Annotated in this window: 114 protein-coding genes, 1 tRNA gene and 1 pseudogene (2 of these 116 cut by a window edge); 69 read left to right on the forward strand and 47 right to left on the reverse strand. The window is 64.7% G+C overall.

Going from position 1 to position 111,493, the window contains the following annotated elements; all coding sequences use genetic code 11:
• Window positions 1-495 carry the 3' portion of an RNA polymerase sigma factor gene (locus tag OKA04_RS11180; RefSeq protein ID WP_264501247.1) on the forward strand. Its footprint begins 198 nt before the window's first position, so 495 of the gene's 693 nt are visible here — the last part of the coding sequence; its start codon lies beyond the left edge, outside the window; its stop codon occupies window positions 493-495.
• Window positions 496-631: 136 nt separating this feature from the next.
• Here the strand turns inward: OKA04_RS11180 and OKA04_RS11185 are convergent, their stop codons facing one another.
• The 10 genes from OKA04_RS11185 to OKA04_RS11230 all read right to left on the reverse strand — a co-directional run bounded on the left by OKA04_RS11185 (window position 632) and on the right by OKA04_RS11230 (window position 9,037).
• A complete protein-coding gene (locus OKA04_RS11185) occupies window positions 632-838 on the reverse strand; it encodes a benzoate/H(+) symporter BenE family transporter (RefSeq protein ID WP_264501248.1) in 207 nt (68 codons plus the stop codon).
• 73 nt (window positions 839-911) lie between these two features.
• Entirely contained in the window at window positions 912-1,202 is a 291-nt protein-coding gene (locus OKA04_RS11190; RefSeq protein WP_264501249.1) for a HigA family addiction module antitoxin, read from the reverse strand.
• 16 nt (window positions 1,203-1,218) lie between these two features.
• Window positions 1,219-1,488: a type II toxin-antitoxin system RelE/ParE family toxin gene (locus OKA04_RS11195; protein ID WP_343226881.1), complete on the reverse strand. Its 270-nt coding sequence runs from the start codon at window positions 1,486-1,488 to the stop codon at window positions 1,219-1,221.
• Window positions 1,489-1,851: 363 nt separating this feature from the next.
• Window positions 1,852-2,883 carry a class II fructose-bisphosphate aldolase gene (fbaA, locus tag OKA04_RS11200; RefSeq protein WP_264501251.1) on the reverse strand — a complete coding sequence of 344 codons (1,032 nt, stop codon included), beginning with the start codon at window positions 2,881-2,883 and terminating at the stop codon, window positions 1,852-1,854.
• Between the two features lie 88 nt (window positions 2,884-2,971).
• Window positions 2,972-3,430 carry a tRNA (cytidine(34)-2'-O)-methyltransferase gene (locus OKA04_RS11205; protein ID WP_264501252.1) on the reverse strand — a complete coding sequence of 153 codons (459 nt, stop codon included), beginning with the start codon at window positions 3,428-3,430 and terminating at the stop codon, window positions 2,972-2,974.
• A 20-nt stretch (window positions 3,431-3,450) separates the two neighbouring features.
• A complete protein-coding gene (locus tag OKA04_RS11210) occupies window positions 3,451-5,484 on the reverse strand; it encodes a S46 family peptidase (RefSeq protein ID WP_264501253.1) in 2,034 nt (677 codons plus the stop codon).
• Between the two features lie 52 nt (window positions 5,485-5,536).
• Window positions 5,537-7,954 carry an ATP-binding protein gene (locus OKA04_RS11215; RefSeq protein WP_264501254.1) on the reverse strand — a complete coding sequence of 806 codons (2,418 nt, stop codon included), beginning with the start codon at window positions 7,952-7,954 and terminating at the stop codon, window positions 5,537-5,539.
• Window positions 7,955-7,965: 11 nt separating this feature from the next.
• Window positions 7,966-8,331 carry an energy transducer TonB gene (locus OKA04_RS11220; RefSeq protein ID WP_264501255.1) on the reverse strand — a complete coding sequence of 122 codons (366 nt, stop codon included), beginning with the start codon at window positions 8,329-8,331 and terminating at the stop codon, window positions 7,966-7,968.
• Window positions 8,331-8,717 carry a TonB family protein gene (locus OKA04_RS11225; RefSeq protein ID WP_264501256.1) on the reverse strand — a complete coding sequence of 129 codons (387 nt, stop codon included), beginning with the start codon at window positions 8,715-8,717 and terminating at the stop codon, window positions 8,331-8,333. Before OKA04_RS11225 ends, OKA04_RS11220 begins: the two co-directional genes overlap by 1 nt.
• A gap of 35 nt (window positions 8,718-8,752) precedes the next feature.
• On the reverse strand, window positions 8,753-9,037 hold the full coding sequence (locus tag OKA04_RS11230) for an energy transducer TonB (protein ID WP_264501257.1): 285 nt from the start codon (window positions 9,035-9,037) through the stop codon (window positions 8,753-8,755).
• A gap of 276 nt (window positions 9,038-9,313) precedes the next feature.
• Between OKA04_RS11230 and OKA04_RS11235 the strand changes: the two genes are divergently transcribed.
• Window positions 9,314-9,640, forward strand: coding sequence for an RNA recognition motif domain-containing protein (locus OKA04_RS11235; protein ID WP_319800610.1), 327 nt, complete (start codon window positions 9,314-9,316; stop codon window positions 9,638-9,640).
• 62 nt (window positions 9,641-9,702) lie between these two features.
• Here OKA04_RS11235 and OKA04_RS11240 read toward each other — a convergent pair whose 3' ends face one another.
• The 4 genes from OKA04_RS11240 to OKA04_RS11255 form a co-directional block, all read right to left on the reverse strand.
• The gene (locus tag OKA04_RS11240; RefSeq protein ID WP_264501259.1) at window positions 9,703-9,840 is read right to left on the reverse strand and encodes a hypothetical protein; all 138 of its coding nucleotides are present in this window, start codon (window positions 9,838-9,840) and stop codon (window positions 9,703-9,705) included.
• An 83-nt stretch (window positions 9,841-9,923) separates the two neighbouring features.
• Window positions 9,924-12,164 (reverse strand): glycosyltransferase family 4 protein, encoded by a 2,241-nt coding sequence (locus tag OKA04_RS11245; RefSeq protein WP_264501260.1) that lies wholly within the window; start codon window positions 12,162-12,164, stop codon window positions 9,924-9,926.
• 160 nt (window positions 12,165-12,324) lie between these two features.
• Window positions 12,325-12,594, reverse strand: a complete 270-nt coding sequence (locus OKA04_RS11250) for a hypothetical protein (RefSeq protein WP_264501261.1) — start codon at window positions 12,592-12,594, stop codon at window positions 12,325-12,327.
• Window positions 12,595-12,903: 309 nt separating this feature from the next.
• A complete protein-coding gene (locus OKA04_RS11255) occupies window positions 12,904-13,644 on the reverse strand; it encodes an RNA polymerase sigma factor (RefSeq protein ID WP_264501262.1) in 741 nt (246 codons plus the stop codon).
• Between the two features lie 109 nt (window positions 13,645-13,753).
• Between OKA04_RS11255 and OKA04_RS11260 the strand changes: the two genes are divergently transcribed.
• From OKA04_RS11260 to OKA04_RS11270, 3 genes are all read left to right on the forward strand, one after another.
• Window positions 13,754-14,125, forward strand: coding sequence for a DUF3592 domain-containing protein (locus tag OKA04_RS11260; RefSeq protein ID WP_264501263.1), 372 nt, complete (start codon window positions 13,754-13,756; stop codon window positions 14,123-14,125).
• Window positions 14,126-14,208: 83 nt separating this feature from the next.
• The gene (locus OKA04_RS11265; protein ID WP_264501264.1) at window positions 14,209-15,231 is read left to right on the forward strand and encodes an OmpA family protein; all 1,023 of its coding nucleotides are present in this window, start codon (window positions 14,209-14,211) and stop codon (window positions 15,229-15,231) included.
• 22 nt (window positions 15,232-15,253) lie between these two features.
• Complete coding sequence (locus tag OKA04_RS11270) at window positions 15,254-17,206, forward strand: serine/threonine-protein kinase (RefSeq protein ID WP_264501265.1); 1,953 nt, start codon at window positions 15,254-15,256, stop codon at window positions 17,204-17,206.
• 10 nt (window positions 17,207-17,216) lie between these two features.
• On the opposite strand, the gene OKA04_RS11275 is transcribed toward OKA04_RS11270, so the two are convergent.
• Genes OKA04_RS11275 through OKA04_RS11290 form a run of 4 tightly spaced genes read right to left on the reverse strand, consistent with a single transcriptional unit; the run spans window position 17,217 to window position 21,839 of the window.
• On the reverse strand, window positions 17,217-17,888 hold the full coding sequence (locus OKA04_RS11275) for a metallophosphoesterase (protein ID WP_264501266.1): 672 nt from the start codon (window positions 17,886-17,888) through the stop codon (window positions 17,217-17,219).
• A complete protein-coding gene (locus tag OKA04_RS11280; RefSeq protein WP_264501267.1) occupies window positions 17,885-18,403 on the reverse strand; it encodes a methylated-DNA--[protein]-cysteine S-methyltransferase in 519 nt (172 codons plus the stop codon). Before OKA04_RS11280 ends, OKA04_RS11275 begins: the two co-directional genes overlap by 4 nt.
• Window positions 18,400-20,442: an ATP-dependent DNA helicase RecG gene (gene recG, locus OKA04_RS11285; RefSeq protein ID WP_264501268.1), complete on the reverse strand. Its 2,043-nt coding sequence runs from the start codon at window positions 20,440-20,442 to the stop codon at window positions 18,400-18,402. The genes OKA04_RS11280 and recG overlap by 4 nt, the downstream gene beginning before the upstream one ends.
• Window positions 20,443-20,447: 5 nt before the next feature.
• Complete coding sequence (locus OKA04_RS11290) at window positions 20,448-21,839, reverse strand: serine/threonine-protein kinase (protein WP_264501269.1); 1,392 nt, start codon at window positions 21,837-21,839, stop codon at window positions 20,448-20,450.
• A gap of 158 nt (window positions 21,840-21,997) precedes the next feature.
• Here OKA04_RS11290 and lepA point away from each other — a divergent pair, with 158 nt between their 5' ends.
• Both lepA and OKA04_RS11300 read left to right on the forward strand, forming a co-directional pair.
• Window positions 21,998-23,797 (forward strand): translation elongation factor 4, encoded by a 1,800-nt coding sequence (lepA, locus tag OKA04_RS11295; protein WP_264501270.1) that lies wholly within the window; start codon window positions 21,998-22,000, stop codon window positions 23,795-23,797.
• A gap of 230 nt (window positions 23,798-24,027) precedes the next feature.
• The gene (locus OKA04_RS11300) at window positions 24,028-25,173 is read left to right on the forward strand and encodes a hypothetical protein (RefSeq protein ID WP_264501271.1); all 1,146 of its coding nucleotides are present in this window, start codon (window positions 24,028-24,030) and stop codon (window positions 25,171-25,173) included.
• A gap of 87 nt (window positions 25,174-25,260) precedes the next feature.
• Here the strand turns inward: OKA04_RS11300 and OKA04_RS11305 are convergent, their stop codons facing one another.
• Window positions 25,261-25,776 carry a peroxiredoxin gene (locus OKA04_RS11305; RefSeq protein ID WP_264501272.1) on the reverse strand — a complete coding sequence of 172 codons (516 nt, stop codon included), beginning with the start codon at window positions 25,774-25,776 and terminating at the stop codon, window positions 25,261-25,263.
• Window positions 25,777-25,899: 123 nt separating this feature from the next.
• Here OKA04_RS11305 and OKA04_RS11310 point away from each other — a divergent pair.
• Window positions 25,900-25,974: transfer RNA gene (locus OKA04_RS11310), tRNA-Met, on the forward strand.
• A 110-nt stretch (window positions 25,975-26,084) separates the two neighbouring features.
• On the opposite strand, the gene OKA04_RS11315 is transcribed toward OKA04_RS11310, so the two are convergent.
• Entirely contained in the window at window positions 26,085-26,378 is a 294-nt protein-coding gene (locus tag OKA04_RS11315; RefSeq protein WP_264501273.1) for a hypothetical protein, read from the reverse strand.
• A 636-nt stretch (window positions 26,379-27,014) separates the two neighbouring features.
• Between OKA04_RS11315 and rpsL the strand changes: the two genes are divergently transcribed.
• The 26 genes from rpsL to map all read left to right on the forward strand — a co-directional run bounded on the left by rpsL (window position 27,015) and on the right by map (window position 43,187).
• Window positions 27,015-27,428, forward strand: coding sequence for a 30S ribosomal protein S12 (gene rpsL / locus OKA04_RS11320; RefSeq protein WP_264501274.1), 414 nt, complete (start codon window positions 27,015-27,017; stop codon window positions 27,426-27,428).
• A gap of 32 nt (window positions 27,429-27,460) precedes the next feature.
• Entirely contained in the window at window positions 27,461-27,934 is a 474-nt protein-coding gene (gene rpsG / locus OKA04_RS11325) for a 30S ribosomal protein S7 (protein WP_264501275.1), read from the forward strand.
• 34 nt (window positions 27,935-27,968) lie between these two features.
• Window positions 27,969-30,116 (forward strand): elongation factor G, encoded by a 2,148-nt coding sequence (gene fusA, locus OKA04_RS11330; protein ID WP_264501276.1) that lies wholly within the window; start codon window positions 27,969-27,971, stop codon window positions 30,114-30,116.
• A gap of 32 nt (window positions 30,117-30,148) precedes the next feature.
• Window positions 30,149-30,457 (forward strand): 30S ribosomal protein S10, encoded by a 309-nt coding sequence (gene rpsJ, locus OKA04_RS11335; protein ID WP_035611700.1) that lies wholly within the window; start codon window positions 30,149-30,151, stop codon window positions 30,455-30,457.
• Window positions 30,458-30,510: 53 nt separating this feature from the next.
• Window positions 30,511-31,152 carry a 50S ribosomal protein L3 gene (rplC, locus tag OKA04_RS11340; RefSeq protein WP_264501277.1) on the forward strand — a complete coding sequence of 214 codons (642 nt, stop codon included), beginning with the start codon at window positions 30,511-30,513 and terminating at the stop codon, window positions 31,150-31,152.
• 40 nt (window positions 31,153-31,192) lie between these two features.
• Window positions 31,193-31,801 (forward strand): 50S ribosomal protein L4, encoded by a 609-nt coding sequence (gene rplD, locus OKA04_RS11345; protein WP_264501278.1) that lies wholly within the window; start codon window positions 31,193-31,195, stop codon window positions 31,799-31,801.
• 22 nt (window positions 31,802-31,823) lie between these two features.
• Window positions 31,824-32,108, forward strand: coding sequence for a 50S ribosomal protein L23 (gene rplW, locus OKA04_RS11350; protein WP_264501279.1), 285 nt, complete (start codon window positions 31,824-31,826; stop codon window positions 32,106-32,108).
• A 34-nt stretch (window positions 32,109-32,142) separates the two neighbouring features.
• Window positions 32,143-32,988 (forward strand): 50S ribosomal protein L2, encoded by an 846-nt coding sequence (rplB, locus tag OKA04_RS11355; protein WP_264501280.1) that lies wholly within the window; start codon window positions 32,143-32,145, stop codon window positions 32,986-32,988.
• 19 nt (window positions 32,989-33,007) lie between these two features.
• Window positions 33,008-33,277 (forward strand): 30S ribosomal protein S19, encoded by a 270-nt coding sequence (rpsS, locus tag OKA04_RS11360; protein WP_264501281.1) that lies wholly within the window; start codon window positions 33,008-33,010, stop codon window positions 33,275-33,277.
• Window positions 33,278-33,298: 21 nt separating this feature from the next.
• Window positions 33,299-34,012 carry a hypothetical protein gene (locus OKA04_RS11365; protein ID WP_264501282.1) on the forward strand — a complete coding sequence of 238 codons (714 nt, stop codon included), beginning with the start codon at window positions 33,299-33,301 and terminating at the stop codon, window positions 34,010-34,012.
• Window positions 34,013-34,059: 47 nt separating this feature from the next.
• On the forward strand, window positions 34,060-34,452 hold the full coding sequence (rplV, locus tag OKA04_RS11370) for a 50S ribosomal protein L22 (protein ID WP_264501283.1): 393 nt from the start codon (window positions 34,060-34,062) through the stop codon (window positions 34,450-34,452).
• A 25-nt stretch (window positions 34,453-34,477) separates the two neighbouring features.
• On the forward strand, window positions 34,478-35,221 hold the full coding sequence (rpsC, locus tag OKA04_RS11375; RefSeq protein ID WP_264501284.1) for a 30S ribosomal protein S3: 744 nt from the start codon (window positions 34,478-34,480) through the stop codon (window positions 35,219-35,221).
• Window positions 35,222-35,264: 43 nt separating this feature from the next.
• Complete coding sequence (gene rplP / locus OKA04_RS11380) at window positions 35,265-35,684, forward strand: 50S ribosomal protein L16 (RefSeq protein WP_169454389.1); 420 nt, start codon at window positions 35,265-35,267, stop codon at window positions 35,682-35,684.
• Between the two features lie 28 nt (window positions 35,685-35,712).
• Entirely contained in the window at window positions 35,713-35,913 is a 201-nt protein-coding gene (gene rpmC / locus OKA04_RS11385; RefSeq protein ID WP_264501285.1) for a 50S ribosomal protein L29, read from the forward strand.
• Between the two features lie 41 nt (window positions 35,914-35,954).
• Complete coding sequence (gene rpsQ / locus OKA04_RS11390; protein WP_264501286.1) at window positions 35,955-36,230, forward strand: 30S ribosomal protein S17; 276 nt, start codon at window positions 35,955-35,957, stop codon at window positions 36,228-36,230.
• Window positions 36,231-36,278: 48 nt separating this feature from the next.
• Window positions 36,279-36,644 carry a 50S ribosomal protein L14 gene (gene rplN, locus OKA04_RS11395; protein ID WP_264501287.1) on the forward strand — a complete coding sequence of 122 codons (366 nt, stop codon included), beginning with the start codon at window positions 36,279-36,281 and terminating at the stop codon, window positions 36,642-36,644.
• Between the two features lie 34 nt (window positions 36,645-36,678).
• Window positions 36,679-36,903 (forward strand): 50S ribosomal protein L24, encoded by a 225-nt coding sequence (gene rplX, locus OKA04_RS11400; protein WP_264501288.1) that lies wholly within the window; start codon window positions 36,679-36,681, stop codon window positions 36,901-36,903.
• Between the two features lie 63 nt (window positions 36,904-36,966).
• Window positions 36,967-37,548, forward strand: coding sequence for a 50S ribosomal protein L5 (gene rplE / locus OKA04_RS11405; RefSeq protein WP_264501289.1), 582 nt, complete (start codon window positions 36,967-36,969; stop codon window positions 37,546-37,548).
• A 28-nt stretch (window positions 37,549-37,576) separates the two neighbouring features.
• The gene (gene rpsH / locus OKA04_RS11410; protein WP_264501290.1) at window positions 37,577-37,975 is read left to right on the forward strand and encodes a 30S ribosomal protein S8; all 399 of its coding nucleotides are present in this window, start codon (window positions 37,577-37,579) and stop codon (window positions 37,973-37,975) included.
• Window positions 37,976-38,005: 30 nt separating this feature from the next.
• On the forward strand, window positions 38,006-38,545 hold the full coding sequence (gene rplF, locus OKA04_RS11415) for a 50S ribosomal protein L6 (protein WP_264501291.1): 540 nt from the start codon (window positions 38,006-38,008) through the stop codon (window positions 38,543-38,545).
• A 20-nt stretch (window positions 38,546-38,565) separates the two neighbouring features.
• On the forward strand, window positions 38,566-38,922 hold the full coding sequence (gene rplR, locus OKA04_RS11420; RefSeq protein ID WP_264501292.1) for a 50S ribosomal protein L18: 357 nt from the start codon (window positions 38,566-38,568) through the stop codon (window positions 38,920-38,922).
• Between the two features lie 12 nt (window positions 38,923-38,934).
• Window positions 38,935-39,612: a 30S ribosomal protein S5 gene (rpsE, locus tag OKA04_RS11425; protein WP_343226880.1), complete on the forward strand. Its 678-nt coding sequence runs from the start codon at window positions 38,935-38,937 to the stop codon at window positions 39,610-39,612.
• 91 nt (window positions 39,613-39,703) lie between these two features.
• Window positions 39,704-40,153: a 50S ribosomal protein L15 gene (gene rplO, locus OKA04_RS11430; RefSeq protein WP_264501293.1), complete on the forward strand. Its 450-nt coding sequence runs from the start codon at window positions 39,704-39,706 to the stop codon at window positions 40,151-40,153.
• Between the two features lie 107 nt (window positions 40,154-40,260).
• Window positions 40,261-41,751 carry a preprotein translocase subunit SecY gene (gene secY, locus OKA04_RS11435; protein WP_264501294.1) on the forward strand — a complete coding sequence of 497 codons (1,491 nt, stop codon included), beginning with the start codon at window positions 40,261-40,263 and terminating at the stop codon, window positions 41,749-41,751.
• A 7-nt stretch (window positions 41,752-41,758) separates the two neighbouring features.
• Window positions 41,759-42,421 carry an adenylate kinase family protein gene (locus OKA04_RS11440; RefSeq protein WP_264501295.1) on the forward strand — a complete coding sequence of 221 codons (663 nt, stop codon included), beginning with the start codon at window positions 41,759-41,761 and terminating at the stop codon, window positions 42,419-42,421.
• Window positions 42,405-43,187 (forward strand): type I methionyl aminopeptidase, encoded by a 783-nt coding sequence (map, locus tag OKA04_RS11445; RefSeq protein ID WP_264501296.1) that lies wholly within the window; start codon window positions 42,405-42,407, stop codon window positions 43,185-43,187. Before OKA04_RS11440 ends, map begins: the two co-directional genes overlap by 17 nt.
• 23 nt (window positions 43,188-43,210) lie before the next feature.
• Here the strand turns inward: map and OKA04_RS11450 are convergent, their stop codons facing one another.
• A complete protein-coding gene (locus tag OKA04_RS11450; protein ID WP_264501297.1) occupies window positions 43,211-43,510 on the reverse strand; it encodes a putative signal transducing protein in 300 nt (99 codons plus the stop codon).
• A gap of 109 nt (window positions 43,511-43,619) precedes the next feature.
• Entirely contained in the window at window positions 43,620-44,690 is a 1,071-nt protein-coding gene (locus OKA04_RS11455) for an N-acetylmuramoyl-L-alanine amidase family protein (RefSeq protein WP_264501298.1), read from the reverse strand.
• Window positions 44,691-44,845: 155 nt separating this feature from the next.
• Here OKA04_RS11455 and OKA04_RS11460 point away from each other — a divergent pair, with 155 nt between their 5' ends.
• From OKA04_RS11460 to OKA04_RS11470, 3 genes are all read left to right on the forward strand, one after another.
• The gene (locus OKA04_RS11460) at window positions 44,846-45,691 is read left to right on the forward strand and encodes an SMP-30/gluconolactonase/LRE family protein (RefSeq protein WP_264501299.1); all 846 of its coding nucleotides are present in this window, start codon (window positions 44,846-44,848) and stop codon (window positions 45,689-45,691) included.
• A 68-nt stretch (window positions 45,692-45,759) separates the two neighbouring features.
• The gene (locus OKA04_RS11465; protein WP_264501300.1) at window positions 45,760-48,870 is read left to right on the forward strand and encodes a DUF1553 domain-containing protein; all 3,111 of its coding nucleotides are present in this window, start codon (window positions 45,760-45,762) and stop codon (window positions 48,868-48,870) included.
• Window positions 48,867-50,330 (forward strand): DUF1501 domain-containing protein, encoded by a 1,464-nt coding sequence (locus OKA04_RS11470; protein WP_264501301.1) that lies wholly within the window; start codon window positions 48,867-48,869, stop codon window positions 50,328-50,330. Before OKA04_RS11465 ends, OKA04_RS11470 begins: the two co-directional genes overlap by 4 nt.
• 15 nt (window positions 50,331-50,345) lie before the next feature.
• On the opposite strand, the gene OKA04_RS11475 is transcribed toward OKA04_RS11470, so the two are convergent.
• Both OKA04_RS11475 and trpC read right to left on the reverse strand, forming a co-directional pair.
• A complete protein-coding gene (locus OKA04_RS11475; protein ID WP_264501302.1) occupies window positions 50,346-51,440 on the reverse strand; it encodes an SAM hydroxide adenosyltransferase in 1,095 nt (364 codons plus the stop codon).
• A 60-nt stretch (window positions 51,441-51,500) separates the two neighbouring features.
• Window positions 51,501-52,289 (reverse strand): indole-3-glycerol phosphate synthase TrpC, encoded by a 789-nt coding sequence (gene trpC / locus OKA04_RS11480; protein ID WP_264501303.1) that lies wholly within the window; start codon window positions 52,287-52,289, stop codon window positions 51,501-51,503.
• A 132-nt stretch (window positions 52,290-52,421) separates the two neighbouring features.
• Between trpC and OKA04_RS11485 the strand changes: the two genes are divergently transcribed.
• From OKA04_RS11485 to OKA04_RS11500, 4 genes are all read left to right on the forward strand, one after another.
• Complete coding sequence (locus OKA04_RS11485; protein ID WP_264501304.1) at window positions 52,422-53,087, forward strand: response regulator; 666 nt, start codon at window positions 52,422-52,424, stop codon at window positions 53,085-53,087.
• Between the two features lie 91 nt (window positions 53,088-53,178).
• Entirely contained in the window at window positions 53,179-54,159 is a 981-nt protein-coding gene (locus OKA04_RS11490; protein WP_264501305.1) for an acetoacetate decarboxylase family protein, read from the forward strand.
• Window positions 54,160-54,166: 7 nt separating this feature from the next.
• Entirely contained in the window at window positions 54,167-57,196 is a 3,030-nt protein-coding gene (locus tag OKA04_RS11495) for an ATP-binding protein (protein WP_264501306.1), read from the forward strand.
• The gene (locus OKA04_RS11500) at window positions 57,180-59,396 is read left to right on the forward strand and encodes an NAD(P)-binding protein (protein ID WP_264501307.1); all 2,217 of its coding nucleotides are present in this window, start codon (window positions 57,180-57,182) and stop codon (window positions 59,394-59,396) included. The genes OKA04_RS11495 and OKA04_RS11500 overlap by 17 nt, the downstream gene beginning before the upstream one ends.
• Before the next feature lie 74 nt (window positions 59,397-59,470).
• On the opposite strand, the gene OKA04_RS11505 is transcribed toward OKA04_RS11500, so the two are convergent.
• From OKA04_RS11505 to OKA04_RS11535, 7 genes are all read right to left on the reverse strand, one after another.
• Window positions 59,471-62,149: a LamG-like jellyroll fold domain-containing protein gene (locus OKA04_RS11505; protein ID WP_264501308.1), complete on the reverse strand. Its 2,679-nt coding sequence runs from the start codon at window positions 62,147-62,149 to the stop codon at window positions 59,471-59,473.
• 312 nt (window positions 62,150-62,461) lie between these two features.
• Window positions 62,462-62,893: a Holliday junction resolvase RuvX gene (ruvX, locus tag OKA04_RS11510; RefSeq protein ID WP_264501309.1), complete on the reverse strand. Its 432-nt coding sequence runs from the start codon at window positions 62,891-62,893 to the stop codon at window positions 62,462-62,464.
• Window positions 62,890-63,729, reverse strand: a complete 840-nt coding sequence (locus tag OKA04_RS11515) for a glycoside hydrolase family 16 protein (protein WP_264501310.1) — start codon at window positions 63,727-63,729, stop codon at window positions 62,890-62,892. The genes ruvX and OKA04_RS11515 overlap by 4 nt, the downstream gene beginning before the upstream one ends.
• Window positions 63,730-63,806: 77 nt before the next feature.
• Window positions 63,807-65,369 carry a methionine--tRNA ligase gene (gene metG, locus OKA04_RS11520; RefSeq protein ID WP_264501311.1) on the reverse strand — a complete coding sequence of 521 codons (1,563 nt, stop codon included), beginning with the start codon at window positions 65,367-65,369 and terminating at the stop codon, window positions 63,807-63,809.
• An 89-nt stretch (window positions 65,370-65,458) separates the two neighbouring features.
• Window positions 65,459-66,217 (reverse strand): MYXO-CTERM sorting domain-containing protein, encoded by a 759-nt coding sequence (locus OKA04_RS11525; protein WP_264501312.1) that lies wholly within the window; start codon window positions 66,215-66,217, stop codon window positions 65,459-65,461.
• Between the two features lie 190 nt (window positions 66,218-66,407).
• Window positions 66,408-66,752: a tetratricopeptide repeat protein gene (locus tag OKA04_RS11530; RefSeq protein ID WP_264501313.1), complete on the reverse strand. Its 345-nt coding sequence runs from the start codon at window positions 66,750-66,752 to the stop codon at window positions 66,408-66,410.
• Window positions 66,753-66,783: 31 nt separating this feature from the next.
• Window positions 66,784-68,430: a peptidylprolyl isomerase gene (locus OKA04_RS11535; protein ID WP_264501314.1), complete on the reverse strand. Its 1,647-nt coding sequence runs from the start codon at window positions 68,428-68,430 to the stop codon at window positions 66,784-66,786.
• Between the two features lie 357 nt (window positions 68,431-68,787).
• Between OKA04_RS11535 and rsmA the strand changes: the two genes are divergently transcribed.
• From rsmA to OKA04_RS11575, 8 genes are all read left to right on the forward strand, one after another.
• Window positions 68,788-70,119: a 16S rRNA (adenine(1518)-N(6)/adenine(1519)-N(6))-dimethyltransferase RsmA gene (gene rsmA / locus OKA04_RS11540; protein WP_264501315.1), complete on the forward strand. Its 1,332-nt coding sequence runs from the start codon at window positions 68,788-68,790 to the stop codon at window positions 70,117-70,119.
• Window positions 70,120-70,294: 175 nt separating this feature from the next.
• Window positions 70,295-70,660, forward strand: coding sequence for a type II secretion system protein (locus tag OKA04_RS11545; RefSeq protein ID WP_264501316.1), 366 nt, complete (start codon window positions 70,295-70,297; stop codon window positions 70,658-70,660).
• Between the two features lie 79 nt (window positions 70,661-70,739).
• Entirely contained in the window at window positions 70,740-71,972 is a 1,233-nt protein-coding gene (locus tag OKA04_RS11550; RefSeq protein ID WP_264501317.1) for a hypothetical protein, read from the forward strand.
• Window positions 71,973-71,975: 3 nt separating this feature from the next.
• Complete coding sequence (locus OKA04_RS11555) at window positions 71,976-72,698, forward strand: MotA/TolQ/ExbB proton channel family protein (protein WP_264501318.1); 723 nt, start codon at window positions 71,976-71,978, stop codon at window positions 72,696-72,698.
• A 13-nt stretch (window positions 72,699-72,711) separates the two neighbouring features.
• Window positions 72,712-73,152, forward strand: a complete 441-nt coding sequence (locus OKA04_RS11560; RefSeq protein ID WP_264501319.1) for an ExbD/TolR family protein — start codon at window positions 72,712-72,714, stop codon at window positions 73,150-73,152.
• Window positions 73,149-73,697, forward strand: a complete 549-nt coding sequence (gene def / locus OKA04_RS11565; RefSeq protein ID WP_264501320.1) for a peptide deformylase — start codon at window positions 73,149-73,151, stop codon at window positions 73,695-73,697. The genes OKA04_RS11560 and def overlap by 4 nt, the downstream gene beginning before the upstream one ends.
• Window positions 73,698-73,787: 90 nt before the next feature.
• The gene (locus tag OKA04_RS11570; protein ID WP_264501321.1) at window positions 73,788-74,660 is read left to right on the forward strand and encodes a hypothetical protein; all 873 of its coding nucleotides are present in this window, start codon (window positions 73,788-73,790) and stop codon (window positions 74,658-74,660) included.
• Between the two features lie 19 nt (window positions 74,661-74,679).
• Complete coding sequence (locus OKA04_RS11575) at window positions 74,680-75,246, forward strand: hypothetical protein (RefSeq protein ID WP_264501322.1); 567 nt, start codon at window positions 74,680-74,682, stop codon at window positions 75,244-75,246.
• Window positions 75,247-75,268: 22 nt separating this feature from the next.
• On the opposite strand, the gene pgsA is transcribed toward OKA04_RS11575, so the two are convergent.
• Window positions 75,269-75,859: a CDP-diacylglycerol--glycerol-3-phosphate 3-phosphatidyltransferase gene (pgsA, locus tag OKA04_RS11580; protein WP_264501323.1), complete on the reverse strand. Its 591-nt coding sequence runs from the start codon at window positions 75,857-75,859 to the stop codon at window positions 75,269-75,271.
• Window positions 75,860-75,958: 99 nt separating this feature from the next.
• On the opposite strand from pgsA, the gene gnd reads away from it, so the two are divergent.
• The 7 genes from gnd to OKA04_RS11615 all read left to right on the forward strand — a co-directional run bounded on the left by gnd (window position 75,959) and on the right by OKA04_RS11615 (window position 83,928).
• Window positions 75,959-77,377, forward strand: a complete 1,419-nt coding sequence (gnd, locus tag OKA04_RS11585; RefSeq protein WP_264501324.1) for a decarboxylating NADP(+)-dependent phosphogluconate dehydrogenase — start codon at window positions 75,959-75,961, stop codon at window positions 77,375-77,377.
• Window positions 77,378-77,493: 116 nt separating this feature from the next.
• Window positions 77,494-78,174, forward strand: a complete 681-nt coding sequence (locus OKA04_RS11590; RefSeq protein WP_264501325.1) for a tetratricopeptide repeat protein — start codon at window positions 77,494-77,496, stop codon at window positions 78,172-78,174.
• A 116-nt stretch (window positions 78,175-78,290) separates the two neighbouring features.
• Entirely contained in the window at window positions 78,291-78,914 is a 624-nt protein-coding gene (locus OKA04_RS11595; protein WP_264501326.1) for an EF-hand domain-containing protein, read from the forward strand.
• Between the two features lie 105 nt (window positions 78,915-79,019).
• On the forward strand, window positions 79,020-80,048 hold the full coding sequence (locus OKA04_RS11600; RefSeq protein ID WP_264501327.1) for a hypothetical protein: 1,029 nt from the start codon (window positions 79,020-79,022) through the stop codon (window positions 80,046-80,048).
• 142 nt (window positions 80,049-80,190) lie between these two features.
• Window positions 80,191-81,072 carry a cytochrome c family protein gene (locus OKA04_RS11605; RefSeq protein WP_264501328.1) on the forward strand — a complete coding sequence of 294 codons (882 nt, stop codon included), beginning with the start codon at window positions 80,191-80,193 and terminating at the stop codon, window positions 81,070-81,072.
• Window positions 81,072-82,562, forward strand: a complete 1,491-nt coding sequence (locus OKA04_RS11610) for a DUF7133 domain-containing protein (RefSeq protein ID WP_264501329.1) — start codon at window positions 81,072-81,074, stop codon at window positions 82,560-82,562. Before OKA04_RS11605 ends, OKA04_RS11610 begins: the two co-directional genes overlap by 1 nt.
• 55 nt (window positions 82,563-82,617) lie before the next feature.
• Window positions 82,618-83,928 carry a DUF3472 domain-containing protein gene (locus OKA04_RS11615; protein WP_264501330.1) on the forward strand — a complete coding sequence of 437 codons (1,311 nt, stop codon included), beginning with the start codon at window positions 82,618-82,620 and terminating at the stop codon, window positions 83,926-83,928.
• An 80-nt stretch (window positions 83,929-84,008) separates the two neighbouring features.
• On the opposite strand, the gene OKA04_RS11620 is transcribed toward OKA04_RS11615, so the two are convergent.
• Window positions 84,009-84,218 carry a hypothetical protein gene (locus OKA04_RS11620; RefSeq protein WP_264501331.1) on the reverse strand — a complete coding sequence of 70 codons (210 nt, stop codon included), beginning with the start codon at window positions 84,216-84,218 and terminating at the stop codon, window positions 84,009-84,011.
• A 301-nt stretch (window positions 84,219-84,519) separates the two neighbouring features.
• On the opposite strand from OKA04_RS11620, the gene OKA04_RS11625 reads away from it, so the two are divergent.
• Together OKA04_RS11625 and OKA04_RS11630 are read left to right on the forward strand one after the other, a co-directional pair.
• Window positions 84,520-85,053, forward strand: coding sequence for a L,D-transpeptidase family protein (locus OKA04_RS11625; protein ID WP_264501332.1), 534 nt, complete (start codon window positions 84,520-84,522; stop codon window positions 85,051-85,053).
• A gap of 79 nt (window positions 85,054-85,132) precedes the next feature.
• Complete coding sequence (locus OKA04_RS11630) at window positions 85,133-85,564, forward strand: VOC family protein (RefSeq protein ID WP_264501333.1); 432 nt, start codon at window positions 85,133-85,135, stop codon at window positions 85,562-85,564.
• A 75-nt stretch (window positions 85,565-85,639) separates the two neighbouring features.
• On the opposite strand, the gene OKA04_RS11635 is transcribed toward OKA04_RS11630, so the two are convergent.
• The 7 genes and pseudogenes from OKA04_RS11635 to OKA04_RS11665 form a co-directional block, all read right to left on the reverse strand.
• The gene (locus OKA04_RS11635) at window positions 85,640-86,662 is read right to left on the reverse strand and encodes an amidohydrolase family protein (RefSeq protein WP_264501334.1); all 1,023 of its coding nucleotides are present in this window, start codon (window positions 86,660-86,662) and stop codon (window positions 85,640-85,642) included.
• Between the two features lie 40 nt (window positions 86,663-86,702).
• Window positions 86,703-89,942, reverse strand: a complete 3,240-nt coding sequence (locus OKA04_RS11640; protein ID WP_264501335.1) for a hypothetical protein — start codon at window positions 89,940-89,942, stop codon at window positions 86,703-86,705.
• A gap of 112 nt (window positions 89,943-90,054) precedes the next feature.
• Window positions 90,055-90,357, reverse strand: a complete 303-nt coding sequence (locus OKA04_RS11645) for a HigA family addiction module antitoxin (protein ID WP_264501336.1) — start codon at window positions 90,355-90,357, stop codon at window positions 90,055-90,057.
• A gap of 4 nt (window positions 90,358-90,361) precedes the next feature.
• Window positions 90,362-90,538: pseudogene (locus OKA04_RS24630) on the reverse strand (type II toxin-antitoxin system RelE/ParE family toxin); the annotation flags it as partial.
• Between the two features lie 118 nt (window positions 90,539-90,656).
• The gene (locus OKA04_RS11655) at window positions 90,657-91,070 is read right to left on the reverse strand and encodes a type II toxin-antitoxin system VapC family toxin (protein WP_264501337.1); all 414 of its coding nucleotides are present in this window, start codon (window positions 91,068-91,070) and stop codon (window positions 90,657-90,659) included.
• Window positions 91,067-91,303: an AbrB/MazE/SpoVT family DNA-binding domain-containing protein gene (locus tag OKA04_RS11660; protein WP_264501338.1), complete on the reverse strand. Its 237-nt coding sequence runs from the start codon at window positions 91,301-91,303 to the stop codon at window positions 91,067-91,069. Before OKA04_RS11660 ends, OKA04_RS11655 begins: the two co-directional genes overlap by 4 nt.
• Window positions 91,304-91,417: 114 nt before the next feature.
• The gene (locus tag OKA04_RS11665; protein WP_264501339.1) at window positions 91,418-93,646 is read right to left on the reverse strand and encodes an NADP-dependent isocitrate dehydrogenase; all 2,229 of its coding nucleotides are present in this window, start codon (window positions 93,644-93,646) and stop codon (window positions 91,418-91,420) included.
• 206 nt (window positions 93,647-93,852) lie between these two features.
• Between OKA04_RS11665 and OKA04_RS11670 the strand changes: the two genes are divergently transcribed.
• Window positions 93,853-94,329, forward strand: a complete 477-nt coding sequence (locus tag OKA04_RS11670) for a c-type cytochrome (RefSeq protein WP_264501340.1) — start codon at window positions 93,853-93,855, stop codon at window positions 94,327-94,329.
• 19 nt (window positions 94,330-94,348) lie between these two features.
• The gene (locus OKA04_RS11675) at window positions 94,349-94,831 is read left to right on the forward strand and encodes a plastocyanin/azurin family copper-binding protein (RefSeq protein ID WP_264501341.1); all 483 of its coding nucleotides are present in this window, start codon (window positions 94,349-94,351) and stop codon (window positions 94,829-94,831) included.
• Between the two features lie 21 nt (window positions 94,832-94,852).
• Here OKA04_RS11675 and OKA04_RS11680 read toward each other — a convergent pair whose 3' ends face one another.
• From OKA04_RS11680 to OKA04_RS11700, 5 genes are all read right to left on the reverse strand, one after another.
• Window positions 94,853-95,788 (reverse strand): GNAT family N-acetyltransferase, encoded by a 936-nt coding sequence (locus OKA04_RS11680; RefSeq protein WP_264501342.1) that lies wholly within the window; start codon window positions 95,786-95,788, stop codon window positions 94,853-94,855.
• Window positions 95,789-95,946: 158 nt separating this feature from the next.
• Window positions 95,947-96,747: a 1-acyl-sn-glycerol-3-phosphate acyltransferase gene (locus OKA04_RS11685; RefSeq protein WP_264501343.1), complete on the reverse strand. Its 801-nt coding sequence runs from the start codon at window positions 96,745-96,747 to the stop codon at window positions 95,947-95,949.
• Window positions 96,748-96,778: 31 nt separating this feature from the next.
• Window positions 96,779-97,174 carry a large conductance mechanosensitive channel protein MscL gene (gene mscL / locus OKA04_RS11690; RefSeq protein WP_264501344.1) on the reverse strand — a complete coding sequence of 132 codons (396 nt, stop codon included), beginning with the start codon at window positions 97,172-97,174 and terminating at the stop codon, window positions 96,779-96,781.
• Between the two features lie 182 nt (window positions 97,175-97,356).
• On the reverse strand, window positions 97,357-98,208 hold the full coding sequence (locus OKA04_RS11695; protein WP_264501345.1) for a DUF4394 domain-containing protein: 852 nt from the start codon (window positions 98,206-98,208) through the stop codon (window positions 97,357-97,359).
• A gap of 144 nt (window positions 98,209-98,352) precedes the next feature.
• On the reverse strand, window positions 98,353-99,162 hold the full coding sequence (locus tag OKA04_RS11700; RefSeq protein WP_264501346.1) for a ThuA domain-containing protein: 810 nt from the start codon (window positions 99,160-99,162) through the stop codon (window positions 98,353-98,355).
• A gap of 152 nt (window positions 99,163-99,314) precedes the next feature.
• On the opposite strand from OKA04_RS11700, the gene OKA04_RS11705 reads away from it, so the two are divergent.
• Window positions 99,315-99,644, forward strand: a complete 330-nt coding sequence (locus OKA04_RS11705; protein WP_264501347.1) for a hypothetical protein — start codon at window positions 99,315-99,317, stop codon at window positions 99,642-99,644.
• A 58-nt stretch (window positions 99,645-99,702) separates the two neighbouring features.
• Entirely contained in the window at window positions 99,703-100,563 is an 861-nt protein-coding gene (locus tag OKA04_RS11710; RefSeq protein ID WP_264501348.1) for a GNAT family N-acetyltransferase, read from the forward strand.
• Between the two features lie 33 nt (window positions 100,564-100,596).
• Here the strand turns inward: OKA04_RS11710 and OKA04_RS11715 are convergent, their stop codons facing one another.
• A complete protein-coding gene (locus tag OKA04_RS11715) occupies window positions 100,597-103,317 on the reverse strand; it encodes a WD40 repeat domain-containing serine/threonine protein kinase (protein WP_264501349.1) in 2,721 nt (906 codons plus the stop codon).
• 110 nt (window positions 103,318-103,427) lie between these two features.
• The gene (locus OKA04_RS11720; protein WP_264501350.1) at window positions 103,428-104,195 is read right to left on the reverse strand and encodes an RNA polymerase sigma factor; all 768 of its coding nucleotides are present in this window, start codon (window positions 104,193-104,195) and stop codon (window positions 103,428-103,430) included.
• A gap of 254 nt (window positions 104,196-104,449) precedes the next feature.
• Here OKA04_RS11720 and OKA04_RS11725 point away from each other — a divergent pair, with 254 nt between their 5' ends.
• The 7 genes from OKA04_RS11725 to OKA04_RS11755 form a co-directional block, all read left to right on the forward strand.
• Window positions 104,450-106,615: a PQQ-dependent sugar dehydrogenase gene (locus OKA04_RS11725; protein WP_264501351.1), complete on the forward strand. Its 2,166-nt coding sequence runs from the start codon at window positions 104,450-104,452 to the stop codon at window positions 106,613-106,615.
• A gap of 108 nt (window positions 106,616-106,723) precedes the next feature.
• On the forward strand, window positions 106,724-108,028 hold the full coding sequence (locus OKA04_RS11730) for a BPL-N domain-containing protein (RefSeq protein WP_264501352.1): 1,305 nt from the start codon (window positions 106,724-106,726) through the stop codon (window positions 108,026-108,028).
• 104 nt (window positions 108,029-108,132) lie between these two features.
• A complete protein-coding gene (gene trpE, locus OKA04_RS11735) occupies window positions 108,133-109,647 on the forward strand; it encodes an anthranilate synthase component I (RefSeq protein ID WP_264501353.1) in 1,515 nt (504 codons plus the stop codon).
• Window positions 109,648-109,649: 2 nt separating this feature from the next.
• Window positions 109,650-110,213 (forward strand): anthranilate synthase component II, encoded by a 564-nt coding sequence (locus tag OKA04_RS11740; RefSeq protein ID WP_264501354.1) that lies wholly within the window; start codon window positions 109,650-109,652, stop codon window positions 110,211-110,213.
• Window positions 110,214-110,262: 49 nt separating this feature from the next.
• A complete protein-coding gene (locus tag OKA04_RS11745; RefSeq protein ID WP_264501355.1) occupies window positions 110,263-110,451 on the forward strand; it encodes a hypothetical protein in 189 nt (62 codons plus the stop codon).
• The gene (locus OKA04_RS11750; protein WP_264501356.1) at window positions 110,448-110,834 is read left to right on the forward strand and encodes a hypothetical protein; all 387 of its coding nucleotides are present in this window, start codon (window positions 110,448-110,450) and stop codon (window positions 110,832-110,834) included. Before OKA04_RS11745 ends, OKA04_RS11750 begins: the two co-directional genes overlap by 4 nt.
• Window positions 110,835-110,901: 67 nt before the next feature.
• Window positions 110,902-111,493, forward strand: partial view of a S1 family serine peptidase gene (locus OKA04_RS11755; RefSeq protein WP_264501357.1) — the 5' portion only. It continues 1,769 nt past the right edge of the window; the window shows 592 of its 2,361 coding nt (coding positions 1-592); it begins with the start codon at window positions 110,902-110,904; its stop codon lies beyond the right edge, outside the window.

A 111,493-nucleotide genomic window follows, 5' to 3' on the forward strand; every position in this document is an offset into this window, starting at 1 on the left:
GGCGATATCGCCGGCCTGCGGCGGGAGAGCGGGAAGTTCCGGGCCTTCTTGCTCGCGGCGATGAAGCACTACCTCGCCAATGAACACGACAAGAGCCAGCGGCTGAAACGGGGCGGAGGAGCGCTGCACCTGTCGCTCGATTGGCAGCAGGCCGATCTTCGCTTCCGTCTCGCTGACGAGAACTCCCTGCCACCCGATGCCGCCTATGATCGGGAATGGGCAACCTCTTTGTTAGAGCGGGTGCTTGGGGCCATGGCCTCCGAAGCGGACCACCGCTTTGCTCACTTGAAGCCCTACCTCTCGCTCGACCGTGAACAGATTCCCTACTCCGCGGCGGCCTTGGCGCTAGGCATCGAAGAAGGAGCGGTGCGCGTCGCCGTGCACCGGCTGCGCAAGCGTTACCGACAACTTCTCCGTCAGGAAGTCGCCCGCACCTTGGCCGAGCCGGAGTTGGTGGATGAGGAATTGCGCTCGCTGATGGAGGCGTTTGGATAGCCGGGCTTGCACGTTGGCCATTGGATTGTTGATGCCGGGTGAGCGTGGATTTGATGACAGGATCCCGTGATTGTTCCCGGATGTCCCAGGGTCCTCGTTGTCGCTTTGGTGCTCGGCCCGGCCGGTTGCAACACGGCTAGGAGGCTGTCTGCCCCGGCATCGCGCCGAGATTCTGCGTCGTCTGGAAAATGATCGCCACCGAGCTGGTGAAGCCCACCAGCACCGACACGAATCCGGTGACGAGGGCGGAGAGCGAGAAGTCCTTCAGCGTTGCGTGGGAACGGCTTCTTGTAGAGGTGCGACTGCGTCGCTCCGGCGGGGTGTGGCCCGAATCGAAAATCAAAGCGGCGATCCAGCTCGCGGTCCCGCCCTGCGGAACGGCGCAGCCGGTTCCGCTACGAAGAAGAGTTCGGAATTTACGCCGCAGGCTTTACTTCGGCCTCGATGAGTTTGCCGAGTTCCAGACGGGCGCGCTGCATTTCGTAGTTCAGTTGGAGCCGCATCCAGAAGCCCGCCTCCATCGAGAAGTAGCGAGACAGGCGGAGATCGTATTCAGGAGTGCAGCGGCGCTTTCCAGTCTTCATTTCGGAAAGCCGGGCGACAGGGATGCCGGTGGCCTGCGAGACCTCCCTTTGGCTCGCCGACCACTCATCCAAGGTTTCGCGAAGGGTTTCCGCGAAGGCATTCGGCAGGGGCATGGTTTTCATGGTGCTAGTGATAGTCTCAAATTTCCACGGCGTCGGCGTCTTGGCCGGTCCAGCGAAAGCAGATTCGCCATTGTTGGTTGATGCGGATGCTGTGTTGGCCCGCGCGATTGCCCGTCAGGGCTTCCAGCCGGTTGCCCGGTGGGACCCGCAGATGGCTGAGATCGGAGGCGGCGTGGATCTGGTCCAGCTTCACCTTGGCTCGAGTCTGGATGTCGGAGGGAAGTTTCTTGGAGCGGATCAGATTGAAAACCTTTTCCGTCTCGTCATCCGCGAAGCTCAGGATCACTATCTCAATCAATCTGAGATCCCGGATTTCTCAAGCCGCAATTCCCAAAAGTGGGAATTCCATCCAATCCGTTGCGTCCCTGCTCCATTCACGTTGGTGCATGAGGTGGAGCGTCAGTGTTGGGATGGCTCCCGGCGCGATTCTCTCTCTGCCCGCGATCACTGCGAGGCGAGTGGAGTGCGGCCCGAATCGGAAATCAAAACGGCGATTTATCTCGTGGCCCCGCCCAGCGGAACGGCGCAGCCGGTTCCGCTACGAAGAAGCACGAGCGGCACAAAAAAAGCGGGCCCGTGTGAGCGGGCCCGCCTTGGGGAAACAATAATCAGCAATTTCACGCGGGAGCGTGAATCAGCCAGCGGTGCTTCAGACCGTGCCGTAGATCGTCTTTCCGGAGGAAAGCAGGTCGTTGCAGGCTTCCTTCATGCGCTCGCAGAGGCCGAGCTCGGCCTTCTTGAGGTAGGAGCGCGGGTCGTAGGCCTTCTTGTCGCCGACTTCCTGGTCGATCTTGAGCACGCCTTCGATGTTCTGGCAGACGTGGGTGACGATCGGGCGGGTGAAGGCGTACTGGGTGTCGGTGTCGATGTTCATCTTCACCACGCCGTAGTCGAGGGTCTCGCGCAGGTCGCTCTCGGAGGTGCCGGAGCCGCCGTGGAAGACGAGGTCCATTTCGGCAGCCGCGCCGTGCTTGTCGGTCACTGCCTTCTGGCCATCGCGGAGGATGGAGGGCTTCAGCTTCACCGCGCCCGGCTTGTAGGAGCCGTGGACGTTGCCGAAGGTGGCGGCGAAGAGGAAGCGGCCGATCGGGCTGAGCGCTTCGTACACTTCCACCATGTCTTCCGGGGTCGTATAGAGCTTGTCGGCAGGCAGGCCGGAGGTGTCGTGGCCGTCTTCTTCACCGCCCACGCAGCCGGCTTCGACCTCGAGGATGATGTCCAGCTCGGCGCACTCCTTGAGCAGCTCCTTGGAGATCTTGAGGTTCTCCTCCAGCGAGACGACGGAGCCGTCGAACATGTGGCTCTGGAAGAGAGGGCCCTTGCCAGCGGCGATGCGCTCGCGGGAGGCCTGCAGGAGGGGCTTCAGGAAGCCCTCGACCTTCGCCGGGTGGCAGTGGTCGGTGTGGAGGGCGATGAGGACATCGTACTTCTCCGCGAGGAGGTGGACGGCCTCGGCGAGCACGATGGCTCCGAAGGCGGCGTCCTTCACGGAGGTGCCGGAGGCGAATTCACCACCGCCGGTGGAGACCTGGATGATCCCATCGGACTTCGCTTCGGCGAAGGCACGCAGGGCGCCATTGATCGTGGGCAGCGAGGTGACGTTGATGGCGGGGTAGGCGTATCCACCCTTTTGGGCGGCATCGAGCATCGCGCGGTATTGAGCTGGAGTGGCTACGGGCATAACGGGGAGCGGGGTAGCGGACGATTTCCCCCGGCGCAAGGCCGGAACGGGGCATTGCGCGTACGCAGGGGGCGTGCCAGCGGGGAAATTACCACGTGCGGTCCTGCCGCACCGCCTCGTAGAGGGTGATGGCGATGGCGGTGGAGAGATTCAGGCTGCGGGTGCCGCCCGGGGCCATGGGGATGCGGATGCCCTGGTCGCCCGCGCCGTGGACCATCGCCTCCGGCAGCCCCTTCGTCTCGCAGCCGAAGACCAGGTAGTCGCCATCCCGGAAAGGCGCATCCCAGTGCGCCCGCGTGGCCTTCGTGCTCAGCAGCCAGAAATTCGCCGCGGGATCGGCCTCCTTTTTCAGGTCCTCCAGGCTGTCCCACACCCGTAGGTCCACGTCCTGCCAGTAGTCCAGCCCGGTGCGGCGGACGTGCTTGTCATCCAGCGAAAACCCGAGCGGCTTCACCAAATGCAACCGCGAGGCCGTGGCCAGCGCCAACCTTCCGGCGGCACCGGCATTGTGCGGGATCTCGGGCGCGACGAGGACGATGTGAAACATGGGGGCCGTGCGTGGGTCGTTCAGTGCGTCAGTTCCTCCAGCACGCGGTCCGCGCGGTAGATCTTCTTCATCACCTCCTGGATCGCTGCCGGATGCACGGAGACGGCGCGGCCCTTTTCCTCGGTGTAGAAGAAGTCCGAGACGAGGCCGGGGGCATTGCTGTCAAAGATGAGGCCCACGAGTTCTCCCTCGCGGTTCACCACCGGGCTGCCGGAGTTGCCGCCGGTGATGTCGTTCGTGCTGATGAAATTCAGCGGGACCAGCGGATCGAGCTTGGTCGCACGCTCCTTCCACGCCTCGGTGAGGTCGAAGGGCGCGATGGCTCCCTGGTTCGCGTGGCGCTCGTGCATTTCCCAAAAGGTGGTGTGCGGCGGTATTGTCACATTCCCGTCCATGTAGCCCTTCACCACGCCGTAGGAGAGGCGGAGGGAGAAGGTGGCATCGGGATACGCCGAGTCGCCGTCGCGGGCAAAGCGGGCGGTGGCGATCTCGCGGTGCGCCTGGGAGATCACCTCGCCGGTCGCGTCCGCGCGCAGGCGCAGTCCCCGGGCTTCCTCGTCTACCAGCTTCGCGAGCAGGATGAGCGGGTCCGCCGACGCGGCCACGGCTTCCTTTCCTCCCTCGTAGAGCTTCCGCCGCACCTCGACGTCGTCGAGCGTGGTGCCCTGGATCAGCTCGGTGGCGCGCGCATCAGGAGACTTCCCGGCGAGGATGGACTGCACGGTGGCATCGGTGGCACCCAGCTTCGCGCAGAGGAAGGTCAGCGCATTCGCCATGCGCAGCGTCTCCATGTCCTTGTAGACCGGCTCGGTGGAGAGGAGGTCCAGCTCCAGTGACGGACGCGATGCCTGGCGATACTCGCCCAGTCGCTCGCCCTCCGGCTTCGCCGACTCGTCCGCCACGCGCAGCAGCGTGCGCGCGATGCCGAAGAGCCCACTGCCGAAGCCATCCCCGCCTTCCAGCATGCGCAGGCGCATCTCGTATTCGCGGGATGCCTTCTCCGCGTGCTCGATGCGGGTGAATGCCTCCTCCGCCGTCTCGCGCAGCTTTGCCTCGCTCTCCTTCTTGCGCGCCATCAGCGCGGGGTCGAGCAGGCCGTTCAGCCGCGCCATGGTGGCCTTGCGGCCGTTCTGCGTGCCGACGATCGCGCCCTTCGCGCGGCGGGCATTTTCCCGGTCGCGATCCGACCATGCCCTGAGCAGTGTCTCGCCGCGGAAGATCTGCTCCAGGCGATGCGGGAAGCCGCTGTCGCGCATCGACTCGAGCTGCGCCAGCGTGACGGAGCGGTTCGTGCGGCCGGGATGGCCGGAGGTGAAGACCAGCTCGTTTTCCTGCGCGCCCGCGGTCTTCCACTTCAGGAAGTGCGGCGTCTTCGCGGGCGCATCGTTTTCATACGCACGGAAGAAGCAGAAATCGAGGCAGTAGCGGGGGAACTCGAAATTGTCAGGATCCCCGCCGAAAGCCGCCGCCATCACGTCCGGGGCGAAGACCAGCCGCACATCCGTGTAGCGGTGGTAGCGGTAGAGGTGATACGCGCCGCCCTGGTAGAGCGTCACCACGTCGCTGCGCAGGCCGGTGGCCTCGTAGGATTTCTTCTGGATGTCGGCCGTCACCGCTCGTCGTGCGGCGGCGGCCTCGTCCGGGGATTGGCCGTCCTTCACCGCGGCGGTCACACGGGCGGTGACGTCCTCGATGCTCACCAGCACGTTCAGCTCCAGGTCCGGGCACTTCAGCTCCTCGCCCGCGGTGGCGGCGTAGAAGCCGTTCTTCAGCAGGTCGCGCTCCTTCGTGCTGAGCTTCTCGATCATGCCGGAGCCCACGTGGTGATTCGTGAGGATCAGCCCGTTCGCCGAGACGAAGGAACCCGAGCCGCCATTGCCGAAGCGCACGGAGGACTTCTGCAGGTGCTCCAGCCACTGCGGGGTGATCTCGAATCCGTATTTCTCCTTCACCTGCCTCACCGGCGGCTTGGTGAAGAGCCACATGCCCTCATCCGCGCGGGCGACGGGCAGCAGGGCGGCCATGACGAGACTGGGAATGAGGAACGGGCGCATGGCGGCGGAGCTTAGGACTCCGCCGCGCGGGTGCAATCCTCTCCTCACCCCGTCACCATGCCCGCTCGCCGCGCTCGTCGTAGGGCAGCCACAGCAGCGAGACGGAATCGACCTTCACGTTCGCCTTCGTCGGCTTCAGCGTTTCCGTTTCAAGCACGAGCGCGGCGGGATCGTAGCTTTGGGAAAGCTTCGCGAGATCGGCCTGGAGCTGCTTTTCCATCTCCTCGATTTGCTGCTGCACGCCCTCCACCTTGTCCTCCGCGATGGAGACGTCCTGGTGCTGCTTGTAAACGCTGGTACCCTTCGAGAGGACCGATCCCATGCTGCGCTTGCGGCCGAAGAGGCCGCCCAGCACGCCGCCGAGGATGGATCCGCCGGCATTCAGCAGCGCGCCCTTCGACTCCGCCTTCTGGCGCTGCAGCGTGCCCTCGGCGGTCTGGAGCTTGCCCTCCAGCGCATCCAGCTTGCGATTCGTGGCGGCGCGAACTTTTTCCAGGGCGGCATCCCGGGCCTCGTGGGATTTCATCGTGAGCCGGACGCGGAAGTCGGCCTCGGACTCGCCGATCTGCGAGTATTCCTTCAGCGCGGGGCAGGAGTAGATCTCCACGCGGTCGTTGCGGTAGAGCCATTCCGCGAAGTCCTTTTCCACCTGCTTGTAGTTCGCCGCATTCATCGCAAATCCGGGGAGCGCGCCGAAGCCGGCACCGTCGGCGGGATCGGAGCCGAGTTCCTCCGGCTTGAGGGGCGGGGGAAGATCGCGATCCCAGTCGATGGCCTCGGGCAGGATGGCATTCACCTTCCGCACCTTCCTGCTGCCATCCGCTCCGGTCTTCGCGGAGGAGTAGTGGACCGTGCCGACCCGCAGCAGGTGCGGGCGGTAGGTGACCTGCGAGGAGCCGCCCGCCGGAGGGGCGAATTTCTCCGTGATGCCCGCGCCCACCACGGGCCGGGCTGACACCTTGGCCGCGGGTGCGGACATCCCGGGCATGGCCATCGGATTGGCGGCCTCGGATGGTACGGCATTCGTAGTACTTCCGAAATTCGCGCGCTTCGGGTCCATGAGCGCCTTGATGCTGCCGCGCGTCAGCGGGCCGGTCAGGTAGCTCATCACCCAGCGCACGTGGAAGAGCACAGGGTGGTCCTCGTGGACGTTGTTCATGAGGAAGACACGGTTGCCGAGGCCGGAGAGCAGCCGCTCCATTTCCGCGCGGTCGAATTTCGCGTTCTGCGATCCCGCTGCGCCTTCGAGGCCGTCGAGCACGCGCAGCTTGTCCCGCTCCGTCTGCAGGCGGCCGAGGAACCAGGTGCCAATGTTCGACAGCGCCTTGTAGTCGAGGTCCACCGGGTTCTGCGTGGCGAGCAGGCAGCCGAGTCCGAATGCGCGGCCCTGCTTCAGCAGCGTCATCATCGGCTTCTTGCTTGGCGGATTCGCCGTCGGCGGCAGGTAGCCGAAGATCTCATCCATGTAGAGCAGCGCGCGCAGCGAGGTGGTGCCGCTCTGCCCGCGCATCCACCCGAGCGTCTGATTCAGCAGCAGGCTCACGAAGAACATGCGGTCCGCATCGGCGAGGTGCGAGATGGAGAAGATGGAGATGCGCGGCTTGCCCTGCGGCGTGTGCAGCATCTTCGCGATGTCCAGCGGCGTGCCATCCAGCCACGCGGAGAAGCCGGGCGAAGCGAGCAGGTTGTTGAATTTCAGCGCGAGCGCCTGGCGCGACTTCTGGGGCAGGAAGCTCTCCAGGTCGATCACGCCCACCTTGTCGAAGGACGGCTTCTGGATGCTGTGGATCAGCGCTTCCAGCGAGAGATTCTTCCCGCTCTCCCATGCCTTGTGGAAGATGGTCGCGACCAGCACGGACTCGGGCGCTTCCGCGGCCTCGTCCTTCACGCCCACCAGCGTCAGCAGCGATGTGGTCGTGGTCATGATGCGTTCGTTCAGCAGCTCCGCATCGTCCATCACCTCGAAGGGCGGCACCTCCAGCGAGCTGAGGATGGACACCGGGATGCCTGCCTTCGACCCCGGGGTGAAGATATTGATGTCCACCTTTTCTTTGAGCTGCGCGATGCGCTCCGGCGACTGCCCCCAGTCCGCGAGTCCCTTCTTCCAGGTCTCCGCCGTCTTCGCGGCGAAGTCGTCCGGGGTCATCTCTTTCTTCGCCGCGTCGTCCTCATTGATCCACGGGCGGAAATCCTCCGCCGCGAGGTCCGGGAACATCAGCAGGAGGTTTGAGATGTCGCCCTTGGGGTCGATGACGATGGCCGGGATATTGTCCATCGCCGCCTCCTCCAGCAGCGCGAGGCAGAGGCCCGTCTTGCCCGAGCCCGTCATGCCGAGGACCACGCCGTGGGTCACGAGGTCCTTCGAATCGTAGAGCAGCAGGCCGCCATCGGCGGACTTCGTGCCGGGGTCGTATTCGCGGCCGAGGTAAAAGGCTCCCAGCTTTTCGTAGTCGGAGACGGACGGGGTCATACCCCGATACTCTAACCGCCGTCCGGGCGGTGGCTAGAATGAACCTCGACCCGCATGGGGTGCACCCGTCCGGTCTTGCGGTGGAAGATGATCGTCTGCCGGGCCGCGCGGTTGTGGATCTCCGGCGCGGGAATGTAGCTGCGCACCCGCGCGACCGCTTTCTTCTGCAGGGCGGGCGTGGCGTCCGTGGCGCTCACCTTCACGTCCCTGATCTTCCCGTCGCGGCCGATATTGAACATGACTTCCACGAAGGCCCACTGCGCGTCGCCTTTCACTGTGGCGGCCGTCGCCGACGGCGGTTCCGGTGCGGACGGGTGGCAGGAGGCGGCCCCGAGCGCGAGGAGGAGCACGGCGAGCTTCATCGGGCGTGTGTTCATCAGCCGCGGTCCACTTTAAGCCCGTTGAACTTGATGATCTGGACGTAGGTCCCGGGCTGCTTCATCGGGGGGAATTGCGTCTTCCTCATCGCCTGCATCGCCGCCCACTGGAGGCGCTGCGGGGCATCGGTGCGGACCATTTCCACGTCGGTGACCTTCCCTTCCTTCGTGAGGGAAAGCATCATCATGACGGTATAGACCCGCTTGCCATCGACGAGCCTGCCTTCTAGGCCCTCGCCGAATTCGGGAGGGCTCTTGGACTTCTCCATCGTCAGCTCGAGCCGGTCAAAAGCGTCCCTTTCCGCCCGTGACTTCGTGGACGCGCAACCGGTGGTCGCGAGGATGGCAGCGGCTGACGCGAGGAGAGGGAGGGATCGGGAAATCATGGCCGGGGAGGGGAAGGGGGCCGTGGCGGATGGGATCAGCCGACGTTGTACTCGATGCGGCGGCGGGCGCGGGAGGGATCGACCGAGGGGTCCGCACGGTACTTCTTCACCTCGTTCAGCGCTTCCTTCTGGAGCTGCTTCGGCGCGTCGGAGGAGATCACCTTGGCGTCCTTCGTTTTGCCATCCGTGCCGATGGTGTATTCCACGTCCACGAAGAAGGACTTCTGGTTCGGATCGATCGAGGGATCCGGTCCGGCGGCGCAACCGGCGAAGGTGAGGGCGGTGGCGGCGGACAGGAAAAGCGTGCGGGCAAGGTTCACCCCGCCATGCCAATGCGTGGGCCGCGGCTCGTCAATCCAACCGTGCCGCGGCGCGGGCATTTCCGCCGGTATCCCGGGAGCGGGCTGAAAAGATATGGAAATACTTATCGTGCCCCGAGATTTCTCCGGCTACGCTCCCGGGTTGGTTCCCGCCATGGCAAGATCAGGGACTGGAGTATCGCCAAGCGAGTCTGAAGGATTCGGTGGTGATCTGAGACCCGATTCCCGGGAACAGCCCCTGATGCAGTTGTGACCCATGGGTGCCAACGGACGATGATGAAAATGTACGTAGGCAACCTGTCGTTCCAGACGACCAAACAGGATATCCAAGACCTGTTTTCCCAGCAGGGCCAAGTGACCGATGTTCACCTGCCGGTGGATCGTGAGAGCGGCCAGCCGCGTGGCTTCGCTTTCGTGACGATGGGGTCGGGCTTGGATATGAACAACGCCATCAAGGCCTTCGACGGCTACGAACTCGGCGGGCGCAGGCTCAAGGTCAACGAAGCCCAGGCACGCGAGGAACGCGGCGGCGGCGGCGGCGGCGGCGGTGGTGGTGGTGGTGGTGGTGGTGGTGGTGGTGGTGGCGGCGGTCGCCGTTTCTGATCCCACTGCTGAATCGACTTTCACGGCGGCACTCCTGACGGGGTGCCGCCTTTTTTCATGCGTTATTTCTTCTTCGGAGCGGCACCACGTGCTTCCCGGTTGGTGTCGATCTGTTGTTGTTTGGCTTGGCCGGCAGCATCGCTTTTCTGCTGCTTCTGCTCTTGCTGCTTCTTTTTTGATTTGGGGGATTTGTCGCCCATGGGAATGGTTGGTTTGGGTCTTTGACCCGCTTGTTTATGCTCCGGAGGGAGCGAGGGAGAGCCTGGGGAGGGATCGCGATTTCTCAGGTAGGGCAAGGGCCCCCGTAACCGCGTCGCGTGAGTTCGGAGCGCGAGAGATGGAAGGCGAGCGTGGATTCAGCTCCTTGGTTCTGATTGATGTGATCGCGTAGCAGGGCGTCGCGACACCCACCGGTAGTCGGGTCGTAGAGAGATACGCCGAGATCATTCCTACCCAGGAACCACTCGAAGCAGCGCGTCGCATGAGCTGCCCAAATTTCCTCGCCGGTGACATCGTAGGCGGCCATGCAGGCCGATACCATGGCGTGGGCCTCCACCGGCTGTTGGTCGAAGCGTGCTTTCTCCGATCCCTGTGGCCAGAATCCATGGCAGCCGATCGGCGAGAATTGCCCGCCCTCACCGGTCTGTTCATTGATCAGCCACTTCAGCGATATGAGGCCCTTTTGAATGGCCTCGGGTTGTCCTGAAAGGATCAGCGCGTGAGGAAGCTTCGCATTGTCATAGGTCGCCACGCGCTCGAACCATTGCCAGTCCGGCGAGGAGTTTGCCTGGAACAAGCCCATCAAGCGCCCCACGAGGAGACGCTGCATCTTGGCAACCGAGCGGTCGCCGGAAAATGCCCGCAGATATTCGTCGATGGCCACCAGGGTGAAAGCCCAGGCGCGTGGGGAGCTGAAGCGCATCACCGCCTCGAGCCCGCGTTGGAAGAGCAGCGCGGAAAGATTCCGGAAGCCTTCGTTGTTCGAGTGCCCGAGTGCTGTCCCGACGGCCCACAGGGCGCGGGCGTGGCTGTCCTCGGAGCCGTTGCTTTCAAGCCAATGCCGCTCATGGCTCATGAAGTTGCGGAAACGGCGCGTATTCGCGTCGAATGCATACCACAGGAACGCGAGGTAGGTGCTGGCCAAGCGGTCGATGGCGGGATCGAACCCGTGCTCTTGCTCGTGGAAGACGGTGTAGATGAAGGCGCGTGCATTGTCGTCCGTGCAGTAGGCTTCATGGTAGTTCGGCACGCTGTAGATCGCGTGTTGAAAGATCCCGGTATGGTCGGTCATCCGGAAAAGATGATCGAGCTTTGCCGGGGGGACGGGATAGCTGGCGTTGTCCGCCGCCGTGATGGCTGGCACGCTGAGGCCCGCACGGGCCGCGTCAAAGCTGTCCATGTAGCGGCGTGCCACCTGCGGCCAGGTCATCTGGCGACCTTCCTTCCACGCCCGCTTGCGCATCGCGGTCATCCGGGTCGGATGCTCCAGCAGATCATTCACCGCTGCAGCGATGGCCGCCGCATCGGCGAAGGGCACGAGGATCCCGCGGTCTTCGGCCAGCAGCTCTTGCGCATGCCAGTAGGGCGTGGAGATGATGGCCTTGCCGGCACCGAACGTGTAGGCGAGCGTGCCGGAGGTGATTTGCTCCTCGTTGCGATACGGGGTGAGATAAATGTCGGAGCCCCCGATGAATTCCTTCAGCTCCTCCATCGAGACGAAGCGATTGTGAAAGATCACATTCCCTGCCACGCCCAGCTCGATGGACAGGGCCTGCAGGCTTTCCCGGTAGGTCTCGCCTTGGTGGGCCACGAGATGCGGGTGCGTCGCCCCCACGATCAGATACACGACTTCCGGATTCCTGGCGAGAATCGCTGGCAGAGCTTCGACGGCGGATTCGATTCCCTTGTTCGGCGAGAGCAGCCCGAAGGTGAGCAAGACGGTTTTTCCCTCGGCATCGAAGATGTCCTTGTAGAAATTCGAATCCACGAACGGCATGTCGATCACGCCGTGGGGGATCAGGTCGATCTTGGCGGGATCGATGCCGTACACTTCCTCCAGCAGATGCTGTCCGCGCTCTGCCATGACGACGAATCGCTCGGACAACTCGTCCAGCCGCCTCATCACCTCGCGCTGATCCGCATCGGGCGATTTCAGCACGGTGTGGAGGGTGATCACCACCGGCTTTCTCAGCTGGCTGAGGAATCCAATGAGGTGCGAGCCTGCCGGGCCACCATAGATGCCGAATTCGTGCTGAACCGACACCACCTCAACGTTGTTGATATGGAGGAACTCGGCTGCCCGGGTGTATGAATCCGGGTCGTCCTGATCGATCTCGAACCGCACGCGGGCCGGATACTCGTAGCCCTCGGGCCGGTCATTCACCGCCCCGGCGAAACAGCTCGCATCGGGGAACGCACCTGCGATGGCCTCGCAGATATCTTCGGTGAAAGTGGCAATGCCGCACCGGCGCGGGGGATAATTGCCGATGAATGCGACGTGACGGGTGGACTGCGGACTTCTCATAGCGGCGAAATTCGAAACGATCTCGCGCGCAACAAGGCAGCGGTGCCTACAAAAGCACCGACAAGCAGCTCAAAAGCTGCCTACGAAACAAGCCACCGTAGGCCCCTTCGCAGTGGAGTCAAAGGATATCCAAAAACCGGGGGTGTGCCACACCCGGCGCTCAAGCCCCGGCGAGGCATTCCTTGATCTTTCCCTCGAGGAATTCCGTGACGGAGGCCAGCGAGCGCGATCCGGAATTCGGCGACTCGAAGATCGAGCCTGCTTCCGGCTGGGCCTGCGGGGTCGCGCCCGGCTCCACGAGCATCACGAAGCGCGGGAAGCGGCTGGGCAGCCAGATGATCTCGGTGGCCTTGGCAAAGGACTTCACCATGGCCTCGACCTGGGGCCGGCGGTTCTCCGGGATGGATGTGGTATTGAGGGTGATCTTCACGGGCAGCAGGGGCGGGGCTCTCCGCACGGGGAGCCGTCAGCGGGCAGTAGCCCGCCCGGGTGCCTCATGCCAGATAATAAGCGTGGGATTCCGGCGCGGCCGCTTCGGGCATTTGCTCCTGCGGCTCCCAGGAGCCCCCTCCGGCGGGCCGGTCGCGGGTGTCCCAAATCTTGGGGACAAGACAGGACTCCCGATTTCTGCCAAATTCCTCACATCCGAGCGGGCGAAAGCCCACAGAGGATGAGAAATTTCATGACGAAATGCGAGGCCGCACGGGTGTGCGGCCTCTCTCATTTTCCGGGCGATGTCTCACTGGGAAAGCGCCGCGCGCAGGGCATCCAGTTCTTCCTGGATTGCTTCCGGGGTTGGCTCGGCCAGCGTGTCCGCCACCGATGCGCGGAGGACTTCCGCAAAGCGCTTGCGCAGGCGATGCAGGGTCACGCGCAGTGCCTCCGGCGTGCAGCGCAGGCGGGACGCCGCTTCCTCGTGGGAGAGCGCGGGCTCGCCGGACAGCGGTGCGAGCAGGGGCCTCAGCACGGCGAAGGCGTCCGCCTTGCCCGCGGCCTTTTGCTCGTCGGCCAGCCGCCGCATCGCCGACTCCAGCATGGCGAGCGCGCAGCTTTTCTCGAAGTGGTGCTCCGGCGTGTCGTGGTCGTTGCCCGCGGCCTCGAAGTCATCGGCCTCCGCCATCGCGTCGAGCGAGAAGACCTCGCGGCCTCCGCCGCGCTTCTCGGCCATCGTTTTCCTCCACTCGCCACGCTGCCAGCGCTGTAGAGCGCCGAGCAGGTAGCTGCGCATGCGCCCGCTGTCCGCCTGCGCCTTTGCGAAAAGATCCTCCTCCAGCAGCGAGACAAAGAAGCCCTGCGTGGCATCCCGCGCCTCCTCCACCGGCACCCCGCGGCGGCGCAGGAAGCCATAGATGGGCTTCCAGTAGAGAGCGCAGAGGTCCTCCAGCGCGGCGCGCTTTTGCCGCGGGTCCGCCGCCGCGCGTGCCCCGGCGACCAGGCTCCACCGCGTGACGGGAAAGGGGGCATCGCTCCGGAAATCCATGCCCGCAGGCTAACAGCCCGCGCGCCCGCGGCAATCCCGCGGTGTTTCCCCCGGGGGGGACTTCCGCCTTGTCACGATGGTAAGCGGTTGGTTCGCTATGGTTTAACTTATGTTCTGGATCGCCCTCGGAGTCCTGGCCCCCATCCTCATCTTCGCCGGGATCATCTGGCTCGCGGTGCGCCGCGGGCTGGAGTTGAAGCGCCTCTGCGACCAAGGCATCGAGGTCACCGGCCGCGTCGCCGAGAAGCGCGCCGTGGCCGGCCATGGCAGCGGCCCGCGCCAGAAGAAGATCGTCATGAGCTACCGGGACCGCTTTGGCGCGGAGCACCTGCGCACTTCATCGGTGCCGCTTTCCGTCTATGACCAGTATCAGGTGGATGACCCCATCGAGATCGTTTACCTGCCGGACTCCCCGGCCACCAGCTCGCCGAAGTACCTCGTGGACCAGTGCCGCGAGGCGCTGCGGAAAAAAACTTCGTAACGTCCCGCGACCGACCGCCAGAGACGGGATGACGGCGAGAATGCCGTATCCATCACACCTCAACCATTTCCCCACCCACCGCCATGAAACTCCGCCTCCTAGCCACCCTCTTCCTCTCCTCGATCCTCGCCGCCTCCGCCGCGGAAAAGCTGGTCCCGACGAAGGACGCGCCCGGCTTCCAGGACTACCCCGGCCTGCCGCGCTACGAGGGCTCCACGCTGATGATCCAGTCCGAGCAGAAATTCGGCGAGCTCGCCCTGCAGATCGGCGGGCTCAGCGCGCCGGAATCCACCGACCCGAAGGAAGTCCGCAAGGTCGAGGGCCGCGTCCACCGCAGCACCTACCTGTTGCCAAATCTGGCTGCCGGAAAGCGCAGCACGCTGGAGATCGCCGCGAACTACGCCGCCGCCTTCAAGGAAGCGGGCTTCACCACCATCTGGTCCGGTGACGACCGCGAGATCCGGAATGGCCCGCCGCGCCGCTACTACGCCGTGCCGGAGCTGGACCACCAGCTCCTGACCACCGGGGTGAAGGAGCGCCGCTACTTCTGCGTGGAAAAGAGCGGCCTCTTCGCCGCGGTCTACATCTCGTCCCGCTCCTGGGATCACACGATGAAGGAGAAGTCCGAGGCAAATCCCTGGAAGCAGGACATGACCATCCCGCAGGAGTCCGTGGTAATCCAGGTGGACGTGGTGAATACCCGCCCGATGGAGGAAAAGATGGTCCACGTCTCCGCCGCGGAGATGCAGAAGTCGATCTCCAGCAGCGGCAAGGTCGCGATCTACGGCATCCTCTTCGACTTCAATGAGGCCGCCATCAAGCCCGAGTCCGCGCCCACGCTCCAGGAGATGGCCACGCTGCTGAAGGCCGAGCCTTCGCTGAAGGTGCTCGTCGTCGGCCACACGGACAATGTCGGCACCTTCGAATTCAACGAGGATCTCTCGAAGCGCCGCGCGAAGGCCGTGGTGGACGAACTCGCCGCGAAGCACGGCATCGAGGCCGCCCGCATGACACCGCTCGGTGCCTCCTTCATGGCTCCCGTTTCGACGAATACCACCGAGGAAGGCCGCAAGCTGAACCGCCGCGTGGAGATCGTCGCCCGCTGAAAAACCTCACCTCCTTCCGGTCGTGAAACCGCCGCTCATTTCCGGTCTCGATCCCGCCGCGCTCTTTGACATGGCCGCGACGGGAGACGAGGCGGGCATGGCCGATTGGGAGCCGCCGTCGATCGAGGAAGCCGCCGCGCTTTTCCCCCAGTGGCAGGTGAAGCGCCTGCTGGGCCGCGGCGGGATGGGCGCGGTGTATCTCTTCCACCAGCCGGACCTGGACCGGGATGTCGCGGTGAAGCTGCTGCCCATCGAGGCCTGCCGCGACGAGTATCAGGTGGAGCGCTTCCGCCGCGAGGCGCGCACGCTGGCAAAGCTGCGGCACCCGGGCATCGTGGCGCTGCATGAGTCGGGCATCACTCCGGCGGGGCACTTCTTCTTCGTCATGGAGTATGTCGATGGGGCTCCGCTGGGTGATCTCATCAATTCCGGGAAGGTGGACGTGTCCGTCGCCATCGGTGTGACGACCCAGGTGTGCGAGGCGCTCGCGTATGCGCACGGCATCGGCGTGGTGCACCGGGATATCAAGCCGTCGAACATCCTCATCGACTCGCATGGCCGGGCAAAGGTGGCGGACTTCGGGCTGGCCCGCATCGACCATGCGCCTGCCGCGGGGGCGCTGGATCTTTCCCGCACCGGGGCCTTCATGGGCACGCCTGCCTATGCTGCGCCGGAGCAGGTGCGGGATGCCGCGCGGGTGGATCACCGCGCGGATATCTACGCGCTCGGCGTGCTGCTCTACGAGATGCTCACCGGGGACCTGCCGCGCGGTGTCTTCCAGCCGCCCTCGCGGAAATCCGGCAGCGATGCGCGTCTCGATGATGTGGTCCGCCGCGCCATGCAGGAGCGCCCGGAGGACCGCTACCAAGGGGCGGCCGAGCTGAAGCAGGACATCGAGCCCGCGAGGAAGGGAGTGCCCGTCGCGGCATGGCTAGTGCCCGCCGTGCTGGTGGTGGCGCTCGGCGGAGGCTGGCTCTGGCATCGTGCGCAGCCGCCCGAGGTGCCCTCGCAAACTACTACGCCCATCGTATCAAATCCGGAGCCTGCGCCCGCTCCCGTGATTCCCGTGCAGGAGGAGATGAAGCCCGCCGTCAAGGAGCAGGAGGCGTCTCCGCCCGTGCCCCCACCGGTGGCCGCGAAAGAAGAATTTCCCGCACCGCAGCCGGAGCCAGCCGCGCCTCCCTCTGCCGCGCCGGTGGTGCAGGTCTGGTCGATGGAGCCTCTGCCACCCGCGCTCCAGCCGCCGGACGAGCTGACCCGCCAGCCATGGAAGGATGCCGTGCTGCTCGCGACCGGCGGCGCGGTGCTTCATCCCGATGGCTCGGTTTCCTGCTGGAATGAGGCGTCTCCCGGGAAGCGCATCATCGCGCAGGTGAAGGCCCGCGCGGTGGTGGCTTGTGGCAATGCGGTGGTCTCCCTCGGGGATGATGCGGGCCTGCATCTTCTCGCCGCGGATGGATCGGCGACGCGGATCGGCGAAGGCTTCCAGTCCGTCTTCCCTTCCTCGAAGGATGGCGTGGTGGCCGTAATCAATTCCGATGGGGACGGTGTGCTCGTGAAGACCGACGGCACTCCACCGGAGGTCATTTCCAAGGGCGGTGCCATGGTCCAATTCAGCATCACCGCCGATGGCACCGTCTGGGGCGTGGATGGGGAGGGGACGCTGTCCCGCCGGAGCGACGGCGCATGGGTGCCCGACCCCGCGGTTTCACAAGTGGCCGGGCTCGCGAGCGGCGATGAGCTGCTGATCCTCGATTCCACCGGGAAGCTGATGCTTGCGAAAGGGGACCTGCCTTCCGGGCTCGCCACGGTGAAGTCCATTCAAGCTTCGCGCGGCCACTACCTCGCCACGGACGTGAACGGGAAGTGCGTCCTGTGGGGCCCCTCAGTGATCGACAGCCCGCAGCGCTTCCACCTGCCCGAAGGCACCACCCATCTCCGCATCAGCCCGCATGGCCTGATGGCGGCGTGGTAGGATTGCAGTGTCACCGCAGCTTGCCGCGCGTCACTGCCCCGTCTTGCGAAGCCTGCCAGAAATTAAAGGCATCGAGCTCCAGGCAGGTGAGGAACTTCCCTTTGGTGATTCCGGTATCGATGCAAATCGTGTGGCCGAGATCGGCGATGGTCCCGGTCGCTTGGGCAGAGTGGCCGCAGACCACGAGCCGGTTGCTCAGGTGGGACTGGGCCATCGACAGCGTGAGCCAATGCAAGTGATCGGCATCCTCCTCCGCCGGAGACAGGTGAGCCCGGATGCCTGCATGCACGAAAATGAATCTCCCCGTCTCGAAGAAATCGACGCAGGTCCGACCGAGGAAATCCCAGTGGCTTTCCGGTATCCTATGGATCAGCTCGCCGGACTCGCCATCACCGTAGCTGGCAAGCGGTGAATCCCCCGCGAGGCTTTCCCAGATGGAATACTTCGGCGGATCGAGATGGGCATCGAGCAACATCTGGTCGTGGTTGCCACGGAGGAAAACGGTATTCGGGCGCGCGGAGATTTCGACGAGACGGTTGAGTACTTCCCTGACATGGGGCCCCTTGTTCACGTAGTCGCCAAGGAAGATCAGCACATCTTCCTCCCGGATCGGGATGCTGCCCAGCAGCGCATCCAACGCTTCCAGATAACCGTGGATGTCACCGATGACGAAGATACTCATGGGGCGAAAGGAAGCTCTGTCTGCGATGCTCCCCGCGCTTCCAGCTTCAGCAGGAATGCCTTTGCGTCGAGTCCGCCGGCGAAGCCGGTCAGCTTGCCATTCGTGCCGATGACGCGGTGGCAGGGTGCGACGATGGAGATGGGATTCTTCCCGTTCGCCGCGCCTACCGCACGCACGGCATCGGGGCTGCCGACCTGGATGGCGATGTCGCGGTAGCTGCGAGTCTCGCCGAAGGGTATGGTCGTCAGCGCGTGCCAGACCTTCTTCTGGAAATCGGTGCCATGGAAATCGAGCGGCAGGTCGAATGCGGTGCGATTTCCCGCGAAGTATTCGCCGAGCTGGCGCGCGGTCCCGGTCAGCACCGGGTGCGAATTGTCTTCGAGCATGGGGCCGAGGCGCACGCGCTTCGGGTCGTCATTCTCCCACAGGATGGCGGCCAGCCCGGCATCGCTCGCGACCAGCTTCAGCTCGCCGACCGGTGACGGCATCGTCTTGAAGTGGAAGCCGCTCGTCATCCGCGTTGCGAGGTGGTGAGGGGTGCTTCCTGGATCAGGGCGTGCAGCGCGGCGTGGCTGGCGGAGAGCGAGGGATCCTCTGCGATCACCTGGTCGGCCAGAGCCCGCGCCTCGCGGAGCAGGGCGGTATCCGCGAGGAAGTCGGCGAACTTCAGGTCGCCGAGGCCGCTCTGCATGGTGCCGAGCACGTCGCCGGGCCCGCGCAGGCGCAGGTCTTCCTCGGCGATGAGGAAGCCGTCCGAGGTCCGCTCCATCACGGCGAGCTTTTCCATGCCCTCGGCGCTCTTCCCGTCCGTGAGGAGGATGCAGTAGCTCTTGTGCTCGCCGCGGCCGATGCGTCCGCGGAGCTGGTGGAGCTGCGCGAGGCCGAAGCGCTCGGCATTGTGGATGATCATCAGGTTCGCATTCGGCACATCGACGCCGACCTCGATGACCGTGGTGGCGACGAGCGCATGGATCTCGCCGTCGCGGAAGCGCCGCATCACCTCCTCCTTTTCCTCCGCCGAGAGCTTGCCGTGGACGAGGCCGACGGAGTGGGCGGAGAGGCGCTTCTGCCATTTCTCATACGCCACCGTGGCGGACTCGGCCTTCAGCGCCTCGCTCTCCTCCACCAGCGGATAGACCAGGTAGGCCTGTCGTCCGGCGGCGAGCTGGTCCTTCACGAATTTCGTCACCTCCGTCTGCTTCGCGCCGGTGCGCAGGGCGGTGACCATCTTGCCGCGGCCCGCCGGGCGCTCGTCGAGGATGGAGACATCGAGGTCGCCGTAGATCGTCATCGTCAATGTCCGCGGGATCGGCGTGGCGGTCATCACAAGTACGTCAGGCATCGTCCCTTGCTGGATCAGCCGCGAGCGCTGGCTCACGCCGAACTTGTGCTGCTCGTCGATCACCACCAGCCCGAGATCCGTGAAGGCCACCTTGTCGTAGAGCAGTGCGTGCGTGCCGATGAGCACCTGCGGCTCGCCATCCAGTGGCAGGTGCGTGCTTTCCTCCCTCGCCGCGGTGCGCAGCAGCACGCGGACGCCGAGCGGCTCCAGCCAGCGGCGGAAGGTGAGGTAGTGCTGCTCTGCCAGGATCTGCGTCGGAGCCATCAGCGCGGCCTGCGCGCCGGAGTCGATCGCGAGGAGCATCGAGGCCATCGCGACGAAGGTCTTGCCGCTGCCCACGTCGCCCTGCAGCAGCCGGTTCATCGGCCGCGGCGAGCGGAGGTCGGCCACGATCTCCTTGATCGAGCGCTTCTGCGCGCCGGTGAGGTCAAAGGGCAGGCTTTCATAGAAGCGCTTCAGCAGCGTCGTCTTCGTCCCCTGCACGCGTCCCTGGTGGTCGTGGACGCGGGCGCGCCGCCACACCACATTGAGCTGCAGGCCGAAGAATTCCTCCAGGGCGAAGCGCCGCCGCGCCGCCTCCGCCTGCTCGATCGCCTCCGGGAAATGCACCTCGCGATAGGTCTCCGCGCGCGGGTAGGTGGGATCGACATCGTAGGGCGCGGCCAGCGTTGCGGGGTCGATCTCCGCGAGCAGGCGGTGCTGGATTTCCCGGAGCCGCCGCTGGGCGATGCCGGAGACATTCCGGTAGATCGGCACGATGCGCTCGAGATGGATCGACGGGCCTCCATCGTCCCGGATCACCTCGAAGTCCGGGTGATCGATGTAGATGCGGCCCTGGAAATCCTTCGGCTTGCCGTGGAGGATGACTTCCTGCCCCGCCGCGATAACGTTTTTCAGGAAGGGCATGTTGAACCACCGGCAGGTGATGGTGGCGGCCCCCATGCCGCTGCTGCGGACGTCCTCGACCACCGCCTCGTAGAATCGCGCGCGCGGGCCAAAGCGGTTCCGCGTGTCCGTCACCTTTCCTCGCACGCACACCGGCGGCCCGCCGGGATCGGCAGGAAAGGCGTCGAACCTGCGGCGGTCCTCGTAGCGCCGTGGCAGCCAATCGAGCAGCGCCCCGGCGGTGTGCAGCCCGGCGGACGCCAGGGAAAGGACCTCCTTCGGGACGAGGAAATCGACCGAGGCGAGGGGAGCAGTGGCTGGGATCAAGGTGGTCAGGGCACCTCCACGATGTCCCCGCGGCTCATGATGAACAAGACTTGGCCGCGTGATGAATCGTTGAGGAATTCGCCGGTGACGCGGGCGTTCTTGCCCTTCAGCGCCTTCAGGTCGTCCACCTCCAGCCCAAGCTGGCCACCGGCGGTGCGGTAGGCCACGTAGCGGGTGTTCTTGTCGGACATTTCGAGCTCCAGATAGCGGATGCCGGAGCCGCCCTTGTCATCATAGGCGTGGCTGATCTTCCCGGAAAGAGATGCGCTCCCCGAGGGCACGCGTGGCGGTGGGGGAGTGGCGGCGGCAGGTGCCGTGGTCCCGGCGGATGGCGAGGGCGGGGACGATGGCAGACCGGTGGGTGCCGGACCGGCGGCATTCCATCCGGGAGGGACGGCTTGCTTCTCCTGCGCGGCTCCGGGGGTGATCGGGGCGGTCTTTGCGGCCAGATCGCGGCGGATTTCCTCCAGCGTCGGCTGGGACTTCTTGGCGGGGGCGACATCCACCTTCGCGAGCAGGGAGTCGAATTTGCCCTTCTTCCACGCCATCACGCCACCCCCTGCGAGGAGGAGGCAAAAGAGAATGGAGGCGGAGACCCACGGCCAGATCACGGTCTGCTTCGGCGCATTGCGTGGGGAGGCCATCGCTTGCTTCGTCGCCACGGCTCCCTGCTTCGTGGCGGCCATCGGCGCGCGCTGGGTGGGAGTGACCGGCGCGGGTGCCGGGGCGGTGTAGGGGACGGGATTCTGAAGTGCGTCCAGTGCCTGGGTGAGCGACCAGCCCTGCGGATTCGCGCGGATCCGCTGGATCCATCCGGCGAGGTCATTGCTGGTGGCATCGTGCTGCACGGGCCGGCCCTCTCCGCCCAGCAGGCGCTCGGCGAGCTCCGCCAGCGGCACCAGTCCGCGGGTATTCAGCGATGCCAGCGGCGAGACCCAGAAAGTGATGCCGCGCCCGGACTCCGGGACGACGATGGATTCCTCCCCGCAGCCGACCCACAGGATCTCGTGGCCCAGCACCCCGGAAATCTGGATCGAGGCCTTCAGCGCCACCTCCACGATGTCCTTCACGGACCCGCTTTCCAGTGGCTTCCCGCGGGTGAAGCTGCCCAGCGTATCGCCCTCGACCCACTCGGTGACGAGGAAGGGAATGCCGTCCACGGGATCGCAGCCGCCGTCTAGGGTCTTCCGCAGCTCTTTCAGCTTCAGCGCCTTCAGCTTCTCGACTGCTTCGAGGAAGGCAGGCTGCTCCTCGGGCTGGAGGCCTCCGCCGTCCCGGCCATTCGGGAAAAACCGCCGCAGGACCACGTCGCGCTTTTCCTCCCGGTCGCGCCCCCGGAAGGCGACCCCGCGGTCGTCCTGGGAGAGCATTTCCTCGATCTCGTAGCGCTTCGTCACAGCGAAGCCACTAGCAGATCCCGCACCCCTTCCGCAATCTCCCTATCTTCATAGGGTCCGCGTCCGTGGTCGCACGCCTTTCTTTTTCCGTGCGTTCGGTGTAAATCCCTGTTTTCCATCCGCGCGCGCCGCCCGCCGGAAATTTTTCCCGACCCGCCATGCCCACTTCCCTGACCCGCAATTTCTCGATCATCGCCCACATCGACCACGGGAAGACCACGCTCTCGGACCGGCTCATGGAGTTCACCCAGACCATCACCGAGCGTGAATCGAGCGCCCAGCTCCTGGATGCGATGGACCTGGAGCGTGAAAAGGGCATCACGATCAAGTCCCACCCGGTGGCGATGACCTACAAGGCCAAGGACGGGCAGACGTACAAGCTCAACCTGCTGGATACCCCCGGCCACGTCGATTTCTCCTACGAGGTCGCCCGCTCGCTGGCCGCCTGCGAGGGCGCCATCCTGATGGTGGATGCGGCCCAGGGCGTGGAGGCCCAGACGGTGGCGAATCTCCACCTCGCCCACGCGCAGAATCTCGTCATCCTGCCCGTCCTCAACAAGATCGACCTGCCCGCCGCGGACGTCGAGAAGTGCAGGCGCCAGCTCGAGGACATCCTGGCCATCCCGGCCGAGGACGCCATCCCGGCCTCGGCAAAGCAGGGCATCGGCATCGAGGAGATCCTCGAGGCAGTCGTCCAGCGCGTGCCCGCCCCGGTGGAAAATCCGGACAAGCTGCTGCGCGCTTCCGTCTTCGACTCGATCTACGATACCTACCGCGGCGTCGTTTCCTACGTCCGCGTTTTCTCCGGCTCCGTGAAAAAGGGCCAGCGCGTGAAGCTCTTCGCCACGAACAAGACCTACGAGGTCAAGGAAGTGGGTGTCTTCACCCCGAAGATGACCGCGCGCGAAAAGCTCGTGGCCGGTGACGTGGGCTACGTGATCGCCAACATGAAATCCGCCGACGAGGCGAAGATCGGCGACACGCTCACGGACAGCACCCACCCGTGCCCCGAGCCGCTGCCGGGCTACAAGGAGATCCAGCCGATGGTCTTCTCCGGCATCTACCCGGTCGAGTCCTCGGACTACGAGGCGCTGAAGACGGCGATGGGCAAGCTGCAGATCAATGACGCGGCCTTCACCTTCATGTCGGAAAGCTCCACCGCGCTCGGCTTCGGCTTCCGCTGCGGCTTCCTCGGCCTGCTCCACATGGAGATCATCCAGGAGCGCCTGCGCCGCGAGTTCAACATGGACGTGATCTCGACCTACCCGTCGGTGATCTACCAGGTAACGCTGACGGATGGCTCCGAGCTGATCGTGGACAATCCCACCTTCTTCCCCGAGGCGCAGACCATCCAGGAGATCCGCGAGCCGATCGTGAATGTCTACATCATGGTCCCGGGCGAATACATCGGGGACATGATGCAGCTCGTGCTGGAGAAGCGCGGCGAGGTGACGAACACCGAGACCATCGACGACATGCGCGTGATGCTCTCCTGCGTCCTGCCGCTTTCCGAGATCCTCGTCGATTTCAATGACAAGCTGAAGTCCATGACCCGCGGCTACGGCTCCATGGACTACGAGCACGCCGGCTACCGCGCCGCGAAGATGGTGAAGATGGACATGCTCATCGCCGGCGATCCGGTCGAGGCATTCTCCACCATCGTCCACCGCGACAAGGCCGAGTCCTACGGCCGCATGCTGGCCGGCAAGCTGAAGGACGTCATCCCGCAGCACCTTTTCGTCGTCGCCATCCAGGCGGCCGTCGGCGGCAAGATCGTCGCCCGCGAGAGCATCTCCGCCATGCGCAAGAACGTGACCGCCAAGTGCTACGGCGGTGACATCACCCGCAAGCGCAAGCTGCTCGAGAAGCAGAAGGAAGGTAAGAAGAAGATGAAGATGTTCGGCAAGGTGAACATCCCCCAAGACGCCTTCATCAAGGTGCTGAAGAGCGGGGATTGAGGCCCCGGCGGCGTTCCTCGAGTGCTCGCCGGACCGGCATGCAGGCTTGAATCTGCGGTCGACTCCGGAATGATGTGGCAATGCTGAGATGCATTGCCCTGCTCGTTTTCGTGCCTCGGAGGAGAACGGTTGGGCGGTGATCTTTGGTGTTCTCCCGCTGATTGGAGGAACAGGGACTGAGAGCGGCTTTTCAGGGAGCTGCTCTGCCGGTGTCACGTGTTGACCCTTGAATGATCTATCATTGCCGTGCCATCACTCCGGCGATGACGAAATCGCAGTTGTTGTTTTTCTCGGGCATTGCCCTTCTGCTCACTTCCTGCGGTGCGAGCCGTTGGTCGGAGGCTCAAAAGGCGTCGTTGGGTTCGATTGCCGTTCCTCCGGTACCCGTCGCTGGTGATGGCTACGACAAGCCAATCGGAAGCCCGGAAATAGCGGCTCCCTACATCTCGGCACCGGTGGGCAGCGGCTTTGCCGGCGGCGCGATCGCGGCAGGTGTCGGGCAGCTTGCGGTAGAGATCGCAGCGGTGGCGGAGCAGAAGTCCTTCGAGGGCCGCTATGCGGACGCCATCTCGAAGGCCCCCGGCACGGTCCCCGGCGATCTCTCCGGCCGCGTGCGCAAGGCCGTGGCAGGCACCGTGGGGTCCCTGCCTCATTTTCATGGGAAGGTGCGCGATGATTCGCCCAACCGTCTCGTCGTCACGGTGGAAAAATTCCGCTACGTCCGGGTGGGCAATGACGGTGGAGAGATGCTGATGGTTCCCTCGCTCTCAGGGAAATTCGATCTCACCGGTGCCGGCGGGACGAAGCTCCTGTCGCGGAATTTCAACGCTTCCGCAACTTCGGTCCGCCGCACGATTGATGGATTCGTGCGTGACCGGGGCGCGGCTTCAAGGGCCTTCGACGAAGCGGCCGCCGAGGTCGCCCGGCAGATCGGTGAAGCCGTCGGCGAGAAGCTCGGCGAAACACCCGGCGCTCCCGCGGTCACGACACCGGCCGGACGCACCGCAAAGCCCGGCAAGCCCTATCAACTCTCGGACGTCAGCGGTCTCACCGCCACCTGCAGCAATCCGTATCCTCTCACTCAATCCTGCAACATCTGGTCTGGCGCGGCACGCCGGATCGAGGTGGGCGGCCAGAAGCTGAAGATCGCGGGAAGTGCCGACGGGAAGATCATCCTGATCCGCGATGCCGGGCTCGTCCCGAAGAACGCCGTCTCGTCAAAGGGCAGCGCGCAGTATGATGCGGTGAAGGCAGCTCTGGAAGCCTCGGGCGTCTGGGTTCTCAAGCAACGCGACATGGTGAGCGCAGGTAAGACGGTCGGCTTCTTCCTGGAAACGAGCGGAGACGCCTACGGAGCCATCACCAAGGGCTCATGACCTCGGAGCGGGGCGGGCGATGGCCGCGATGATGGACTAAGAAAACTCGACTTGGCGGCTCTGTGAGCCGCTCACGAGGGCTGATCCTCACTTCTTCTCGCCGATCTCCTTCAGCACGTCCGCGGCCTGCTGTTCGGTCGAGGCCTCGAGGTCGCGCCAGGCGAGCTTGCCGTCCTTGAAGAGAAAGGCTTGCCGCTTCGTGAAGCCCATGCTGTGCGGCACGCCGAAGGCATCGGCGACCTTGGCCTCCTTGTCCGCGAGGAGCGGGAAGGGGAGCTTGTACTTCTCCTGGAAGGCCTTTTGCGCGGCCACGTCGTCCATGCTGACGCCATAGACCTTCACCTTCTTCTCCGTGAGCGTGGCGTAGGAGTCGCGCAGGGAGCAGGCCTGCTTCGTGCAGCCGGGGGTATCGGCCTTCGGGTAGAAATAGACCAGCGTCCAGCCCTCGGCACCGCTCTTGGCGAGTTCGACGTCCTTGCCGTCCTGATCCTTCGCCGTCACGGCCGGCAGGGCGGCGCCGACTTCGATGGGTTCGGCGGCGTTTGCGGCGATGGCGAGGCCGATGGGAGCGACGACTGCGGCGAGGATTTGGAGCGGCTTCATGCTGGCCGGGAGACTGCCATGGGAAATCCTCTCCGCAAGCAGGCGATTTTTCAATGGACAGACAGGCCGGGCGACGCTAGAGCCTTCGCCCCGCCCGCAAGGGTGGTCACAGAATTTGGTAACGGCAGAGTAGCTCAGGGGTAGAGCAGAGGACTCATAAGCCTTTGGTCGGCGGTTCAAATCCGCCCTCTGCTACCAAATCTTTTTCCCCTTCCTTCTTTAGGAAGCCCTGTCCGTGGTCGAGATCGTGTCTCCCATCGCCAGCTCCCCGTCCGCGAGGATCTCGGCATACAGCCCGCCGCGATGGATCAGGCCTGGGAATACCGGCAGCGACGTGACCCGGCCAGGTGGGCGCAAGGCTCACAGAGGCGCAGCCCACGCATGGAAATGGCACCGACGGTGAAATCCCTGCCGCCCAGCTCATTCAGGCGGATTCCCCGGGTCAAAAGATTGCGTTGCGCCTGGGCGGGGCTCAGCGGCAGGCCGGAGTCCTGGCGGAAAAGCTCCAGAGCTTCCACCTCGATGAGCGTGATGTCCCTCCGTCCGGAGTTCTTCGAGAAAGTCCCTGTCCCGAGCGCATAGCGGTCGCCCTCCAGGCCCAAGCCCGCCGGATCTCAACAGGCAGCGTGCCGACGGCCGGAGCGATGAAAATACCGAGGAGAGTGCCCTTCATGGGGTGGATGGCCATTGGTCCTCTGCGCCGTGGTCCCCATTTGATGAGAAGCAAGCGGCATGCATTCTATAAAGAAGAGAGTCAGCCAGTCCTCGGAAGCGCTCCGTTCGCGAGGATGCAGCCGGGGCGGATTCCCGGATTTGCTTTAAAAGGACGCCCCGTTCAGTGCGGCCTGAATTATTCCAAACCACCTCGTGGACGTCGAATCCGGTCGGTCGTGCCCCGTTCTGTGCGACGAACTCGGCAGATGACGCATGGATTAGATGATTGATGCACAATCAGTTGAATTGGATCAAGGGCTCCCCGAAAGATCGTAAAATTTCCCCCGGAGCCACCCGGAAGATTTCTGAAAACTTTTTCGAAATAGGACTTGTCAGAGGTGCTTCGATCCCTAGATTCGCCGCCCCACATCGCCACCTGCCAATACGCATTCATTGCAACGCGGGCGGCTTCATTCTCTAAACACTATCGGGTGCAGCTCCGGATAAAAGGCTCCTGCGAGGATTTTCGCTCGCTCCTTTGTCCGGCTACGCATCTAGCGAACACCGAACCACGCAGGAATCCCATGCCGACCATCAACCAGCTCGTCCGCAAAGGACGGCAGACTCCGATCGAAAAGTCGAAGTCTCCGGCGATGACCAATTGCCCGCAGCGCCGCGGCGTCTGCCTCCAGGTCATGACCCGCACGCCGAAGAAGCCGAACTCGGCTCTCCGTAAGGTGGCGAAGGTCCGCTTGACCAACGGTTACGAAGTCATCGCCTACATCGGCGGTGAAGGCCACAACCTCCAGGAGCACTCCATCGTGCTCGTCCGTGGCGGCCGTGTTAAGGACCTTCCAGGTGTCCGCTACCACATCGTCCGTGGTTCGCTCGATACCCTCGGCGTCGACAAGCGTCGCCAGAGCCGCTCGAAGTACGGCGCCAAGCGTCCGAAGCCGGGTCAGCCCGCCGCTGCTGCCAAGGGTGGCAAGAAGAAGTAATCCCGCGTCGAAAGCCTTAATCTTTTCCGACCATGTCACGCCGCAAGCGCACTTTCCACAAGCCCGATCGCCGGGACTCCCGCTACGACAGCTCCCTCGTGGGTCACCTCATTTCCAAGGTGATGCTCGACGGCAAGCGTTCCCTCGCGGAGCGCATCGTCTATGCCGCCATCGACAAGGCGAGCGAAGGCGCAGATACCGTCGATCCGCTTGAGATCGTCACCCGCGCCATTGAGAACGCCAAGCCGCGCGTGGAAGTGAAGAGCCGCCGCGTCGGTGGTGCCACTTACCAGGTTCCGCTTGAAGTGGCCGCCGATCGTTCCGAGTCCCTCGCCCTGCGCTGGATCGTCGGATACGCCCGCGGTCGCAAGGGCACCCCGATGCACGTGGCCCTGGCCAACGAGCTGAAGGACGCCGCGAACAACCAAGGCTCGTCCGTCCGCAAGCGCGACGACGTGCACAAGATGGCCCAGGCCAACCGCGCCTTCGCCCACTTCCGCTGGTAAATCATTCAAGGGGAAGTTTCTTCCCCATCCTGCCATGTCTTCCACTGTCAACAATCCCGATCGCCCGTATCCGCTTGAGCGGACGCGGAACATTGGGATTGCGGCGCACATCGACGCCGGGAAGACGACGCTCACGGAACGCATCCTCTTCTACACGGGGATGATCCACAAGATCGGCGAGGTGCACGATGGTGCCGCCACGACCGATTGGATGGAGCAGGAACGCGAGCGCGGCATCACGATCACTTCCGCCGCCGTGACCACCAAGTGGTTCCAGCGTGCGGAGGAGGGTGTGACGAAGCTCTTCGCGAAGGAAGAGCAGCGCATCAATATCATCGATACTCCCGGCCACGTGGACTTCACGGCCGAAGTCGAGCGCTCCCTGCGGGTGCTCGACGGGGCGATCGTCGTCTTCTGCGGCGTCGCCGGGGTGCAGCCCCAGACCGAGACGGTCTGGCGCCAGGCGACGAAGTATCACGTCCCGCGCATCGTCTTCGTCAACAAGATGGACCGCGTCGGCGCGAACTTCGACAGCGTCTTCCACGAGGTGAAGGACAAGCTCGGCGCGAATGCCGTGCGCATCCTCATCCCGATCGGCTCCGAGGACACCCTCAGCGGCCAGATCGACGTGGTGAACCAGAAGGAGATCCACTTCAATGACGACGACAAGTTCGGCTCCACCTACGTGGTCCGCGAGCTGAGCGCCGATCTGAAGGAAATCGCCGAAGAGGCCTACACCGAGCTGGTGGGTGCCGTGGCCGATGTGGACGACATCCTCGGCGAGAAGTTCCTCATGGAGGAGCCGATCTCCACCGAAGAGCTGAAACAGGCCATCCGCCGCGCCACGATCGGGAACAAGCTGGTGCCCGTCGCCGGTGGTTCCGCCTTCAAGAACAAGGGCGTCCAGTATCTCATCGACGCCGTCGTCGATTACCTCCCGAGTCCGCTCGACATCCCGGCAGCCGTCGGCATGAACCCGGACAACGAGGAAGAGAAGATCGAGGTCCACACGAGCGACAACGAGAAGTTCTGCTCCCTCGCCTTCAAACTCTGGGCGGACAAATTCGTCGGCAAGCTGGTCTTCTTCCGCGTCTATTCCGGAGTCATCAAGAAAGGCGACACGGTCTACAACCCGCGAACCCGCCGCTCCGAGCGAGTCGGACGCCTGATCCAGATCCAGGCCGACGAGCACAAGGACATCGATGCTTGTTACGCCGGCGACATCGCCGCGATGGTCGGGATCAAAAACGTCACCACCGGTGACACGCTGGCCAAGGAAGGCTACGACGTCGTTCTCGAACCCCCCACTTTCCCGGATCCCGTCATCTCTCTGGCGGTCGAGCCGAAAACCAAAGCCGATCAGGAAAAGCTGGCAAATGCGCTGGCACGGCTTTCGGAAGAAGATCCCACTTTCCAGGTCAAGACCGACGAGGAAACCGGCCAGACCATCATCTCCGGCATGGGCGAGCTCCACCTGGAGATCATCGTCGATCGCCTGAAGCGTGAGTTCAAGGTCGAGGCCAATACCGGCGACCCGCAGATCGCCTACCGCGAGACCATCACCGGCGAAGCCAATGGTGAGGGCAAGCTGGTCAAGCAATCCGGTGGCCGCGGCCAATACGGCCACGTCCGTCTCCACGTCCGTCCGAATGAAAAGGGCAAGGGCCTCACGATCGAAAACAAGATCGTGGGCGGTGAAATCCCCAAGGATTTCCACAATGCCGTCTTCAAGGGCGTGCGCGAGTCGATCACGAATGGCATCATCGCCGGCTACCCGGTGATCGACGTCCACGTGGACGTGCTCGGCGGATCCTTCCACGAGGTGGACTCGAACGAGAACGCCTTCACGATGGCCGCCATCTTCGCGATGAAGGACGCCTTCAAGAAGGCGAAGTCCATCCTCCTCGAGCCCATCATGGCCGTGGAAGTCTCCACCCCGGACGACTACCAGGGCGACGTGATGGGCGATCTGAACCGCCGCCGCGGCCAGATCCAGAACCTGGAAACCAAGGGCAAGCTCGCCGTCATCAAGGCGAATGTTCCGCTCAAGGAAATGTTCGGCTACTCCACGGACGTCCGCACCATTTCCTCCGGCCGCGCTTCCTACTCGATGACTCCGTCACACTTCGAGCAGGTGCCGACCAACATCCTCACGCAGATCGTCAACGATCGCGGCCACTAATTTACCCAACATCTCTAACTACATCCACTGCCATGGAAAACCAGAAGATCCGCATCCGCCTGCGCGCTTTCGACCACCGCGCCATCGACCGCTCCGCCGCGGAGATCGTCGAAACCGCCAAGCGCACCGGTGCCAAGGTGGCAGGCCCTATCCCGCTCCCGACCCGCATTGAGAAGTTCAGCGTGAACCGCTCCGTGCACGTCAACAAGAAGTCCGCCGAGCAGTTCGAGATCCGCACCCACAAGCGCGTGCTCGACATCGTCGATCCCACCGCCCGCACCGTGGACGAGCTGAAGAAGCTCAATCTTCCCGCCGGTGTAGACATCGCCATCCGCATCTGAGGTCCCGCACGGATCTCACTTTCAAGTTCTCAAATTTCAAATCGACCAACGCCATGTCTCTCGGACTTCTCGGCAAAAAGCTCGGTATGACCCGCCTCTTCGATGAGAAGAGCCAGGCCATGATCCCCGTCACCGTCATCGAAGTGGGTGGCAACACCTGCCTGCAGGTCAAGACCGTCGAAAAGGACGGCTACTCCGCCGTCCAGGTCGGCTACGGTGACAAGAAGGAATTCCGCACGGACAAGCCTTCCCTCGGTCACTTCAAGAAGTACGGCTCCACGCCGAAGTACAAGGTGCAGGAGTTCCGCTTCCCGGCCGACCAAGCTGCCCCGGACACCCACACCGGCATGGACACCTTCACGGCCGGTCAGTGGGTCGACGTGATCGGCACCACCAAGGGCCGCGGCTTCCAGGGTGCTGTGAAGCGCCACGGCTTCGGCGGTCTCAAGATGACCCACGGCTCCATGATGCACCGCCGGACCGGCGCCATCGGCTGCCGCTCCACCCCGGGCCGCGTCTGGAAGAACCAGAAGATGCCCGGACACATGGGCGACGTGCCACGCACCACCCAGAACCTCAAGGTCGTCGCCGTGCGTCCTGAGGACGGTGTGATCCTCATCTCCGGTGCCGTCCCCGGTGCCAAGGGTGGCTACGTCACCATCCGCCCCGCCAAGAAGAAGACCGCCGCCGCCTGAGGCCGGGGTTTGAACCGCAACTCTCAATCGCATCCCAGTCATGCCCGCGAAAACTTTCACCGCTGACGCCGCGCAGAGCGCGAACATCCTGCTCGCCGAAGCCGACAAGGGCGCCCAGGCCGTGCACGATCTCGTCACCGCCTACCGCGCCAACCGCCGCACCGGGTCCGCCAACTCGAAGACCCGTGGCGAAGTCCGCGGTAACAACAAGAAGATCTACAAGCAGAAGGGCACCGGCAACGCCCGTCACGGCGACAAGCGCGCCCCGATCTTCGTCGGTGGTGGCGTGGTCTTCGGCCCGCGTCCCCGCGACTACTCGAAGCACGTCCCGAAGAACGTCCGTAAGCTCGCCCTGCGCCGTGTCCTCGGTGACATCGTCCGCGACGAGACCGCCAAGGTCCTTCCTTCCTTCTCCATCGCCGATGGCAAGACGAAGTCCTTCATCTCCGCCGTCTCCGCAGACGCCGAGCCGAAGAAGGTGCTCATCGTCGCCAAGAGCTTCGACGAGAAGACCTACCTCTCCGCCCGCAACGTCGCCTGGGCCCAGCTCGTCACCGCCGACAGCGTGAACGTCGAGGAACTCCTCCACGCCAATACCGTGCTGCTCGTCGAGGACGCCCTCGAGACCCTCGCCAAGCGCACCGCCTAATTCTCATCGCTGAAACCGCGCCATGAAAGACATCTACCAAGTCATCAAGAACGTCCGCCTCAGCGAGAAGGCCACCATGCTCCAGGAGACCAACAATGAGGTCGTCCTCGAGGTGAACCGCGACGCCAACAAGCTCGATATCAAGCGTGCCGTCGAAACCCTGCTGGGCAAGAAGGTCGCCGCCGTCCGCACCGCCAACTTCGCAGGCAAGGCCAAGCGCCGCCGCCGTGCCGATGAAGGCCGCACCAACCACTGGAAGAAGGCCATCGTCCGCCTCAAGGAAGGCGAAACGCTCGACCTCGTCTGATTTCTAACCGGCTAACCCCGAACCAACCAGAGCCATGCCTCTCAAGGAGTTCACACCCAATACCCCGTCCGAACGCTACAAGGTGCTCCCGTCCTTCGACGAGATCACCAAGCACAAGCCGGAGAAGAGCCTTCTGACCCCGCTCAAGAGGAGCGGCGGCCGCAACAACACCGGCCGCATCACCACCCGCCACATCGGCGGTGGTCACAAGCGCCACTACCGTCTGGTCGACTTCAAGCGCGGCAAGTACGACGTCGCCGCCACCGTGGTCGGCATCGAGTACGATCCGAACCGCACCTGCCGCATCGCCCTCATCCAGTACAGTGACGGCGTGAAGAGCTACATCCTCGCCCCTGCGGGCCTGGAAGTCGGCGCGACCGTCACCTCCGGTGAAAAGGCCGCTCCGAAGGTGGGCAACGCAATGCCGCTCAAGAGCGTCCCGCTCGGCACCGCGATCCACAACATCGAGCTCATCCCGGGCAACGGTGGCAAGGTCGCCCGCGCCGCCGGCCAGCAGGCCGTGCTCTCCAACCGCGAAGGCGGCTGGGCGCTGGTCAAGATGCCTTCCGGTGAGATCCGCCGCTTCAACGAGAACTGCTTCTGCACGATCGGCACCGTCGGCAACCGCGATCACATGAACGAGGTGTCCGGCAAGGCTGGCCGCACCCGCTGGCAGGGCGTCCGCCCGACCGTCCGCGGCATGTGCATGAACCCCGTCGACCACCCGAACGGTGGTGGTGAGGGCAAGTCGAAGTCCGGTGGTGGTCGCCAGCACCTTCTCAGCCCCTGGGGCCACGCGAAGGGACAAAAGACCCGCAAGCCGAAGAAGCAGACCTCGACCTTCATCGTCGAAAGCCGCCACGCCAAGAAGAAGCGCTAACCTTCACCTCTAGTAAATCATGCCACGCTCTCTCAAGAAGGGTCCGTACATCGACCAGAAGCTTCTGGCCAAGATCGACGCCGCCACCGCCTCCGGTGACAAGAAGCCGATCAAGACCTGGAGCCGCGCCTCGATGATCACGCCTGACTTCGTCAACCTGACCTTCGCCGTCCACAATGGCAAAACCTTCGTTCCGGTGCACGTCTCCGAGAACATGGTTGGCCACAAGCTCGGTGAATTTGCCCAGACCCGCCTGTTCAAGCAGCACGGCGGTATCGGCAAGAAGTAAGCCTATCACGCCACCGCTCCCATGCACCGCCCGCGTCCACTCACTCTCGCGACCGCAGTCCTCGGACTGTGCGCCGGGACGTGGACCTGTGCGGCGCAGGGGACGGATGCGATGGCACTTCAGGACAAGATCATCGAGCAACAGGCCAGGATCGATTCGCTCGAAAAGAGCCTCGTCCAGGCCAATCGTGCCGAGAAAGACGCCTCCGCGCAGCTCGCCCAGGTGAAGCTCCGCCTCGAAGCGCTCGGCCGCGACCTGCTCGATGGTGGCGACGACCGTCTGGTCCAGGCGAATTCGGACCTCGAAGTGGTCCGCCGCCGCACCAGCGACCTCGAAGCCGTCTGCTCCCGCCTCGTGGGCACCGTGACCGACTACCTCCGCCAGGCGGTGGCAGCCGATCCCGACGCCCGCCTCCGTGTGGAAACCTCCATGAGGGAGCTTGACGAAGTGCTCGGTCTGAGGCAGAAGCCCGCCCCCGCAGCCGCCGCCGGTAACGCCGGCCAAGCAAAAGTGGTGAGCATCGACTCGGAAAGCGGCCTCCTCGTCCTCAACGTCGGGGAAAGCCAGACTGCCCGCATCGGCACCACCTACCGCCTCGTCCGCGGGGAACAACCATTCGGCACCGCCATCGTGGCCGACGTCCGCCGCAACGTATGCGGCGCCTTTGTCGAGGAGCTCGACCCGGGTCAAGGCCCGGTCCGCCTCGGCGATTCCGCCCTTCTCATCACTGAATAATCCGCGCGACGCGCACCATTCTTCTAAACGCCTCACCGACCCGATCCATGGAAGTCAAGAGCACCACCAAATACGTCCGCCTCTCTCCGAAGAAGGCACGCGACGTCGCCCGCGAAATCCAAGGGCTGCCCGTGTCGAGCGCGCTCGACATTCTCACCTTCACTCCGAAGAAGGCCGCCTTTCACATCAACAAGACCCTCAAGACCGCCATCGCGGACGCCGAGAACAACTTCTCGCTGAGCGCCGAGTCCCTGATCGTGAAGGAAGCTGTGATCGGTGCAGGTCCGGTCCTGAAGCGTTTCTCCCCGCGTGCCAAGGGCTCCGCGGGTGGCATCCTGAAGCGCACCAGCCACATTTTCATCACCCTGGCCGAAGCTCCGGAAGGCGAAGCGAAGCCGAAGAAGGTCAACGTTTCCCCGAAGGCATCCAAGGACGCCTGATCCCAATCCCACACCGCATTTCATCATGGGCCAGAAAGTCAACCCCATCGGTTTCCGCCTCGCCGTCTCCAAGGACTGGCGCTCCAAGTGGTTCGCCGCCGGCAAGGATTATGCCGAGAAGCTCCACGAGGACCTCAAGATCCGTGGCTACATGCGCCAGCGCCTGCAGTTCGCAGCGCTTGCCCGCGTCGTCATCGAGCGCGCTTGGAACAGCGTCCGCGTCACGCTCCACACCTCCCGCCCGGGCCTTATCATCGGCCGCAAGGGCTCCGAGATCGAGCGCATGACGAAGGAGATCTCCGACATCTGCAAGGGTGCCCAGGTGAAGATCGACATCGTCGAGATCCGCAAGCCGGAGCTCGATGCCCAGCTCATCTGCGAGCAGGTCGCCGTCCAGCTCGAGCGCCGTATCTCCTTCCGCCGTGCCATGAAGCGCGCCGTGCAGACCGCCATGGACTTCGGTGCCGAGGGCATCCGTATTCGCTGCGCCGGTCGTCTCGGTGGTGCTGACATCGCCCGCTCGGAGTGGTATCGCGAGGGCAAGGTGCCGCTTCAGACGCTGCGCGTTCCCCTTGACTACGGCTTCGCCGAAGCCCGCACCGTCTACGGTGTCATCGGCATCAAGTGCTGGGTCAACAAGAAGGAAGACGACGGCAGCTCCCCGCGCCCTGAGCGTGGCGGCGACCGCCGCGATCGTGACAACCGCGGCCCCCGTGGCCCGCGTGGTCCCCGTCCGCCCCACGGTGGTGGCGGTGGCAACCAGCAGTAAGACTATCTTTTAACTTTCAACATTTTCCCAGGAGGACTGAGCCATGCCCTTGATGCCCAAACGCACGAAGTTCCGCAAGTCGCACCGCGGCAGCCGCGCCGGCAATGCGCAGCGCGGAACCACCGTCGCCTTCGGTGACTTCGGTCTCCAGGCCCTCGACCGCGGCTGGATGACCAACCGCCAGATCGAAGCCTGCCGTATCGCGATCAACCGCTTCCTCAAGCGTAAAGGAAAGGTCTGGATCCGGATCTTCCCTCACAAGTCGATCACCGCCCGTCCGCCGGAAACCCGTATGGGTAAGGGCAAGGGCGCCGTCGAGGCCTGGGTCGCCGTGATCCGCCCCGGCAACATGCTGTTCGAAGTCGCCGGCGTGCCGGAGTCGCAGGCCAAGGAGGCCATGCGCCTTGCTTCCTACAAGCTCGGCCTTCCGACCCGCTTCGTCGTCCGCAATCCGCACGCCTGAAGCTCCCAACCTTTAAAGAACCACGACCATGGCTCAGACCAAGTTCAAGGACATCAAGGATCTCTCCGTGAAGGAGCTTGAGACCAAGCTCCGCGACCTCAAGGAGGAGGGCTTCAACCTCCGCCTGCAGCAGGCCACCGGAACGCTTGAAAATTCCGCCCGCATCCGCGTGGTCCGCCGCGAGGCCGCCCGCGTCCAAACCGTGCTCACCCAGCGCAACAGCGCCTGAGCCGCCCGCATCCGCAGCAGCAGCCACCACCACCAATTTCCATGAGCGAGCAGCAACAGCAGGAAGGTGCCGCAAAGCAGGTCCGCAAGACCCGCGTCGGCGTCGTCACCTCGAACAAGATGAGCAAGACCCTCGTGGTCGAGCACGTCGCACGCGTCCCGCACCCGACCTTCAACAAGATCGTCAAGCGGTCGAAGAAGTACTACGTGCACGACGAGAAGGGCGAAGCCCAGATCGGCGACAAGGTCCGCATCGTCGAAACCCGCCCACTTTCCAAGCTGAAGCGCTGGACGCTCGAGAAGGTGCTCACGCACTAAAGGCTCCGCCGGTTCTACCGATCCTTCAACACTCACGTATTTCCTGCCATGATCCAGATGGAATCCCTCGTCACGGTCGCCGACAACACCGGCGCCCGCTCTGCCAAGATGATCGGTGTCCTCGGCAAGCGCTCCCGCACCGCCCAGGTGGGTGACATCATCACCGCCCACATCCGCGACTCGATCCCGACCGCCTCGGTCAAGAAGGGCTCCGTCGTGAAGGCAGTGGTCGTCCGCACCGCATTCCCGATCCGCCGTGCAGACGGCTCCGTCCTCCGCTTCGACAGCAACGCCATCGTTGTCATCGACAAGGACAACAACCCGAAGGGCACCCGTATTTTCGGCCCCGTCGCCCGCGAACTGCGTGAAAAGCAGTTCATGAAGATTGTCTCGCTTGCACCCGAGGTCCTCTGAGGCTACGGCGCATCCCTTCAACCGAACATTTCACATGAAGACTCACGTCAAGAAAGGCGACGAAGTTGAGATCATCGCCGGCGGCCACAAGGGCAAGCGCGGCACGGTCCTCTCCGTCGACGCTGCCAAGGGCAAGGTCGTCGTCCAAGGCGGACGCACCATCAAGAAGGCCATCCGCCGCTCCGAGAAGAATCCCGACGGCGGGATCCTTGAGCAGGACGGCCCCGTCCATATCTCCAATGTCAAGAAGCTGGGCTGAGACCTGCAAGGTCTTTGCCCGCGCTTAAGCGCAACGAACAAAGCGCTGACCCGCTAAAACAAAATGAGCACCCCAGTACTGCAAAAGCACTACGCGGAGAAGGTCGTGCCAGCTCTCAAGGAGAAGCTTGGCTACACCAACCCGCATCAGATCCCACGGCTTGAAAAGATCGTGGTGACCTCCTGCATGGGCAAGGCCCCGGACCGCAAGGTCGCCGTGGACGATGCCGTCGCCGAAATCGCCAAGATCACCGGCCAGAAGCCTTCGATCACCTATTCGAAGAAGGCTGTTGCGAACTTCAAGCTGCGTGAGGGTGAAGCCCTCGGCGCCCGCGTGACTCTCCGCGGTGCCCGCATGTGGGAGTTCCTGTACCGCTTCATCAACGTCACCGCGCCGAACATCCGCGACTTCCGCGGTATCTCCGCAAAGGGCTTTGATGGCCGTGGCAACTACGCCGTCGGTTTCCCCGACCAGTCCATCTTCCCGGAAATCGAGCTCGATCAGATCAAGCGCACCATCGGTTTCGACTTCATCTTCGTCACGTCTGCCAAGACCAATGACGAAGGCCGTGCCCTGCTGACCGAGCTGGGATTGCCGTTCCGCGACACGAAGAAGGCGGAAACCACCGAAGGCGCCGCCGCCTGATTCCGTTAACTTCCAAGGAACCACCATCATGGCCGTTCTCTCCGATCCAATTTCCGACTTCCTCACCCGCTTCAAGAACTGCTGCCGCGCCGGCAACGAGCAGTTCCTGGCTCCTTACTCCCGCATCAAGGCTGACATCGCCAAGGTGCTCCAGGAGGAAGGCTACATCTGGGGCTTCGAAGTCGTGACCGAATCCGGACACCCGCAGCTCAAGGTCAAGGCCCGCTACGTCGATGGCCGCCCGGTCCTCACCGACCTGAAGCGCGTCTCGAAGCCAGGTCGCCGCGTCTATGCCGGCGGTCAGGAAATGCCACGCGTCCTCAACGGACTCGGCATCGCCGTCGTCTCCACCTCCAAGGGCGTCATGACCGGCGCCCGTGCCAAGCGCAGCCAACTCGGCGGCGAAGTGCTGGCCCACGTCTGGTAATCACCCAACCCGAGAAAGGAACAAACCACCATGTCACGAGTTGGTCTCAAACCGATTTCCCTGCCCGCAAAGGTCAGCGTGAAGGTCGATGCCGGCAAGGTTGTCGTCGAGGGCCCGAAGGGCAAGCTCGACCTCGCCCTGCCCGCAGGCATCTCCATCAAGAGCGAAGACACCTCCGTCGTCGTCGCCCGCGCCACCGAGGCACGTAACCACCGCGCGCTGCACGGCACCGTCCGCAGCCTGGTGAACAACATGATCACCGGAGTCTCCCAGGGCTTCGTCAAGGACCTTGAAATCCAGGGCGTCGGTCTCCGTGCCGCCGTCAAGGGCCAGGACCTCGACCTCTCCCTCGGCAAGTCCCACCCGATCCTTCACCCGATCCCGGCCGGCCTGACCGTCACCGTGAACGAAAACACCAAGATCAAGGTGGAAGGCATCGACAAGCAGCTCGTCGGCCAGTTCGCCGCCGAGGTCCGCGGCTACTACCCGCCGGAGCCTTACAAGGGCAAGGGCGTCCGCTACGCAGGCGAGCACGTTCGCCGCAAGGAAGGCAAGAGCGTCGGCAAGTAACCCCGAAACCTTTACTCGAAATGAGCAAAATCAATCGCAAGGAAGGACGCCGCCGCATCCACGCGCGCATCCGCAAGAAGGTCGCCGGGACCGCCGAACGCCCACGCCTGGCCGTTCACTACTCGAACCAGCACGTCTACGCGCAGGTCATCGACGATGTCGCCGGTCGCACCCTCGTCTCCGCCTCGACGCTCGACAAGAGCTTCGAAAAGGCCTCCTCGAACGTCGAGTCCGCCGCGAAGGTGGGTGCCCTCGTCGCCGAGCGCGCCAAGGCAGCAAATGTCAGCGCCGTTGTCTTCGACCGCGGCGGTCACCTCTACCACGGCAAGATCAAGGCGCTGGCCGATGCAGCCCGCGAAGCCGGCCTCCAATTCTAATATCTTACCGTCATGGTGACTCCTCAAGATTCGACCCCGACTCCATCCGCACCTCAGGGACCGCAGGGTGGCCAGCAGCAACAGGGCGGCTACGGCCAGCGCGGCGGTGGCTACGGCCAGCGTGGTGGTGGCTACGGCGGCGGCCAGGGCGGCCAAGGCCGCGGACCCCGTGGTCCGCGCCGTGACGACCGGAACCAGCAGCAAGAGTCCGATGGACCGCAGCTCGCCGAGAAGGTCGTTTTCATCAACCGATGCGCCAAGGTCGTGAAGGGCGGTCGTCGCTTCAGCTTCTCCGCACTCATCGTCACCGGTGACAAGGAGGGCAAGGTCGGCCTCGGCTTCGGCAAGGCCAACGAAGTGGCAGATGCCATCAAGAAGGCCGGCGAAGCAGCCAAGAAGGTCCTCAAGCCGATGAACATCGTGGACGGAACGATCCCCCACGAGATCTACGCCGAATTCGGCGGTGGCAAGGTCCTCCTGAAGCCCGCCTCTCCCGGTACCGGCATCATCGCCGGCGGTGGCGTCCGCGCCGTCTGCGAAGCAGTCGGCATCCGCGACATCCTCGCCAAGTCGATGGGTTCCTCCAATCACTCGAACGTGGTCAAGGCCACCCTCAAGGCCCTCTCCCTGCTTCGCACCCGCGACCAGATCCTCGGATCCCGCGGCAAGAAGAAGGAAAAGGCGATCTAAGTTATTGGTTAAGGGTAAGAGGTTATCGGGTCTCGGCCCGAAGGCTCTTTCCCAGTAACCATTAACGACTAACCAATAACGCTTCACGAAGATGAAACTTCACACTCTCGCGCCGAACAAAGGTGCCAAGCATCGCGTCAAGCGCCTCGGCTGCGGCGAAAGCTCCGGCCACGGCAAGACCTCCGGCAAGGGCAACAAGGGTCAGAAGGCCCGTTCCGGCAGCGGCACCCGCGTCGGTTTCGAAGGTGGCCAGATGCCCCTTCACCGTCGTCTGCCCAAGCGCGGTTTCAACAACATCAACTTCAAGACCAAGGTCGAAGTGGTGAACTTGGCCCAGCTCGACAAGGCCTTCAACGATGGCGATACCGTCAACGAGGAAGCCCTGCGCAAGGCCGGTCTCATCAACCGCTCCTGTGATCAGGTCAAGGTGCTCGGCCAGGGCGAGATCAGCAAGAAGCTGACCCTCGTCGTGGACACGATCAGCGCCTCGGCCAAGGAAAAGGTGGAAAAGGCTGGCGGCTCCGTCCAGCTCCCCGCTTGATCCCCCGTTGGTCATACCCGTTTTGACGGTTCTCCGGCGAGGAAGCGCTTGATCGCTTCCTCGCCGCGTTTACAAACCCGTCGCTTTTTGCAGCCCATCGCTTCCCCATGATCTCCGCTTTCGCGAACACTTGGAAGGTGCCGGAACTCCGGGACCGCATTCTTTTCACCCTGGCGATGATCATCATCGTCCGCCTTGGCGTCCACATCACGCTGCCCGGGGTGGATTCCACGGTCATCGAGAAGTGGATGGCAGAAGCCGCGAAGAGCGACGAAGGGGGCAATGCCTTCGGTGCGATGCTCACCATCTTCGCCGGTGGCGGTCTCCAGCAGGCAGGCATTTTCGCGCTGGGCATCATGCCCTACATTTCCGCGTCGATCATGGTGCAGCTCATGACTGCGGTCGTGCCGAAGCTTTCCCGCCTGTCCCGCGAGGACGGCGGACGCCAGAAGATCACCCAGTATACCCGCTACATCACCATCGTGATCGCACTGGTGCAGGGCTACTTCGTGGCGACCTCGCTGATGCATCCCGAGCGTCTCTTCTACATGCAGGGCATCCAGAACTTCGGCGTGCTCGTCCCCGGGGCGAACATGCTGTGGATCGCCCTGACGGTGCTGACCCTCGTCTCCGGCACCCTGCTGCTGATGTGGATCGGTGACCAGATGACCGAGCGAGGCCTCGGCAACGGCACCTCGATCATCATCACGGTGAACATCATCTCCGCGCTGCCCGGCGCGCTCGTCCTGACCTGGAAGCACTTCGTGACCGGTGACGACGTGAATGCCTTCCGCTCGGTCATGATGGTGGTCATGATCGCCATGCTGATCCTCGTGATCGCCGGCACCATCGCCATCACGCAGGCACAGCGCCGCATCGCGGTGCAGTATGCGAAGCGCGTTGTCGGCCGGAAGCAATTCGGCGGCCAGACCCAGTATCTCCCGCTGAAGGTGAACTACGCTGGCGTGATGCCGATCATCTTCGCGACCGCCATCCTCTCGCTGCCCACCATGATGATCTCGATGGTCTTCAAGGGCGAGGAGTGGGCGGTGAAGCTCCAGGAAGCGCTGAATCCCGGCGGCACCTGGTATTACGTGCTCGGTGGCCTGTTCATCTTCTTCTTCTCCTACTTCTGGGTGGCGACGATGTTCCAGCCTTCCCAGATCTCCGAGGACCTGAAGCGCAATGGCGGCTACATCCCCGGCGTCCGCCCGGGCAAGCCGACGGCTGACTTCCTCGACTTCACGATGACCCGCCTGACCTTCGCGGGTGCCATCTTCCTGTCCCTCATCTTCGTGCTGCCTCCGCTGGTCGGCCACCTCGTGGGCCTGCCGCAGCACTCGATGGTGCTCCAGTTCTTCGGCGGCACCAGCTTGCTGATCCTTGTCGGCGTGGTGCTCGACATCATGCGCCAGGTGGAGACCCACCTGCTGCAGCGCCACTACGACGGCTTCCTGCGGAAGGGCAAGATCAAGGGCCGCTACGACCGCCTCGCCCAGACCGGCAATGCCGCGTCCAGCACCGCGCTCGTCTATCTCTGGGCCGTGGTCGGTCTGCTCCTCGTGGTGGCCGCCGCTGCCTGGATCGCCAAACAGTAATACGGCGATGTCAAAACGTGTGGTCCTCCTTGGTCCCCCCGCCTCCGGCAAAGGGACCCAGGGACGTCGCTTGGCCGAGGAGCTCGGCCTCGCTTACCTGAGCACTGGCGCCCTTTTGCGCTCCGCCGTGGAAGAGGGCTCCGAGCTTGGCAAGCAAGCCGAGCCGATCCTTGCCCGCGGCGAATATCTGCCAGACTCGCTCATGTGCCCGATCATGGGCGAGTGGCTGACGAAGCAGACCGGTGGCTGGGTGCTCGACGGATTTCCCCGCAGCGTCCCGCAGGCCGATTTCCTCGCTGATTGGCTCTCCAAGCATGGTCAGAAGCTCACCGCCGCGGTGATGCTCGAGGTGCCGGTGGATGAGTTGCTGGTCCGCATTGGCAACCGGATTGAGTGTCCGGAGTGCCGCTGGTCCGGTCGCCGTCAGGAGCTGAACCGCGCCGACCGCTGCCCGGAGTGCGGCGGGGTGACCGGCCCGCGTGCTGACGACACGCCTTTGAATTTCCGCTCGCGCCTCGCCGAGTACGAGGAGCATACGCTTCCTCTGGTGGCCCGCTATGAAAGCGAGAGCCTGCTGCACCGCTTCGACGCCACCACCGGTGCCGATGATGTCGGCGGGCGTCTGGTGGAGTGCATCCGATCCCTAGAAGCGCATGGCCAGACGGCATAAGATCAAGATCAAGACGCCGCACGAGATCGGTCGCATGCGGATCGCCGGCGCGACTGCCAGCGAGATCCTCATGGAGCTGGTCAAGGCCGTCGAGCCCGGCCGCACCACGCTGGAGATCGACCAGCTTGCCGCCGACCTGATGCGCCAGCGCGACTGCAAGAGCGCCTTCCTCGGCTATCGCGGCTTCCGCGGGCAGATCTGCATTTCGGTGAATGAGGAGATCGTTCACGGCATCGGCGGGCCGCGGAAGATCCAACCGGGCGACGTGGTCACGCTGGACGTGGGCGTCGTGAAGAGCGGCTGGATCGGCGACAACGCGATCACCGTGGCGGTCGGCGACGTGACTGACGAGACGCGCCGCTTGCTCGTCGCCACCGAGCAATCCCTTTTCGAAGCCATCTCGCATGCCTATGCTGGCAAGCGGCTGGCAGATCTCTGCGGTTCCGTGGAGGAATATGTGGCACCGCTGGGCTTCACCGTCGTGCGCGAATTCGTCGGGCACGGCGTCGGCCGCGATCTCCATGAGGAGCCGCAGGTGCCGAATTACCGCCCGCAAGGAAAGAGCCCGATCCTGGAGCCCGGCATGATCCTCGCGATCGAGCCGATGGTGAATGCCGGGACGCGATCCATCCGCATCCTCGATGACGGCTGGACCGTAGTGACCGCCGATGGAAAGCCTTCGGCGCACTTCGAGCACACCGTGCTGATCACGGAGGGCGAGCCGGAGCTGCTCACCTGGCGTGAGCGTGGCGTGCCCGGCTTGTGAGTTGGGCGCTGGCCTGAGGTGACTCAGGCCGCCAGTTCGGTCCCGCAGTTCCAGCAGATGTCAAAGCTGTGGGGATTCGTCTCACCGCACTTGCCGCAGGTGCAGTCCTCGATGGATGCCTTCGCCGCCTCGGCCTCGGACTCGTGCAGGAGCTGCATCGCCCGCTCATAGTCCCCGTCCTCGACCACACACAGGGCGGGGCAGAAGGTCGGGATGGGCACCTCGAGGTGGGCGAGGCTTTCGTTGCGGATGAAGGTCGGGATGCCCGCGCCTTCCAGCACCGCCTGATAGTGGGAGAGCTTGATCAGGGTCCGTTCACGCACGAGTTCCTTCATAAGCTACACCATCGCCGCCATCAGGAGCGGTGGCAAGTTTACCGCGATACAAGCGGGCGGAATGATTCCACCCGGGGCCGTGCGGTCTTTCCGTCGTTTACGGATTCGCAGCCGGGCTCTTCGAGACTGCCTTGCTGTACTTCATGACAGCGGCGGTGATGCCCTTGGCGATCGTGTTGCGGTAGGCCTCGTTGTGGATCAGGCGTGCCTCGTAGGGGTGCGTCATGAAGCCGCATTCCACGAGGATGGCCGGGTGCTTCACGCCGGTCAGCACGCTGAAGCGCGCGCGTTTGATGCCGCGGTCCAGCGTGTAGGATTTCTCCGTCTTTGGCTCCTTGAGCAGGGTCAGCAACGAGCCGTGGACGGCGGTGGCGAGGGCCACGTTGCCGGAGTCGTGGCTATTGCCCGCGCGCATCTGGAAGTCGCTGGCATTCAGGCCGCGGCCATAGTGTGCCACGCCGATGGGCGAGAGGGTGAAGGTTTCCAGCCCACGTGCCGCGCTGCCGCCGGAGTTGTGGTGGATGGAGATGAAGATCGCGTTGTCATTCACGCGGTTCGCGATCTGGACGCGCTCCTGCAGGGTCAGGTAGCGGTCGGTATCGCGGGTCATGACCACCTTGTAGCCGAGCTTCGGATCCGAGAGCATCCGCTTGAGGCGGTTGGCGATGTCCAGGTTGTAGGCCGCCTCGGTGCCCAGCGCGTTCGTGGCGCCGGGGTCCTTGCCGCCGTGACCGGCATCGATGATGACGGTTTTGAAATTGCCCGCGTTCGCGATGTAGTTCGGCCGCAGGACGGGATCGACGAGCTTCGTGAGGTCGATGCGGGAGATCCATGCGCGGCCGCCCTGGTCCTCCACCTTGTAGCTGAAGACGAATTTCACGCCGTTCATCAGGCATTCCTGCGAGCCCACTTGGAGCTTCATCAGCACGCCTTGCTTCTCCGGCTTGCCGGTGCGCGGGTTCTTCACCACCACCACCTTGTCCAGCAGGAGCTGGTTTCCGGTGCGTTTGATGGAATCGAAGCCGTAGAACTTCTTCATACCATCCACGGAGATGTAGTCGCGGCCACTGATCTGCTTGGTCTCCCACTGGGCGCGGGCCACGGGCGATGCTCCCAGCCACGCGAAAAGCACGGCCAGCATGAGCGGAATCGAGAATCGGTTCGGCATGGGGTTTTTCGGGGCGTGACGCGGGGGAGACCTAGGGAATAGCGGATCCGGCGGCGTATGACAAACTCGTTTTCCACGGAGAGAACGCCTCATGCGCCGGATATTGCCTGAGCTTTTGCTTTCCCCGATCTAACGGCGGCTTACGGTCCCGCCCCATGACCATCGAAACCGTCGGCAACTACCGCGCCCGCTGGGGTGAAGGCCCCCTGTGGTGGAAGGATTCGCTCCTCTATGTGGACATCGAAAACCACCGCGTGGTGCGCTTCGATCCCGCCACCGGTGCCGAGCAGACGTGGGACGTGGGCGAGCGCGTGGGGACCATCGTCCCGCGCGAGGCCGGTGGCTTCGTGATCGCCGGGGACACCGGATTCCACTTCCTGAGCGAAGCCGGGGAGCTGACGGCGCTGGGTGACCCCGAGCCGGACAAGGCCGACAACCGCTTCAACGACGGCAAGTGCTCGCCCGACGGCCGCTTTTTCGCCGGAACGATCAGCCTAGTGAAGAAGACCGGCGACGCCCGCCTCTACCGCCTCGATCCCGACCTCACGGTCCACGAGGTCTTCGGTCCGGTGACGAATTCGAACGGCATCGTCTGGAGCGCCGACGGCCGCACGGTCTATTACATCGATACGCCGCGGAAGGAGGTCCTCGCTTTCGACTACGAGGCAGGTCATCTGACGAACCTGCGCAGCGTCGTTTCCACCGCGCACTACGAGTGGTCGCCGGACGGCATGACCATCGATGACGGGGGAAACCTGTGGATCGCCTTTTGCCACGGTGCCTGCGTGGTGTGCTTCAGCCCGGAGAGCGGCGAGGAATTGCGGAAGGTGGACCTGCCTTGCCTGGAGACGACCGCCTGTGCCTTTGGCGGGCCGGATCTGGCGGACCTCTACGTCACCACCGGCGTCCACAAGGACGTGAAGGAAGAGGACGCCGGAAGGCTCTTCGTGATCCGCGGGCTGGGGGTGAAAGGGCTGCCCGCACACGGATTCGCCGGGTAGCCATTTTGTGAGACACGCCATTCTTGTGAAACGAATGGCGATTTGGTTTGGTAGGAGTCGCGAATCCGATGTCGCGATTTCCCGTCATTCCTGCGGTTTTCGTCTGCTTCGCCGTATCAGCATCGGCAGAGCAGGCGGTCTCGTATGCGTTTGAGGTCCAGCCCATCCTTTCGGACAAGTGCTTCGCCTGCCACGGCCCGGACGGGGCGAAGCGCGACTCGGGCCTACGGCTGGACACGGCGGAGGGAGCCTACGGACCGCTGAAGGACACGCCGGGCAGCGCGATCGTGCAGGGAGATCCGGGGCGGTCGGTCGCATGGCAGCGCATCAATTCGGACGACCCGGACGAGGTGATGCCACCGGTGAAATCGCGCCTCGTCCTGACGGCGGAGGAGAAGGACGTGCTGAAGCGCTGGATCGCGCAGGGTGCCAAATACGAGCCGCACTGGGCATTCCAGCCGCTGCCTGATTCCGTCCCGGTGCCTGCAACGCGGGATGCGGCGTGGCCGCAGGGAGAGATCGACCGCTTTGTGCTGGCCAGGCTGGAGTCGGAGGAGCTCGCGCCCTCGCCCGCGGCGGACCCGCTGCGCTGGCTGCGGCGGGTGACGCTGGACCTCACCGGCCTGCCGCCGACGCCCGAGGAGATCGCGGCTTTCCGGGAGCATCCGGACAAGGCCGGCGCGGTGGACCGGCTGCTGGCCAGCCCGCGCTTTGGCGAGCACTTCGCGGTGCCATGGCTGGATGCGGCGCGCTATGCGGACTCGTATGGCTATCAGTCCGACCAGCTCACCGCCTTCTGGCCGTGGCGGGACTGGGTGATCCGTTCGCTGAATGCGAACCTGCCCATCGACCAATTCATCACCTGGCAGGTCGCCGGTGACCTGCTGCCGGAGGCGACGCGGGACCAGCAGCTCGCGACGACCTTCAACCGCCTGCATCGCCTGACGAACGAGGGCGGTTCGGTGGTGGAGGAATTCCTCGTGGAGAACATGGCGGACCGGATTCACACCTTCGGCTCCGTCTTCCTCGCGCTGACCATGGAGTGCAGCCGCTGCCATGATCACAAGTACGACCCGATCTCGATGCGGGACTACTACTCGTTCGGCGCGTTCTTCAATTCGATCCCGGAGCGCGGTTTTTACAGCGCCGCCTCCATCCAGCCGTCGCCGGGGCTGCTGCTGCCGGACGCCGCGCAGGAGGCGCAGCTCGCCGGGGCCAGGCAGGCGGTCATCGCCGCGGAGGCGGTGGTGGACGGTCGGCGTGCGGATTCCTACGGGGACTTCGAGGCGTGGCTGGCGACCTCGCCCGCGCTTCCCGCGGCGGACCTGGTTTCGTCGCTCGGCTTCGATGGCGATGCGCTGGAGGATGCTGCGGGTGCTCCCGCGGCTTCGGCGAATGGACTGCCGCGCGTGCCGGGGAAATCCGGCATGGCCATCCGGCTCGATGGCGATGTCGGCATCGGCTTGCCGGGACGGCTGGAATACGACCGCTGCGATCCCTTTACCATCGACATCGTCCTGCGTGACACGGTGGCCAATCCCGCTCCGGTCACGGTGCTTCACCGGAGCTTTGGCACGGATGTCGGCTACAATGGGATCGAGCTGCTGCTGGCAGGCGGGCACCTTGAGGCGAGGCTGGTGCGGGATTGGCCGGGCAATGCGATAGCCGTGCGCAGCGTGGCAGCGATCCCGCGCGATGCCTGGGCGCGCGTCACGTGGACCTACGATGGATCTAGTAGATCAGAAGGCATCCGGCTTTATCTCGATGGCAGGCCCTTGGAAACGGTGGAGACGGCGGGAGTGGTGTACAAGTCGATCGTCACGCGCACGCATGGCGACGGGATCGCGGCGATCGGTGCGCGCTTCCGGGACCGGGGATTCAAGGGCGGCGAGGTGGACGCGCTGAAGATCTACGGGCGGGCGCTGACATCGCTGGAAGTCGCGGCGATGGAAGATGCGTCCATGTGGGCGAATGCGGATGCGGCAGCAAAGAAAGAGGCCTGGCTGGGCTCCGTAGATGCCGGATATCGCGAGGCACAATTTGCCTTGAGGAATGCCCGTGCCGCGGTCATCGCCGTGGAGGAGGGCGTCTTCGAGATTCCCGTGATGAGGGAGAGCATGTCGATTCGTCCGGCGCATGTCCTCGCGCGGGGGGCGTATGATTCACCCCGCGACAAGGAGAATGAAGTGGGGCGCAATACCTTCGCGGAGATCCTGATTCCCTTTCCGCAGGATGCGCCGCGGGACCGGCTGGGCCTTGCGCGCTGGCTGGCGGATCCGCGGCATCCGCTCACGTCGCGGGTCTTCGTCAATCGAGTCTGGGCGAATTTCTTCGGCTCCGGAATCGTGGAGACGTCAGACAATTTCGGCCTGCAGGGATCGCTGCCGACGCATCCGGAGCTGCTCGACTGGATGTCGCGCGACTTCGTTTCCCACGGCTGGGACCTGAAGCGGCTGTGCCGGTCCATCGTGCTCGGCGCGACCTACGGTCAGGATAGTAGATGGCGTGCCGACCTGCGCGAGCGCGACCCGGCGAACCGCCTGCTCGCACGCGGGCCGTCGCGACGCCTGTCCTCGGAGCAGATAAGGGACTCCGCGCTCGCGGCATCGGGCCTGCTCCAGCAGCGGGACGGCGGCCCTCCGGTTTCGCCGTATCAGCCGGGTGGCGACCTCTGGCGCGAGTCGAACTCGATGTCCCCGGCCTATCAGCGCTCGCACGGTCCCGACCTCTACCGGCGCTCGCTTTACTCGGTGTGGAAGCGCACGGCACCGCTGCCAAACATGCTCGCCTTTGACAGCCCGACGCGCGAGATCTGCACGATCCTCAGGCCGCAGACGAATACCCCGCTGCAGGCGCTGGTGCTGCTGAATGACGTGCAATTCATCGAGGCCGCCCGCGCGCTGGCGGAGAAGGTGCATGCGCTGCCGGAGGGCGAGCGGCTGGCTGCGGCCTTCATCGCGTGCGCCTCGCGCCCGCCAACGGATCGTGAGGCGGAGTTGCTCGCGGAGCTGCATGCCGGGCAGCTCGAGCGATTCAAGGCGAGCCCCGAGGACGCTCGGAAATACCTCGCCCAAGGTGACAGCCCGGCGGGCCGTGACCTCGATCCCGTTTCTGCCGCGGCGCTGGCCGTGACCTGCTCCGCCATCCTGAATCTCGACGCCTCCGTGTGGAACCGATGAACCCGTCACCCGATACCTTCACGGGCCTGACCCGCCGGCACTTCTTCAAATCCGGAGCGACGGGCATCGGCGGGGCGGCGCTTGCGTCGATGCTCGGCGGTGGGCTGCATGCCTCGGCACCGCCGAGCTTCGCTCCGAAGGCGAAGCGCATCATCCATCTCTTCCAGTCGGGCGGACCGGCGCAGCAGGATCTCTTCGACTACAAGCCGCTGCTGAATGAGATGAACGGCCAGCCGCTGCCGGATCACGTGCGCGGCAGCCAGCGCCTCACCGGCATGTCCGCGCAACAGGCGTCGATCCCGCTGGCGGGCAGTCATTTCAAGTTCCAGCAGCACGGGCAATCTGGCGCATGGGTCTCCGAGCTGCTGCCGCACACCGCGGCCATCGCGGACAAGCTGTGCTTCGTGAAGTCGATGTTCACGGACGCGATCAACCATGACCCGGCGATCACCTTTTTCCAAACGGGCTCGCAGATCGCGGGGCGTCCTTCGATGGGTTCGTGGCTTTCCTACGGGCTCGGTTCCGACAATGCGAACCTGCCGGACTTCATCGTGCTCGTCTCGGCGGGGCAGGGGGACCAGCCGCTCTACGCGAGACTGTGGGGGAATGGCTTCCTCGACTCGAAGTATCAGGGCGTGCAATTCCGCTCGGGGAAGGACCCGGTGCTCTATCTCTCGAATCCCGACGGCATCTGCCGCTCCGGTCGACGCGCGATGCTCGACAAGCTCTCGGAACTGAATCGCGCGCAGTTCGAGAGCGAGCTGGACCCGGAGATCGAGTCACGCATCGCCCAGTATGAAATGGCCTACCGGATGCAGTCCAGCGTGCCGGATGCGACCGACCTTTCCGGCGAGCCGGACAGCGTCCATGCCCTCTACGGTGAAGATAGTAGGAAGCCCGGGACCTTCGCGGCGAATTGCCTGCTGGCGCGCCGCCTGGCCGAGCGCGGCGTGCGTTTCATCCAGCTCTATCACCAGGGCTGGGACCAGCATGACAACCTGCCGTCCGCGATCCCCGGCCAGTGCAAGGAGACGGACCAGGCGTCCGCCGCGCTCGTCCGCGACCTGGAACAACGCGGGTTGCTGGATGACACGCTCGTCATCTGGGGCGGGGAATTCGGCCGCACCTCCTACTCGCAGGGCAAGCTGACGAAGGACAACTACGGCCGCGACCATCACCCGCGCTGCTTCACCCTCTGGATGGCGGGCGGCGGCATCAAGCCGGGCATCACCCACGGCCACACCGATGCGTATGGCTACAACATCGCCGATGCGGACGGGAATCCGCTCGCCGCGGACAAGCACATTTACGTCCCCGGCGCGGTGCACGTCCACGACCTGCAAGCGACCATCCTGCACCTCATGGGCATCGACCACACGGCGCTGACCTATCTCCATCAGGGCCGCCGCTTCCGGCTGACCGACGTGCACGGGCGCGTGGTGAAGGACATCCTGGCGTGAAGCCGGGGCTGCCGCTTACTCCGGCTTCTTCTCTTCCGCGGCCTCCGGTGCGGGCGCTTTCTTTTCCTCCTCCTTTTTCTCTTCCTTCTTCGGGGCGGGGGAGATGGTCACGGAGTCCTCCTTCTTCACCTTCAGGGCGTCGGCTGCATTGCCGCCATTGATGACGATGGCGAGCCAGCCATTCGGCGTGACATAGACGGAAGCATGGCCTTCCCCGACATCGGAGTGGTAGAGCGCGACGGTGGCCACGATCTCCCCGGCATCGCTCTTCACGAGCACCTGATCGCCCACCTTCACGCCGAGCGTTTCGAGGTCTGCGGAAACGAGATCGCTGGAGAGATTTCCAAAGCCCGCTGAGACAAAAGTGATCTTGCCGGAAAGCCCGGCGTCCTTCTTCACCGCGGTGCTCTTCCTGACGGGCGGGCCCACGGTGGCATCCTTGTCCTTCTCCGGCGCGGTGCCGTCGATCCACGCGTCGAGCGCGACCACGGCGTTGTATCGCTCGGTGGCGGAGACATTGCAGTGGCCGGGGCGCTTCACCTCCCACAGCGCGGTGTTTGCCGCCATGCCGGCCTTCTCGCGGTAGTGCCGCGGGTGATCGAGCTCGGTTTCGTTGGTCAGGAAGATGATGGGGGCCTTCGGCTTCCACGAGAGCGTCTCGTAGTAGGCGCCGGTCTCGCGGTGGCCGAGGTAGGCCCCGATTGCGACCACGCCGCTGAGATTGTCGATGGCACCCTCGGCGGCGAGCGTTCCGATCAGTCCGCCCATCGAGCTGCCGACCAGGATGCAGCGGCTCACGCCGCCTTTCCCCGCGGAGACGTGGTCGCGGAGCGCCTTCAGGTCGAGGATGGCGTCCTCGATGATCCAGCCATTGCGACGGTAGCTCGTGGAGGCGATGGCCCAGCCTTTTTCGATCAGCGGCTGGGCGAAGCGCTTGTCGATCTCGTAGTCGGCCTTCAGCGGCTGGTCCTCGGCCCGGTAGCCGTGGGCGATGAGGATGAGCTTGCCCTGCCACTCCTCCGGGGACGCGAGCATGTACTTCGCGCCGTTGATCTCGCCGGTCGATACCTCCTGTGCGCGGAGGCCGACGATCAGCAAGAGGGCGATCACGAAGGCTTTCACCCCGACACGCTACGAAATGCAGAACCGTGTAGGGAAGGGGGAAGTCGCCTAAAGTGCCCGAAGTGACAAATATGCCTCGATTTCCTCCGCAGGATTATGAGCCCGCATCAGGGATTCCCCGATGAGCACGGCGCTCGCACCGGCGTCGAGCGCGCGCTGGACGTCCTCCGGCGTGCGCAGGCCGGACTCGGAGACGAGGATCACGTCATCGCCCACCTCATCCGCGAGGGCCTCGGTGGTGGCGAGGTCGATCTCGAAGGTCTTCAGGTTGCGGTTGTTGATGCCGATCAGGTCCGCGCCGAGTTCGATCGCGCGCTCCATTTCCGGCAGGTTGTGGACCTCCACCAGCACGTCGAGCTGGAAGTCCTTCGCCTCGTTGTAGAGGCGCTTCAGGGTGTCGTCGTCCAGTGCCGCCACAATCAGGAGGATCGCGTCCGCCCCGGAGACGATCGCCTCGTGGATCTGGACCGGGTGGACGGTGAAGTCCTTGCGGAGCAGCGGGGCGTCGGAGAATTCGGAAATCTTCGAGAGATAGCTCAGCGAGCCTTGGAAATACTTCTCGTCCGTGAGGATGGAGAGGCAGGAGGCACCGCCGTCGAGGTAGCGCTTCGCCTGGCGGATGGGGTCGAAATTCGGGTCGATGAGGCCGACGGATGGCGAGGCCTTCTTCACCTCGGCGATGACGCCGACGCGGTCCGGGCCGAGGTCGAGTGCGGAGCGGAAGCCGCGGAACTCATTGCGCTGCAAGGCGGCGGCGCGCAGGTGGCCGGCGCGGGAAAGGAGCGCTTCGACTTCCTGGTGCTTGGTGGCGATGATCTCGGCGAGCTTGTCGGACATGGCGGGCGGGGAGGAGAAACCACGGAACGCCCGGCGCGTGAAGCGGAAAGACCGGCACGCGGGCGGCGCGGTTTTCCCTGTCCCGGCGGCGGGTTGCTTTGGTAGGGATCTTTCCGACACCTCCTTTTTGCCATGTCCTCCCTGGAGCCAAAGCGAGATCTGCTCATCGTGGATGACCATCCGATCATCACCCTCGCGGTGAAGTCCTTGGTCGAGACCATGCTTACGAACTACGAGCCGCACACGGTTCACACGGCGGCGGCCGCGCTGGAGATGGCCGGGCGGTGCAAGCCTGCCATCGCGGTGGTGGACATTTCCCTGCCGGATGGCGACGGGCTCGACCTGGTCCGCCGGATCAAGGAGGCCGCGCCGACCTGCGCGGTGCTCGTCTTCAGCATGCAGAACGAGCTCCAGTACGGGGCCCGTGCGCTGAAGGCCGGGGCGAACGGCTACCTCATGAAGGGCGACAAGGTCTCCGCCGTGGTGGACGCGATCCGGAAGATCGAGTCCGGCGGCATGTATGCCTCGCCCGCCCTCGCCGAGGAATTGCTGCGGAACGTGGCCAAGCCCGCGAACTCGGGCATCGAGACTTTCAGCGACCGCGAGTACCAGGTCTTCCGCCTGCTGGCCGAGGGGCACTCGACGAAGGAGATCGCCCTGCGGCTGAAGATCAGCACGAAGACCGTGGACAGCCACATCGAGCACATGAAGGTGAAGGTGGGCTGCTCGAACAAGACGGAGCTGCTGCTGCAGGCGCGCGATTGGTGGCGCTCGACGCAGGGTCAGGGCGCGTCCTGATACCCCGGGAAAAATTTGGGAGTTTCTCCGATGGTCGGGGTGGGGAGTTTTTGTTAGTTGTGATTTCCGGTCCTCCCCGGCCGGCCTCCCGATGATTCCCTATACAGAGCGAGATACCGATCTGAATTTCAGCCCGCCCTACCGGATCACCGGAGTTGAGGCATTGTCCGCGGTCCGCAGGATCGACACCGGAGTCGCGCAGGACTGGCTGGACCAGACGCTGAACTGGCGGCCCGGGAAGGAAGAGGCGAAGCCGAAGTTCACCGCGCTGCCCATCGCCTTCATCATCTTCATGCACATGAAGGCGATGCGCTCGACCAAACCGCCCTTCAACTCGTGGGGCTCGGTCTCCGAGACAGAGATGGTGGTCACGCTGCCGGTGCTGGAGTGGGACAATGAAGGCTTCATCTCGGTGCCGTCGCTGAAGTTCTACCCCATCGTGCTCTGCCTGGATTCCGGCCCGGCGCTCATCAGCGGGCGCGAGGTCTTCGGCTTTCCGAAGATCCTGGGACAGGTCGAACTGAACGCCCACGGCGGGGTAGCGCGCACCGAGGTCTGCCGCGCCGAGGGCGAGCCCGCCACGGACCGGGATGGCCTGCTGCTCGCGCTGCGGAGGGACAAGGAGGACGGCCCTCCTTCCTCGCCGGACTCCTTCAACAAGGGGCTGGTGGAAATGGTGAAGGAGGAGCTGCTGACCGGCATGGACCGCGGCGTCCTCGGCCACCTGCTCAATTTCAATCCCGCCCGCAAGATGCTCAATCTCGGCCTGGAATGGGTGGTCGAGGCTTTCGAGGGACTCGATATCGGGCAGAAGTTCGTTTTCCTGAAGCAATTCCGCGACGTGGCGAATCCCGCCTACGCCTGCCATCGCTCGGTGGCGGAGTGCCTGCTGGAATTCTCCCATCTCGAGAGCCTCACGCGCGAGACCGGCGACTGGGAGCTGGAGGTGCCGGAGTGGCGCAGCAGCCGCTTGCTGAAGCGCCTCGGCGTGGACAGCGGCCCCATCGGCGCGCCGCTGCGGTCGTCATTCCAGATCGACATGTCGGTCGGCAAAACCCTCTGGAGCAGTTAAAGCGAAGATGTCCGGCGAAGACCGCATTCACGATCCCGCGTCCGCCTGGGAAATCTGGCGGCACGAGTCCGACGAGGCATGCAGCAGGCTCCGCGGCGAAGCGGGAGATGCGGCAGATCTCCTGAAGGTGCTGCTCGCGGAGGCGACCGGCCTTTTGGAAAAGGACGCCGCCGCCCTTCTGGCCCTGCGCTCCGGTCGTGCCGCGAATGGCGAGCCGGTGTCGCAATTGCTGGCGGGCCTCGCGGCGATGGGTCTGGACGGCCTTATCATGGACGAGCGGTCCGCGGCGCAGTTGCCGCCACCGTATCGCGCCGAGCGCATCGGCTTCCTGCCGGGCATCCTGTCCGAGCCCTTTTGCGCGCACCGCCTGGAGGTGCGGAAAGCCGTGCCGCTGGAGATCGAGGTGCCTGCGCGGGCTCTGCTGTGGGAAAAGCTCCAGCAGAGAATCGAGGAGCAGGGAGATGAATTTCTCAGCGTTTCGATCTCCGGTCCTGCTGGTGCGGGCAAGTCCCACCTGATCGGCGCGCTGGCCACCTGGCTGGTCTCCCGGGGGAAGGAAGTCGCGCGGGTATCATGTCTCCCCACGGACGTGCCCGGCACCTTCGCCGCGTGGCGTTCGCTGCTGGGGAAATTCGGAGGCGACCGCCTGGCGGAGACCATCGCCGCCGCAGGTGCCGCGCTGACGCTGGACGAGACGCTGGTGAAGAATCTCGTGCGCTTCCTTTCCGGGCCGGTGCATGCCGATACGGATGACATCGGGCTCTCGCCGCTCCAGTACAAGGACATCCTTCCCGAATTCATCGCCGGTGTGCTCGCGCGGCTGCTGGCCGGGCGGGACTGCGCCGCGATCATCGATGACATCCAGTGGATGGACGAGGGCAGCCATGGCGTGACCGAGGCACTGAGGCATTCCGGCACGCCGCTGCTGCTCGTGCTGGGCAGGCGGGGCCAGCCGGCGCCGGATGACATCGTGCTCGGCCCGATGTCGGGAGAAGAGCACCGCAAGCTGCTCGGCGAGCTTTCCGGAAACGCGGAGATCACCGATGCGCTGAACAACGAGATCCTCCGCATTTCCGGCGGGCTGCCGCTGGTCTCGCGCGAAGTTTACTCGATGCTGAGCCAGCGCCGCCGGCTCATCGCGATGGGTGGCACGCTGGACCTCGCGCCTGCGGGCGCGACTGCCGATCCACTGCACGAGACGCCGCTGATCGGGCGCTTCCGCGATCTCTCGCCGCGGCTCCGCTCGCTGCTCGGTGCCTGCGCGATCTGGCGCGAACCTTTCACGAAGGAACAGGCGGAGACGACCGCGAAGGCATGTGTGCCCGGGATTGAATTCGAGACCTGCTGGGAGTCGCCATTGCTCGGTGAGTTCATCGTGGCGACGCCGGGCGCACCGGGGCGCTTTTCATTCTATCATGACCTGCTGCGCGAGGCGGCGCTGTCGCTGATGGCGGACCGGGATCGCGCCGCGGGGCACGGTGCCGCGCTGGAGTGGATGACGGCGCGACCCATTCGCGACCTGTCTCCTGCAGAGGCAGCTTTCCATGCGCGCGAGTCCGGGCGCGATGAGGTGGCGGTGGAGCTCTTCGACCGTGCGGCGCGTGCGGCGCTGGGTCGCTTCGCGCTGCGTGAGGCGCGCGAGGCGGCGCGGGCGGCGCTCGATCTGGATCGGGCGAACGAGCACACCGGCGACCCGGTGGCGATCGCCCTGCGCGCACGGCTCTATCAGATCGAGGGCGAGGCCGCATTCCACTGGGGCATGGTGGAGGATGCGGTGGGCCTGCTGGAAAGGGCGATGGTGCTCTATCGCGTGAGCCCGCAGGCAGGGGTCTTCCCGATCAAGGCGAGCATGCTGCTGCGGCACCTGTGGCTCTTCGCCACCGGCAAGCCATGGGCGGATGCGAATGTCTCGCCGGTGCGGGAGGGCGCGGCGCGCACGGCGCTGATGCTCGCGGAGATCGCCTATTTCCAAAATGACCAGAAGCGCTCCGCCGACTGCTGCGTCACCGCGCTGGACCTCGCGTCGAAGAATGGCGAGAGCGCGATGCTGGCGTCGCTGTGCGCGGCGATCGCTTGCCCGCTGTCCGGCAGGCGTCCGCGCTGGTTGGCCGACCGCTACCGGAACATCGCGCGCCGGATGATCGCGCGCGTCGGGGATCGCACCGAGCAGACTTACATCGAGCACGTCGGCTGCCTCGTCGATCTCGACAAGACTCGCTGGCCGGAGGCTGCCGAGCGTGCCGCGGGGAATGTCGCCTACTGGCGTTCCCACGGGCACGGCCGCCGCGTCGAGGAGGCGGCCACGCATGCCTTCTTCGTCGACTATTTCCGCGGGGATCTCGGGCGTGCCTCGGAGTGGGCGCAGGTCCTTCAGGAGTCCGCCTACAAGCGCACCGACCGCCAGTCGCGGACGTGGGCGGCAATGATGGGCAGCCTCCATTCGCTCGCCTGCCTCGGCACGAAGGAAGCGGAGGCGCATTGCCGGAAGGTGCCGGTGCACGGCGGCGATGCCATCACGCAATCGTCGATCCACGTGATGCGCGCGATGTGCGCGTGGCGCTCCGGGAATCCATGGCAGGCGATGGATTGCCTGCGCGATGCGGAGGAGCTGGCCGGCCAGCACCCGCCGGTCTCCTCGACGCAGTTCCTGCTGGCGGATGCGGCGGTGCTGCTCGGCGAGATGCGCTCGTGGGGGCCGCCGGAGCTGGAGGCGGATCCGATGTTCGGCGGGCTGGTGGATCGCTTCATGAAACGGGCGACGGCGTTCGCGAAGAGCTTCTCGCTCGGCGCCGCCATCCTGCACTGCGCGCGCGGCCTGCATGGCACCGGTGTGGGCAAGGACTTTCCCGCCGCGGCAATCGCGGCCCGGCGTCTGGGGGCGGATCTCTTCGAGGCACGTGCCCTCTGCTACCAGGCGCTGAAATCCCCTGCATCCGCGCGACTTCAAGATGGTCTGACCCTGCTGGAAAAATGCGGCGCGAGCGCGGAGGTCGCATTCTTCCAGCAACTCTCCTCCCGCCATGATCGATTCCCGTGAGCACATAGTCATCCTCGGCGGTGGTGTCGGCGGATGCGCCGCCGCCTACTGGCTGACCGCCACGCCCGAGTTGCGTGCGAAATACCGGGTCACACTTTACCAGACGGGATGGAGATTGGGCGGGAAAGGGGCGAGCAGCCGCGGCGAGAGCGACCAGCACCGCAGCGAGGAGCACGGGCCGCACGTGTGGTTCGGCTTTTATGAGAATGCCTTCAAGACGATGCGCGGGGCGATGGAGGTCCACCAGCAGCTCGGCCACACGGTCGGGCCCTTCAAGACGCTGAAGGATCTCTTCATGGAAGCGCGCGAAGGTGTCTTCTACCATCACGATGAGAAGGCGGAGAAATGGGAGCCGTGGAAGATGTCCCTGCCTCGCTATGCGGGCGAGCCGGGCGATGGCACTCCCTGCCCGGACATCCGCGAGAACCTGTGGCGCATGGCCGATCATCTGGCGCTGAACCTGAACAAGGTCGGTGCCTTCGGCCCTATCGTGACGTGGTTCCTCGGGAGGATGGAGAAGATCCTCGGGCGCAGCGTGAAGTGGCAGGAAGCCATGAGCTGCCCCACCGGCATCGAGCCCGGCGATCCCAGCGGCTGGGCGAGCTATCTCTCGCGCCGCCTCATCGATCTCGCGGGCAGCGAGAAGCATTGGTACGGCGAGCCGGTCATCGGCAGGTTGTTCAGGCTGCTGCTGGACTATCTCGGCTGGAAGCTGCGACGGATGAAGAAGCGTGCGAAGAACAGCGCGGAGCTGCGCGAGATCTGTCTGGCGGATCTCTACCGCACCTGCCTGCGCGGCGCGCTGGTGGACCTGCTGATCCGGGACGAGACCTTTCGCCAGCTCGACCGGCATGAATTCCTCGCGTGGCTGAAGCTACACGGTGCCGGCTTCACCACGGTGAAGGAGTCGCCTTTCCTGCGTGGCTACTACGATACGCCTTTCGCCTTTTCCGGGGGAAAGGCGCATGATCCGAACAACGCGAACTTCGCCGCCGGTGCCGCCCTGCGCGGCTTCTTCCGCATCTTCTTCGGCTACAAGGGCGCCTACGTCCACCGCATGAATCTCGGCATGGGCGAGTGCGTCTTCGTCCCGATGTATCGCGTGCTGAAGGAGCGCGGCGTGCGCTTCGAGTTCTTCCACCGTGTGGAATCCATCGAGCCGAATGCCACGGGCAACCGGGTCGGCCGCATCCGCATCAACCGTCAGGTGCGCCTCGCGCCGGGGAAGGACGAGTACCAGCCGATCAAGGAAGTCGCCGTGCCGCACGCGGATGCGCCGCCGGTCTTCTGGCCGGTGTGGCCGGAGCATCCGATGGTGGACCAGCTTGACCCGACGTCATTGCCGCCGCCGGAAGACCCGGGGCTGGAATCGCACTGGAGCTCCCACACGAGCGGGACGGTCGAGCTCTTCGATCGCAAGGAGCCTTTCGGCGATGGGCAGGAGCGCTTCGACCACGTGGTCCTGGCGATCCCGCCTGCCGCGCATCCGCACGTGGCGAAGGGCCTGCTGGCAAAGGACACGCGCTTCCGGACGATGGTGCAGACCAGCGAGACGATCCGCACCATCGCCTGCCAGTTCTGGTTTTCCGACAAGGATGACCTCGGCTGGGACACGCACGACTACTTCTGCGAGCTGGCGATGGCAGGCTCTGGGCCGGATCCCTTCAACATCATCATCGAGGCCACGAATATCCTCCAGACCGAGGCGACCCCGGGTGCCAGCCACCTGCTCTATCTCTGCGGGCCGATCTCCGACGACGAGAACGAGCCCCCGCCCGGCACCGACCCGGGCTACCCCGCGCGGGAAAAGGCGCGCGCGAAGTCGATCGCCCTCGCATGGCTGCAGGAGCGCGCGTCGCTGTGGCCCGGCGTGTGCAGCCCCGGCACCACCTGCCTCGATCCCTCGACGCTCTACCACCCGGACCCGCATGCGACCGTCGAGCAGCGGCTGGACTGGCAGTACTTCCGCATGAACATCGACCCCGGCGAGCGCTACGTGCTCTCGACGAACACCGCCGCGCCGAACCGCCTGTGGCCGTGGGAAAGCGGCTTCAACAACCTCGTCTTCTCCGGCGACTGGTGCCGGAACTCCATCGACATCGGCTGCGTGGAGTCCGCCGTCACCTCCGCCATGCTCGCGGCCCACCACCTGACCGGCTATCCGACCCGCGACATGATCGACGGGATGCAGTACGAGTGATCTAGTAGTTCCGGAGAGGAAAGCGGGCACCCGGTCTCCCGGATGCCCGCCAGATTCACCAGCAACGTGGGGTTTTATTCGGTGAAAAGGATGCGGTAGAATGCCCTGCCGGCTGGTGGCGCGGGATCGGTCCACGTGCCGGTCGCTCCGATGGCGGTCACCGTCGTGATGGTGTCCCATGCGCCCAGCGTGGTGCTCCGCTGGATCGTGAATTGCAGGCCATTCGCAGCGGGCCAGGTGATCGTGCTGCCGCTGAGATGACCGGCGAAGAACGACGAGCCGCTCATCGGATTCAGGCCCAGGCGATACTCCGCGAGGTTCGAGGTGCCGTCGCCATCGGGGTCGGCGGTTTCACCGCGCATGCCTGCATCGGGGATGTTCGCCGCGGCCCAGAGTTGGAAGGGCGAGCCATCTTCATGGAAGAGGAACTCGGTCTCCGGCAGCGCCGCCGCACTGATGCGGACCTCATCGATATTGCCTTGGAAGGGGTCGGTGGCGCCGCCATTCCACATGCCTTGGCCGATGTTCCAGGCGCTGTCGAGCGGGCCGGTCGCAGGCACGTGCCAGGCTCCCGAGATGGCCACCGTGCCCTCCAGCACGTAGGCGGCATCGCCCGGCTTCTTCAGCCACAGCTTCAGCTCCGTTGCGGTCGCGGTGACGGCGGTGGAGTACCATGAATTCGCGGCGATGGTCGAGGTGCCGATGATCTCACGCGCCACTCCGGAGCCATCCACCAGACCGGCGCGCAGCTTGTTCGTCGTGTCGATCTTGATGGAGAACGGCGGTTGTCCACCCACCGGGTTGCCCAGCTTGCACACCGGCACCTGCCACTGGCCGGTGAGGTTCGTATTGAAGCTCGCCTCCACCGTGAAGCCAGTGAAGGGGTAGTTCCTCAGCGTGGCCACGCCGCCACCGAGATTTGCGGTCGGCGTGGAGAAGATAGCCTCGATGTAATAGACGCCGTTGTTGTTCCGCTGGAAAAAGAGCGAGGCGGTGTTGCTCGCGCCCGTGCCCGGGACGGTGGCTGCGGGGACGACCGCGGTGTAGTTCGGCCGGCTGTAGTCGGCCCACGCCATCATGTGGTTCCCATAGACGGACGAGTCCTGGATGGAGGTCGGATAGAGATACTGGTTGTTGCCACCGGCCGGCACTTCGCCTGCGGTCATTTCCTCGAAGCGCCAGTAGCCGAGCGTGGTCTCTGCGGAAGCGGCGCTGGTCGGGTCGGTGCCCGCGCGGAATTCCAGGCGGTTGTTCACGCCATCGCCATCCGGGTCGCCATTCGCATCCTGGCGCGCGATGGCTTCGGCGAGCGTCTCATTGCCCACGCGGAAGTACTTCACCTCCCAGCCATCGGGCAGTCCGTCGCCGAGGAAATCGTTGTCGGTGTCCGGTGAGGAAATCTGGTCCATCGGGTTTGTGCCCGACCACATCTCTTCTTCGTTGTCGAAGAGGTCACCATCCGGATCCGCGCTGGGGATGCCCGCGGCGAGGCTGCCGAAGTGGAAGACCTCCCATCCATCGTTCAGCCCGTCGCCATCGGTGTCGGGGAAGGAGAAGGCGTTGTTAGGCTCGGTGTCTGCGGTCTGCTCGGCGAGGTTCGTATTGTGGTCGCCGTCGGCATCGCCGTCCGCGGTCTGGGCGAGGTTGTTGAAGTAGTAGAGCTCCCAGCCGTCATTGAGACCGTCGCCGTCCGCGTCGGGATAGGAGCTTGCGAGCATCGGGTTCGTGCCGCTCTGGTATTCCAGCAGATTGTTGGCTCGGTCGCCGTCCGGATCGTCCGTGGCACCGAGTGCGAGACTCTGGAAATGGGTCATCTCCCACGCATCCGGCAGGCCATCGCCATCGGTGTCCGAGGAGATGCGCGTGAGCACGCCGGTCGCTTCATTGAACTGGTAGCGACCATCCGCCGAGGTCCAGAAGTTCTCGTTCTCCGTGAAGCCGGTGACGTGGAAATTCGCGCCGTAGGTATCGCCGAGTGTCGCGCCGTCCACCAGCGTCCAATGGTCGCCGACGGTGTCACCCGCGGTGGTGAGGTCGATGTTGAAGGCTCCGTCGAAGTTGAACGGCACCGCGCCGGTGATGGTATTGTTCACGCCGGTCGCGCCGACCTTGAAGGCGAGCGCGCCGGTGCTGGTGAGCACCGCGCCGCTCGCCCCGGTGACGTTGATGTTCCCGGTGTAGGTGTTCACCCCGGTGAGCACGATCTGGCGGCCGAGCGTGTTGTTCGTCTGCAGCAGCAGCGTGCCGCTGTTCCCCGCGATGGGAGCGGTGATGGTGATGGTGCCGTTGTTCGAGAAGATGGTGGTCGTTCCCGTGCCCGCGATGGTGATGCTGCCCGCGAGATTGAAGGCGGTGGAGCTGTTGCTCGCGTTGTTCACCAGCGATCCGTTCAACGTGAGATTGTTGATCGTGATCGTGTTGACGTTCGTGCCGCCCTTGTAGACGAGGCTGGCCCCGGTGATGGTCAGCGAGTCACCGGCGAAGGTGAGGTCGGTCGCACCGTTGGCCGGAGTACGAAGGTTATAGTTGTTAGCGACGTAGTAGGCATGGCCCGTCGCCGGGATTGCCGTATTGGACCACGAGAGGTTCGTGTTGAACGAGGTGGTGTCGATGCCATTGGACGCCGTGAGATTGACGTCGGCCGCGAGGACGGGGTGGGCGAGTGCCGCGAGGATGAGTGCGGCGCGTGGGCCGGACGGCAGGGCAAAGGCGCGCCGTGGGGATTCTTCTGAGTGGAAACGGATCGGGTTCATGAGGTCGGCAGGGGTAGGCCATGCTCGCCGCCGGAGACGGGTGCCTGCACCGGAGGGAGCACTTGCATACAAGCGAGCACCCCCGATACCACGGCCTCATGAATCGTTTTTGGGACTGGCGAATCGGCATAAAACCGACCCTTTCGGCCTAATCTCCAGCAGGCGCTGGCAAACCCGCCATGGGCTCAAGGTCGCCCGGAAATGGCGTTTATGACGCATTCGTCATAATTTGGCGAATGCATCAACACGACGGCGAACCCTCCTGAGAAACCTTCAGCTTCCGCACCGGGCGGAATACCCGCGACGGCGCTGTTAGATGCCGTTCATCCACGCTTCCAGGATCTCGACGGCGGCGGCCTGGTCGATGATGCCTTTCTGCTGCTTCGCCTTGCGGCCGGCCTCGCGCAGCTTCGCCGAGGCGGCGAGGGTGGTGTAGGCTTCATCCACGAAGATCAGCGGCAGCTCCGGGATACGGGCGGCGAGCTTTCCGCCGAAGGCGCGGACCTTCTCCGCGGCGGTGCCCTCGGTGCCATCGCTCCGGATGGGCAGGCCCAGCACCAGCGTGCGGATGCCTCGCTGCCCCGCCAGCACCGCGATGCGCTCCAGCGCGTCCGTGGTGCGCACGTCGATGGTCTCCACCGGGTGGGCCAGGATGCCGAGCGGATCGGTGGCGGCGATGCCGATGCGGGCGTCGCCGTGGTCGATGCCGAGTGCGGGGTGCGGGCCGTCTTCCTCCATGGTCATTCCGGTTTCTGATAGATCCTCACGTAGTCCACCTCGTAGCGCTGCGGGAAGCTCGTGCCGGAGGGGTCGCCGCCATTCATGCCGCCGATCGCGAAGTTCAGCCGCATCGCCTGCGGGGCGAGGAAGGGATTCACCGGCGGGCCGTCCTGGTTCTTCACGTGCGCCATGTACTGCGTGTTTAGTAGTTCGCCGTCGAGCCAGATGGTCATCTTCTCCGCGTCCCACTCCAGCACCCAGGTGTGGAATTCATCCTGCCAGCCGGGCCTGTCGAAGCGGCCGAAGGAATGCGACCCGGTATTCCACAGGTCGCGGCCGCCCTTTCCGGCCCAGCAGAAATTCGCGTAGATACGGCCCCCGTAGTACTCGAGAATGTCGATCTCTCCGCCATGCGGCCAGCGTCCGCGGCCCGTGGTCCAGATGGCCGGCCACAATCCTTGTCGTGCCGTGAAGCGCGCGCGGATCTCGAAGCGGCCGAATTTCCAATCCTGCTTCCCGGCCGTGGTCAGCGAGGCCGAGGTGTATTCCGCCTCCTTCCGCTGGTCGCGCCAGTCACGGGCCCCCTCGCGGAATTTCGGGTTGGGCACCTTCTCGCGGCGGGCTTCGATGACCAGCACGCCGTTCTTCCGCACGGCATTGTCCTTCTGGTACCACTGGAGTTCGTGGTTCCGCTGGAAGCCCTCCTCGAAGCGCCACTTGCTCTCGTCCACCGCGCCGTCGCCGTCGAATTCATCCGACCACACCAGCTTGTAGGCCGGATCGCGCGGTGGCGACGCCGGCTCCGCGGTCTGGGCGTGGGCAGCGGTGGCGAAAAGCAGCGGCAGGAGATATCGGGTCATCGGCGGATGCGAGCCTAGCAAGGCAGGCTATGAAGACTGCGACGCCATTTCCACATCTGTAGCCACTCCGGACGCGCTTACTCGGCTTCCTCGATGACGATCTTCGGGAAGACGGGCTTGGGCTTGCCGGTCTCGTGGCTGTTCGGCACCAGGCCCCACTTCAGGTCGTCCAGCTTCAGCTTCAGCAGGTCGTCCATGCGGAGTTGCGCGGCGATGCGTGCGGCGGGATCCGGCAGCACCGGGGCGATCAGCACGGCACAGTGGGCGAGGCTCTCGACGAGGTTCGCGAGTACGGTTTCGAGCTGCGATTTCTTCGCCGGGTCCTTCGCCAGTTCCCACGGCTTGCTGCGCTCGGCGTAGGCATTGCAGACGGTGACGTGGCGGTTGATCGCCTTGAGGCCTTCGGCGATGTCGTAGCCATCCATGGCCGCGCGATAGTCGCCCAGCACGGTCTCCAGCGAGGCGCGCACGTCGAGGTCGTCATCGCTCATCTCGCCACCGGTGGTGACGATGCCATTGCAAAAGCGGCCTGTCATGTTGAGCGCGCGGTTGCAGAGGTTGCCGAGTTCGTTGGCCAGCTCCTGGTTGTAGAGCATCACCAGGCGCTCGAGATCGAAGTCCGCGTCCTTGCCGGTGGTCACGTCGCGCACCAGGTAGTAGCGCAGCGCGTCCACGCCGAACTTGTCGGCCAGCTCGTCGGGATCGACGACATTGCCGAGCGACTTCGACATCTTCTCGCCGCGGATGTTCCACCAGCCGTGGACGAGGATCTTCGGCATCTCCTCGTCGGAGAAGCCCATCGCATGCAGCATGCAGGGCCAGTAGATGCCGTGGGCGGGGACGAGGATGTCCTTGCCGATGACGTGGGCGGCGCAGGGCCAGAGCTTGCCGAAGTCCGGCAGCGCGGCGTCTTCCTTCGCCTTGTAGCCGGCGAAGGAGATGTAGTTGATCAGCGCGTCGAACCAGACGTAGGTGACGAAATCGGGGTCGAAGGGGAACTCGATGCCCCAGCGCAAGCGCTCCTTCGGGCGGGAAATGCAGAGGTCGAGTTCTTCGGCATTTGCCAGAGCGCCGAGCAGTTCGTTGCGGCGGAAGGCGGGGGTGACGAAATCGGGGTTGTTCGCCACGAAGTTCTTCAGCCACTCGGTGTGAGCGCTCAGACGGAAGTACCAGTTCTCTTCATCCCGCTCTTCGACTTCGCCCCATTCGGGGCCGAATTCGCCGACCTCGTTCCGGTCGCGGTCCGTCAGGAACTGCTCCTGACGGAGCGAGTAGAAGCCCTTCGTAGGCTTCTTGTAGAGCTCGCCGCGTTCGTTCAGTTCGGTGAGGATCGCCTGGACGCACGCCTTGTGGCGATCATCCGTGGTTGCCGCCCAACCGTCATAGTCCAAGCCGAGCTTCTTCCAGAGGTTGAGGAAGAGCTTGGTCTTCTTCGCGACAAATGTGGCGGGGTTGATGCCTTCCTTCTCCGCCGTCTGCTGGACCTTTTGCCCGTGCTGGTCCACTCCCGTGAGGAAGTACACCTCGTCGCCGCGCATTCTCCGGTAGCGGGCGATCACGTCGGCCAGCACCTTCTCATAGGCGTGGCCGATGTGCGGGGCACCATTGGTATAGTCGATGGCGGTGGTGATGTAGAACATGCGGAGACCCGATGGGACGCCGGGGAATGCCGCGAGGCAAGCCCTTCCACCGCCCGGAGATAAAACTTCCCTGTCTGCCGGGCCGGGAATCAGGCGCGGCGGCGGCGGTGGAGCAGGCTGCCGGAAAGAAGCAGCACCGGGAGGACGCTCGCCACGGAGACTTCCGGGGTAGCGCTCATCGCCGGGGTGCCTGCCGGGCGGCTGGCGACTGGAATGTTGTTGCTGACGCTCACATTGTCGTAGCTCGCATACGTGTGCGGCCATCCGCCGGTATTGTATGCGCCGATAAAGATAGCGATGGCTCCGGAGCCGGAATAATCGAAATTGATATTGTAGCTTCCGGCAGTGGTATATTTCTGCTCCGCGACCTTTGTCACGGTGGTCGCGCCATTTCCCTGAAGTTCCGCGGTGCCGGTGCTCACGATGAGCTGATTCGGCCATGTATTGCCGGTATTGTATCCGGTGCCGGACCAGATGCTTACCGCGGCGGAGTCGCCGTGGTTGGCCGGGAGATTTCCACTGCTGGCCACGCCGACGAGGTCGAAGGAGAGCGTGTAAGTGCCTGATCCGGTGGAGAGGACGGACGAGTCCAGAAGCACGGAGGCTCCGCGGAATCCTTCCGTATCGCTGTAGGTGCGCAGATAGCCGTCGACCAAGGTGGCATTGTTCCAGCCGGAACTGACCCATTGGCCGAAATTCACGTTATCACCATAGGAATTATACTCCTGAGATAACACCGTGGGGTTCGATGTGAAATCAGCAGAATATAGGGTCACGGCTTGCGCCATGGCGGATAGGCCGAAGAAGGCCGAGAGCCCTGCAAGCACAGGGCGGATGGGGAGTGTCATGTTCTGTGTGGGGAGTGAACGGGGCGACTAGTCCCTCGATTCACCCCCGACAACAAGGGAAAAATCGGACGTCAAAAATCCGAATTTCCCATAATTCGATTATTTTCAGTGGGTTGAATCACTTATCTGGTTCCTGTACGCGATCATGTGTATCATGTCAGGAAAAATCAGCCACTCGGGCTGAGAGAAGTCAGCCTTCGGTCCGTAACACCTTGCCACCCAAGGACAAGATGCGGGCGTTGCCTTTGGCGAACTCGGCCTCGGCAATCTGGCCGTCCCGCACATACATCTGGGACAGCGCGGTCCAGGCGAGCAGGTCATTTGGCCGCAGGGTGGTGGCCTGCAGGCCGCAGCCGATGGCTTCCTTTACCTCACCGAGCTTCAGGAGGCACATGCCGAGCGCATGCCAGCCATCGAAGAAGCCGGGATCAAGGGCCACGCAGCGGCGATAAAGGGCCGCCGCTTCATCAAGCTCGCCAACGGCAAGGGCGCCGTTGGCGTCATCAAACAACAAGTCGCGTTCGGAGTCGGGCATGGGGCTGCAGCAGGCTCCGTGGCGGAGCCGGTCAGGGCTTCTTGGTGAGGTCAACGATCTGGGCCGCGGCCAGCTTCTCCTCCAGCCAGGCGGAGAAGGCAATGCGCTGCTGGGTGGAAGCCAGGCCGGTAAGGGACTGGTTCACCCGCTCGTCGCGGCCGGGGTCGTTCACCAGTTCGCGCTTCTCGACGAAGATGAAGGTGGCACCGTCCGGGCGCATCAGGGGATCTGCCAGCGTGCCGGGATCCACCGTGGCGGCGGCTTCGAAGAGGGCCGAGCTGTCGGCTTCGTCAGGCACCTTGTCGGCGGACTTGAAAGCAGGCAGGGACTTCACCTCGAGGCCGAGTTCCTTGGCGGCGTCGGCGAAAGTCTTCCCGGCGGTGAGCGCCTCGCGGATCTTCGCGGCTTTTTCATCGGCGTCCTTCTTCAGGGCTTCGCCTGCCTTCTCCGCGATGTAGTCCACCAGGACCTGCTCCTTCGCTTCGTCAAAGGTCTTCGTGCGGGCTTCCTCGGCTTCGTCGAGGTGAGCGACGAGGTAGGCACCGTCCGCGATCGGCAGGGCGTCGCTGAAGCGCGACATGGCATCGGTGCCCGGCGAGATCTGGAACAGGAAGTCACCGATCGGGCGGGGATTCGAGGTCGAGCGGGTATTGATCGAGAGCTCGGTCGGCAGGGAAGTGCGGGCGAAGAGATCGGTGGTCACCACCGTCCAGCCATTCTCTTCGGCGAGCTTGGCGAAGTCCTTGCCTTCGGTCTCGTTGATATTGTGGAGGAAGGTGTCCACGGTGTCGGCCATCTCGCCGTCGATGCGGCGCTTGTCCTCGGCCAGCTTGGCCTCGTCGGCGGCCTTCTTCTCGGTGGCTTTCGCTTCCGCTTCCTTCTTCTGCTCCTCGGTCACGGCGTCGGGCAGCTTCACCTCTTCCTTCGGCAGTTCCGGGTAGGTCGGCTTGGCGATGATGTAGGAGACCTTGATCTTCCGGTCGGTCTGGTAGCGCTCCTTGGTGGTATCCCAGTGTGCCGTCAGCTCCTCGTCGGTCGGCTTCAGCTCGTCCTGGAATTTCGAGAGGGGCAGGCGGGTGAGCTGGAGGGTCACCTGCTGGTCGTTGCGGGCCACCATGTTGGCGGCGAAGTTGCGGTCCACGGCGAGGCCGCCGCCGATGATCTCGGTCAGCTTGCGGGTGGCGATCTTGTCGCTGACCAGGTCCAGGAAGTCGCTCTCCACGAGGCCTGCGCGACTGATCGACTTGGTCATGAAGTCATTGTAGTTCGCTTGGCTGAAGGCGCCGTCCGAGCCTTGGAAGGCGGTCATCTTCTTGATCTCCGCGAAGATTTCCTCCTTCGACGGATGCACGCCGTAGTCCTCCGCGGCCTGGCGGATATTCAGGCGGTTCACGAATGCGCGATGCAGGGCCTCCGGGGCACCGCCCACGCCGCCGAGGATGCTGGCGAATTCGTAGAAATCGAACATGTGGAAGCCGGAGACCATGGCCATCGGCATGCTGCCGAGCTTCTGCACTTCGGACGCGGTGTATTGGTCTCCATCCACGGAGAGCACCAGGGGATCATTTCCCGAGCGGTGACCCTTGGTGACATTGTCGCCGACGAAGGCCAAGCCGATGAAGAGCAAGGCGATCACGAAGATGATCAGGCCGGTGTATTTGCGGAGGTGTTCGATCATGAGCTGGACGCTGCTTGGGTGGCCCTTGCGGGCGCGGAAGTAAAGGGAGCCGCAGGGACGGCTTCAACCCTTATTCGCGGCCTCGAAATCAATGCTTCGGGGCAAAAAAGAGCCGCCGGGGAGCACCCACTCCCCGGCGGCCAAGTTCGTCAACCCCGGCAGGCAAGCCTGCCAGAAGCTGACAACTGCTGTTCACCCTTACATGAAAACTGCACTCGCGCGCGGTTTTCAATGGGCTCTGACCTGCGGGGGAGGGATTCGTTCAAAGGTTTCCCGGAAAATTTTCCCGCGCGAATATCCGCGTCGGATGGAAAAGCGCTCTTGTCGCGGGGCGGGCAAGTCGCCATCGCTCGCGGCGTGACGGGAAGTGAGATCCGCGATGCCCTGGAGACCGCCGGGGTGATGCCCAGCCGCCAGCTTGGCCAGAATTTCCTCTGCGATCCGAACATGGCTCGCTGGATCACCGAGCAGCTCGATGCCGGGCCGGACGACGCCATCGTGGAGGTGGGTCCGGGGACCGGCGCGCTCACGGAGCACCTCGTCGGACGCGTCCGGCGCATCGTGCTGGTGGAGTTCGACTCGCGGCTGGCCGCCTATCTCAAGGCGCGCTTTGCTAATGAGCCCAGCGTGGAGGTGCATCATGCCGACGGTGCGAAATTCGACATCCGCTCGCTCTGGAAGCACCGGCCGCTGAAGTTCCTGGGGAATCTGCCGTACTCCTCCGGCGGGGCGATCCTGCGGAATTTCCTGTCCCGGCCAAATCCCTTCGAGCGCGCGGTGGTGATGCTCCAGAAGGAAGTCATCGAGCGTCTCGCCGCGGGTCCGCGCACGAAGGAGTATGGCGTGCTGACCCTGCGCGTGCAGAGCGAGTGGCAGGTGAAGCCGCTCCGCACGGTGCCGCCGGAAGCCTTTCATCCCCGGCCGCAGATCGACTCCTCGGTGGCGCTGATGCTGCCGCGCGGGAAGGAATTCCCGGCCTACGATGCGCGGCGCTTTGACGAGATGATCCGCCGCGGATTTGCCCAGCGCCGCAAGCAGATGGGACGGCAGATGCCGGAGAATCCGCCGTGGGAGGAAGTGCATGCCAGCCTCGGGGTGCTGCCGACCGCTCGTGCCGAGGAGCTGTCGCTGGTCCAGTGGATCGAGCTGGCGCGCGTGTATGATGATCATCCGCTGCGCGACGTGCCGCAGCGGGGGGAGGAAATCTTCGACGTGGTGGACGAGGCGGATCAGGTCACCGGCCAGGCGACCCGGCGGGAGGTGCATGAAAAAGGCCTGCTCCATCGCGCCGTCCACGTCTTCGCCGTGAATCGCCACGGCGAGCTACTTTTGCAAAAGCGCTCGCGTTTCAAGGACGCGCACCCGGGCGTATGGGACTCCAGCGTCTCGGGCCATCTGGACTCCGGCGAGGACTACGAGACCGCCGCGATCCGCGAACTGGAGGAGGAAATGGGCATCACCGGCGTGCCGATCCAGGAAGTCGGCAAGATCGGCCCGTGTGACGCAACCGGTTGGGAACACGTGCGGCTCTACCTTTGCCGCTGGGATGGCTCGCCGCGATTCCCCTGCGCCGAGGTCGAGGCCTCGATGTGGATGAAGCCGGACGAGCTGGACCAGTGGATCGCCGCGCGACCAGAGGATTTCGCCAGTGGCTTCCTCGAATGCTGGAAACTTTCGCGCGGAAGGTAATTTGCAATGCTGGAATGTTTTTATAATAAGCTTGTTTTGAGGGGTTGATATTTTAATCTCGGGACGCTCCCCGCAATGTTCACCTGTCCCCAAGATGAAACCAGCCAACCTCGTCGGGTCCCGCCGGACGCGTTTCCGGTATTGCCATGCTGAAGATATAAGCCGTTCCCGTGGCATGACCCTCATCGAGCTCACCGTGGTCATCCTGGTGTTGCTCTCCCTCATCGGCGTCCTCTTCCTCGGCGCGAATGCATGGAAAAACGGGTCGGACCGGGTGCTCTGCATCCTGAACCTGCAATCGGTCCAGAAGGGTGTCCGCAGCTACTCGAATCTCAATGGCCGCGCTCCCGGCGAAACGGTGCCCGGCTTGCAGTCGGAAGTGATCGGCCTGGGCCGCTTCGTCGAGGCGATGCCCGAGTGTCCCGCCCAGGGCAGCTATACCACGACCGGCGATACGATCCCGATGCTCGGCAGCCTTTACCTCGAGTGCTCGCTAGGCACGTCCGGCTCGCATGTGCCCGCAAACGCGGAGGATTGGTAAAGTGGTTGGTTAAGAGGCAGGCCGGATTTCCCGGATTGCAGGATCGCCGGTTTCGGTGGAGTGTCGCCGCCGTGATTCCATGAGCGCGGCCTCCAGTCCCTACGAAAGCCAGGCCCGGTTGTGGCTGGTGGCATTCGGCGTGTCCGCGCTGGTCAATCTGATCGCGCTGGCAGTGATCGGTTTCTGGGTGCTGGCGAAGATCGCGCTGCAGACCCCGCTGCCGGTGGCCGCGACGGCTGCGCCGGAGGAATCGGTGAAGGTGATCGTTCCCGAAATGATCGCCAGTCTGGCCGGTCAGCCGTTGCCGGAGGTGGCGCCCGCCCCGCCGCCTCCGCCGCCCGCCCAGCAGTATGCACGGACCTCGCCGGATCAGGCGGAGGTCGTGCCGGAGCGGCCGGACTTCATGGGGGAGCGGAACACGCAGGCCACCAGCGATAACGTGCCGGACGCCGCCGCGCCGGACCAGATCGCGCAAAAGGGCCGCGAGCCGATCGACGAGAACGAGGTGGAGACCACCCAGAGCAATTATCAGGACGGCGACCTCGCTCATGACCGCATCAATCGCAGCATGCGGACGCCCATGCCGGAGCAGGCCTCGACTCCGCCTGTCCCGCCCACGCCTCCGGCCCCTGCGGCCGAGGTGCCTCCCGTCCCGCCAAGTCCCACCGACACTCCGAATACCGAGCCGCCGGCGGAGACCGCGAAGCTCGACGGCACCAGCGACTCCGAGGAGAAGCCCGCCGAGGCGACCCGCGAGCGTTTCGCGGAAGGTCCCTTGCCCGTGGAGCGCCGGGTGAAGGAGGCGAAGCCGGAGGATGAAACCAAGCCCGCCCAGCCGGAGCGCCGCGCCGATGGCCAGAAGCCCGAGGAAAAGGCCGTGGCCGAGCAGCCGAAGCCACCCGCCGCGAGCGCGAATGCGAATCCGAATGCCCCTGGCTTCCGCGGGAACCAGAAGAAGACCAAGCTGGTCGGCTCGATCAACCGCACCGGTCGCTCCGCGCTGAATGTGGAGGATTCCGTGCTCGGCCGCTATCACGCCGCCGTCAGCCGCGCGGTGGAGAAGGAGTGGCAGCTCAATTGCCTCCGCAACCGCGACTTCATCACGCCCGGGATGCTCACCATGAGCTTCACGCTCGATGCGAAGGGGAAGGTCCGCGAGATCCGCGTCGATGAGGCGCTGCAGGTCGGCGCGATCCCGAAGGGCTTCACCCTCAATGCCATCAATGACGCCGAGATCCCCGCGATGCCGGCCGACCTGAAGAAGCAGCTCAATGGCGAGCCGCTCGAACTCCTCTACCGTTTCAGTTTCTAATTCATGTCCTTTTCCTTGTTCCTCGCCGCCACTGCCACCACCGCCGACGCTGCGGAAAAGAGTGCCGTGGAGAAGCTCTGGCAGTTCTTCGCCGATGGCGGCTACTGCATGATCCTGCTGCTGCTATGCTCCTTCGTCATGGTGGCTTCGATTTTCTTCAAGATCCTCTCGCTGCGCCGCTCGCTCATCGTGCCCGCCGGGCTGGAGAAGAAGCTGCGCGAGTACGAGCATCACCACGAGGCGAGCCCCGGGCTCTTCGATGAGATCAAGGAGGGCCGCACGCCGCTGGCCCGTCTTTGCGGAGTCGCCCTCCGCCATCGCGGCGAGACCCGCGAGCAGATCACGGATGCCGTCCAGGCGTCCGCCCGCGAGGAGGTGCTGCGGCTGCATGCGGGCATGTCTTCCATCGACGTGATTGTCAGCCTGGCCCCGCTGCTGGGTCTCCTCGGCATGGCGAGCGGTCTGGTCGTCATGTTCGGCGGTCTCGGCGAAAGCCCGGATCCCACGCTGGTCTCGCGCGGCATCAGCGAGGCGCTGAATACCACGGTCTTCGGCCTCGGCCTGGCGGTCCCGGCCATCGTCGCCCACGCGATTTTCCTCCGCCGCATCGACATGTTCGTGGCCCGTCTGGAGGGCCTGCTCGCAGGCTTCGCCCGCACTTGTGAGAAGGCCCCGTCCTCGACGGCCCGCCCGTCCTCGATGCCCGCCGCGCAAGCCCACGCCTGATCCGCCGGCCGCCATGCGATTCGAACAGCCCGTCCGCAAGTCCCGTGGGGTCCCGGTGGTCCCCATGATCGACCTGCTTTTCGTCATCCTCATCTTCCTGGTGGTCTCGACCACCTTCAAGAAGCCGCGCAGCGTGCTCCCCATCGAGCTGCCCACCTTGAAGGAGATCACCGGCTCCGAGGTCGTGGATTCCCGCTCCGTCCTCTCGCTCGACAAGGAAGGGAAGATCACCCTCGACGCCGTGGCCGTGCCGGACGTGCTGCTGCTGGACTCCTACCTGAAGGCCTTCACGAAGGAGAATCCCGGCCGCAAGCTGGAGCTGGAGGCGGACAAGCAGGTGCCACTGGAGAAATTGCTCGGCGTGTGGGACGCGTTGACCCGCGCGGGCATCGCGATTAAGGACGTGCCCGCCCGCATCCGCCTGCCGCAGGATGCGGAGAGTCCCTCGCAATGATCCTCGATATCGTCCAATACGGGCATCCCGTCCTCCGCGAACGCTGCAAGCCTGTCGAAAAGGTCGATGACGACCTGCGCAAGCTCGCCGCCGACATGCTCGAAACCATGTACCACGCCAATGGCGTCGGGCTGGCCGCGCCGCAGATCGGCCTCGCCATCCGCCTCGCCGTCGTCGATGTGGCGCATGATCCCGAGTGTATCACCTTCCTGAAGGTCGCCGGGGAAGACGCTCCGCTGGAGTCCATCATGCCGCTGACCTTCATCAATCCCGAGCTGGAATTCACCGGCCCGAAGGAGAAGGACACCGAGGGCTGCCTGAGCATCCATGACGTGCGCGCCGACGTCAGCCGGCCCTCCGCGCTGAAGGCGAAGCTGCCACAACTCGACGGCACCGTGCTGGAGATAGAGACCGACGGCCTGCTCGCCCGCGCGATCCAGCATGAGACGGATCATCTCAATGGTATCCTTTTCATCGACCGCGTGGCCCCTGCCACGAAGATCAGCCTGCGCCGGAAGTTGAGGCGTCTCGCTGCGGACGAATGACATCCGGTGGGGATTGAGGGCTCGACTTTTCGGGAAGCCGAAGCTATCGAATCCCCCCGATAGCTTGTTTTTCCAACAAAAGTCAGCCCCATGAACAGCAGCCGCGGTATTTTCGAGCCCCAGGAAGGGTTCGCCCCAGCCCCTCCCGCCAAGAGCCCGTTCGCCGTTTCCGACGATGGTCCGGCCACCAGCCCGTTCGCCATCGTCTCGGAGCCTGAGTCTCCGTTTGCCGCGATGAAGGACGAGCATCCCACCCGCCTGGCGAATGAGCCGGGGCGTCCGGTGAAGCTCCCCGAGCGCCGTCCTGCCGCGGGTGAGACCCCGGCTGCAGAGGCCCGCTCGCCGTTCGCCGCCGAGTCTTCGAATCCCTCTCCGTTTGACGCTCCGGCGTCTGCTTCCTCCCCATTTGCCAGCTCCCCTCCGCCCGTGCCTGCTGCATCCGCTTCCTCCAGTCCATTCGGCTTCGGTGCCGAGCCCGCCGCCGCTCCTGCGACCACTCCAGCCCCGGCCGCCGTGGCTGCTGCCGCTGCCGCCGCCCTCGCGGAGGTCGCGCCTGCACCGGCTCCGGTCGCTGCACCGGCCCCGGTGTCCTCGCCTGCCGCTTCCAGCGACTCCTCCATCGATCTCGACTCCGGCTCGATCCGCCAGCTTGCCCTGCGCGCCATCTTCGGCGTGGACCGCGAGCTGGGTGCCGAGGAGATGCTCCAGCGTGCGCGTGGCCTTTCCGGCATCCGCCACGTCGCCCGCATTCCGGCCTCCGAGGTCGCCACGGTCGATGCTTTCAAGAAGATCATCAACAGCCTCGGCTTCCCCGCCGGTCAGGTGAAGCTCGTCGCCGGCAACACGCCGATCGAGTTCATCCGCGAAGGCAATGTCGTCCTGGCCATCCAGAATGACGGCAGCTTCGCCCCGGGCGTGAAGGAAACGCTCATCATCGTCGCCCGCGAACTGGGCAAGCTGTAAGGCCTGTCGTCCCCCCGGCATGACGGTCCAGCAAAACGGACGTCAGGTTTCCGTGAAGGTCGCCCTCACCGGGGCGGCCGATACGGGGAAGCTTGCGATCTTGCGAGCCATTGCCGGGCGCAATGGCTCGGCGACCGTCCGCGAGCACTCCATCGGCGCGCTCCACGTCCATCGTGTCGAGTGGACCGAGCCCGAGACCCTGCCGGACGGCCGCTTCCTGAATGTGGCGGTCCATTCCCTGACCGGGCGCATGGAATACAATGCCGCGGAGGAGCTGCTCGTCCGTGATACGGCGGGCATCATCTTCGTGGTGGATGTGGATCCAGCGAAATTCCAGGCGACGTGGGACAGCCTCATGCGGCTCTCCGGGAATACGAAGCGGAACGGCTTCGACCTCCACTCCGTGAGCCTCGCGATCCAATATCATCGCACGGACCTCATCCCGGACTTCGATCCGGTGAAGCTCGACAAGCGTCTCGGCGTGCCTCCGGGCGTCATCCCGCGCTTCGTCTCCACCAGCCGCCAGCCCGATGCCGAGGGCCTGGCATTTGACTCCGTGCTGGCGCAGATCAAGGCGAAGCTGTGACGCCGCCAGCGGCGCGGGGCTCTTACTTCGCCTTCAGCAGGCCGCGGCTGCTCCAGACGTAGTTCCAGCCGGAGATCAGCGTCAGCGCCACTGCGGTCCAGAGGGACACGTGCATCAGCCAGCCGGTCGGCTTTGACAGGTTAGCCAGCATCCCGGAGAGGCCGCCATCGCTGCCGCGGAAGGTGAGCCACACGAGGCCATTGATGCAGTAGGTGAGCTGGAAGGTGGTCTTCCATTTCCCCAGCTTGTCCGCGGCCAGCACTTGCCCTGCTTCCACGGCGATCTGGCGCAGCCCGGTGACGAGGAATTCACGCGCGATGATCAGCGCCGTGACCCACACCGGGCAGTGGTAGCCGCCTACCGGTTGGGCTGAAAAATACACGAAGGCCGCGCACACCAGGATCTTGTCCGCCAGCGGGTCGAGCAGTTTTCCCAGCGGCGTGACCAGGCCGAGCTTCCGCGCGAGGTAGCCATCCAGCCAGTCCGTGGCGGCGGCGACGGAGAAGGTGACCAGTGCGATGATGTGGCCTGTGGAGCCCGGGAAGCCCACGGCAATCACGAAGACTGCCGTCAGGAAAAGGCGGGACAGGGTGATCGCATTGGGCAGGTTCACGGCCGGAATGTGGGGAATGCATGGCAGCATGGCAACAAGGGGTTGCACCAAGCCTTCCTGTTCCCTACACGGCGCTCGTTTCCCGAACCGTTCAAGATCATGAGTAACAGCGATTTCGGCCTTATTGGCCTGGCCGTGATGGGCCAGAACCTCGTCCTCAACGTGGAGTCCCGCGGCTTCCAGGTGTCCGTTTACAACCGCACGACCTCCGTCACCGAGGAGTTCGTGGCTGCCCACCCAGACAAGAAGCTCGTCGGCGCGAAGTCCTTGGAGGAGTTCGTCCAGTCGCTCGCTTCCCCGCGCAAGGTCATGATCATGGTGAAGGCCGGCGGCCCCGTGGACGCGGTCATCGAGTCCCTGATCCCGCTGCTCGACAAGGGCGACATCATCATCGACGGCGGCAACTCGCTCTACACCGACACCGAGCGCCGCGACCAGTGGCTCGGCGACCTCGGCTTCCGCTTCATCGGTGCCGGTGTCTCCGGTGGTGAAGAAGGCGCCCGCAAGGGCCCGTCCATCATGCCCGGCGGCCCTGCCTCCACGTGGGACGTGATGAAGCCGATCTTCGAAAGCATCTCCGCGAAGGTGGAGGGCGAGCCCTGCGTCATCCACATCGGCCCCGGCGGTGCCGGCCACTATGTGAAGATGATCCACAACGGCATCGAGTACGGCGACATGCAGCTCATCTGCGAAGCCTACAACATTTTCAAGGCCGCGGGCTTCACCCCGGCCGAGCTCGCCACCGTCTTCACCGACTGGAACAACGGCGACCTCGAGAGCTACCTCATCCAGATCACCTCGAAGATCTTCGAACAGGTCGATCCCGAGACCGGCGTGGCACTCGTGGACCTGATCCTCGACACCGCCGGCCAGAAGGGCACCGGCAAGTGGACCATCATGAACGCGGTGGAAAACGCCGTGGTGATCTCCACCATCAATGCCGCCGTGGAAGCGCGTATCCTCTCCTCGATGAAGGACGCCCGCGTCGCCGCCTCCGCGAAGCTCGAAGGCCCGAAGGCCGAGATCTCCGCCGACAAGGCCGAGCTGGTGAAGAAGGTGCACGACGCGCTCTTCGCCTCGAAGATCATCTCCTACGCGCAGGGCCTCGACCTCATCACCGCCATGGGCAAGGAGAAAAACTGGGGTCTCGACCTCGGCAAGATCGCCGCCATCTGGCGTGGCGGTTGCATCATCCGCGCACGCTTCCTGAACGACATCACGAACGCCTACCGCTCGGATCCGGCGCTGAGCAACCTGATGCTCGCCCCGTTCTTCACGAACCTGCTCAACGAATTCCAGCAGAACTGGCGCGAGGTCATCGCCACCGCCACGCTCGCCGGCATCCCGGTGCCCGCATTCTCCGCCTCCCTCGGCTACTACGACAGCTATCGTAGCGCCGTGCTGCCGGCGAACCTGCTCCAGGCACAGCGCGACTTCTTCGGCGCGCACACCTACGAGCGCACGGACAAGCCGCGCGGCGAGTTCTTCCACACCGAGTGGCCGGAAGTCATCGGCTGAGGCCGGTGCCACATTGATTCACGCAGAGGCGGCCGGGAGAGATCCCGGCCGCCTTTTTTCGTGCCCGGGAATCTCATTGCCGCCGTGCCATCCGGAGGGAATCATACCTGAGAATCATGAAAGCGACGTCTCTCGTCTTCGCCCTGCTTTTCACGCTGCCGTGTCCGCTTCTCGCCCAGCAGCCGGAGCCTACGCCAACGCCAGCACCGGTCCCAACTCCGGCCGAGCCGCTCGATGTGGAGCGGCTGAAGAAGATCGCGAGCGTGGCCACCTGGAGCAAGGCGACGCAGGCCTACGAGGCAGGAATGAAGTCCTACGATCAGGCGAAGGGCGTGGACGCGATCGCGAAGTTCACCGAGGCACTCACCCACATCGACAAGTACACCGATGCCCGCATGGCGCGCGGGCGCACCCACTTCGAGATGAAGAATTTCGAGCCCGCGCTGGAGGACTTCACCCGCGTGATCGCCGAGCGTCCGGATGATGCGGACGGCTACTTCCTGCGTGGCCGGACCCTCTGGAATCTCAAGCGGCCCGAGGAAGCGCTGCGGGATTTCGACACGGCGATCATGAAGGATCTCCGCACCTATCATTATCATGAGGCGCGCGCGATGCTGCTTGAGTCAATGAAGCGGCAGGAGCAGGCGCTGGCCGACTACGACATGATGGTGGCGCTGCGGCCCCTGCATCCATCGAATCTGGATCGCCGCGCGAAGCTGCTGCGCGAGCTTGGCAAGAAGGAGGAGGCCGACGAGGACGAGCGGCTGGCGGAGCAGATCCGCGAGGCGGGATTTTGACCACGGGAGGAGCCGAAGGGAAAAGCGGTCCGCAACTTCGTGCACGGCGTCCGGTTTCATCGTGCTGGTCACCCCCGGGCCCCATTTCCCTGAAAAACTCCCAATCCCGTCTGGTCATGATCAATCCGAAGTTCGTCCTGATGCTTCCAGCCGCATTGCTGCTGGCCGCTTGCGAAGAGAAACAAGAGCCCGTGGCCGCACAGCCGCGGCTGCCCACGCCGGGCAAGCGCGTCGCCGACAAGGCCGCGACCCCGCCTGCCGAAGAGGAAGCTCTCCCACCTGCACCCGCGCCGGTCGATCCTCCGGTGGCGCAGCAGACCACGCCGCCGCTCGTCACCCCGGCGGCGCCGCCCGCTACCGCGCCTGGCATCCCGACCCAGGCGGAGCGTGAGGCGCGCCGTGCCGAGCAACGCCAGGAGCGCATCGCGCGCTTCTCCGAGCAGATGACGGCGCGCTTGAAACAGGCCGACGCGAATGGCGATGGCATCCTCACGCAGAACGAACTCAACGGCCCGATGCAGCGCGGCTTCTCGCGCGCCGATACGAATGGCGACGGCTCGCTCGATGCCGCCGAGCAGCAGGCGATGATCCAGAGCATGTCCGAGCGCATGGGCAACTCCGACCGCGGTGGCCGAGGAGGGGATCGCGGTGGCTTCGGTGGCCGTCGTGGCCAAGGGAATGGCGGTGATCGCGGCGGCTTCGGCGGTGGCGGTGGCCGCGGACGTGGCCGCGACAACTGATCGCGTTGCGGAAAGCATCAATCCGCCAGATTTGCATCGGGTTCGGGAAATGCCGGTTGCTTTCCGTCGATAGGAAAGACACACCGTCCCGCGCCCGATGTAAGCATGACGAATGAGCTGCTGATCCTGGTCGCTGAAGCGATCGTCGTTTACTTCCTCGTGTTGTGGGCGCACTCGCTTCGCGGCAAGCTGGGGCTTGCGCATTTTTACGCACTCATCGGCAGCCTCACCGCCGTCATGGTGTGGGTCACGGATGCGGGCGTGCGGGTGAATATCCCGGGCGTGTCCTTCATGGTGGGGTCCACGGTGTTCTACACCGCGCTCCTGTTAGGCGTCTTCGTCGTCTATGTTTTCGACGGGCCGCGGGCGACGCGCATCGCGATTTCCACGATCATCGGCGTGTCGATCATGGTGCCGATCGTGACGCTGGTGCTGCACTGGCAGCTTCACATTTCCGGGCAGGGTGCGGGCAGCTACTTCCCGCCGCAGAGCCTGCGGATCTACAGCGCCTCGGTATTCGCCGCATTCTGTGATCTCGTGTTCCTCGCCATCGCGTGGGAATACCTCGGCCAGCCGAAGCTCCAGGTGCGGCTGTGGCTGCGGGCCTTCCTCACGCTGCTCGGCGTGCTGTGGCTGGATGTGATCCTCTTCGCCACCGGGGCCTTCGCCGGCACGGATGACTACCTGAAGATCATGAGCGGCACCTTCATCAGCCGCTTCGTCATCGGTATCTTCGCCTTCCCCTTCCTCTACTGGTATCTCGCCTGGCAGAGCGGGAAGAATGGCATGGAGATCGAGAATCGTCCCGTGCTCGCCATTCTCAAGGAAGTCACCCGCGTGCGCCTGGAGCTGAGCCTGGCCCAGCGCGAGATCGAGCGACGGAAGGAAGTGGAGCGGGAAAACGTGCAGCTCATCGAGTCCCTGCAGGACGCGATGCGGGAGGTGAATGTCCTGCGCGGCTTCCTGCCGACCTGCTGCTACTGCAAGGACATCCGCGACGAGGAGGGGAAGTGGCACCAGCTCGAGGCCTATCTCCAGCGCCACAGCGAGGTGAAATTCAGCCACGGCATCTGCGACAAGTGTCTGAAGGAGCACCATCCGGGCGTGGACATTTCCTCGGGGAGCGCGTCCTGAGCGTCGGGTTTTCCCCCCGGAAGAGGGGCGACGCGGGCCTGTGGATGGGTTGATCTTCCGGGCCGTGCCTGTGGGAACGTGTACATTCCGTCACGCGGCCTTGCGTGGCGGCGCAGTCCCGCAAGACTGCGAGGAGCACCGAATGAAACCGCTGTACCTCCTCCTTGCCACCGCGGCGCTCGCGGCGGCCGATCCCCCGGCACAGGTCTTCCAGATGAATTGCTCCGCCTGTCACATGGTGGACCAGATGGTAGTAGGCCCGTCGCTGGTGGAAATCGCCGGCATCTACCGGAATGACCCCGATGGCTTCGTGAAGTGGTGCGTCGCGCCGCAGCACAAGCGCCCGGGCGTGATCGAGATGCCCTCGATGGCCCATCTCGGCGAGCCGGTGCTGCGCGACATCCACAAGTACATCATCGCCGAGGCCGCGGGGAAGAAGGAGCAGAAGAAGGCCGAGGGCGACCCCTTCGCCGTGCCGGATGCGCAGGTGAAGCGGCCCCAGGTCCAGCGCATCTTCCTGCCGGATGCCTCGCCCGCGGCGATCGCGGTGGCACTGCCCGGCGATCTCTCGTTTTGCTTCGATGCCTCCGAGTGCCGCCTCCGCTACGTGTGGAAGGGCGGCTTCATCGACGGCTGGTCGTATTGGAAGGGGAATGGCAGCTCGCTCGCGAAGCTCGGCGGCGAGGTCGTTTACAAGGAGGCTTCCTATCCGGTCATCACGGCAGGCAGCGCCGGGAACATGATGAAGCCGAAGTTCCTCGGCTACCGCATCGGCAAGGACGGCATCCCCACCTTCCGCTACCAGGTAGCGGGCGCGGGCTTCTCCGAGACGATCCGGCCTTTGCCTTCCGGCGACGGCATTGTCCGCGAGTTCACCTCGGATGCCGGAACCTTGCTGGTCTCGTCCTCTGATGGAGCAGCCATCGACTCGAGCACGGGCGAGACCCGTGAAAAGTCCGCCGATACCGGCTTCACCGTGCAGTCGGAGCAGAACAAGCCTTTCGCCCTCACCTACCGCTGGTAATGATACGATACCTCTCGTACTTCGCGCTGCTCGGCGCCGCATCCGCCGCGACCTTCACCATCGAGCGCATGCCAAATCCCGCGGGCGTGGACCCGCAGGTCGGCGGCGTGGACGTGCTGCCGGATGGGAAGGTGGCGGTGGTCTTCCACCGCGGTGAAGCCATGATCTTCGACCCCGTGGCGAAGACCTGGAGCAAGTTCGCCGAGGGCCTGCAGGAGCCGCTCGGTGTCATCGCCGAGTCGGCATCGTCATGGCTCGTCATGCAGCGAGCGGAGCTGACCCGCCTGAAGGACACCGATGGCGACGGCCAGGCGGACGACTACGAGACCGTCTTCGACGGCTTCGGCATGACGGGGAACTACCATGAGTTCGCCTTCGGTCCGGCGAAGGGCCCGGACGGCTCGATCTACATCGCGCTGAATGTCGCGTCGAATGGTGCCGGCATCCGCGAGGAAATCCGCGGCGAATGGTCGAAGGCGGGCGACCTCGATTTCCAGCAGATGATCCACGACGACCAGTGGGGCAAGCGCTCCGAAAAAGCGGGCCGCATGTACTCGCGCGTCCCGTGGCGCGGCTGGGTGCTGAAGCTCTCGCCGGATGGCAAGACGATGACGCCCTACGCCTCCGGCTTCCGCTCGCCGGATGGCATCGGCGTGGATGCGGACGGTCACGTGCTGGTCACGGATAACCAGGGCGACTGGCGCGGCACCTCGCCGCTGCACGCCCTGAAGCCCGGTGGCTTCCACGGCCACCCTGCCTCGCTCGTCTGGCAGGAAGGCTGGGACCAGGGTGACCCGCGCAAGCTCCCGGTGGCGAAGCTGGACGCGATGCGTGTGAAGGAGAGCGGCCAATTCGCCCAAGGCGAGCTGGCGAACTCGCCGACCCAGCCCATCGTCTTCCCGGAGACCTGGGGTCCCTATGCCCGGCAGGTCCTGATCGGCGAGATGAACCAGAACCGCATGGTGCGCTTCCTGCCGGATGATGTGAATGGCTTCCGCCAGGGCTCGCTGCTGCCGATCTTCGACGAGACCGACCTCGGCAATGGCAACCATCGCCTCGCCTTCGCGAAGGACGGCACGCTGTGGGTCGGCAAGACCCACCTCTCGTGGGCCGGTGCGGAGGGACTCGTGAAGGTGACACCGACCGGGCTCTCCGACGTTTTCATCGTCACCGGTGTGAAGCTGGAGAAGACCGCCGACGGATACGCCTTCCGCGTTTCATTCAACCGGCCCCTGCCATCGGTGAATTCCATCCGCATCAATCGCTTCAGCTACCGTTACCACGAGGAGTACGGATCGCCGAAGGTGGATGAAGCGAAGGTGGAGATCACCAGCCGGGAAAAGATAGGCGATGGCAGCGAATGGCGGCTCGCGGTGACGCCCCGGCTTGGCGCGCTGCATCGCCTCGATTTCTCCGGGCTGAGATCGGAGGATGGCGTCCATCTGGAAGGCAAGACCGCCTACTATCAGGCGAGCGAATTGCTGAAATAGTCTTGTTTTGTGATATTTATTGAAACAAAGTGACTCCTTGGGCGTTCTTCTGGGCATGCATTTGCCTGTCCAGATCCGCCCGTGGCTTCTCATCGCCGGTCTCGCCACCCTGCCGCTGCATGCCCAGGAAAAGGCGGCGGCAAGCTGGACGGTGCCTCTTGGCGGGAATGCCTACGTCACCGCCGGCGAGGCAGGACAGGGTGGTCGGGGCGGCCCGCGCTGGGACAGCCCGGATACGGTGCGCTCGATCTACTTCCGCGTGGACCGACCCGCCGAGCTGCGGCTCGCGCTGAAAGCCAGCGTACCGCAGGGTGGGTCGAAGGTTCGCGCGACAGTCGCGGGAAAGAGCTTCGAGGCCGATCTCAAGGGCAGCGGCGAATTCCCCCTCGGCACGGTGAAGGTGACGGAGGCGGGCTATGTGCGCGTCGATTTGCAGGGCGTGAAAAAGAGCGGCCCTGTCTTCGCGGAAGCCACCGACCTGCTCGTTACCTCGGAGACGCCGGAAGTCGCCGTGGCATTTGTGAAGGACAATGAGGACAACCGTTTCTACTGGGGCCGCCGCGGTCCCTCGGTCCACCTGACCTACCGCCTGCCCGAGGACAAGACCATCGAGTGGTTTTACAACGAGGTGACGGTGCCGGAAGGCAAGGACCCGATCGGCTCCTACTTCATGGCGAATGGATTTGGAGAAGGCTACTTCGGCATCCAGGTGAACGGCCCGGAGGAGCGCCGCGTGCTCTTCTCGGTGTGGAGTCCGTATTCCACGGATCGACCGAGCGAGATCCCGGAGGACCAGCGCATCGTCCTGCTCGCAAAGGGCGAGGGCGTCCATGGCGGGGAATTCGGCGGCGAGGGCTCGGGTGGCCAGAGCTACCTGCGCTACCCGTGGAAGGCGGGGACCACGTATCGCTTCCTCAATCGCGCGAAGCCGGACGGCAAGGGTCACACGGTCTATACCGCGTGGTTTTTTGCCCCGGAGGCGGGCGAATGGAAGATCATCGCGAGCTTCAAGCGCCCGAAGACCGACAAGCATCTCACCGGCGCGCACTCCTTCCTGGAGAACTTCTCGGACCGCAATGGCTGGCAGTACCGCGAGGCGCACTATGGCAACCAGTGGGCACGCGATACCGAGGGCAAGTGGCACTCGCTCACCGAGGCCCGCTTCACCGGTGATGACATCGCGCGCCGCGGCTATCGCCTCGACTACGGCGGTGGCGTCACGGGCGACGAGTTCTTCATGCGGAACGGTGGCTACTTCGTCGATACCGTGAAGCTCGACAGCAGGTTCAAGCGCCCCGCGAATGGCAAGAGCGAGCCCGCGGTCGATCTCGAGAAGCTCGAAGGCCTGACCAGCGGGCTGGAGTGAATCGAAGCAGGTCCTGTACGCAGGAGAGGCATCCTCCCGGCTCGTGCCGTGAAGGATGCCCACCCCGTACTAGTCAGGCATCAGCGATGCCAGTGACCACGATGGCGGTGGTAGCCGCCGCGATGGTAGTGACCGCCGCGGTAGTAATTACGACCGCCATAGTAGACGTTTCGGTCGCCGTTGTTCTGGCCGATGGCGTAGCCGAGGGCACCGGCGGCAACGGCGGCACCTGCAGCGGCACCCGGGTCAACCGATTGCACCGGGCGACCGGCGGCATCGTAAGTGGTCATACAAGAAGTGGTGGCTACGGCCAACACGGCGGCGGTGATGATACTTCCATAGGTCTTCATAGCACTTTGGGGTTGTTGTAAGACTAATGGAGCAAACCCGGTGCCGTCGCATTTCAAGAGCTGGCTGGATGATTTGTAGTTGGCTGGAATTCAGATTGTTGTGATGCTTGTGGTGAGGCGTTGGCCGATGGTTTGCAGCGGGTAGGACTGCGCCTTTTGCGAGTTTGAAAAATGCACGTTGCACGGGGTTGCCACTCTCCGTTGACACCGGTCGATCCCTTGGCACCGGTGTGCCGTTTCCATGAAAAAGCTCCTGTCCCGCCTCGTCCGTTGGATGGCCGTCGCCGTCCCGCTCGCCCTCGCCAACTGCACCCACGTCCCGGAACTCGGCGCGCTCGCCGACCAAGGCGGGACCAGCCAGCGACGCATCGTCGTGAGCCTCGGCGAGCAAAAGGCGCGTCTCTATCATCAGGGCAAGCTGGTCGCCGTCTCGCCGATCTCCTCGGGCCGCGAGGGCAAGCGCTCACCCGTCGGCCGCTTCTCCGTGATCGAAAAGGACATCGACCATCGCTCCTCCCTCTATGGGAATTACGTCCGCAATGGCAAGGTGGTGAAGGAGAACATCGACATCCGCAAGGGAGGCCGCCCGCCCGGCTCGAAGTTCGAGGGCGTGCCCATGCCCTACTTCCTCCGCTTCAGCGGAGCCTACGGGCTGCACGAGGGGAACCTGCCCGGCTACCCCGCATCCAGCGGCTGCATCCGCCTGCCGAAGCGCCAGGCCAAGCGCTTCTACGACGCCGTCCGCCTCGGCACGCCGGTGATCGTGCAACGGTGACAATGCTTTTGCCGCGTAGTTAACTCCTTTGACAAACCGGCAGGAGCGGTGATCGCTTCTACCGAATCAAACTAACGCCATGGCACGTACCAGCACCTATCTGAATTTCCCCCGCAACACGGAGGAAGCCTTCCGCTTCTACCAGTCCGTCTTCCAGACGGAGCTGGGCGAGATCCATCGCATGGGCAGCGTGCCGCCGAATCCGGAGCAGCCGTTGGCGGAGGAGGACAAGGATCTGGTGCTGCACGTCGAGCTACCGATCCTGGGCGGGCACGTCCTGATGGGCACCGATGCGCCGGAGTCGATGGGCTTCAACTGCAAGCCGGGGACCAATGTCTATCTCAACCTGGAGCCGGACACGCGTGAGGAAGCGGACCGGCTTTTCAGCGCGCTCACCGAGGGAGGCAAGGTCGAGATGCCGCTGCAAGACATGTTCTGGGGTGCTTACTTCGGCTCGCTCACCGATCGCTTCGGCGTGCAGTGGATGGTGAACTGCGCGACTCCGGCTTGAGCCCCCGTGGCCACGGCATCCTGCCGCGAGCCTTCCTGCGAAGAGGCTTGCGGCAGGATGCCGCAGCCACTTTTGTTAGACGCTGAGGAAGCGGTGCTGCACGGCGTGCTGCATCGCCAGCTTCAGCAGCGGGCCGGCATCGTCGCCGAGTTCCGCGCCCACGATCTCGTGTTCCTTCTTCAGGTTCGTGTGCACGAGGTAGGGGTTGTCGGTATTGATGCAGAAGGGGACGTCGCACTTTTCCAGCAGCCGCACGAAGCCGCCGAGCCACTGGAAGTCCGGAACGACGCGCGTGACCCGGTTCACGGTGGGGCACAGCTCCAAGCAGATGCCGTGCTCCTGCAGGCGGGCGATGAGGTTTTCGCGCAGCTTGCCCTCGGCGCGGCGGAGTTCGATGCCGTGGCCGATGCGGTCCGGGCGGATGGCGTCGATCACGCGCATCATGCCCTCGGGGCCGGTGCCTTCGCTTTCCCCGACGTGATAGGTGATCTTCAGCCCGGCCTCGCGCGCCTTTCCCATCATGGTGCTCACCTCGCTGAGCCACGGGCTGCTCAGCTCCAGCGAGCGTGACTCGGGGCCTGCCATGTCGATGCCCACGACGCCGTTCGCGCCATTGAGCGCGCCGCGGCTGCGCCACTTGATCGCGGCATCGATGATCTGCCAATTCGCCTCCAGCGGCATGTCCCGGCCGAGCGAGAGGATGATGCCGGTGGCCACGCCGTAGTGCAGCGATGCGCGCTCGAGCCCCTGCATCACGGCGAGGATGATGGCGTCCATGGTGTGCAGGCCATGGCGCACGCGCTTGAAGGGATTGAAGCGCAACTCCAGCGCCTGCACCTGTGCCCGCCGGTAGGCCTTTGCCACCACTTGGTAGGCCGAGACGCTGGCAGCGGAGGGCGAGGACTGGATCTCCTCGGTGACCTGGAAGTAGCGGCCGAGGAAGTCATCCAGCGATGCCACCTCGTCCGGCCGCGCGGTCAGCGACTGGTGGAAGCTCGCGAAATTGTCGAAGCTCGTCCGCAGGCCATTGTCGCAAAGGATCTCCCACAGGACCGACGAGGGAACCGCTCCGCCGAGATGGATGTGCAGGTCGTGCATGAGCTATCAAAGCCGTGCGGCAAGCCCGTGGCAAGAGCGGCTACTTGAGCGGCACCCGCGTGGAGATCCAGGTGCCGCTGCCGGCATCGCCCGCGATCCACTCGGCCTCACGCGCGGTCGTTTCTGCCGGCGGGATCATCTTCCAAGCCAGGTTGTCTTGCGTGACCTGGCTGGCCTGCGCCGTCCAGCGGGGTGGGGGAATCAATTTCACCCGGCTCTGCCAGTTCTTCCCCGCTGAGCACTTCACCTCCCCGGCGGTGGCGGTCAGTTGCACCGGCGAATCCGGCAGCGCGGATGGCAGTTTCGCATCGCCATCGAAAAGCATCATCACCGGCTCGGCACCCACCGTCAGCCGGTAGCTGCCATCCGGTGACTTCAGTTCCGTGGTGCGTCCGTCGATGGCGATGTGGGTCATGGCCCGCGTGCCTGCCAGCCGCCACTCCACCTGCCGGGACTTGGTGTCGTTCCAAGTAACCAGCAAGGCATGCTGCCCCGCATCCCGGAAGAGCACCGCACGGGTGCCGTCCGGATAGCGCTTCTCCTCGACGAAGCGCTTCACGGCGATGGCGTTCACGGCATGGTAGTAGGCGACCGCGTCGAGCCGGGGATTGTAGCGGTTGTAGCGGCAGTCGAAGACATTGTGCGAGTCGCCGGAGGATCCGTGGCTCGACCCGTCGCCATCCGGATAGAGCAGGCCGAACCACGAGGCATTCTCCCCGCCCGCGGCGAAGAAGGTCGCGAATTTCTTCGGCAGTTCCGATGCCACGGCGAGCCGCGTCATCCCCTGGCTGTTCAGCCCGAGCTCGGTGGACCAGATCGGCTTTTCGACACCGTATTTCTCCTGTAGCGCGCGATACTCGCCGATCGTCCGGCGGACATCTTCGGCGCTCTCGTAGATGTGGAAATCGAAGGCGTCGCACGACTTTCCATAGCCCGCTTTGAAGTATTCTTCGTTGGGCTCGACGGAGGTGGCGACGACCTTGATGGACGGGTCGAACTTCTTCACTTCATCGTAGAGGACGCGATAGGCTTCCGCATTCTTCACCACGCGCTCGCCGGTGCCGTGGGGTTCATTGCCGAGATTGATGACGAGCGGCCGGTGCTTGCCGTAGGTCGTCAGGAAATTCCGCATGCCCTCGCGCAGGGCTCTTTCGTCGTAGTCGGTGGAGCCGCGTTCGATCTGCGCGGCGGGCGTGCCCGTGACCCATCCCATGCCGAGTTCCTTGACGAGATCGAGTCCCGGGGCTTCCGGCGTGTAGGGCGGCTTTGCCGACCAGCCTCCCCAGACGCCGCACATCCGCACGCCGAGGCGATGGGAGAGCCGGATGAATTCGGGGATGCGGTTGTCCCAATTCCGCGCGGTGAAGGGGACGTCTTCGGGCTCGTGGCGATGGGTGGCCGCTTCCGGCAGGATCGCGAGGCCGGTGTGGTTCTTGAAGTGCTCTCCATCCAAAGAGGCATGCACCTCGTAGTAGCGTCCCGTCTCAAGAGGCACGCGCGAGAGATCGAGCGATGCGGTGTAGATGAACTTTCCGTCCTTCGTCTCGGGCCCGTCGAGGGAAGTGGTGACGGGCATCTGCTGCTCGACTCCCCAATAGTCGCACACCGTCCATGCAAGCGAGCGGGCATCGGCTGCGAGCGGCTTCCGGCAGATGACTTCCACGGTCACCGTCCTGGGATCGCCCGGCAGCAGGAGATTCCCCAGTGCAGCGGTGGAGAAAAGCAGCCGCTCCACCCGGCCTGCGCGGAGCGGCGCGGGCTCCAGCGGGGAGATGGCCAGATCGTCCAGCCACAAGGTGCCCCAGGTCTTCCGAAGCTCGCCGCGGATGCGTGCGGCGGTGGCCCCCGTGGGGAGATCGATGGTCGACCGGATCGTTTCCCAATCACGTTTCCCGGTGATCTCGGACACAGGCAGGGTAGCGATCCGCTTGCCGCCGGGCCCGAATACATCGAGCACGATGCTGCCGTGATAGGAATTGTCGGGCGACTCCAGCGCGGACTTCACCCGCATCCCGGCCAGCCAGCGACCGGGAACTACGGTAAATATAGTAGTGGAGAATGCCTGCGGTTTCTCCGTTTCATCCACGGTGCGGGACAGCTTCAGCGCGGCCGCTTCCACTGCCCCGGAGCTGGTCCATCCGGCGGGCAGCCCGTCGTTGAAATCCTCCTCCAGCACCGCCTCTCCGGAGAAGACCGGCAGCAGGAACTCTCCCCGGATGCGGCGCATCTCCAGCGCGGGCTGCTTGCCTCGCTCGTCCGAGCCCGAAGTCACGGAGATGGAAAACAACTTGGCCGCTCCTTCATGCCATTGGCCGTCGTTCGTGCCACCCCAATGCTCGCCGCCAGCGATGGCCTGCGGATCGATGACGATCTCGTGCCATGCTCCATCGGCGACGACCGGGATGCCCTTCCGCTGATGCGTCTGGCCGCTGCCATCCACGAGCTGCACCGAGACGGTCGTGACATTCTTCGTCCGCGCCTCCATGCGGATCGCCTTCAAGCTGGCAGCTTGGAATTCATCGAGCGACCGGATGGCGGCGCAGTAGGCTCCGCCCTTCGTGAAATCGCCGCGCAGCGTGAGATGATCCTTCGCCGTGAGGCTGCCGGTGGCCCCTTTGAATTCAGCGCCCTCGCTGAACTGCCACTCATGCGCGCCACCGATGATTTCATCCAGCGCCACCGACTCGACGACGGCCTCTCCCGCCACGGCCTGCGGAGGCTGCTCGATCCTGAGATTGCGGAATTCCAGGGTGCGGACCTTGTTCGTGCCGCCATTGCCCAGCAGGAAGCAGACATACTTGGCCGGGCCGTGCCACTTGCCGTCCTTCGCGCCGCCCCAGGATTCGTAGCGGGCCACGTTCGTCAGCGCTCCGGCAGTGCCGCGATCCCGGAAGAAGGCCTCCAGCGGCAGATTCACCGGTTGCCAGCCCTTCGCCGGGTCGATCTTTAGCACGATCTGGTGGCACTGGCCGCTGCCATCGCCCAGCCGCAGCGTGAATTCCTCCGAGCCCACCGCCCGCACGTCGAATGATAGCACGCGCACGTCCACGTCATCGATGGCGCGCTGCGCCTGCACGTAACCGCCCCCGCCGGTGAAATCCCCGGTGAGCGTTAGCACCCCTTCCTTGCCATCCAGCTTCCCCGTCGCGCCGGGGAATTCGCGCCCGTTGTCGAAGGCCCACCCGTCGGCCGGCTTGTCGGCATTGATTAGGTCAAGCGGCACCGAATGGGCGATCTGAATCGCAAATGCGGCAAAGAGCGAAGCGAGGAAGCGGCGCATGGCAAACAAGCGATACGCGCCTCGCGGTCACTTCATCTCAGCGGAGTTTTGAAGGACCGGAGGCTTTCTGCCGATGGATCGGGAATCGACAATCCCTCGGGGAGTTCCGGGCTTATTTCGAAAGTGGCCGAACCCTCGCCCGGATCTCGGTGGCTTTCTCCAGTTCCACCCGGTGGAGGTCATATTGACTCTGGAGATTCGCCCAGAACTGCGGATTCATTCCGAAGAATGTCCCCAGTGCGAACGCGGTCTCGGCATGGATCGGTCGCTTGCCCTTGATGATCTCGTTCAGGGTCGAGCGAGGGATGCCAGTGCGTTCGGAGAGCTCTGCCTGGGACAGGCCGAAACCATCGAGAAACTCCTCCTTGAGAATGCGTCCGGGCGTGGCCCGGAGAATTGGTGGCGGGATCTTCATGGGTTCAATGGTAGTCCGTGATTTCCACCTCGCGTGGGCTTCCGTTGTTCCACTCGAAACAGAGGCGGTATTGGGCGTTGATGCGGATGCTGTGCTGGCCGGAGCGATCTCCCTTGAGTGCTTCGAGGTGATTGCTGGGAGGAATTCTCAGGTCGTCGAGTGACGTGGCGGCATCGAGCAGGCGAGATCATCCCCGGGACCGCCTTGAAGGTCGCGCTCGGGCGAGCGTGGTTCTAAGTCCGACAAAGGCTCTTCATCTCATCATGCTCAAACCGAGGTTCAGTCTCTTGCCGTTGAATTCACGTGAAAGGATTCAGCATCTTGATCCCCGTGCCCGCAAAGTCTGAAGTGTTCCTCGTCACGATGGTCAGGGAATGCCGGCTCGCTGTCGCGGCGATCTGACTGTCCAGGGAAGAGACCACGGTGCCTGATTTTTCCCAACTTGCCTTGAGCTGTCCCCAGACATGTGAAGTGCTCACATTGAAATTCAGGATACGCCCCTGCATGCAGTCGCAGAGCGACTGGAGCCACTGGCGAAGCTGCGCCTTGCGCTTGCCATCGGGCAGCCGTTCGATGCCACGGCGAATCTCTCCGATGGTAATCGCGCTGACGTAGAGCTCGCCCTCGTGTTGGCGAAGCCACGCGATCACCTTTGGATCGGGCTTGGGCTTCGCCTGTTCGCTGAAGACGTTTGTATCGACGAGGTAGCTCAAAATTCCAAAGGCTTCGAATCGTCCTTCTCGCGGGGCGGGATCTCAAACGAGGCCGGGCAGGAAAGAAGTAGGTCCACCAAGCCGCGGTTCGCAGGATGGCCGATCCGGCGGAGGATGATGGTGTCCTCATCCTCGACGGTGATCTCGAAATCGTCGCCTGTCTGAAGCTGGAGCTGCTGTCGGATCGCGCCGGGAAGAACGATTTGCCCTTTCTGTGACAAGACCGTGGTCATGGTAGGAAAATCCTACCATGCTCGACCAATTTTGCAAGCGCGCTGACTTCCGACAAAAAAGGCCCGCTGGTGGATGTCGCCAGCGGGCCCGGATGAAGTGTGCCTCGGAGATCCTCAGATCATCTCAAGGATCGCCTTGAAGGTCGCGCTCGGGCGGAGGGCTTCGGAGGCCTTGGCGTCGTCGGGCTGGTAGTAGCCACCGATGTCCACGGGCTTGCCCTGCACGGCGATGAGCTCTTCCACGATCTTCGCTTCGTTCGCGACGAGTTGCTCGGCCACGGGGGCGAAGATCGCCTGGAGTTCCAGATCGCCCGTCTGCTCGACGAGTGCCTGCGCCCAGTAGAGGGCGAGGTAGAAGTGCGAGCCGCGGTTGTCGATCGTGCCGAGCTTGCGGCCCGGCGAGCGGTCGAATTCGAGGAACTTCCCGGTAGCCGTGTCGAGCGTGTCGGCCAGCACCTTCGCGCGTGGCAGCTTGAAGGTATCGGCGATGTGCTCGAAGGAAGGCGCGAGCGCGAAGAACTCACCGAGGCTGTCCCAGCGCAGGTAGTTCTCCTGGACGAATTGCTCGACGTGCTTCGGCGCGGAGCCACCGGCTCCCGTTTCGAAGAGGCCGCCGCCATTCATGAGCGGGACGATGGAGAGCATCTTCGCCGAGGTGCCGACCTCGAGGATGGGGAAGAGGTCGGTGTTGTAGTCGCGCAGCACGTTGCCGGTCACGGAGATGGTGTCCTTGCCTTCGACGATGCGTTCCAGCGAGTAGGTGCAGGCATCGGCCGGGGCGAGGATCTTGATCTCCAGGCCGGAGGTGTCGTGGTTCTTCAGGTAAGCCTCGACCTTCGCGATGAGCTGGGCGTCATGAGCGCGGTTCTTGTCGAGCCAGAAGACGGCCGGGTCTCCGGTGGCGCGGGCGCGGTTCACGGCGAGCTTCACCCAGTCCTGGATCGGTGCATCCTTCGTCTGGCAGGCGCGCCAGATGTCCCCGGCTTCCACCTCGTGGGAGAGCAGCACATTGCCCGCGGCATCGGTCACGCTGATGGTGCCCTTGGCCGGTGCTTCGAAGGTCTTGTTGTGCGAGCCGTATTCCTCGGCGGCCTGCGCCATCAGGCCCACGTTCGGCACGGAGCCCATGGTCTTCGGGTCGAGCGGGCCGTTCTTTTTGCAGAAGTCGATGACGGCCTGGTAGACGCCCGCGTAGGAGCTGTCCGGGATCACGGCGAGCGTGTCGCCCGTCTTGCCCTGCGCGTCCCAGACCTTGCCACCGGCGCGGATCATCGCGGGCATGGAAGCGTCCACGATCACGTCGCTCGGGACGTGCAGGTTGGTGATGCCCTTGTCGGAGTTCACCATGGAGAGCGCCGGGCCGTTCGCATACGCGGCCTGGATGTCGGCCTCGATCTCCGCTTTCTTGTCGGCGGGCAGCTTCTCGATCTTCGCGACCAGGTCGCCGAAGCCATTGCGGAAATCCACGCCCAGCTCCTTGATCGTGTCGGCATGCTTCGCGATCAGGTCCTTGAAGAAGACCTCCACCGCGTGGCCGAAGATGATCGGGTCGCTGACCTTCATCATCGTCGCCTTCATGTGCAGCGAGAAGAGCACGCCCTCCGACTTCGCCTTCGCGATCTGCTCACCGAGGAAGGAGACGAGCGCTGCCTTGCTCATGAAGGTGGCGTCGAGGATTTCACCTGCCTTCAGCGGCGTGGAGTCCTTCAGCACCTTCACGCTGCCGTCCGCTCCGGTGAAGGTGATCTTCACGTCGGTGGCATCGGCGACGGTCACCGACTTCTCGTTGGAAAAAAAGTCCCCGTTTCCACCCATGGTGCCGACAGACGTCTTCGAGTCGCCGGACCAGGCGCCCATCGAGTGCGGGTGGGCCTTCGCGTAGTCCTTCACCGCCTTCGGTGCGCGGCGGTCGGAGTTGCCCTCGCGCAGCACCGGGTTCACGGCGGAGCCCATCACTTTTGCGTAGCGTGCCTTGATGTCTTTCTCGGCATCGGTCTGCGGGCTCTCCGGGAAGTCCGGGAGCGCGTAGCCCTTTGCCTGGAGCTCGGCCACGGCGGCCTTGAGCTGCGGCACGGAGGCGGAGATGTTCGGCAGCTTGATGATATTCGCCTCGGGCGTAAGGGTCAGAGCGCCAAGCTCCGAGAGGTGGTCGCCGATGCGCTGGTCCTCCGCGAGGAACTCGGGGAATTGCGCGATGATGCGGCCGGCCAGCGAGATGTCCCGCGTTTCCACCGTAATGCCGGAGTGCTTCGTGAACGCCTGGACGATCGGCAGGAACGAGTAGGTCGCGAGCAGCGGAGCCTCGTCGGTCTTCGTGTAGATGATGGTGGGAACCGTGGACATGGAAGTGGCGGTCGTTTTGACCGGGCATGGAACTAGGGAATTGGCTGGCCGGGGTCAATCCCGGGGGAATTTCGCGGGTCCCGCGACGGTTTAGCGGCAGGCTGATTTTTTCTTCCACGGGCAGTGTCACGGAAAATCACGTGTCCGCGTGGTTGCGAAAGGACCGGGGAGCGCTCATCGTAACCGGGCAGCCCGCAACGACCGACATGAAATACTTCGTTCTCACTCTCCTCGCCGCCAGTGCCGCAGTCGCCACCGCCGATGACGCCCAGAAGGCAAAGCTGATGGAAGCCGGCAAGGCCGCCTACACCAACTGCATGGCTTGCCACGGTGCCGATGGCGCAGGCGTGGCGATCCCGCCGGACAAGAAGATGGCTCCCTCTCTGATCGGCTCGAAGATCGTGACCGGCGAGCCAGCCGCTCTCGCGCTTGCCATTCTCAAGGGCATCCAGAAGGACCCCGCGAATGCCCAGATCCTCGGCATCATGGCCCCGCTGGAAGCCCAGCTCGCCGATGACGAGAAGCTCGCCGCGGTGATGACCTACGTGCGCGGTTCCTTCACGAACACCGCCGGGGTCGTGACTCCGGAAGACGCGAAGAAGTTCCGCGAGCAATTCAAGGATGTGAAGGGCCAGGTCACCCGCGCCCAGCTTGAGGAAGCCGGCAAGAAGAAGGACAAGTAATCCGACCCCCGGCCGACCGATGATGCGCGCTTTCCTCGCCTCCTTCGTGCTCGCCTCTGCCGCGGCCCCCGCGGCGGAGGTGGTGAAGCTGGAACTCAGTGCCGATGACCGGATGGTTTTCAGCAAGACCTCCTTCGAGGTGGTCAGCGGCCAGAAGGTTTCGCTGGTTTTCAAGAACACCAGCACGAAGGGCGAGAAGGCGATGAAGCACAACGTGGTCCTCCTCAAGCCGGGGACCACGATCATCCAGTTCGCGGCCAAGTGCAATGCCGCCGCCGCGACCGGCTACGTGCCGACCGACAAGGAGTCGAAGGAGAAGATGGTCGGCAGCATCAAGCTGCTCTCAGGCGGCCAGACCGGCACGTTGAATTTCGTGGCGGGAGAGCCCGGCGAGTATCTGTTCTTCTGCTCCTCGCCGGGGCACTTCGACAAGATGCACGGCAAGATCATCGTGAAGGACAAGGCCGACGCCGCGAAGAAGACCGAGGAAGCGAAGAAGTAATCTTCGCCCCTTTGATCACACTCACGCGACGCGTGGGACCGCTGCCTCGGTGAAGGCGCGGTAGCCGTCCTCACCCATGTAGCGGGTGAGCACCGTGGCAGGTGCCTGACGCAGATCGACGAGCACCAGTGCGTCCAGCACATCGGAGAAATCCGGGTCCACGTTGAATTCCAGCAGCGTGGCATTCAGCTTCAGGTACTGGCGCAGCAGCACGGGTACGCCTTTCTTGTCCGGCTCCGCAGCGGAGACTGCGGCGGACACTTCCTCGATCGACTGGAGCCGCTGGCTGATGCCGTCCTCTGCGGGGAGCCCGCCGTAGGGATGGCGCGGACGCACCCAGCCGGAGACCGTGCGGTCCTGCTTGCTGTCGCGGAGGAAGCGCACGATGAGGTCCTGAGAGTAGGCCGTGTATTCGCGCGAGATGCTCACCGGGCCGAAGAGCCGCCCGTAGCGCGGACGCTCCGCGACGAAGCGACCGATGCCGCGCCACAGCAGGCCGAGCGGGTGGATCGACTTCTGGTAGTCCGGTGCGACGAAGGACCGCCCCAGCTCCAGCGCGGGCCGCAGGTAGTCGAGGAAAGGCTCCTCGAAATCGAAGAGCGTGGAGGTATAGAGCGCACTAGGACCACCGGCGGCGAGCAGCACGTCCGTGCAGCCGAGACGATAGGCCCCGGCCACTTGTCCCGCCTCGCGGTCCCACAGGAAGAGGTGCAGGTAGCTCGCGTCGAAGGGATCCAGATCCAGCGCCTTCCCCGTGCCCTCGCCCACCGCGCGGAAAGTGATTTCGCGCAGGCGGCCGATCTCGTGCAGGATGGACGGGATTTCCCACGCGGCGGCGAGGAAGACATCGAAGCGCCCCTGCGAGGCAAGCGGGCCGCGGCGGTTCAGGCTCGCGATTTCCCAGGTGATCTCCGCGGGATGTCCCGGAGCGGCGATGGGCTGTTGGAGGTCGTTCATGGCGATTCGCCTGCCAGCATGTTTGACATGCCGGATTTCGTCTCATCGAGAATTCCGTCCCGGACATCGCTCTTCGCGATGAATGCAGGACGAGTCCAGTGGGGCCGATGAAGCCCGCGGATCTCGCGGCGGTCGATGAACGATGGCCGACTTTCTCGTCACAAGCCGGGCTGCCCGACGGCGCGCTCGCGGAGCATCGCGGCGAGCTCATCCGGTGACAGCGATGCCATCTCTTCCGGCCCGATGCGTGATGTGCGGCAGACGACCGTCTGCCCGCGCATGGAAAGCAGCACGCGCGGGAGCAGCGCGGTCCTCACCATGGGGTGGAGCTTGCCCGCCTGGTGAAACCACGGCGGGGCCTCGCCCTCGAAGCCGACCACGACCACGGTGGCCCTCGTCTTCAGCGCCAGCGCCGCCATGTGTGGCGACCACGGGCCCTCGGCGACTCTTCCCTCACGCAGGGATGCGACTTCGCCGGAAGGGAAACAGGCGATCAGCCCGCCGCTTCTCAGATGCTGCAGCGCTGCCCGCAGCGAGCGCGCATTGTCGCGTGCGGCTGCGCCTTCATTCAGGATGGAGAGGGGAATGGTGCGGTCGCCCAGCGACGGGATGTCGGCGGTCATGCGGTTCGCCAGCAGGAGCATGTCCGGCCGGCGGGTCTCGCAGAGCGAGCCGAGCGCCAGCGCATCGGCACCGCCATACGGGTGATTCGCCACCACCATCACCGGGCCCGCATCCGGCACCGCCTCGGCAAATCCCGGTGCATCCACCGCGAGACCGAAGGCGCGGAGCGGCTCGGTGAAGGCACCTGCGTCACCCTCCGCGGCACGGCGGAAGGAGACGCGGACCTGATCGAGCCCGAGCAGGCGTTCCAAGCTGCGCCGGGCCATGCCACGCCAGCCGTCTCCGGCGAGGGCGGGCAGGACCTCGGTGATATCGAAGGGTTCCTTCTTCGGCACGGCCTACAAGCGAGCAGGCCGCGCGGGAGGATCAAGCCTTGTTCTTCAGCAGATCGCGGATCTCGGTGAGGAGCTTCACGTCCGCGGGCAACTCGGCGGGGCCTGCCGGTGCGACAGGTGCCTCGAAGCGCTTCTTCGCGGTGTTGTAAATCTTCACCACGATGAAGAGCGCGAAGCCGACGATGAGCAGGCTGATGATCGAGTTGAGGAAGACGCCGATCGGGAAGCCTTCCGGCTTGAAGCCGCTGAAGTCAGGCTGGCCTCCCACCTTGCCGATCGCGGCGAGGAGGATGTCGGTGAAAGCGGTGACCACTTTTCCGAAGGATGCGCCGATGATCACGCCGACCGCGAGGTCGAGCATGTTGCCTTTGAGGATGAATTCTCTGAATTCCTTGAGCATGGTATTTTGAGGGAGTTCGGATGGCATGAAATCACCCCTTCTAACACAACGCAACGTAGATTCTCCAATGGATTGCGGGCCTTCGCTTGGAAGCAGAGCGCGCGGGATGATCCAGTCATGTGAAGCATGTCTCCCGGCAAATGCACGAAAAAGGCCGGAACCCGCGAAGGACTCCGGCCATTGAAATTCCGACCCTGTCGGAGCGGTGATCAATCCGCGAGGATGGTCGCCGGTCCCAGCGCGGTGAGCGAGCGCAGCGGCCATGGTCCGCCGATATTCCCGTGCGAGGTAGCGGCTCCCGTCACGAGGTCGATGGAGTAAAGCGTCGCGCGGAATTTCTTCCGGCCGCGCTCTTTCACGACCATTGCCGCGTAGGCCACGCCATTGCTGCCCGCGATGTCGAAGCTGGAGACCTCGGTCGCGTCCACGCCCAGCGGTCCCTGGGTCGCCAGGCCGCCGGCGTTCGGATTGTCCTGGCGGACCAGGATGTCGAGATTGGTATCGATGCTGTAGAGCGTCGTGCCGGTCTCCGGGTCGTTGTCGTTGTTCGTGTAGGCGCAGGCCGTCACGTTCGGCACCGCGGCGAAGTTCGGATCATCGGCGACGTAGGCGAGGCTGGCATCGATCCCGGCGACCGCAGCGGTATCCGGGTGGAGGCGCAGGTTTTGGCCGGTGTCGCTCATCACGCGGATGCGGTCCACCGTCGGATTGAAGTCGAAGGCGAAGAACCTGCCGTTCAGCAGAGTGGTGAAGGGACCGGTGCCGACCTGGGTGGCAGCGCCGGTTTCCCAGTTGATCGTGTAGAGACGGCTGGTGCTGCCCAGCGCGTAGAGCTGGCCATTGAAGGGGCGGATGTCGATCGCGAGGATCTTCTCGCGCTTCTGGAGGCCCTTGATCTTGACCTTCGTCACGTCAAAGGGGTCGTCGCTGGGAAACATGACGAGCACGTTGGTGCCCGAGACGCCGGCGAGCCATTCCGCGGTCGGGGCTGGAGTGATGCCGGCGTGGGCACGCATGCCGGTGGCGAGGAGGAGGGCAGTCAGGAGGGTACGGTATTTCATGGTTTCCCAGGTTTTAGGGGTTGGTCGCGCCGCCGCTCTCCACCTGGAAAACTTTGGCGCAATCGCCCATCCTAACGACACTCTCCATCTCCGCAAACGAAGGATGATAAGAAATTCGCATATCCTTCCCCGGCGACGCGATTGTCACTTCTTCTGCCTGCCGAAGCCCGCCTTCGGACGACCCTGGGCGTCCAGCTTGTCGGTGGCCCACAGCACGCCCTTCGCCACCAGATCGAGGTAGCGCGCGTCTCCCACGGTATCGTTGTTGTGGCCGATGGTCGTGGCAAAGACGCGGGTCTTCTTCGGCCCGTAGAGATTCGTCCACACCACCACGGCATCTTTTTCGCCATCCTGCTTGCCCGTCGCCAGTGGGGAGGCGGTCTTGTGGACGTCCACGTTGTTGTAGAGCTCCTCGTTGACGGTGGTCCAGTCCTTCGCTCCCTTCGTGACCGGGTGGGCGGTATCGGTGAATTTGATCTCGATGGGTTTCTGCTGGCCGTGGCGGCTGGACTGCAGGCCGAGGAGGTCGAACCACATCTTGTCGTCTTCCTTCGTGGCCTTCCTGTGGATCTCGCCGACGCGGTAGCTGTGCATCGCGCAGTGGAGTGCCACGGCCGGGGTGCCATCGATGTGCGGCTTCAGCACGCCCTTCACGGTTTCGACGTCCTTCACGTCCGCGGCGCACTCGTCATGGATGACCAGGTCGTAGCCGGCGGCGTAGTCGGGATTGCCATAGATCGGCAGGGCGGGCTTCGTGCTGCCGTCATCCACGTGCACCTGGTCCACGGTCACGTTGATGCGCTCCTCCAAGCCCTTCTTCAGGATCTCCGTCTGCGTCTTGTAGTCGTGGCAGCAGCCGCCGGTGATCAGCATCACCTTGAGGGGCTTGGGCTGCTGCGCGTGGGCGGAGAGGGTGAAGGCACCGAGAATGGCAAGGATGGCGGGAGATTTCATGCGAGGATAGAAGGTCGTGGAATCGGAAAAGGTGACGGGAAAAACGCCGCGGTGGCACGAATCATTTCATGCGCAAACGGGTAGCTAAACCCTCCTTGCCTTGCCGCGCCCGCCATGGCAGTCTGACAGGTGAGAAAGGAGCATTGATCGTCATGAAGGAATTGTTCGATGCGTGGCAGGGCGTGGACCGGAACAAGGTCGCGGCCCTGCTGAGCGTGATCCCCGGCCTGGGGCACCTCTACAAACACCACTACCTCGCAGGGCTCGGGATCATGACCGTCGGCAACGTGCTGATGGTCTTCTGCGCCCTGTGGTTGTCGCTCGCCACGGTCGGCCTGTCGCTGATCGTGGTGCCGCTCTTGTGGGTTGCGGGCATTGCCTACTCGGCCCACGAGGCACCGGACCAGCACGGGGCCCACCCGTGGCTGCATGTGTGGGATCACAAGTGGGCGCACGCCCTGCGCGGCAGGGGAAAGCACTGACCACCGCTGGACCGAAGGACCCATTGAAGCGCCCGCGCCGGGCAGGTTCATTCGTGCCATGGCACTCGAACTCCTCCCCGCCACCGCCGCCGCGATTCCCCGGCTCTCCGTCATCTGCCACGAGGCATTCTCCGCCCTGCACGACCGCTGCGGCGTGGAGCGGGATATCCCCGCGCCGGAAGTCGGCGAGATGATCATCGGCCAAGTCGCGCAACGTCCCGACTACACCGGCGTCATGGCGGTGCTGGACGGGGAAATCGTCGGGTCGAATTTCCTCTTCTTCGGCGACGAGGTCGGAGGCGTCGGTCCCATCACTGTCGATCCCAAGGTGCAGTCGAAGGGCATCGGCCGCGCACTCATGCAGTGGGCGATCGACGAGGCGCGGCGGCGCGAGATCCGGCAGGTGCGGCTCTTCCAAGAAGCGATCAATATCACGTCCTTCTCGCTCTACACCGCGCTCGGCTTTGACTGGCGGGACACCGGCGTGCTGATGCAGGCGACTCCCGCGGGCGAGGAGGACCCGGACGTGCGAGCCATCACCGCGGATGACCTGCCCGCCATCGCCGATCTGTCGCGCCGCAGCTTCGGCTTCTCGCGCGAGGTGGATGCGGGGCAGTTGATCGCATGGCAGGTGCCCGGCTTCGTGAAGCTCCGTGGTGGAAAGCCGGTCGCGTATCTCTTCGGCACGCTCTTCGGCCATGCCGGTGCGGAGACGGAGGAAGACCTGCTCGCGCTCGCGGCGCAGGCCGCGCGACACCTGCCGCCGCCCGTGGCGAAGTTCATCTGCCCGATGTCCCGCCCCGGTCTCTACCGCAAGGCCCTCGCCACCGGACACCGCACCGGGAAGCTCCTCTCCTACATGTCCCTCGGTGGCTACACCCCGCCGCCCGGCGCGCATTTCCCATCGATCCAGTGCTAGCGATCCTTCCTGCGGATCACGCGGGCAAAATGATCACCGGTCCGGAGCATGCGGGCCCTTCCATTCCATGCCCCACCTCGCGAGTTCCGCTTGGAGCACGGGCAGGTCCCAGGAGATCACTCCGCCGTCCTCGACGTGGATGGCGAGGTGGCTGCCGTCCGGGCTGAAGGCGATGGTCGGCATGCCTGCCTCGCCTGCGGCGGCGGGAATCTCGAGCCGCGTGATCTGCGAGAGATCGCGCGCGTCGTGGAGGATCACGAAACGCCGGGTGGCGCTCGCGGCGAGATGGCCATCCGGCGAGATCGCCAGGGCGAGCGGGGCCTGACCGGCATGGATGGTCTGCGACTTCCACGTCGCGGTGTCCCAGCGCGTCACCGCGTGATCGCCCCACAGCCAGAGTTGGCGACCGTCATCGGAGAAGCGGGCTCCCAGCACCAGGCCGGTGTGATCGAGCGTCCGGTGCTCGCCGGTTTCCAAGGTGTGGAGCGTCGCCCCGGCAGCGCGGAAGCTGCCGGTGACGAGCTGCTTTCCATCCGGTGAGAAGGCCGCGCAGAAAGGATCCATCTGCGGCAGATTCCGGGTGGAGAGGTCGGAGGTGGAGACGAGCAGCATGCGGTCATCCGCGGGGCGCTGCTCGTTTTGCGTGAGAGCGAGATGACTGCCGTCCCGGGACGAGGCGACCAGCAGCGGGCCGGGAGAGAGCGCAGGCGTGCTCGGCTTCAGGTCGCCCGGTGTGAGCGGGATCTTCCGCAGGCCGGCATTCCATCCCGCGAGCCACAGCGCGTCCGGCGTGAAGGCAGCGGAGATCCACTCCGTGCCGGTCTTTGGAAAGCGGGCCAGCTCGCGTCCCTCGGAGAGCGACCACAGGCGGCAGGCGGTCTCGTCCACCGTCACCGCGTGGCGTCCGTCGGCATCGAGATGCAGGGTCGGCAGATTCTCCGAACGGGGCTCCGCCGCACCGGGGCCGACGATGGTCACCGAGAGCGGCCACGCGAAGCGGAAGCCATCGACCGCGCTGCCATCCGAGCGGCGCACCTTCAGCACGCGGCCGCCTTCCGACCACGCGACCGGCCCGGCGTGTTCGGGCAGCCCGCTCAGCCGCGCGATCTCCTCACCCAGCCCGGCGTGCCACAGCCGCAGCATCCCGTCGCGCGCGATGCTCACGAATTCCTGGCCGCCGGGGCGGAACGAGACGGCTTCGAGGTCGGCATTGTGACCGCTGAAGCGATGCAGGCGCTGGCCCGTGATGGTGTCCCATACGTGCAGCAGGCGGATCTCCCTGCCTCCTGCCACGAGCAACTCGCCGGACCAATCGAGACATGTGATCCGGTGGGGGAACTCCAGCCGGTGCAGCACCGCGCCATCGGCGAGCGCCTGGATCTCGATGAAGTCCGCATTTGCCTCGGGCTGCGACCGCACCGTGGCGCGGCGTTTTCCGGAGCTGTCCATTACCGTGAGGGCGGCAGGGACGGGGAACTCTCCGCCGATCTTTGGCAGGAAGCGGATGCCCGGCATGGCGAGTGCGGCGATCGCTTCCTCGCGCAACTCCGCGGACGGCTTCAGTTGCCAAGCCTCTGTGATGGCTGCGAGCGCCCGGGCACGCGATCCACCGAGGCGCTCCGCCCGGGCCTCGCGCGACATGGCCAGCAGCGTGACGCGCCTTTCCTCGCGGTGCTCGCGGCGCGCCACGGCCAGCGAGCCGAAGACAAGGGTGGTCAGCAGGATCCCGCAGGCCGCGACCAGCACGGCGGTCCACGGGCGGCGCTTCCCCCAGCGCCAGGCCCGCTCGGCAGGGGTGGGTGGGCGTGCGCGGATCGGCTCTCCGGAAAGGAAGCGCGCGAGATCGTCGGCCACCGCCTTTGCCCAAGGGTAGCGCTGCGGTGAGTCCTTGCGCAGGCACTTCAGGCAGATGGTCTCCAGATCGCGGGCGACGGTGGGGTTCAGTTGCCGGGGCGAGAGCGGCTCGCTATCGCGGAGCTGCATCAGGATCGCATCCAGCGTGGGTGCCTGGAAGGGCGGGCGGCCGGTGAGGAGGTGATAGAGCAGCGCGCCCAGCCCATAGACATCGGTGCGGGCATTTGCCTCGCCGCCGAAGGCCTGCTCGGGTGCCGCATAGCCGGGCGAACCGAGCACCTGCCCGGTGGCGGTGAGTTCTTCCACGCCGCGTCCATCGATGCGCGCGATGCCGAAGTCCGTGACGCGCGGCATGCCATTCCTGTCGAGCAGGATGTTCGACGGCTTCAGGTCGCGATGGAGCACGCCATGGTCGTGCGCGTGCTGCACCGCCTCCGCCACCCGTCGCACCAGGTCCGCGGCATCCTCTGCGGCGAGCGGGTGCTCGCGCACGAGTTGCTCGAGATTCTTCCCGGGCAGGTGCTCCATGCTGAACCACGGCACGCCCTCGTCCTCGCCGATGTCGTGGATGGCCACGATGCCGGGGTGCTTCAGCCGGGCGGCGGCCTTCGCCTCGCGGTGAAAGCGCATCCTCTCCTCGGGACCGGCGAAGCGGGCGTGCCGCAGCACCTTCACCGCCACCTCGCGGTCCAGGCCGGGCTGCCACGCGCGATACACCACGCCCATCCCGCCGCGGCCGATCTCCTCGTGCAGGTCGCAGTTGCCGATGCGGGTCCACGGGGTGGATTCCTCGGACGTGACCTCCGGGCCGAATGAGACGGCGAAGAGACACCGCGGGCATGGGCCGCCATTCATCACCTCCCCGCAGGTCGGGCATGGCGCGGGGGTGGGGGCGGTCATCTCCGGATTACTCCTCATCGGATCGGCGCGATTACATACGCATCACTCTGCCGTCGGGGGCAGGATAAAGATGGGCTGGTCCGGAAGATGTGGCATTGCCAGTGGCCCGGTCAGCCCCCGAGCGCCGCGGCCAAGGCTCGCATTTCCTCGTCCACCATCTCCTCGTCCCGCAGTCCGGCGGCGACCTCCTCGCGCACCATCGCCCGGAAGTCGGCGCGCAGCCGGTGCACCGCCACGGCCACGCTGCGGGGCTGGATGCCCAGCCGCGCCCCGGCGGTCTCGTAGTCGCCCGCGCCCGGCTCCCGCGAGAGGAAGGGGCCGAGCGCTTCGAATGCCTTTGCCCGTCCCGCCGCCTCGCACTCTGCCCGTAGCCGGGCCAGCGCCGCCTCCATCACTGCGTGCGCCCAGCGCTTCTCGAAGAGGCTTTCCGGCGTCTCCTGCATCGACGGCTCCAGGCCGAACCACCGCTCGGCATCAGCCAGGTCCAGCGGGACCGGTTGCTCGCCGCCGCCGCGCTTCTGCGCGTGGTCCCGGTGGTGGCGCTTGATCAGGAAGTTCTTCAGCACGGTGATCAGCAGCGTGCTGAAGCGCGTGTCCCGCCGCTCGACGCGGGAGAGCCAGTCCTGCTCGATCAGCTTTGCAAAGAAAGCCTGCGTCAGGTCGCTCGACTCGTCCGGGCCCTCCCCGCGGCGGCGGATGTAGGCATAGACGGGGAACCAGTAGGCGCGGCAGAAGTGATCCCATGCCTGGTCCCGGTGCGATGCCTCCCCGGCATTTCCCAGCACCGTCCATCGCGTCGTGGCAAAACGCGCGGGAGGCGGGATGTCATCGGACGCCATCGGCATAGGGCGCTGCCACCATGCCACGAAAGAAATCACGCGCACTGTAAAATTCCCGGTAATCCTCCGCGGGAAAAGGGGTGAAACACAGCGAGACCGGATATTAGCGCTCACTGACACCGGTTTTCCCCTCCTCGTTTGTTCCCCGGGGCTGTGCCGTCCTCCCACGGCACGCCCGGGGGCAAGCGCCCCTTTTCGATCGAAGGCCCCCGGAGCGATGCCGGGTGATCCTTTCCCCGGGTTCGGGGCTTGAAACGACGGACTTCCCGCGCCGTATTGGTAGGGAACCCACCATGCGCCCCGCCGTTTCCCTATCCCTCGCCCTGCTCGCGTCCGTCCCGTCGGCATCCGCCGCAGATATCGAAAGCACCTTTTTCGCGGAAAACCTGCGCGACCCGATGGAGCTGGCCGTGGCACCGGACGGTGACATTTTCGTGGTGGAGCGCGAGGGCCGCATCCTGCGCGTGCGCCCGTCCACCGGCGGTGTCTTCGTGATCGGGGAGATCGCGGTGACGGCCCTGCGCGAGACGGACAAGGACACGCCGTGGGCCCGTGAGGACGGCTTGATGGGGCTGACGCTCGATCCGAAATTCGCGGAGAACCACCGGCTCTACCTCTACTACAGCCACCCGGAAAAGATGCTGAACCGCCTCTCGCGCTTCGAGCTGAAGAGCGGCGTGCTCGATCCCGCGTCGGAGAAGGTGCTGCTCGACGTCGCCTCGGACCGCCGCGACCGCGTCTGCCACCATGGCGGGTCGCTGGCCTTCGGTCCGGACGGCCTGCTCTACCTGAGCACCGGGGACAATACGAACCCCTTCGAGAGCGACGGCGTGGCTCCCATCGATGACCGGGACGGCCGCGACCACGCGAATGCGATGCGCAGCGCGGGCAATACGAATGACCTGCGCGGGAAGATCCTCCGCATCCGCCCGACCGAGGATGGCTACGAGATCCCGCAGGGGAATCTCTTCCCGCCCGGCACGGACAAGACCCGCCCGGAGATCTACGTGATGGGCTGCCGGAATCCCTTCCGCATCTCCATCGATCCGAAGACAAACGTCCTCTACTGGGGCGAGGTGGGGCCGGATGCCAGCAATCCCGGGCCGAAGGGTCCGCAGGGCCACGACGAGGTGAACCAGGCGAAGAAGGCGGGCAACTTCGGCTGGCCCTTCGTGATCGCGGACAACAAGCCCTACCCGATCGTCGACTTCACCACCGGCAAGCCCGGCGCGATGACCGATCCCGCCGCGCCGAAGAATCCCGGCAAGCACAACACCGGATTGGTGGACCTGCCGCCGGCGCAGAAGGCCTTCATCTGGTATCCCTATGGCGACAGCCCGGAATTCCCCGTGATGGGCAGCGGCGGCCGCAATGCGATGGCGGGGCCTGTCTTCTACCATGACCCCGGCAGGAAGTACAACCTGCTCGGCAAGGAGGACGATCACACGCTGCTGACTTACGACTGGATGCGCAGCAAGATCTGGAAGGCGAAGCTGGGCGAGGGGGAGAAGCTTGAAAAGCTGGAGCCGCTCATCGACGGGCTGAAGCACCCCATGGACCTGGAGGCTGCCGCTGATGGCACGCTGTGGCTGCTGGAGTACGGCACGGACTGGTATTTCAACAGGGACGGCCGCATCCGCCGCCTGCGTCCCGCCGATGGGAACAAGCCGCCGGTGGTGACGGTGAAGGCGGACGGTCCGGTCTTCCACGCCACGGCCAGCGACCCTGACGGCGACGAGGTGACCATCGACTGGTGGCTCACCGAGGGTGCGGGGGAGACGCGTCTCGGCGGCGGTCCGTCGATCTCGCCATCGCGTCCCGGCACCGAGTTGCGCGCCGTGGCCACGGATGCAAAGGGTGCGGTCTCGGTCGCGCGCATCCCGCTGGTGGCGGAGCAATCGCTGCCCGCGCTGGAATTCGATCTCACCGCGAAGCCGGACAAGCTCGGCTTCGGCGAGGAGTTGGCCTTCTCGGTGAAGGGAGCGGGAGATCCGGCGAAGCTCGTCGTCCGCGCCCGCTACATCCCGCCGACCGGCCATGATGCGGGCGGACCGCAATTCACCTCGGAAATCGAGAAGCTGGTCACCGCGAAGCTCTGCCTCGCCTGCCATCAGGTGGACAAGCCCTCGGTCGGCCCGGCCTATCTCGACGTCGCGATGAAATACCGTGGCGAGTCCGATGCGGCGGCGAAGCTCCAAGGCAAGCTGAAGACCGGCGGCGGAGGCGTGTGGGGCGAGGTCCCGATGCCCCCGCAGATCGCGGTCAACGATGCGGAGGGAGAGACCCTGGTCCGTGCGATCCTCGGCCTCGCCGAGGGTATGGCGGAGACGCGTGGCACGGCGCAGGGCAAGCTCGCCCTCGCCCCGGCCCCGGCCAACGCGGCTGCGGGCGGTGCCTGGGAAATCACCGCCGAGGCACCCGGTCACACCGCGGCGCGGATTCGCGTGGCAGCGAAGTGAGCCAACCGACGGATTCGTCGCAAGAAACGTGGGGGTAAAGGCAGGGCGGGGTGGCTAGCACTTCGGGAAATCTCCCCGCGATCACCCGCCGGGAACTGCCTGCCTGACATGAAACGACTCGCCCGTTTGCTGATATCCTGTGGAGGGATCTTCCTCCTGACCTGCGCCCGCGGTGAGGTGGAGTTTCTGGTGCTCGACTCCGGCCGCCCCGGACCTGTCGCCCTGATCCACGCGCCCGAGGAGGGCGCGGGCTCCCACGTGCTGCGGCAGCTCCGGTGCGATCCGCCGGAGCGGGGTCGTCTGGTGCTCGCGCGCCCGCACGACCGCGGGGAGGTGGGATGGGAGAAGGCACCGGGGATTGCTGCGTTGAAGGAGCGCTTCGGCGACGCCCGGGTGCTGGTTTTCCGGAAGGACGAGGACACCCATGCCTACGATCCGCAGTTCCGCGGGGATACCGTGCAGGGCGGCGGAGAAGAGGCGGTGGCGATGCTGAATGCGCTCCGCTCCATGACCGGCGTGAAGGGCAAGGACTGGCGGGCCTTGCCTGCGGAGAGCGGTGCCCGCGAGACCGTGGTCACGACGAATGCCCGCATCGAGATGGGCGCGGGCCTGCGACCGGCCCTTCAAGAGCGCGAGCTGCGGGCCGCCGCGCACACCTTTCTCCGTCACCTCGACATGACGGACGAGTTAGCGGGCGGCCTGAGGATTTTCCCGGATGAGAAAGAAGGGCAGATCCGGGTGGCGGTATTCGATGACATGGGCGCGCAGAATTCCATCGGCCGCGAACCGGCGTGGTTGCGGTCGAGGCTTTCGAAAGATGCCGCGCTGCGCGTGGAGCTGGTGGGCGTGCCGGAGATCCTGCAGGGCGCGCTGGACCATGCGGACGTGCTGGTGATGGGCGGGGGCAAGGCGAGCCTGGAATCGCAGGCACTCGGCAAGGAAGGCCGTGCCCTCGTGGTGGATTTCGTCCGGCAGGGCGGGGGATATGTCGGCATCTGCGCGGGGGCCTTTCTCGGCAGCACATCCACCGGGAAATTCGAATATCTCGGCCTGCTCCCGGTGACGACCGGCGGCACCGCCCTGGAGTGCGTGACGCCGCTGAAGTGGCGCGCCGGGGCGCTCGGCGAGGCGGAGCGCGTGGAAAAGGCCGACCTGCATGGCGGCCCGACCTTCCGCATCATGGAAAAGGGAGCCGGGAAGATCGACGTCTGGGCCAGCTTCACGCGCAACGAGACCCACGCGGAACGGGGCGAATACAAGCTGGAGGGCACGCCCGCGGTCATCTCCGGCCTTCATGGGGAGGGCAGGGTGGTCCTCACCAGCACGCACTGCGAGCGCTCGCCCAGCCCTTCCACGCACTTCACGGGCATGGTTCGCTGGGCCGGAGAGCAGGCCGCGGTGCCTGTGGAATGAGGAAAGCGGGTTGTCTTTCCGGGATTTCCCCGGCGCATCCGGCGTGACCGGCCATTCGTGCGGCAGCGGCTTGCTGCGGGCTTGCGTGCGGTCCGTTCGCCGCCATGCTCCCGCGCGTTGTGAATTCCATCCCGGTCGAACCGTCGTTCGAGTCCTTCTGCAAGCTGGCCGAGCAGGGCAATGTGGTCCCGCTCTACACCCAGCTCGCTGCGGACTTCGAGACGCCGCTGTCGGCGTACCTCAAGGTGCGCGACGCGCGGCATTCCTTCCTGCTCGAGAGCGCTGAAAGCACGGACAAGAGCGGACGATGGTCGATCATCGGGACGAACCCGCGCCGTGTCATCGAGGCCCGCGACAAGGACCTCGTGATCCGCGAGGGCTCCTCGGTGGAAGAGGTCACCGTGGAGGACGACGTGCTCGCCGCCCTGCAGCGCCACATGGCTCCCTACAAGCCGGTGTCGCACGGGAATCTGCCGCCCTTCTGCGGCGGTCTGATCGGCTTCCTCGCCTACGATGCGGTCCGCCAGTTCGAGCCCACGGTGCCTGCCGCGCCGAAGGACGAGCTGGGCATCCCGGATGCCGTTTTCATGCTGGCGGACACGCTGATCGTCTTCGACCAGCGCCTGCGCCGCCTCCAGATCATCGCGAATGCCTTCACCGGCGATCACGGAAGCCTGCTGGAAGCCTACGAGGCCGCCCGCGGCAAGATCTGCGCGATCGTGGAAATGCTGAACCGCCCGCTCCACGTGCCCGCCCTGAACGGCCTCGCGCCGGTCGAGGCGGCCCCGGCCGAGAGCAATACGACGCAGGCGGAGTACGAGGACATGGTGCTGCGCGGGAAGGAATACATCGCCGCGGGTGACGTGTTCCAGTTCGTGCCGAGCCAGCGCTTCTCCACGGACTTCCATCGCTCGCCGGTGGATCTCTACCGCGCGCTGCGGCATGTGAATCCCTCGCCCTACATGTTCATCCTGGAACTGGGCGACTTCTCCCTCGTCGGCTCGTCGCCGGAGGTGCATGTGCGTGCCATCGGCGGGCGCATCGATATCCGCCCCATCGCCGGCACCCGCTGGAGGGGGAAGACCCCGGAGGAAGACGACGCGCTGGCCGACGACCTGCTCGCCGATCCGAAGGAACGCGCCGAGCACCTGATGCTGGTGGACCTGGCGCGCAACGACGTGGGCCGCATCGCGAAGCACGGCAGCGTGCGCGTGGATGATTTCATGATCGTGGAGCGCTACAGCCACGTCATGCACATCGTGTCGAATGTCACCGGCACGCTGGACGAGACGCACAGCAGCTACGACGTGCTGCGCGCGACCTTCCCCGCCGGGACGGTGAGCGGCGCGCCGAAGATCCGCGCGATGCAGGTGATCAACGAGCTGGAGAAGAGCAAGCGCTGCGCCTACGCCGGTGCCGTCGGTTACTTCGGCTTCGATGGTGGCCACGACTCGTGCATCACCCTGCGCACCTGCCTCCTGAAGGACGGCAAGGCCTACGTGCAGGCCGGTGCCGGCGTGGTCGCGGACTCGAATCCGACCTACGAGTACGAAGAGACCGTCAACAAGGCGAAGGGAATGCTCCGCGCGATCGCCCTCGCAAAAACGCTGGAGGACTGACCATGCTTCTCATCATCGATAACTACGACTCCTTCACCTACAACCTCGTCCAATACTTCGGCGAGCTCGGGGCGGAGATGAAGATCGTGCGCAACGACGCGCTGACGGTGGACGACGTGAAGGCCCTGCGGCCCGAGCGCATCTGCATTTCCCCCGGCCCCTGCACGCCGAATGAGGCGGGCATCTCCTGCGAGCTGATCGAAAAGCTCGGCCCCACGACGCCGATCCTCGGCGTCTGCCTCGGCCACCAGTCGATCGGCCAGGTCTATGGCGGCGATGTCATCCGTGCGGAAAAGCTGATGCACGGGAAGACCTCGCCGATCCTGCACGAGGGGAAGAGCGTCTTCGCCGGTCTGCCGAGTCCCTTCGAGGCCACGCGCTACCACTCGCTCATCGTGAAGCGGGAGACTCTGCCGGATTGCCTGGAGGTCACCGCCTGGACCGCGGACGACGTCATCATGGGCCTCCGCCACAAGGAGCACCCGGTGCATGGCGTGCAGTTCCACCCCGAGTCGATCCTCACGCAGGACGGCAAGCGCATCCTGGAGAACTTCCTCGCGATGTGACCGCGAGGGGCGGTCTTGCAATGCGCGGTCGCTGGTCGTAAGTTGCGGAATGGCTGAGAAGCAGAAACCGGATTTCAGGAATGATCCTCTTTTCGAAGAGGTCTTGAGGGAAGGCTTGGCCATTCAACACCGGTTCTCGGCTGCACCCATCTACGCCAAAACCGGAAAGGGCTATCTGAAGAGCGAAGGCGTGGAGGAGTTGCGAAAGATCCGCGAATCCCGCCGCCAAGCGAAATGAGTTCAAACCAGCGATGGCTGGAGGCTTTCACGTGGGAGTTCGTCTGTGCTCAGAACGAAGCCCTCTGTCAGGCCAAGTCCGCGCATCACGGTCCGACATCTGACGGTCATGAGGCGACCCGGGCTCTCTGGCAGAGCTCGAGGAGCGAAGAGATGGACCTGTATCAGGTGATCGATCTTTGCCGAAGATGCCACCGGCTTGCGCCCTTCACCAACTTCAACGGCAACACCTTCTCCGCGATTGCCCGTGTGTTGGTCAGACGCCTGAATCTGCCTGAAGAGGAGGAACACATTGTCCGAAGCCTCGCCGGTCACATCGTGGCGGGCGTGGCGGGGGATGATGAGATCCGTGCGTTCCGGGATTTCTGCGCCTCCTTGTCGTAGGAAATCGTGGAAGTCCTGACCGCAAACTCCACTCGACCTTTCGCCTGATCCGGCGAATCTGGGAGGGATGTTCCGCATTGTCTCCATTGCCGCCCTCGTCGTGTGGGCGGCGAGTGCCGTCCCGTCCCTCGCCGACAAGCATCTGGTGATGGAGAGCCGGCATCCCACGGCGAAGGAGCGGCGGGCGGGTCGGGCGAAGATCGAGGCGGAGCTGGAGAAGGAAGGCTTCGGCCCCGTGCCGCGGGTCGTCGGCGGGCGGGCCGCGGCCGATGGCGAGTATCCGTGGATGGTCGGGATACTGGATGCAGGCGAGCCGGATGAGTTCGATGCCCATTTTTGCGGCGGCTCGCTGATCCATCCCTACTGGGTGCTCACGGCCGCGCATTGTGTGCTCGGCAGCCGCGCGGAGGATCTCGACGTGCTGGTCGGCGCGACCGATCTCTCAAATCCCGGCGGTGACGCGCGGCGCATCGCCGTCACGGAAATCATCCTCTCGCCGACCTACAATACCGCGACGATGGACGCGGACTACGCCCTGCTGCGGCTGGCGGAGCCCGCGGACGGCACGGTGATCCCTCTGATCGACGACCGCTCGCAGGAGATCCCTGGCGTGCTCGCCACCGTGACGGGTTGGGGCACCACGAGCGCGGGTTCCTCCA

Source organism: Luteolibacter flavescens (assembly GCF_025950085.1).
Classification (GTDB): domain Bacteria; phylum Verrucomicrobiota; class Verrucomicrobiia; order Verrucomicrobiales; family Akkermansiaceae; genus Haloferula; species Haloferula flavescens.

Coding starts and splice junctions, on each gene's coding strand:
- OKA04_RS11190 (WP_264501249.1), bottom strand. CDS start 1,202: ATGAAAACCATGCCCCTGCCGAATGCCTTCGCGGAAACCCTTCGCGAA.
- fbaA (WP_264501251.1), bottom strand. CDS start 2,883: ATGCCCGTAGCCACTCCAGCTCAATACCGCGCGATGCTCGATGCCGCC.
- OKA04_RS11205 (WP_264501252.1), bottom strand. CDS start 3,430: ATGTTTCACATCGTCCTCGTCGCGCCCGAGATCCCGCACAATGCCGGT.
- OKA04_RS11210 (WP_264501253.1), bottom strand. CDS start 5,484: ATGCGCCCGTTCCTCATTCCCAGTCTCGTCATGGCCGCCCTGCTGCCC.
- OKA04_RS11215 (WP_264501254.1), bottom strand. CDS start 7,954: ATGACCCCGTCCGTCTCCGACTACGAAAAGCTGGGAGCCTTTTACCTC.
- OKA04_RS11220 (WP_264501255.1), bottom strand. CDS start 8,331: ATGAACACACGCCCGATGAAGCTCGCCGTGCTCCTCCTCGCGCTCGGG.
- OKA04_RS11225 (WP_264501256.1), bottom strand. CDS start 8,717: ATGATTTCCCGATCCCTCCCTCTCCTCGCGTCAGCCGCTGCCATCCTC.
- OKA04_RS11235 (WP_319800610.1), top strand. CDS start 9,314: ATGAAAATGTACGTAGGCAACCTGTCGTTCCAGACGACCAAACAGGAT.
- OKA04_RS11240 (WP_264501259.1), bottom strand. CDS start 9,840: ATGGGCGACAAATCCCCCAAATCAAAAAAGAAGCAGCAAGAGCAGAAG.
- OKA04_RS11245 (WP_264501260.1), bottom strand. CDS start 12,164: ATGAGAAGTCCGCAGTCCACCCGTCACGTCGCATTCATCGGCAATTAT.
- OKA04_RS11255 (WP_264501262.1), bottom strand. CDS start 13,644: ATGGATTTCCGGAGCGATGCCCCCTTTCCCGTCACGCGGTGGAGCCTG.
- OKA04_RS11260 (WP_264501263.1), top strand. CDS start 13,754: ATGTTCTGGATCGCCCTCGGAGTCCTGGCCCCCATCCTCATCTTCGCC.
- OKA04_RS11265 (WP_264501264.1), top strand. CDS start 14,209: ATGAAACTCCGCCTCCTAGCCACCCTCTTCCTCTCCTCGATCCTCGCC.
- OKA04_RS11275 (WP_264501266.1), bottom strand. CDS start 17,888: ATGAGTATCTTCGTCATCGGTGACATCCACGGTTATCTGGAAGCGTTG.
- OKA04_RS11280 (WP_264501267.1), bottom strand. CDS start 18,403: ATGACGAGCGGCTTCCACTTCAAGACGATGCCGTCACCGGTCGGCGAG.
- lepA (WP_264501270.1), top strand. CDS start 21,998: ATGCCCACTTCCCTGACCCGCAATTTCTCGATCATCGCCCACATCGAC.
- OKA04_RS11300 (WP_264501271.1), top strand. CDS start 24,028: ATGATCTATCATTGCCGTGCCATCACTCCGGCGATGACGAAATCGCAG.
- OKA04_RS11305 (WP_264501272.1), bottom strand. CDS start 25,776: ATGAAGCCGCTCCAAATCCTCGCCGCAGTCGTCGCTCCCATCGGCCTC.
- rpsL (WP_264501274.1), top strand. CDS start 27,015: ATGCCGACCATCAACCAGCTCGTCCGCAAAGGACGGCAGACTCCGATC.
- rpsG (WP_264501275.1), top strand. CDS start 27,461: ATGTCACGCCGCAAGCGCACTTTCCACAAGCCCGATCGCCGGGACTCC.
- fusA (WP_264501276.1), top strand. CDS start 27,969: ATGTCTTCCACTGTCAACAATCCCGATCGCCCGTATCCGCTTGAGCGG.
- rpsJ (WP_035611700.1), top strand. CDS start 30,149: ATGGAAAACCAGAAGATCCGCATCCGCCTGCGCGCTTTCGACCACCGC.
- rplC (WP_264501277.1), top strand. CDS start 30,511: ATGTCTCTCGGACTTCTCGGCAAAAAGCTCGGTATGACCCGCCTCTTC.
- rplD (WP_264501278.1), top strand. CDS start 31,193: ATGCCCGCGAAAACTTTCACCGCTGACGCCGCGCAGAGCGCGAACATC.
- rplW (WP_264501279.1), top strand. CDS start 31,824: ATGAAAGACATCTACCAAGTCATCAAGAACGTCCGCCTCAGCGAGAAG.
- rplB (WP_264501280.1), top strand. CDS start 32,143: ATGCCTCTCAAGGAGTTCACACCCAATACCCCGTCCGAACGCTACAAG.
- rpsS (WP_264501281.1), top strand. CDS start 33,008: ATGCCACGCTCTCTCAAGAAGGGTCCGTACATCGACCAGAAGCTTCTG.
- OKA04_RS11365 (WP_264501282.1), top strand. CDS start 33,299: ATGCACCGCCCGCGTCCACTCACTCTCGCGACCGCAGTCCTCGGACTG.
- rplV (WP_264501283.1), top strand. CDS start 34,060: ATGGAAGTCAAGAGCACCACCAAATACGTCCGCCTCTCTCCGAAGAAG.
- rpsC (WP_264501284.1), top strand. CDS start 34,478: ATGGGCCAGAAAGTCAACCCCATCGGTTTCCGCCTCGCCGTCTCCAAG.
- rplP (WP_169454389.1), top strand. CDS start 35,265: ATGCCCTTGATGCCCAAACGCACGAAGTTCCGCAAGTCGCACCGCGGC.
- rpmC (WP_264501285.1), top strand. CDS start 35,713: ATGGCTCAGACCAAGTTCAAGGACATCAAGGATCTCTCCGTGAAGGAG.
- rpsQ (WP_264501286.1), top strand. CDS start 35,955: ATGAGCGAGCAGCAACAGCAGGAAGGTGCCGCAAAGCAGGTCCGCAAG.
- rplN (WP_264501287.1), top strand. CDS start 36,279: ATGATCCAGATGGAATCCCTCGTCACGGTCGCCGACAACACCGGCGCC.
- rplX (WP_264501288.1), top strand. CDS start 36,679: ATGAAGACTCACGTCAAGAAAGGCGACGAAGTTGAGATCATCGCCGGC.
- rplE (WP_264501289.1), top strand. CDS start 36,967: ATGAGCACCCCAGTACTGCAAAAGCACTACGCGGAGAAGGTCGTGCCA.
- rpsH (WP_264501290.1), top strand. CDS start 37,577: ATGGCCGTTCTCTCCGATCCAATTTCCGACTTCCTCACCCGCTTCAAG.
- rplF (WP_264501291.1), top strand. CDS start 38,006: ATGTCACGAGTTGGTCTCAAACCGATTTCCCTGCCCGCAAAGGTCAGC.
- rplR (WP_264501292.1), top strand. CDS start 38,566: ATGAGCAAAATCAATCGCAAGGAAGGACGCCGCCGCATCCACGCGCGC.
- rpsE (WP_343226880.1), top strand. CDS start 38,935: ATGGTGACTCCTCAAGATTCGACCCCGACTCCATCCGCACCTCAGGGA.
- rplO (WP_264501293.1), top strand. CDS start 39,704: ATGAAACTTCACACTCTCGCGCCGAACAAAGGTGCCAAGCATCGCGTC.
- secY (WP_264501294.1), top strand. CDS start 40,261: ATGATCTCCGCTTTCGCGAACACTTGGAAGGTGCCGGAACTCCGGGAC.
- OKA04_RS11440 (WP_264501295.1), top strand. CDS start 41,759: ATGTCAAAACGTGTGGTCCTCCTTGGTCCCCCCGCCTCCGGCAAAGGG.
- map (WP_264501296.1), top strand. CDS start 42,405: ATGGCCAGACGGCATAAGATCAAGATCAAGACGCCGCACGAGATCGGT.
- OKA04_RS11455 (WP_264501298.1), bottom strand. CDS start 44,690: ATGCCGAACCGATTCTCGATTCCGCTCATGCTGGCCGTGCTTTTCGCG.
- OKA04_RS11460 (WP_264501299.1), top strand. CDS start 44,846: ATGACCATCGAAACCGTCGGCAACTACCGCGCCCGCTGGGGTGAAGGC.
- OKA04_RS11465 (WP_264501300.1), top strand. CDS start 45,760: ATGTCGCGATTTCCCGTCATTCCTGCGGTTTTCGTCTGCTTCGCCGTA.
- OKA04_RS11470 (WP_264501301.1), top strand. CDS start 48,867: ATGAACCCGTCACCCGATACCTTCACGGGCCTGACCCGCCGGCACTTC.
- trpC (WP_264501303.1), bottom strand. CDS start 52,289: ATGTCCGACAAGCTCGCCGAGATCATCGCCACCAAGCACCAGGAAGTC.
- OKA04_RS11485 (WP_264501304.1), top strand. CDS start 52,422: ATGTCCTCCCTGGAGCCAAAGCGAGATCTGCTCATCGTGGATGACCAT.
- OKA04_RS11490 (WP_264501305.1), top strand. CDS start 53,179: ATGATTCCCTATACAGAGCGAGATACCGATCTGAATTTCAGCCCGCCC.
- OKA04_RS11495 (WP_264501306.1), top strand. CDS start 54,167: ATGTCCGGCGAAGACCGCATTCACGATCCCGCGTCCGCCTGGGAAATC.
- OKA04_RS11500 (WP_264501307.1), top strand. CDS start 57,180: ATGATCGATTCCCGTGAGCACATAGTCATCCTCGGCGGTGGTGTCGGC.
- OKA04_RS11505 (WP_264501308.1), bottom strand. CDS start 62,149: ATGAACCCGATCCGTTTCCACTCAGAAGAATCCCCACGGCGCGCCTTT.
- ruvX (WP_264501309.1), bottom strand. CDS start 62,893: ATGACCATGGAGGAAGACGGCCCGCACCCCGCACTCGGCATCGACCAC.
- OKA04_RS11515 (WP_264501310.1), bottom strand. CDS start 63,729: ATGACCCGATATCTCCTGCCGCTGCTTTTCGCCACCGCTGCCCACGCC.
- metG (WP_264501311.1), bottom strand. CDS start 65,369: ATGTTCTACATCACCACCGCCATCGACTATACCAATGGTGCCCCGCAC.
- OKA04_RS11525 (WP_264501312.1), bottom strand. CDS start 66,217: ATGACACTCCCCATCCGCCCTGTGCTTGCAGGGCTCTCGGCCTTCTTC.
- OKA04_RS11530 (WP_264501313.1), bottom strand. CDS start 66,752: ATGCCCGACTCCGAACGCGACTTGTTGTTTGATGACGCCAACGGCGCC.
- OKA04_RS11535 (WP_264501314.1), bottom strand. CDS start 68,430: ATGATCGAACACCTCCGCAAATACACCGGCCTGATCATCTTCGTGATC.
- OKA04_RS11545 (WP_264501316.1), top strand. CDS start 70,295: ATGACCCTCATCGAGCTCACCGTGGTCATCCTGGTGTTGCTCTCCCTC.
- OKA04_RS11550 (WP_264501317.1), top strand. CDS start 70,740: ATGAGCGCGGCCTCCAGTCCCTACGAAAGCCAGGCCCGGTTGTGGCTG.
- OKA04_RS11555 (WP_264501318.1), top strand. CDS start 71,976: ATGTCCTTTTCCTTGTTCCTCGCCGCCACTGCCACCACCGCCGACGCT.
- OKA04_RS11560 (WP_264501319.1), top strand. CDS start 72,712: ATGCGATTCGAACAGCCCGTCCGCAAGTCCCGTGGGGTCCCGGTGGTC.
- def (WP_264501320.1), top strand. CDS start 73,149: ATGATCCTCGATATCGTCCAATACGGGCATCCCGTCCTCCGCGAACGC.
- OKA04_RS11570 (WP_264501321.1), top strand. CDS start 73,788: ATGAACAGCAGCCGCGGTATTTTCGAGCCCCAGGAAGGGTTCGCCCCA.
- OKA04_RS11575 (WP_264501322.1), top strand. CDS start 74,680: ATGACGGTCCAGCAAAACGGACGTCAGGTTTCCGTGAAGGTCGCCCTC.
- gnd (WP_264501324.1), top strand. CDS start 75,959: ATGAGTAACAGCGATTTCGGCCTTATTGGCCTGGCCGTGATGGGCCAG.
- OKA04_RS11590 (WP_264501325.1), top strand. CDS start 77,494: ATGAAAGCGACGTCTCTCGTCTTCGCCCTGCTTTTCACGCTGCCGTGT.
- OKA04_RS11595 (WP_264501326.1), top strand. CDS start 78,291: ATGATCAATCCGAAGTTCGTCCTGATGCTTCCAGCCGCATTGCTGCTG.
- OKA04_RS11600 (WP_264501327.1), top strand. CDS start 79,020: ATGACGAATGAGCTGCTGATCCTGGTCGCTGAAGCGATCGTCGTTTAC.
- OKA04_RS11605 (WP_264501328.1), top strand. CDS start 80,191: ATGAAACCGCTGTACCTCCTCCTTGCCACCGCGGCGCTCGCGGCGGCC.
- OKA04_RS11610 (WP_264501329.1), top strand. CDS start 81,072: ATGATACGATACCTCTCGTACTTCGCGCTGCTCGGCGCCGCATCCGCC.
- OKA04_RS11615 (WP_264501330.1), top strand. CDS start 82,618: ATGCATTTGCCTGTCCAGATCCGCCCGTGGCTTCTCATCGCCGGTCTC.
- OKA04_RS11620 (WP_264501331.1), bottom strand. CDS start 84,218: ATGACCACTTACGATGCCGCCGGTCGCCCGGTGCAATCGGTTGACCCG.
- OKA04_RS11625 (WP_264501332.1), top strand. CDS start 84,520: ATGAAAAAGCTCCTGTCCCGCCTCGTCCGTTGGATGGCCGTCGCCGTC.
- OKA04_RS11630 (WP_264501333.1), top strand. CDS start 85,133: ATGGCACGTACCAGCACCTATCTGAATTTCCCCCGCAACACGGAGGAA.
- OKA04_RS11635 (WP_264501334.1), bottom strand. CDS start 86,662: ATGCACGACCTGCACATCCATCTCGGCGGAGCGGTTCCCTCGTCGGTC.
- OKA04_RS11640 (WP_264501335.1), bottom strand. CDS start 89,942: ATGCGCCGCTTCCTCGCTTCGCTCTTTGCCGCATTTGCGATTCAGATC.
- OKA04_RS11645 (WP_264501336.1), bottom strand. CDS start 90,357: ATGAAGATCCCGCCACCAATTCTCCGGGCCACGCCCGGACGCATTCTC.
- OKA04_RS11660 (WP_264501338.1), bottom strand. CDS start 91,303: ATGACCACGGTCTTGTCACAGAAAGGGCAAATCGTTCTTCCCGGCGCG.
- OKA04_RS11665 (WP_264501339.1), bottom strand. CDS start 93,646: ATGTCCACGGTTCCCACCATCATCTACACGAAGACCGACGAGGCTCCG.
- OKA04_RS11670 (WP_264501340.1), top strand. CDS start 93,853: ATGAAATACTTCGTTCTCACTCTCCTCGCCGCCAGTGCCGCAGTCGCC.
- OKA04_RS11675 (WP_264501341.1), top strand. CDS start 94,349: ATGATGCGCGCTTTCCTCGCCTCCTTCGTGCTCGCCTCTGCCGCGGCC.
- OKA04_RS11680 (WP_264501342.1), bottom strand. CDS start 95,788: ATGAACGACCTCCAACAGCCCATCGCCGCTCCGGGACATCCCGCGGAG.
- mscL (WP_264501344.1), bottom strand. CDS start 97,174: ATGCCATCCGAACTCCCTCAAAATACCATGCTCAAGGAATTCAGAGAA.
- OKA04_RS11695 (WP_264501345.1), bottom strand. CDS start 98,208: ATGAAATACCGTACCCTCCTGACTGCCCTCCTCCTCGCCACCGGCATG.
- OKA04_RS11700 (WP_264501346.1), bottom strand. CDS start 99,162: ATGAAATCTCCCGCCATCCTTGCCATTCTCGGTGCCTTCACCCTCTCC.
- OKA04_RS11705 (WP_264501347.1), top strand. CDS start 99,315: ATGAAGGAATTGTTCGATGCGTGGCAGGGCGTGGACCGGAACAAGGTC.
- OKA04_RS11710 (WP_264501348.1), top strand. CDS start 99,703: ATGGCACTCGAACTCCTCCCCGCCACCGCCGCCGCGATTCCCCGGCTC.
- OKA04_RS11715 (WP_264501349.1), bottom strand. CDS start 103,317: ATGACCGCCCCCACCCCCGCGCCATGCCCGACCTGCGGGGAGGTGATG.
- OKA04_RS11725 (WP_264501351.1), top strand. CDS start 104,450: ATGCGCCCCGCCGTTTCCCTATCCCTCGCCCTGCTCGCGTCCGTCCCG.
- OKA04_RS11730 (WP_264501352.1), top strand. CDS start 106,724: ATGAAACGACTCGCCCGTTTGCTGATATCCTGTGGAGGGATCTTCCTC.
- trpE (WP_264501353.1), top strand. CDS start 108,133: ATGCTCCCGCGCGTTGTGAATTCCATCCCGGTCGAACCGTCGTTCGAG.
- OKA04_RS11740 (WP_264501354.1), top strand. CDS start 109,650: ATGCTTCTCATCATCGATAACTACGACTCCTTCACCTACAACCTCGTC.
- OKA04_RS11745 (WP_264501355.1), top strand. CDS start 110,263: ATGGCTGAGAAGCAGAAACCGGATTTCAGGAATGATCCTCTTTTCGAA.
- OKA04_RS11750 (WP_264501356.1), top strand. CDS start 110,448: ATGAGTTCAAACCAGCGATGGCTGGAGGCTTTCACGTGGGAGTTCGTC.